Annotated in this window: 88 protein-coding genes and 4 pseudogenes (1 of these 92 running past the window's edge); 26 read left to right on the top strand and 66 right to left on the bottom strand. The window is 59.3% G+C overall.

Annotated features, from left to right (window positions below; genetic code table 11):
* The 7 genes and pseudogenes from ABH944_RS32825 to ABH944_RS32790 all read right to left on the bottom strand — a co-directional run.
* A protein-coding gene (locus ABH944_RS32825; RefSeq protein WP_404611440.1) for an ATP-dependent Clp protease ATP-binding subunit crosses the window boundary here: on the bottom strand, positions 1 to 2,382 show its 5' portion. It extends 420 nt beyond the left edge of the window; 2,382 of the gene's 2,802 nt are visible here — the first part of the coding sequence; the start codon lies at positions 2,380 to 2,382; the stop codon falls past the left edge of the window.
* A 76-nt stretch (positions 2,383 to 2,458) separates the two neighbouring features.
* Positions 2,459 to 3,064, bottom strand: a complete 606-nt coding sequence (locus tag ABH944_RS32820; RefSeq protein WP_404611438.1) for an Hsp20/alpha crystallin family protein — start codon at positions 3,062 to 3,064, stop codon at positions 2,459 to 2,461.
* A 92-nt stretch (positions 3,065 to 3,156) separates the two neighbouring features.
* Complete coding sequence (locus ABH944_RS32815; protein WP_404611436.1) at positions 3,157 to 3,579, bottom strand: PRC-barrel domain-containing protein; 423 nt, start codon at positions 3,577 to 3,579, stop codon at positions 3,157 to 3,159.
* A gap of 66 nt (positions 3,580 to 3,645) precedes the next feature.
* Positions 3,646 to 4,221, bottom strand: a complete 576-nt coding sequence (locus ABH944_RS32810; RefSeq protein ID WP_404611434.1) for an HdeD family acid-resistance protein — start codon at positions 4,219 to 4,221, stop codon at positions 3,646 to 3,648.
* A 173-nt stretch (positions 4,222 to 4,394) separates the two neighbouring features.
* Complete coding sequence (locus tag ABH944_RS32805) at positions 4,395 to 5,141, bottom strand: AraC family transcriptional regulator (RefSeq protein ID WP_404611432.1); 747 nt, start codon at positions 5,139 to 5,141, stop codon at positions 4,395 to 4,397.
* 432 nt (positions 5,142 to 5,573) lie between these two features.
* Positions 5,574 to 5,900: pseudogene (locus tag ABH944_RS32800) on the bottom strand (phosphate-starvation-inducible PsiE family protein); the annotation flags it as partial.
* 739 nt (positions 5,901 to 6,639) lie between these two features.
* Positions 6,640 to 7,302, bottom strand: a complete 663-nt coding sequence (locus tag ABH944_RS32790) for a septal ring lytic transglycosylase RlpA family protein (RefSeq protein WP_404611430.1) — start codon at positions 7,300 to 7,302, stop codon at positions 6,640 to 6,642.
* A gap of 218 nt (positions 7,303 to 7,520) precedes the next feature.
* Here ABH944_RS32790 and ABH944_RS32785 point away from each other — a divergent pair, with 218 nt between their 5' ends.
* From ABH944_RS32785 to ABH944_RS32775, 3 genes are all read left to right on the top strand, one after another.
* Complete coding sequence (locus ABH944_RS32785; RefSeq protein ID WP_404611428.1) at positions 7,521 to 11,306, top strand: chemotaxis protein CheB; 3,786 nt, start codon at positions 7,521 to 7,523, stop codon at positions 11,304 to 11,306.
* Positions 11,307 to 12,307: 1,001 nt separating this feature from the next.
* Positions 12,308 to 13,711 (top strand): GGDEF domain-containing protein, encoded by a 1,404-nt coding sequence (locus ABH944_RS32780; protein ID WP_404611426.1) that lies wholly within the window; start codon positions 12,308 to 12,310, stop codon positions 13,709 to 13,711.
* A 186-nt stretch (positions 13,712 to 13,897) separates the two neighbouring features.
* The gene (locus tag ABH944_RS32775; RefSeq protein ID WP_404611424.1) at positions 13,898 to 16,000 is read left to right on the top strand and encodes a putative bifunctional diguanylate cyclase/phosphodiesterase; all 2,103 of its coding nucleotides are present in this window, start codon (positions 13,898 to 13,900) and stop codon (positions 15,998 to 16,000) included.
* Positions 16,001 to 16,123: 123 nt separating this feature from the next.
* On the opposite strand, the gene ABH944_RS32770 is transcribed toward ABH944_RS32775, so the two are convergent.
* The 14 genes from ABH944_RS32770 to ABH944_RS32705 form a co-directional block, all read right to left on the bottom strand.
* Entirely contained in the window at positions 16,124 to 16,741 is a 618-nt protein-coding gene (locus ABH944_RS32770) for a methyltransferase family protein (RefSeq protein ID WP_404611422.1), read from the bottom strand.
* Between the two features lie 159 nt (positions 16,742 to 16,900).
* Complete coding sequence (locus ABH944_RS32765) at positions 16,901 to 18,733, bottom strand: VWA domain-containing protein (protein ID WP_404611420.1); 1,833 nt, start codon at positions 18,731 to 18,733, stop codon at positions 16,901 to 16,903.
* 13 nt (positions 18,734 to 18,746) lie between these two features.
* Positions 18,747 to 19,352, bottom strand: coding sequence for a TadE family protein (locus ABH944_RS32760; protein WP_404611418.1), 606 nt, complete (start codon positions 19,350 to 19,352; stop codon positions 18,747 to 18,749).
* 89 nt (positions 19,353 to 19,441) lie between these two features.
* A complete protein-coding gene (locus ABH944_RS32755) occupies positions 19,442 to 19,930 on the bottom strand; it encodes a TadE/TadG family type IV pilus assembly protein (protein WP_404611416.1) in 489 nt (162 codons plus the stop codon).
* Positions 19,927 to 20,664 carry a tetratricopeptide repeat protein gene (locus ABH944_RS32750; protein WP_404611414.1) on the bottom strand — a complete coding sequence of 246 codons (738 nt, stop codon included), beginning with the start codon at positions 20,662 to 20,664 and terminating at the stop codon, positions 19,927 to 19,929. Before ABH944_RS32750 ends, ABH944_RS32755 begins: the two co-directional genes overlap by 4 nt.
* A gap of 185 nt (positions 20,665 to 20,849) precedes the next feature.
* Complete coding sequence (locus tag ABH944_RS32745; protein ID WP_404611412.1) at positions 20,850 to 21,809, bottom strand: type II secretion system F family protein; 960 nt, start codon at positions 21,807 to 21,809, stop codon at positions 20,850 to 20,852.
* Complete coding sequence (locus ABH944_RS32740) at positions 21,806 to 22,783, bottom strand: type II secretion system F family protein (protein WP_404611410.1); 978 nt, start codon at positions 22,781 to 22,783, stop codon at positions 21,806 to 21,808. The genes ABH944_RS32745 and ABH944_RS32740 overlap by 4 nt, the downstream gene beginning before the upstream one ends.
* The gene (locus ABH944_RS32735) at positions 22,780 to 24,189 is read right to left on the bottom strand and encodes a TadA family conjugal transfer-associated ATPase (protein ID WP_404611408.1); all 1,410 of its coding nucleotides are present in this window, start codon (positions 24,187 to 24,189) and stop codon (positions 22,780 to 22,782) included. Before ABH944_RS32735 ends, ABH944_RS32740 begins: the two co-directional genes overlap by 4 nt.
* Entirely contained in the window at positions 24,189 to 25,406 is a 1,218-nt protein-coding gene (locus ABH944_RS32730; RefSeq protein WP_404611406.1) for a CpaE/TadZ family protein, read from the bottom strand. Before ABH944_RS32730 ends, ABH944_RS32735 begins: the two co-directional genes overlap by 1 nt.
* 25 nt (positions 25,407 to 25,431) lie before the next feature.
* Entirely contained in the window at positions 25,432 to 25,806 is a 375-nt protein-coding gene (locus tag ABH944_RS32725) for a CpaD family pilus assembly lipoprotein (protein WP_404611404.1), read from the bottom strand.
* Positions 25,807 to 25,818: 12 nt separating this feature from the next.
* The gene (locus ABH944_RS32720) at positions 25,819 to 27,267 is read right to left on the bottom strand and encodes a type II and III secretion system protein family protein (protein ID WP_404611402.1); all 1,449 of its coding nucleotides are present in this window, start codon (positions 27,265 to 27,267) and stop codon (positions 25,819 to 25,821) included.
* Positions 27,268 to 27,310: 43 nt separating this feature from the next.
* Positions 27,311 to 28,261: a Flp pilus assembly protein CpaB gene (cpaB, locus tag ABH944_RS32715; RefSeq protein WP_404611401.1), complete on the bottom strand. Its 951-nt coding sequence runs from the start codon at positions 28,259 to 28,261 to the stop codon at positions 27,311 to 27,313.
* Between the two features lie 12 nt (positions 28,262 to 28,273).
* Complete coding sequence (locus ABH944_RS32710; protein ID WP_404611400.1) at positions 28,274 to 28,840, bottom strand: A24 family peptidase; 567 nt, start codon at positions 28,838 to 28,840, stop codon at positions 28,274 to 28,276.
* Between the two features lie 23 nt (positions 28,841 to 28,863).
* Positions 28,864 to 29,046 carry a Flp family type IVb pilin gene (locus ABH944_RS32705; RefSeq protein WP_404611399.1) on the bottom strand — a complete coding sequence of 61 codons (183 nt, stop codon included), beginning with the start codon at positions 29,044 to 29,046 and terminating at the stop codon, positions 28,864 to 28,866.
* Between the two features lie 1,860 nt (positions 29,047 to 30,906).
* Between ABH944_RS32705 and ABH944_RS32700 the strand changes: the two genes are divergently transcribed.
* The 4 genes from ABH944_RS32700 (at position 30,907) to ABH944_RS32685 (ending at position 38,267) form a co-directional block, all read left to right on the top strand.
* On the top strand, positions 30,907 to 34,209 hold the full coding sequence (locus ABH944_RS32700; RefSeq protein WP_404611398.1) for a bifunctional diguanylate cyclase/phosphodiesterase: 3,303 nt from the start codon (positions 30,907 to 30,909) through the stop codon (positions 34,207 to 34,209).
* A gap of 274 nt (positions 34,210 to 34,483) precedes the next feature.
* Complete coding sequence (locus ABH944_RS32695; RefSeq protein WP_404611397.1) at positions 34,484 to 35,920, top strand: ISNCY family transposase; 1,437 nt, start codon at positions 34,484 to 34,486, stop codon at positions 35,918 to 35,920.
* A gap of 630 nt (positions 35,921 to 36,550) precedes the next feature.
* Entirely contained in the window at positions 36,551 to 37,294 is a 744-nt protein-coding gene (locus tag ABH944_RS32690) for a type IV toxin-antitoxin system AbiEi family antitoxin domain-containing protein (RefSeq protein WP_404611396.1), read from the top strand.
* 34 nt (positions 37,295 to 37,328) lie between these two features.
* A complete protein-coding gene (locus ABH944_RS32685) occupies positions 37,329 to 38,267 on the top strand; it encodes a nucleotidyl transferase AbiEii/AbiGii toxin family protein (protein ID WP_404611395.1) in 939 nt (312 codons plus the stop codon).
* A gap of 44 nt (positions 38,268 to 38,311) precedes the next feature.
* On the opposite strand, the gene ABH944_RS32680 is transcribed toward ABH944_RS32685, so the two are convergent.
* From ABH944_RS32680 to ABH944_RS32605, 16 genes and pseudogenes are all read right to left on the bottom strand, one after another.
* On the bottom strand, positions 38,312 to 38,506 hold the full coding sequence (locus ABH944_RS32680; protein ID WP_404611394.1) for a hypothetical protein: 195 nt from the start codon (positions 38,504 to 38,506) through the stop codon (positions 38,312 to 38,314).
* Positions 38,507 to 38,565: 59 nt separating this feature from the next.
* Complete coding sequence (locus tag ABH944_RS32675) at positions 38,566 to 38,823, bottom strand: hypothetical protein (protein WP_404611393.1); 258 nt, start codon at positions 38,821 to 38,823, stop codon at positions 38,566 to 38,568.
* Positions 38,824 to 39,094: 271 nt separating this feature from the next.
* Positions 39,095 to 39,739: pseudogene (locus ABH944_RS32670) on the bottom strand (substrate-binding domain-containing protein).
* A gap of 324 nt (positions 39,740 to 40,063) precedes the next feature.
* Positions 40,064 to 41,101, bottom strand: coding sequence for an ABC transporter substrate-binding protein (locus tag ABH944_RS32665; RefSeq protein WP_404611392.1), 1,038 nt, complete (start codon positions 41,099 to 41,101; stop codon positions 40,064 to 40,066).
* Between the two features lie 65 nt (positions 41,102 to 41,166).
* Positions 41,167 to 41,904 (bottom strand): ABC transporter ATP-binding protein, encoded by a 738-nt coding sequence (locus ABH944_RS32660; RefSeq protein WP_404611391.1) that lies wholly within the window; start codon positions 41,902 to 41,904, stop codon positions 41,167 to 41,169.
* On the bottom strand, positions 41,897 to 42,736 hold the full coding sequence (locus ABH944_RS32655) for an ABC transporter permease (RefSeq protein WP_404611390.1): 840 nt from the start codon (positions 42,734 to 42,736) through the stop codon (positions 41,897 to 41,899). Before ABH944_RS32655 ends, ABH944_RS32660 begins: the two co-directional genes overlap by 8 nt.
* Before the next feature lie 59 nt (positions 42,737 to 42,795).
* A complete protein-coding gene (locus tag ABH944_RS32650; protein ID WP_404611389.1) occupies positions 42,796 to 44,154 on the bottom strand; it encodes an LLM class flavin-dependent oxidoreductase in 1,359 nt (452 codons plus the stop codon).
* A gap of 12 nt (positions 44,155 to 44,166) precedes the next feature.
* Positions 44,167 to 45,840 carry a rhodanese-like domain-containing protein gene (locus ABH944_RS32645; protein ID WP_404611388.1) on the bottom strand — a complete coding sequence of 558 codons (1,674 nt, stop codon included), beginning with the start codon at positions 45,838 to 45,840 and terminating at the stop codon, positions 44,167 to 44,169.
* 43 nt (positions 45,841 to 45,883) lie between these two features.
* Positions 45,884 to 47,107, bottom strand: a complete 1,224-nt coding sequence (locus tag ABH944_RS32640; protein ID WP_404611387.1) for an acyl-CoA dehydrogenase family protein — start codon at positions 47,105 to 47,107, stop codon at positions 45,884 to 45,886.
* Positions 47,108 to 47,138: 31 nt separating this feature from the next.
* Positions 47,139 to 48,296 carry an LLM class flavin-dependent oxidoreductase gene (locus tag ABH944_RS32635; protein ID WP_404611386.1) on the bottom strand — a complete coding sequence of 386 codons (1,158 nt, stop codon included), beginning with the start codon at positions 48,294 to 48,296 and terminating at the stop codon, positions 47,139 to 47,141.
* 43 nt (positions 48,297 to 48,339) lie between these two features.
* A complete protein-coding gene (locus ABH944_RS32630; RefSeq protein ID WP_404611385.1) occupies positions 48,340 to 49,944 on the bottom strand; it encodes an ABC transporter substrate-binding protein in 1,605 nt (534 codons plus the stop codon).
* Between the two features lies 1 nt (position 49,945).
* Positions 49,946 to 50,956, bottom strand: a complete 1,011-nt coding sequence (locus ABH944_RS32625; protein WP_404611384.1) for an ABC transporter ATP-binding protein — start codon at positions 50,954 to 50,956, stop codon at positions 49,946 to 49,948.
* On the bottom strand, positions 50,946 to 52,004 hold the full coding sequence (locus tag ABH944_RS32620; RefSeq protein ID WP_404611383.1) for an ABC transporter ATP-binding protein: 1,059 nt from the start codon (positions 52,002 to 52,004) through the stop codon (positions 50,946 to 50,948). The genes ABH944_RS32625 and ABH944_RS32620 overlap by 11 nt, the downstream gene beginning before the upstream one ends.
* Positions 52,001 to 52,870 (bottom strand): ABC transporter permease, encoded by an 870-nt coding sequence (locus ABH944_RS32615; protein WP_404611382.1) that lies wholly within the window; start codon positions 52,868 to 52,870, stop codon positions 52,001 to 52,003. The genes ABH944_RS32620 and ABH944_RS32615 overlap by 4 nt, the downstream gene beginning before the upstream one ends.
* Positions 52,867 to 53,877 carry an ABC transporter permease gene (locus tag ABH944_RS32610; protein WP_404611381.1) on the bottom strand — a complete coding sequence of 337 codons (1,011 nt, stop codon included), beginning with the start codon at positions 53,875 to 53,877 and terminating at the stop codon, positions 52,867 to 52,869. The genes ABH944_RS32615 and ABH944_RS32610 overlap by 4 nt, the downstream gene beginning before the upstream one ends.
* On the bottom strand, positions 53,870 to 55,477 hold the full coding sequence (locus tag ABH944_RS32605; protein ID WP_404611380.1) for an ABC transporter substrate-binding protein: 1,608 nt from the start codon (positions 55,475 to 55,477) through the stop codon (positions 53,870 to 53,872). The genes ABH944_RS32610 and ABH944_RS32605 overlap by 8 nt, the downstream gene beginning before the upstream one ends.
* A gap of 309 nt (positions 55,478 to 55,786) precedes the next feature.
* Between ABH944_RS32605 and ABH944_RS32600 the strand changes: the two genes are divergently transcribed.
* Complete coding sequence (locus ABH944_RS32600; protein ID WP_404611379.1) at positions 55,787 to 56,602, top strand: IclR family transcriptional regulator; 816 nt, start codon at positions 55,787 to 55,789, stop codon at positions 56,600 to 56,602.
* A 911-nt stretch (positions 56,603 to 57,513) separates the two neighbouring features.
* On the opposite strand, the gene ABH944_RS32595 is transcribed toward ABH944_RS32600, so the two are convergent.
* From ABH944_RS32595 to ABH944_RS32585, 3 genes are all read right to left on the bottom strand, one after another.
* Positions 57,514 to 58,284, bottom strand: coding sequence for an SDR family NAD(P)-dependent oxidoreductase (locus ABH944_RS32595; protein WP_404611378.1), 771 nt, complete (start codon positions 58,282 to 58,284; stop codon positions 57,514 to 57,516).
* Between the two features lie 39 nt (positions 58,285 to 58,323).
* The gene (locus ABH944_RS32590) at positions 58,324 to 59,589 is read right to left on the bottom strand and encodes an MFS transporter (protein WP_404611377.1); all 1,266 of its coding nucleotides are present in this window, start codon (positions 59,587 to 59,589) and stop codon (positions 58,324 to 58,326) included.
* A 235-nt stretch (positions 59,590 to 59,824) separates the two neighbouring features.
* The gene (locus tag ABH944_RS32585) at positions 59,825 to 60,259 is read right to left on the bottom strand and encodes a VOC family protein (protein ID WP_404611376.1); all 435 of its coding nucleotides are present in this window, start codon (positions 60,257 to 60,259) and stop codon (positions 59,825 to 59,827) included.
* Positions 60,260 to 60,465: 206 nt separating this feature from the next.
* On the opposite strand from ABH944_RS32585, the gene ABH944_RS32580 reads away from it, so the two are divergent.
* A complete protein-coding gene (locus ABH944_RS32580) occupies positions 60,466 to 61,482 on the top strand; it encodes an IclR family transcriptional regulator (protein ID WP_404611375.1) in 1,017 nt (338 codons plus the stop codon).
* Positions 61,483 to 61,518: 36 nt separating this feature from the next.
* Here ABH944_RS32580 and ABH944_RS32575 read toward each other — a convergent pair whose 3' ends face one another.
* Entirely contained in the window at positions 61,519 to 62,385 is an 867-nt protein-coding gene (locus ABH944_RS32575) for an IclR family transcriptional regulator (protein WP_404611374.1), read from the bottom strand.
* A gap of 317 nt (positions 62,386 to 62,702) precedes the next feature.
* Between ABH944_RS32575 and ABH944_RS32570 the strand changes: the two genes are divergently transcribed.
* Entirely contained in the window at positions 62,703 to 63,542 is an 840-nt protein-coding gene (locus ABH944_RS32570) for an HTD2 family dehydratase (RefSeq protein WP_404611373.1), read from the top strand.
* Positions 63,532 to 64,761: a CaiB/BaiF CoA transferase family protein gene (locus ABH944_RS32565; RefSeq protein WP_404611372.1), complete on the top strand. Its 1,230-nt coding sequence runs from the start codon at positions 63,532 to 63,534 to the stop codon at positions 64,759 to 64,761. The genes ABH944_RS32570 and ABH944_RS32565 overlap by 11 nt, the downstream gene beginning before the upstream one ends.
* A 349-nt stretch (positions 64,762 to 65,110) precedes the next feature.
* Here ABH944_RS32565 and ABH944_RS32560 read toward each other — a convergent pair whose 3' ends face one another.
* Positions 65,111 to 65,893, bottom strand: coding sequence for a class I fructose-bisphosphate aldolase (locus tag ABH944_RS32560; RefSeq protein WP_404611371.1), 783 nt, complete (start codon positions 65,891 to 65,893; stop codon positions 65,111 to 65,113).
* Positions 65,894 to 66,105: 212 nt separating this feature from the next.
* On the opposite strand from ABH944_RS32560, the gene ABH944_RS32555 reads away from it, so the two are divergent.
* The 8 genes from ABH944_RS32555 to ABH944_RS32520 all read left to right on the top strand — a co-directional run bounded on the left by ABH944_RS32555 (position 66,106) and on the right by ABH944_RS32520 (position 75,685).
* On the top strand, positions 66,106 to 66,882 hold the full coding sequence (locus ABH944_RS32555) for a GntR family transcriptional regulator (protein WP_404611370.1): 777 nt from the start codon (positions 66,106 to 66,108) through the stop codon (positions 66,880 to 66,882).
* Positions 66,883 to 66,968: 86 nt separating this feature from the next.
* Entirely contained in the window at positions 66,969 to 68,318 is a 1,350-nt protein-coding gene (locus tag ABH944_RS32550) for an ABC transporter substrate-binding protein (protein WP_404611369.1), read from the top strand.
* Between the two features lie 305 nt (positions 68,319 to 68,623).
* On the top strand, positions 68,624 to 69,340 hold the full coding sequence (locus tag ABH944_RS32545) for a carbohydrate ABC transporter permease (protein WP_404611368.1): 717 nt from the start codon (positions 68,624 to 68,626) through the stop codon (positions 69,338 to 69,340).
* Entirely contained in the window at positions 69,337 to 70,161 is an 825-nt protein-coding gene (locus ABH944_RS32540; RefSeq protein ID WP_404611367.1) for a carbohydrate ABC transporter permease, read from the top strand. Before ABH944_RS32545 ends, ABH944_RS32540 begins: the two co-directional genes overlap by 4 nt.
* Before the next feature lie 65 nt (positions 70,162 to 70,226).
* The gene (locus tag ABH944_RS32535) at positions 70,227 to 71,186 is read left to right on the top strand and encodes an alcohol dehydrogenase catalytic domain-containing protein (protein ID WP_404611366.1); all 960 of its coding nucleotides are present in this window, start codon (positions 70,227 to 70,229) and stop codon (positions 71,184 to 71,186) included.
* An 84-nt stretch (positions 71,187 to 71,270) separates the two neighbouring features.
* Positions 71,271 to 72,704, top strand: a complete 1,434-nt coding sequence (locus tag ABH944_RS32530) for an FGGY-family carbohydrate kinase (RefSeq protein ID WP_404611365.1) — start codon at positions 71,271 to 71,273, stop codon at positions 72,702 to 72,704.
* A 65-nt stretch (positions 72,705 to 72,769) separates the two neighbouring features.
* Positions 72,770 to 73,912, top strand: a complete 1,143-nt coding sequence (locus ABH944_RS32525) for an ABC transporter ATP-binding protein (protein WP_404611364.1) — start codon at positions 72,770 to 72,772, stop codon at positions 73,910 to 73,912.
* Positions 73,913 to 73,966: 54 nt separating this feature from the next.
* Positions 73,967 to 75,685: a dihydroxyacetone kinase family protein gene (locus ABH944_RS32520; RefSeq protein WP_404611363.1), complete on the top strand. Its 1,719-nt coding sequence runs from the start codon at positions 73,967 to 73,969 to the stop codon at positions 75,683 to 75,685.
* A gap of 48 nt (positions 75,686 to 75,733) precedes the next feature.
* Here ABH944_RS32520 and ABH944_RS32515 read toward each other — a convergent pair whose 3' ends face one another.
* The 8 genes from ABH944_RS32515 to ABH944_RS32480 form a co-directional block, all read right to left on the bottom strand.
* Positions 75,734 to 76,393 carry an HAD family hydrolase gene (locus ABH944_RS32515; protein WP_404611485.1) on the bottom strand — a complete coding sequence of 220 codons (660 nt, stop codon included), beginning with the start codon at positions 76,391 to 76,393 and terminating at the stop codon, positions 75,734 to 75,736.
* Positions 76,394 to 76,449: 56 nt separating this feature from the next.
* On the bottom strand, positions 76,450 to 77,334 hold the full coding sequence (locus ABH944_RS32510) for a PfkB family carbohydrate kinase (RefSeq protein WP_404611362.1): 885 nt from the start codon (positions 77,332 to 77,334) through the stop codon (positions 76,450 to 76,452).
* 69 nt (positions 77,335 to 77,403) lie between these two features.
* Positions 77,404 to 78,300: an ABC transporter permease gene (locus tag ABH944_RS32505; protein ID WP_404611361.1), complete on the bottom strand. Its 897-nt coding sequence runs from the start codon at positions 78,298 to 78,300 to the stop codon at positions 77,404 to 77,406.
* A gap of 70 nt (positions 78,301 to 78,370) precedes the next feature.
* Positions 78,371 to 79,879 (bottom strand): sugar ABC transporter ATP-binding protein, encoded by a 1,509-nt coding sequence (locus ABH944_RS32500; protein WP_404611360.1) that lies wholly within the window; start codon positions 79,877 to 79,879, stop codon positions 78,371 to 78,373.
* Between the two features lie 61 nt (positions 79,880 to 79,940).
* The gene (locus ABH944_RS32495; RefSeq protein WP_404611359.1) at positions 79,941 to 81,002 is read right to left on the bottom strand and encodes a sugar ABC transporter substrate-binding protein; all 1,062 of its coding nucleotides are present in this window, start codon (positions 81,000 to 81,002) and stop codon (positions 79,941 to 79,943) included.
* An 87-nt stretch (positions 81,003 to 81,089) separates the two neighbouring features.
* Entirely contained in the window at positions 81,090 to 82,076 is a 987-nt protein-coding gene (locus ABH944_RS32490; RefSeq protein ID WP_404611358.1) for a sugar phosphate isomerase/epimerase family protein, read from the bottom strand.
* 112 nt (positions 82,077 to 82,188) lie between these two features.
* Positions 82,189 to 83,049, bottom strand: a complete 861-nt coding sequence (locus ABH944_RS32485) for a MurR/RpiR family transcriptional regulator (protein WP_404611357.1) — start codon at positions 83,047 to 83,049, stop codon at positions 82,189 to 82,191.
* Positions 83,050 to 83,250: 201 nt separating this feature from the next.
* Positions 83,251 to 84,333, bottom strand: coding sequence for a DUF4432 family protein (locus tag ABH944_RS32480; protein WP_404611356.1), 1,083 nt, complete (start codon positions 84,331 to 84,333; stop codon positions 83,251 to 83,253).
* Between the two features lie 423 nt (positions 84,334 to 84,756).
* Here ABH944_RS32480 and ABH944_RS32475 point away from each other — a divergent pair, with 423 nt between their 5' ends.
* From ABH944_RS32475 to ABH944_RS32460, 4 genes are read left to right on the top strand one after another with little or no spacing between them, the layout of a single operon-like run.
* The gene (locus ABH944_RS32475) at positions 84,757 to 85,761 is read left to right on the top strand and encodes an autoinducer 2 ABC transporter substrate-binding protein (RefSeq protein WP_404611355.1); all 1,005 of its coding nucleotides are present in this window, start codon (positions 84,757 to 84,759) and stop codon (positions 85,759 to 85,761) included.
* Between the two features lie 41 nt (positions 85,762 to 85,802).
* Positions 85,803 to 87,314 carry a sugar ABC transporter ATP-binding protein gene (locus tag ABH944_RS32470; RefSeq protein ID WP_404611354.1) on the top strand — a complete coding sequence of 504 codons (1,512 nt, stop codon included), beginning with the start codon at positions 85,803 to 85,805 and terminating at the stop codon, positions 87,312 to 87,314.
* Positions 87,307 to 88,305: an ABC transporter permease gene (locus tag ABH944_RS32465; RefSeq protein WP_404611353.1), complete on the top strand. Its 999-nt coding sequence runs from the start codon at positions 87,307 to 87,309 to the stop codon at positions 88,303 to 88,305. Before ABH944_RS32470 ends, ABH944_RS32465 begins: the two co-directional genes overlap by 8 nt.
* A complete protein-coding gene (locus ABH944_RS32460) occupies positions 88,302 to 89,360 on the top strand; it encodes an ABC transporter permease (protein ID WP_404611352.1) in 1,059 nt (352 codons plus the stop codon). The genes ABH944_RS32465 and ABH944_RS32460 overlap by 4 nt, the downstream gene beginning before the upstream one ends.
* A 126-nt stretch (positions 89,361 to 89,486) precedes the next feature.
* Here ABH944_RS32460 and ABH944_RS32455 read toward each other — a convergent pair.
* From ABH944_RS32455 to ABH944_RS32445, 3 genes and pseudogenes are all read right to left on the bottom strand, one after another.
* Positions 89,487 to 90,791, bottom strand: a pseudogene (locus tag ABH944_RS32455) (IS1634 family transposase); the annotation flags it as partial.
* Complete coding sequence (locus tag ABH944_RS32450; protein ID WP_404611350.1) at positions 90,792 to 96,161, bottom strand: NACHT domain-containing protein; 5,370 nt, start codon at positions 96,159 to 96,161, stop codon at positions 90,792 to 90,794.
* 316 nt (positions 96,162 to 96,477) lie between these two features.
* Positions 96,478 to 96,604 (bottom strand): annotated as a pseudogene (locus ABH944_RS32445) (DUF5131 family protein); the annotation flags it as partial.
* 462 nt (positions 96,605 to 97,066) lie between these two features.
* Between ABH944_RS32445 and ABH944_RS32440 the strand changes: the two are divergent.
* Complete coding sequence (locus tag ABH944_RS32440; RefSeq protein WP_404611349.1) at positions 97,067 to 98,317, top strand: AlbA family DNA-binding domain-containing protein; 1,251 nt, start codon at positions 97,067 to 97,069, stop codon at positions 98,315 to 98,317.
* A gap of 28 nt (positions 98,318 to 98,345) precedes the next feature.
* Here the strand turns inward: ABH944_RS32440 and ABH944_RS32435 are convergent, their stop codons facing one another.
* Positions 98,346 to 98,573 carry a hypothetical protein gene (locus ABH944_RS32435; protein ID WP_404611348.1) on the bottom strand — a complete coding sequence of 76 codons (228 nt, stop codon included), beginning with the start codon at positions 98,571 to 98,573 and terminating at the stop codon, positions 98,346 to 98,348.
* A 318-nt stretch (positions 98,574 to 98,891) separates the two neighbouring features.
* On the opposite strand from ABH944_RS32435, the gene ABH944_RS32430 reads away from it, so the two are divergent.
* Positions 98,892 to 99,182 (top strand): hypothetical protein, encoded by a 291-nt coding sequence (locus ABH944_RS32430; protein WP_404611347.1) that lies wholly within the window; start codon positions 98,892 to 98,894, stop codon positions 99,180 to 99,182.
* A 386-nt stretch (positions 99,183 to 99,568) separates the two neighbouring features.
* Here the strand turns inward: ABH944_RS32430 and ABH944_RS32425 are convergent, their stop codons facing one another.
* A complete protein-coding gene (locus ABH944_RS32425; RefSeq protein ID WP_404611346.1) occupies positions 99,569 to 100,627 on the bottom strand; it encodes a DNA-binding protein in 1,059 nt (352 codons plus the stop codon).
* A gap of 143 nt (positions 100,628 to 100,770) precedes the next feature.
* Here ABH944_RS32425 and ABH944_RS32420 point away from each other — a divergent pair, with 143 nt between their 5' ends.
* A complete protein-coding gene (locus ABH944_RS32420; RefSeq protein ID WP_404611345.1) occupies positions 100,771 to 101,964 on the top strand; it encodes a tyrosine-type recombinase/integrase in 1,194 nt (397 codons plus the stop codon).
* Between the two features lie 570 nt (positions 101,965 to 102,534).
* Here the strand turns inward: ABH944_RS32420 and ABH944_RS32415 are convergent.
* The 11 genes from ABH944_RS32415 to ABH944_RS32365 all read right to left on the bottom strand — a co-directional run.
* Positions 102,535 to 103,119: a c-type cytochrome gene (locus tag ABH944_RS32415; protein WP_404611483.1), complete on the bottom strand. Its 585-nt coding sequence runs from the start codon at positions 103,117 to 103,119 to the stop codon at positions 102,535 to 102,537.
* A 45-nt stretch (positions 103,120 to 103,164) separates the two neighbouring features.
* Positions 103,165 to 105,120 (bottom strand): thiamine pyrophosphate-binding protein, encoded by a 1,956-nt coding sequence (locus tag ABH944_RS32410; RefSeq protein WP_404611344.1) that lies wholly within the window; start codon positions 105,118 to 105,120, stop codon positions 103,165 to 103,167.
* Between the two features lie 125 nt (positions 105,121 to 105,245).
* Positions 105,246 to 105,809 carry a VOC family protein gene (locus tag ABH944_RS32405; protein ID WP_404611343.1) on the bottom strand — a complete coding sequence of 188 codons (564 nt, stop codon included), beginning with the start codon at positions 105,807 to 105,809 and terminating at the stop codon, positions 105,246 to 105,248.
* A 31-nt stretch (positions 105,810 to 105,840) separates the two neighbouring features.
* Positions 105,841 to 106,833: a fumarylacetoacetate hydrolase family protein gene (locus ABH944_RS32400; protein WP_404611342.1), complete on the bottom strand. Its 993-nt coding sequence runs from the start codon at positions 106,831 to 106,833 to the stop codon at positions 105,841 to 105,843.
* Between the two features lie 64 nt (positions 106,834 to 106,897).
* Positions 106,898 to 108,040 (bottom strand): porin, encoded by a 1,143-nt coding sequence (locus tag ABH944_RS32395; RefSeq protein ID WP_404611341.1) that lies wholly within the window; start codon positions 108,038 to 108,040, stop codon positions 106,898 to 106,900.
* Positions 108,041 to 108,132: 92 nt separating this feature from the next.
* Entirely contained in the window at positions 108,133 to 109,452 is a 1,320-nt protein-coding gene (locus ABH944_RS32390; protein ID WP_404611340.1) for an MFS transporter, read from the bottom strand.
* A gap of 161 nt (positions 109,453 to 109,613) precedes the next feature.
* On the bottom strand, positions 109,614 to 110,474 hold the full coding sequence (locus tag ABH944_RS32385) for an enoyl-CoA hydratase/isomerase family protein (RefSeq protein ID WP_404611339.1): 861 nt from the start codon (positions 110,472 to 110,474) through the stop codon (positions 109,614 to 109,616).
* A gap of 21 nt (positions 110,475 to 110,495) precedes the next feature.
* Entirely contained in the window at positions 110,496 to 112,034 is a 1,539-nt protein-coding gene (locus tag ABH944_RS32380) for a UbiD family decarboxylase (RefSeq protein ID WP_404611338.1), read from the bottom strand.
* Positions 112,031 to 113,560 (bottom strand): class I adenylate-forming enzyme family protein, encoded by a 1,530-nt coding sequence (locus ABH944_RS32375; protein ID WP_404611337.1) that lies wholly within the window; start codon positions 113,558 to 113,560, stop codon positions 112,031 to 112,033. The genes ABH944_RS32380 and ABH944_RS32375 overlap by 4 nt, the downstream gene beginning before the upstream one ends.
* Positions 113,561 to 113,673: 113 nt before the next feature.
* Positions 113,674 to 114,471 (bottom strand): alpha/beta fold hydrolase, encoded by a 798-nt coding sequence (locus ABH944_RS32370; protein ID WP_404611336.1) that lies wholly within the window; start codon positions 114,469 to 114,471, stop codon positions 113,674 to 113,676.
* A gap of 569 nt (positions 114,472 to 115,040) precedes the next feature.
* Positions 115,041 to 115,343: PAS domain-containing protein (locus tag ABH944_RS32365; RefSeq protein ID WP_404611335.1), on the bottom strand; the 303-nt coding region annotated here is incomplete at its 5' end.

Below are 115,343 nucleotides of genomic sequence, written 5' to 3'. Positions count from 1 at the left end.
GTCGCGCAGCTCGGGGTAGTCAAGCTGCTTCTTGTCGGAGCGCATGTTGTCCTGGATCATCTGCGAACCGATATTGCTCGTCGCGATGATGATCGTATTCGTGAAATCGACGAGACGTCCCTTGCCATCGGTGAGACGGCCTTCGTCGAAGAGCTGCAGCAGGATGTTGTGCACGTCCGAATGCGCCTTCTCGATCTCGTCGAGCAACACCACGCTATACGGGCGGCGACGCACCCGCTCGGTCAACTGGCCGCCTTCGTCATAGCCGACATAACCCGGAGGCGCGCCCACCAGCCGCGCCACGGTATGCCGCTCCGAGTACTCGCTCATGTCAATGCGCACCAGCGCATTCTCGTCGCCGAACACCGAGGCGGCGAGCGCTTTAGCGAGTTCGGTCTTGCCCACGCCAGTCGGTCCGAGAAAGAGGAAGCTCGCGGTCGGCTTACCGCCTTCGGTGAGACCGGCGCGCGAGAGCCGGACCGCCTTCGCGACGGCGCTGACCGCCTCGTCCTGGCCGACCACGCGTTCCTTCAGGCGGTCCTCGAGACGCAGGAGCTTCTCGCGGTCCTCGGCGGTGAGTTCGGACACCGGCACGCCGGTAAGCGACGCTACGATCTGCGCAATATCCTCCGCGGTCACCTCTTGCGAACTGGTGCCGCGTTCCTTCTTCCAGACCTCGGTCTCATCGTTGAGGCGCTTCTGTTCGGAGACGAGCTTGTCTTCCAGTTGCTTCGCCTTGTCGAACTGCTTGGCGGCGCTCGCCGCATCCTGTTCCTGGCGCGTGCGGCGGATGGTCGCCTCGATGTCATGCAGTTGCGACGGCCGGGAATTCGACGAGATGCGCACGCGGGCGGCTGCCTGGTCGAGCAGGTCGATGGCTTTGTCCGGCAGGAAGCGCGCGGCAATATAGCGGTCCGACAGCTTCGCCGCGGCCGCGATGGCCTCTTCGGTGATCTTCACCTTGTGATGCGCTTCAAGGCGGTCGCGCAGTCCGCGCAGGATTTCGACGGTTTCCGCGACGCTCGGCTCGGGCACGTTCACCGGCTGGAAGCGGCGTTCGAGCGCCGAGTCCTTCTCGATGTACTTTTGGTATTCGTTGAGCGTCGTGGCGCCCACGAGATGCAGTTCGCCGCGTGCGAGCGCCGGCTTGAACACGTTGCCGATGTCGAGCCCGCCTTCGCCGCCGCCCTGGCCGGCACCGACGATCGTATGCAGTTCATCGATGAAGATGATCAGCCTGTCCTGGTTCTCCACGATCTCGTCGAGAACCTGCTTCACGCGCTCTTCGAACTCGCCACGATACTTGGCCCCCGCCACCACGCTGTTGATATTCAACTCGACAACGCGCTTGCCGCGCAGCACTTCCGGCACCTGGTCCTGGGCGATGCGCTGCGCGAGTCCTTCGACGATCGCCGTCTTGCCCACGCCCGGCTCGCCGATCAGCACCGGGTTGTTCTTGCGCCGACGCGCAAGAACTTCGATAGTCGTTTCGATTTCCTTGTCGCGGCCGATCACCGGATCGAGCTTGCCGCGCCGCGCGAGATCGCTGAGATCCCGCGCGTACTTGTCGAGCGTCGGGGTGGTGGAGCGGCCCTCGACGGTGCCTTCCTCGGCGCCCTTGCCGACCACCTTGACCGTCTTCTGCCGGAGCGCATGCGACGACAGGCCGTACTTGCGCAGCAACTCGCCCGCGAAGCCATCTTCCTCTTCGAGAAGCCCGACCAGGATATGTTCCGGTCCGACGTAGCTGTGGCCGAGTTCCCTCGACGCGGTGAGCGCGTTCTCCAGCGCGCTTTTCGCGCGCGGCGATACGCCGATGCGTTCTTCGTCCGTCTTCCCGGCGCGGGTGCCGCGCGGTGCGTTTTGATCGATGTTCTTCTTGATCTCTTCGGGATCGAGCTTGAATTCGCGAAAGATCTCCTGAACCACGTTGTTGTCGGCGAGTGCGAGCAGCAGGTGCTCGGTATCGACTTCAGACTTGCCGAAATCGACGGCCTTTTGCGCGGCCGCCTGCAAGCGGTCCAGGCCGCTTTCGCTCAGGAACGTCTGCAGGTCGACGGCTTCACGCGCTCGGCGATGCCTGCGCGGCCGGCCGCCGGCCCGGCCCGGACCTTCCCCTGCGCTCGCGCGCGCCGTCTCGTCCGGTTGGCCGAGAGGTTGCCAGCCGCCGCGCCTGCCTTCGAGCGGCGACCACATATCGTCGAAGAGACTTTCGAACAGACCGCCGTGAAAGAGCGATTCCAGCGGCGAGAGGCTGGACTGCCTGCGCGCCATGAACTGCATGTAGTGCTCATCGCACAGCGTCAACAGACGGCGCTGGCCGTTCTCGGTGATCGTGATCTGCGAGGTCGCCGGTTTTCCGCAAACGCTGCAAGTGGCCATGATGTTGTCCGTTGGGTGGGCAGGGGAGGACCTGGAAGCTGACGCGCTGTTTCACGATGTCGCCGTGCGCATCGTGCTATTTGATCTCGAGTCGCCGCTTCATCGCGGGTTCATTGGCCGCCTTGGGCACCCGCACGGTGAGCACGCCGTTCTCAAAATTTGCCTCGACGTGTTCGAGATCGACGCCGGACGGAAGCGGAATTGTCCGCTGGAACTGTCCGAACGCCCGCTCCACCCGGTAGCAGCCCTTCTCATCGCTCTTCGATTCGATTTGCTTCTCGCCAGTCAGTACCAGCATGTCGTCGACGACTTCGAGCTCCACGTCCTCGCGCGACAGTCCCGGCAACTCGACCACGATGCGCAGCGCGTCGCCGTCATCGATCACGTCGAGGCGCGGCTGAAAGCGGCTGGAGCTGAAGTCGCCGAACCAGTTGCTAAGCGGCCCTATCCCGCCGAACGGATCGCGTATCAGGTCGGTGAGAAGGTGCAGGGGATCCGGCAGCGGCCAGCGCGCCGTATCGAACGATGCCGGCCATGCGGGCGAGGGCGCATCCGGGGTCGACGGCGAGGGGGCCTGCTGTGAAGCCGCGGGCGCGACGTTCAGTTTCGCGCCCGCGCCCTTTTCCTCAGGGCTCTTGCGCAGGAAACGGAAGGGGTTCCACTTATCGAGGTCCAATAGCATCGCTATGCTCCTTGTTCCGATGAGCCGCCAGAGCGGCCAGGATCTTCAGTGACTCGTGCCGCGGCGTTCGCGGCTGATGTCAGCCCTTGATGTCAGCTCTTGGCATATTCGAACTCCGGCAGTTTTTTAAGCGCGTCCTTGTTTGCGCCGGCCAGGATTGCCTTCGGCGCCATCTGCTTGAACTGCTGAATGGGGATGGCGACGCGGTGCGCGGCCATCCCGAGAAAGCCGCCTACGTCGATAATCGCGGCGGAGAGCGAGCCATCGGGTGCAACGATCAGGTCGTCGACGCGGCCGATCTTTTCGTTCTTTTCGTTGTAGACATCGGTGTGGATCATTTGCGATGCGCGCCAACCCGTTGCGACCAGTTGCGCTTCGGTGACCGTCACACCGAGCGTCGCCTTGCCGGCGATTGGTGCATCCTGCGCGGTCGCGCCGCCGGCCACGAAGCTAGCAGCAGATAGCGCAAGCACGATTGTCGACAGCCTTGCGGCCGATGCGAGGATAGTCTTCATGACGTTCTCCAGAATGCACAACGGGAAACGTGGACGCCGGGCGCAGGATGGGTTCACGAATTGGACTCAAGAATGCAGCGGCGTCTTTTGCTCGTCGCGAAGGACGGCGTCGCGCCCGTTCCGTGCGGCGAGGCTGACGACAAACAGAAGCGAGCCGGTCACGATCGCGTAGGTGCTGATCATCCAGACGAGGGCGAGCGCTCCAGCACCCGGGGCGAGCAGCACGAAGATGCCAAATAGCACCGACAGGATGCCGATGACGAACAGCAGCCACTCCGTGCGTCCACGCCTCTTCAGCCGGATGCCGGTGACGACATCGAGCACTCCGGTGACGATCGCGTTCGCGCCCATCACGGCGATCAGCACGAGCGCCGTGACGCCCGGCGCCACGACGGCGATCAGGCCCGCGGCGATCGTGCACAGTCCGAGCAGCAACGGGATCCACCAGTCCTTGCGGATCGAACGATGGCGTATCGCTGCGCTGACCGCCGCGATGCCTCCGATGAGTGCATACGCCGCGAACATCACGACGAGAAGCAGCAGCGTGAGGCCAGGCCACAAGAGCGCGAGGAGACCGAACAGGATTCCCGCGGCGCCGCGCAGCATGAGCATCCACCATGCGCGTCCGAGCAGTTCGTCCATCGTTGGGCTCCTCGGTTGGATCGCCGGCATCCGGCTGATACAGCGCGCGTCATGTCTATGCGGCTCATATCGTCAAGCCTACATCCGCCACGCGCGCGCTTCTTTCGAGTTCCTGCCCAAAGGTGTCGGATTTCTGTGTTTGTTGTTCACACACCGATTTAGTCGCCAGCGGATCAGCGGATCGTCGGGCGGTGGTGCGCGACGCGGAAAGCGCGGGGCGTGCAGCCCGTATATCGATGAAACACTTCGGTGAAATGCTGCTGCGTCTGAAAGCCCGCGCGTGCAGCGACATCGATCAGCGGGAGGCTTCCTTCCGACAGCATCGACTGCGCCAATCTCAATCTTTCCGTTGTCAGGTAGAAGTGCGGCGGATGCCCCGTTGCGTTCTTGAAAGCCCGCGCGAAATGCGACGAGCTCATGTGCACGAGCGCGGCGAGATGCTCGATCTGGATGTTCTCGGCGATGTGCTCGCGTATGAAGTGTTCCACGACACTCAGCTTTGGCTGGGAGAGACTCGTACCCGCATCGCACCTATCGGCGTTGTGTCCGTACCGCAGCGCGAGATGGAGTGCGAATACGTCGGCGAACGCGGTGAGGCACATAGGGTCCGGGCTTCTGCCGACGTGCAACGCGATGAGCGTGACGGCCGCTTCGCGCAGGAAAGGGTCCCACGCTGTGAACCAGCATGGGATATCGCACGTCGCGGCGCCGAGCGCCTTTCGAGCGGTCTCCCTGAGCTTGGCCAAATCGAGCGCCACGACCAGGCCGCACGGATCGCCGTCAGTGTCGAGCTCGACGCGAGCCCATGCCGGCACGATCGCGATGAACGGCGCACTGACGCTTATATGCCGACAGGGGCGGGCGTTGCCGCCGACATCGCTCGCATGCGCGGTGGTCCGGTCCGCCGGGATGACACACAAGATCCTTCGTGCCGACTGAACGGCACCATCCGTGCAAGCTACCCCGATCGAATGGCAGCGAAGATCTTGCACGAGTGAAGAACGTGGTAATTGCTTCATGGGGCGCATTGCCAGGCGTGAATGGAGGTCGTGAGCTCTGAATCCTGGTATCCAGCCAATTCTAGGTGGTCAGGTTTCGTCTACGTAAGTTTTGCTTTGTTATATGGATGTCGGGAATGCTGCATATCTCCGGCGGAAATGCAGCGTCGGGCAATGCACGCGGGACGCGCAGACCGAACGTCGAAATCAGCCTGGTTCACAACGGACTGGTTTCGGACATAACATCGGTCGCGGACGCTGAGCGGAATCGCGCCCGTCCGAGACCTGCACCTAGCGCAGATCAAGCAACAAACTGCAAGTACTCGATGATCTCTCGGCGAGAAATTAGGTGAATCAGATGCGCTCTTCGTGATCCCGTGCGTCGATCGCGGCATCGACGGGATCGTCACGCTGCCGCATCAGCCAGTAGACGCTGCCAAGTGCAACCAGCGCGGCCGCGAGCGCGGCGATGCACTTCGGGTCCGTAGCTGGATCGAGGATGATGAACTTGCGCGCCATCGCGAGTATCGCCACGAGGATCACTGTCTTGACTTGCACGATGTGATCGCGTCTTAACATGACGCGGGTAATCGAGTGCTTGAATTCCATCGCGATCAACAGCGTCATCACCATCCCGAAGACCGCCTGGAAGATCGCGTGATCCAGAGGATTGAGTGCCTCCGATAGCTATTAACACATGTCTGCGGTTTGCCTTCAGGCGGGCCGACAGGATTGAACACGCCCCCACCATTATGATTTTCCTGCCGTGACCGTGGTCGACGACCCAGATGCCTATCGGATACGCCGCTAACCCCGAGACAAGGGGCCTGAGCGAAAGCGCTGCATTCGTTTCCGTGCGGCTCCAGCCCATCGTCCGCTCCATGGGAACCACGAAGAGCGAACACCCGTAGTGGACCGATCCCCACGATACAAGCTGCGCGACGGCATGCGCCCATGTCTCGCGGTGACCGGCAGGCTCAGCATTCTTGCTTCAGAGGTCAGCGGGTGAACTCGACACGCGGCTCAACGGGGTAGAGCGCCATGGATAGCCAAACACTGCGAATAATATAGAGATTCCTAATTATTTAACTGAGTGGGACACCAAGCGAACCACGTTGTAGCGGGGTGCTGAGTTGAGGCTGTTCCCGATCCCGGCGGCGATCCCGCCATCAGTTCATCCTGTATGAATGCTGCTCGAATCGGACGTTGCGAGCTACGATTTCCGCTGACTCAGGATGCGATCTTGGAACATGCGGGCAATTGACCTTGGTTGGTACGACAATGAGAAAGATTTGGCCATACGACAATGTCGGTTCGTGGCCGAGCACCGCCAAATTGCGACCTTCTCTGCTCGCCCCTCGGGGAACCGCCAGACTCGGCCTTAAAGAGAATCTGTTGTCATTGTGTCGCCAACTGACTATCAGGGATGGCTATCCTGCAAGTCGACCGACGATTTGCCATGCTGGGTTTTGTCGCCGGACTGCGGAACCTCCAGCGGCTTGACTTCGACGGGGGCAGTGCCATTTTCTTTCAAGCCGAGCTTATCGGCGGTCTTGGGCGACACGTCGACAATTCGATCCTTGACGTAGGGGCCGCGATCCCTGATTTCGACCACCGCGTTGTTGCCGTTTTCCAGATTCGTGACCCGGGCCTTGGTGCCAAGCGGCAGAGTTTTGCTCGCGGCGACATTGGATTGCGGATTCATACGCGTACCGTCGGCCATCTTTTTTGAGTAAAACTTCTGGCCGTAGTAGGAGGCCTTGCCCTTGCGTGCCTTGCCAGTGCGGTCAAGACCGGTGCGCTGAGCCACCTTCGAGTTCGCATGCGTGGCATTGGTGGACGCCGGCTTTTGCGCCGGCAGCGCCGTGCTCAGGTAGCAAGACAGGACCAGGAACAGAAGCGTTCGAAGCTTGCGTCTTCGACCTAGCTGTAAACGTGTGTGGTCGACGTGGTCGCCAGGCTCGTACACCACCAATCCCGGCGACATCTCAACCGGCGCCATTCGCGTTTTCAGACACACCAATTCCGCTTCGGGGGACAGGCCCAGTAGCCGGTTCTCCGTGGTATGAAGATTATTTTCCATTTGCCACTCCTCTTCAGCCCGTCAATGGCAGTGAGCACCCATCGTGCCGCGGTGGCATAACGGACGCCAGGTTTAACGGACAGGTGCATAATCGGGCCGCAGTCAGCCAGTCTTTACTTTCAAATGGTAATGTTTGATGGCTAACTTCGTTTTTTGCTCCGCGTTATCCGACCAGAGCCGGCGAATCAAAGACGACTGCACTTCGTCACGGAGCAACGGTGACAACCATCGCCATAGCAGACGAAGAATCCACGCGATCTTTCACGGTAGTGGGAATTGGCGCTTCCGCAGGCGGACTCGAGGCGATCTCGGAGTTACTCGCAGGAATTGCGCCTTCCAGCGGCATGGCCTTCCTGGTCGTCCAGCATCTGGCGCCGTTCCGGCCCAGCCTGCTTCCGGCGATTCTGTCGAAACATACTTCGATGGCAGTCATCGAAGCCATCGACGGTATGGTCATCGAAATCGACCATGTCTACGTGATCCCGCCCAACACGAGCATGTCGATCGCACAGCGCTGTATCAGGCTGCAGCCGCGAGGAGAAACTCTTGTGCCGCCGATGCCGATCGACGACCTGTTCGATTCGCTCGCCAGCGATTTGGGCGTCGACGCGATCGGCGTGATTCTGTCAGGCAACGGCTCGGACGGTGCGCTTGGCCTCCAGGCCATCCAAGGTGAAGGCGGCATCACCTTTGCGCAGGACACGGTGTCGGCTCGCCACAGCAGCATGCCGCGCGCGGCAGTCAGCCTCGGTTGCGTCGACAGCGTGCTGGCGCCGCGTGACATCGCCCGCGAGATCGCCCGCATTGGAAGCTACCCTAAGCGCGCGCTGGATCAACTCGAATTGATGGGATCCGCTACGGATCCTGGTGACCGGAGCCTACGCCCCCTGTTTCGCCTGCTACGCCGCGCCTGCAACATCGACTTTACCTACTACAAGCGTGGCACTATCCAACGCAGATTGTCGCGCCGCATGGCGTTACGCGAAATGACCTCGGTTGTCGACTATGTTGCCCTGCTCGGTTCCGACGCCGCGGAAACGCTGGCATTAGGCCGGGACCTGCTGATTCGCGTGACCGAGTTCTTCCGGGATCCAGAAACGTTCGACGCACTGACCCGCACTGTCTTCCCGCGGTTGATCGGTGAGCAGGACACGCCCGCACCCATCAGGATCTGGGTGCCCGGCTGCGCGAGCGGCGAGGAGGTGTACTCGATCGCCATCTGCCTCCTGGAGTATCTGGACGAGCGTGTCTCCAGCACGCAGATCCAGTTCTTCGGCACGGATGTCAGTGCCGATGCGCTGGAAACGGCGCGCGCCGGGCGCTACATCGAAAACATTGCGCGCAACGTCTCGCCCGCGCGGCTCGAACGGTTCTTTGTGCGAGATGGCGATCACTACTGCATCAACAAGTCGGTCAGAAGCCTCTGCACGTTCGCGCGCCACAACGTCGCGACCGATCCGCCGTTTTCGAGGATCGACCTGATCAGTTGCCGCAACCTGCTGATCTACCTGGACCCGATGCTCCAGCGAAGCGTCATGCCGCTGTTTCACTATGCGTTGGCTCCCGACGGTGTGCTCATGCTGGGGCCGTCAGAATCGGTGGGTACATCCTCCGAGTTATTCAGCGTGATTCCTAGTGTGTCGAGCAAGCTCTTTGGCAAGAAGCCCCGTCCTGGACGTCCCCGGATGGGCCTGCCCGCGTCGACGGTCACACCGCAAACATTTATCTCCGCCAGACCTGCGCCCGGTGGTCGCGAGACTCCGACGCGTGCCGAACTGCTACGGCGAGAAATCGACCGCATGACCTTAGCTCGGTACACACCACCAAGCGTCCTGTGCGACGAGGAGTTGAATATTCTCGAGTTTCGCGGTGACACCTCCGCTTATCTGGTCAATCCGAGTGGACCGCCGAGCAGCAGTCTCAAGCGACTGGCGCGACCGGAAGTTTTTCTGGCCATTGACGAGGCAGTTAGGCAGGCGCGTCGCGAGGCGACGGTCATCCGTAGAGCAAGCCTGCGGTTAAGCATCACTGGTGACGCTAAAAAAGCTGCGCTCGAGGTACATCCGGTACAGGTCGCCGACCTGCCGGGGCGGTGGTATCTGATCTTCTTCGAAGCGCCGGCAGATGGCCTCAACTCACTGCCTCAGACGAGGCGCGAATCCCTGACAAGCGTCGTCGTGCACGCTTTACGGCGAGTCAAGGGACGACCGGGCCACGGAGCTCCCGGTGACAAGGACCTTGAAATCGCCCGACTCGACGCCGAGCTCGAGGGCAGCCATCGGCATTTGCTGGCGGTACTCGAAGAACATGAGCGAGCACGGGAAGACCTGAGGGCAAGCGAGGAAGAACTGCTGTCGAGCAACGAGGAATTCCAGAGCACCAACGAGGAACTCGAGACCGCCAAGGAAGAGCTGCAGTCTGTCAACGAGGAGTTGACGACAACCAATGACGAGCTGCGTTATCGCAACCATGAGCTCAAGACCGCCAACGACGAGGTCGCTCGCGCGCGCGACTTCTCGCAGGCGATCGTCGAGACCATGTCCGAACCTCTGCTCGTGCTCGAGGCTGATCTCAAGATCACCCTGGCTAACCGCGCGTTTTATCAAACCTTCCAGACATCGCCCGACATAACCATCGGCACGAAGCTGTACGCCCTGGGCAACGAGCAGTGGAATATTCCCGCGCTGCGGGAGCTGCTCGAGGAGCTTTTGCCGCAGAGGACCAGTGTTCGGGACTATCAGATCACTCACGAATTCCCGGGCATCGGACTACGAACGATGCAATTAAGTGCGATGCGCATCGCGTGGCCGGCCCAGGCGCTCATCCTGCTGACCATCGCCGATGTGACGCAGCAGCATCAGGCATTCGGCCGGTTGCAATCAGCGGATCAACAAAAAGACGAATTCCTCGCGATGCTCGCGCATGAGTTGCGCAATCCCCTCGCAGCCATTCGCAACGGTTTGCAGGTCTGGGAACGGGAGAGCGCTGACAAGGAAACACAAAAGATTGCACGCGTGGGAGCACAAAGGCAACTCGATCACGAGATCCGTCTGGTCGAGGATCTGCTGGATGTGTCGCGAATCACGCGCGGCATCATTGTTCTTAAGAGCGAGCCGATCGACCTGGTCGAGACAGTGCGTCGTGCGATCGAGGCAATGCGCCCGGAATTCGAGGACTGCCAACACGAAGTCACGCTTGCATTCCCGATGGGCGTGCTGCCGATCGACGGGGACGCGATGCGGATCGAACAGATCGTCACCAACCTGTTGGGTAACGCAATCAAATACACGCCGCCGGGCGGTCATATCCGGATCTCGATCGAAAGGCATCTCGATGACGCGCTGCTCACCGTGGTCGACAGCGGCATTGGCATGACGGCCGAACTCATCCCGACGATCTTCGATATCTTTGTCCAGGCCGAGCGCTCGCTGGATCGCAAGGCTGCGGGCCTCGGTCTTGGCCTGGCGCTGGTGCATCGCCTGGTCGGATTACATGGCGGCACCGTACGTGCGTATAGCGAAGGACTTAACCGGGGTAACAAATTCGTGGTTCGCCTGCCGGCCATGCCACGCGGTACTGCGGCTGAAGAGCCGGACCATGTGGCGATCCATTCTGCGCCGCCGCTTGGCACCATGCGCATTCTTGTTGTGGATGACAACGTCGATGCGCTGGAAAGCAGCGCGGCTCTGCTGCGGATCGACGGGCACGATGTGCAGACTGCGCGGGATGGCCCGGCCGCGCTTCTTTGTGTCGAACAATTCAGCCCTGAAGTCGTGTTACTCGATATCGGCCTGCCCGGGATGGACGGCTACGAGGTCGCTCGCCGTATACGCGCGATGCCTGATCAGCACGATACTTTGCTGATTGCCCATAGCGGGTACGGTGAGGAGGAACACCTCCAGCGAGCCACACAAGCGGGTTTCGATCACCACCTGATCAAGCCGGCCGACCTTAGCCAGCTAAGTGCATTGGTTGCGGTGTGTCGCGAGAGACGCGTCCGTTAATCGCCCATTCAACCGGTCCCATTTAATCGGTCCCATTCGCCACACACCATCAAGGAGCCGTCAAAGAGCAATATTTACATACGGGCTCCATTCTCGGTGCCAAATTCGGCGAATTCCCCTCAATTTTTACAATGCATCGCCAGCATTGATCAATGGATTTGCTCTGACATAAAACGTTTGCGTCCTTTTGCGATTTTGCAGCGGCGACCATACTCGCGCCTCGTACTTACACGCCTAAAAGGCTGGTGCTGTCTCATCGAACCGCCATCGCGCATGTCGTGAATGATTGTGTGATGTGCATAATGAGTTTGTTTAACGTATCCGGGACGTCGAACTTGTGGGCATGTCTCGCTGATCACGCCAGCGAGAACTGCATTTCCTCCCGGGTCCAGGACCAGCTGGAGATGCTATCCACCGGGAGTCCAATCTCGCAGTATCTCGATGGACGCCATTGCTACCAGGTCTTTTGAATTACCTGCTACCCAAATACCCTGTGCTCACGAAAACAACACCACAATTGGCCACAAAAAAATATTCGTAAATGATGAACAGGTCCCCCGAACGTTTGCAAGAACTGCTTGTATGTGCGGTGGCCCGTATACGGCATTAGTTACTGAAATATAAAGCAACAATTAAATGTAAAACAAGCTAGTCTCAGTCAACCGCCGCAAAGAACTGTGCGAAATCAGGTCCGACCCGATAGTAGTCACTCTAAAAGCGAACGCAGGCCAATTGGTATCCTTTCCCTCAATACGAATTAGACCAAGTCGATTTGAAATCCGTATAAAAACGAACACCACGAATAGTGAAACCCGGTTGAGGGCAGGGGGAAGCTGCTTGCGCGATATGGCGAAAAATCGGTAGTTCTCGCCCCTTGAGAATCAATGGATAGCCTTCGTAAATGACTAAGAACTCGACGGTATCTACAGCCAGAATAAGAGGGGCGTTGGAATCGTTTTATGCGAAACGGCCGGGAATATCAAAGTTAATGGAGGTGGCGTATGAGGATGAACATAGCTGTTCGTGAAGCGCCTCCCGCGATCTGGCGGCTGCTAAAAGTCTATACGCAACTGTTGCTGACCGGGTTTGCGCTAGTCCCCGCTTGTCTGATCGCCTATCTGTATTTCGCACAAGATCCGACGCTCAAATTCGAGAATCACATATTCCATGAAATCGCCATCGCGGCCGCCACGCTTGAGGGCTTTTTCGCCACCTATGTGACATGGACGTGCTACCGGTCCTCGGGTGAGCCCCTGCTACGCTGGCTCACATTGGGTTTTCTCGGCTTCGTATTGATCTACGCATTGCATGGCGCACTCACCGGCATGGCGCATCACAATATGTGGCTGTTTCTACTCTATGGACCGGCTTCCCGCCTCGTGATGTCGATCCTGCTGTTTGTCGGACTGCTCTCGTACCATCGTCCGCCCGAGCGGGTCGAGAAACGCTCGAACGCTCGCGACTGGATGATGTGGCTCGGGTTCTTCGTACTGGTTGATATCGCAGTCGCTTACGTGGCGAACTCGGCCGTCGCCAGCAGCCCGATGGTGCGTCTATCAATGGAAGGGGGCGCCCTGGTTTTTTCGATATTGAACGTGACGACGTTGATGTTGCGCCGGATTCGGTCGCCGCTCATGGTGATCTATGGCATTTCGATCGTATGGTTCGCGCTATCTTCACTCGCATTCATTCTTGGGCAACCGTGGAATCATATGTGGTGGCTTGCGCACGCCATCTTCGCCGCGGGTTTTTTTCTGCTCAGCTATGGCGTTGTGGAGGCTTTCCGCACCACACGCTCATTCTCGACCATTTACAGCCAGGAGGAATTGACTGCCCGGCTGGCCGAGGCAATGGCCCGTACCGAAAGCGCGTTGCAGGAACTGCAGCACACTAATCAAAAGCTCGAGCGTCTTGCCGCCACTGACCCCTTGACCGGCGCTGCGAATCGACGTCAGTTCATCGAAAGCGTCGAGGCCGAGATCGGGCGGACCAAACGAGGCGGCGCTCCCTTTTCCCTGCTGGCACTTGACCTCGATAACTTCAAGGCGATCAATGACTCGTACGGCCACCAGATCGGCGACGAGGTCCTGCGGCGCTTCGTACAGACGTGCCTTGAGGCGATCCGCCCTTACGACGGTTTCGCTCGCGTAGGTGGAGAGGAATTCATGGTGCTGCTTCCACAGTCGCTGCTCGAAGCGGCTCGCACAATCGGCGAGCGTGTTCGAGTGGCCATCGCACGCAGTACATTCGAGGCCGGGATCGGGCACCTGGTCGAGGTCACCGTCAGCATTGGAGTCTCGCAGTTCGGGCACGATGGCGACACGATCGACACGCTTCTTCGTGTCGCTGACGAACGACTCTATCGCGCAAAACACCAGGGCCGCAACTGCGTGGTTGCGGCGTAGGGGCGACGCCCGTCAAACCCTCATAAGACTCCCGCAGAAGCAAGAAGTAGCGGGGGGCATACCGAGCTCCTCAAAAAGGAGCCAATCCATTAAAGAGAGTTGAATGTTTGCGGCTTCTGACCATTGCGTTTAAACCTCCCTGTCAACGCAAGCGTTATGCGGCATCCATTTAAGGGGAGCACGGTCATGAGCGGTATCTATAATCCTTTACTGGTTTTTCTTTCACTCATCGTCGCGTTCCTCGCCTCCTATACGGCGTTGGAACTATCAGGGTGGATCTTTTCGTTGCAGCAGGAACGGCAACGTGTGCACTGGCTGCTCGGCGGTGCAATCGCAATGGGAATCGGTATCTGGTCGATGCACTTTATCGGCATGATGGCTTTCGCGCTGCCCATCCTGGTTGGATACGATCTTTCCTTCACAGCAGCTTCGTTTCTACTGGCTGCCGTGGTTTCGCTCCTTGCCCTAGCCACTGTGACCCGGGGAAGACTCTCCCCCGTGCGCGTCGCCTCCGCCGGCACCGTCATGGGGTTGGGGATCGCGGGCATGCATTACACCGGGATGGCTGCGCTGCAGATGTCTCCGCCAATTCGGTATACGTGGTGGATCGTGATTGCGTCGATTGCCATTGTGATTGCAGCATCGATTGCCTCGCTGTGGCTCGCCTTCACGCTGCGCACGTCCGCGCGGCAAAGCATCATCGCCAAGCGTCTTGGCGCCGCGATCATCATGGCGCTGGCAATCACAGGCATGCACTACGCCGGTATGGGCGCAGCCAACTTCGCGACGGGAAGCATTTGCCTTTCTGTCAACAAACTCGACACGAATTGGTTGGCGCTGGTGGTGTCGGCGAGTTCGTTGACAGTGCTGATTGGAACACTCGCTTTCCTCGGATTGCATACAAGCAGCCTGTCCAACTCCCTGCGGCGTGCAAACAGCCAGTTGGACCATCTCGGCACGCACGACACGCTGACGGACCTGCCCAATCGGCTTTGGCTCACAGCCCACATCGAGCGAGCGATGGAGGCCTGCGCCCGGAGAGGTTCGATGATCGCTGTGCTGCTTGTCAACCTCGATGGTTTCAAGACCATCAATGATTCGCTTGGCCATGCCGTTGGGGACGATTTCCTCAAGACCTGCGCGAGCCGGCTGGGCCAGAACTTGCGGCACGACGATATGGTCGCCCGTATCGGCGGGGACGAATTCGTGATTGTCGTGGGCGGACTGCTCGACCCGTCAGTCGCCGGACAGATCACCGATAACGTGCTGCGCGAGCTCTGCCGCGAAATAGTCATCAATGGCGTACGGCTACGGGTGAGCGCGAGTATTGGAATCGCGGTGTTTCCGCGCGACGGCGATGACGTCGCTACGTTGTTGCACAACGCGGATGCAGCGATGTACGACGCCAAGCAGAGTGGCCGCAATACCTTCCGTTATTTCGAGCCTGCCATGAGTACTACCGCGCTCAGCACGCTGATCCTGCAGCGTGACCTGCAACGCGCTTTCGAGCAGGGGCAACTGAGCCTGTCTTTTCAGCCGAAATTCAAGATTGCCAACTTGTCTCTGAGCGGGGCTGAAGCGTTGATTCGATGGCAGCATCCGGAAATCGGCGACATTCCTCCCCTGGAATTCATTCCTGCTGCCGAGCGCTCCGGGCAGATCGTCCAGATCGGCAATTGGGTCATTGCAGAAACGTGCCGCCTGATCGGCAGGTGGGACGCGTTAGGATTGCCGGCGGTCCAGATCGCGATCAACCTGTCGCCGGTGCAGTTCAACGTACCGGACCTGGTCGACCATATCGACGCCATAGTACGGAGCGCGGGTGTCGCGCCCGAGCGCGTGATGTTCGAAATCACCGAAACCGTCGCGATGCAAAACGCCGACAAAACGACCGCGATCATCCAGAAATTCCAGTCACGCGGCTTTGACATGGCCATCGATGATTTTGGAACAGGCTATTCGAGCCTGGCATACCTGCAAAGGTTTCGAGTCAGACAGATCAAGGTGGATCGTTTTTTCGTCAACGATCTGGATGTTCACGAAAGGCAGGGGAGCGCGCTCTTGTCGGCGATCGTGACACTTGCGCGCGCGCTGAACATGGAGGTAGTGGCAGAAGGTGTCGAAACAATAACCCAGTTGAACAAGCTAGCCTGTCTGAATTGCGATCAGGCGCAGGGCTTCTTGTTGAGCAAGCCGTTACCTGCCGCAGCCTTTCAGCAATTCTTGAACGGCATCGACAGGATGTCGCATGGCAAACCAGAAACGCGAGCTGTCGTTGAGCCTGGTTAGCAGGTTCGATCAAGCGAAGTGTCGTGGTGGAACACTGTCACCCGACGGAGCGCGAGTCGCGTGGTCAGATCAATAGTTGGCCGATAGCCGGGGAATAGTGCAAGCGCTTGAACACTCGTGCCATCAAAACACGCCACGAATCAGTCGATAGCACACGCGACTCATATAGTCGCGATAAGTGGCGTCCTTTGAAAGTAATTGCTCTTCCTTTACGATCCGTACGGCTTGCAGAGCCCACTGCACCAACACTATCGCGAGGTTGCGAACACCGAAGTTCGCAGCGAGAAACCCGATGTCGGTGACCAGGTAGCCCAAGTACATCGGATGGCGGATGACGCGATATGGTCCAACCACGACTACGCCGCGATTAGCAGGTAAAAGACCGAACGAACGCCTTAGCGACCACTTTGCATAGATCTGCAATAGCACGCCGGCAACCTGGATTCCTGCTGCCAGCGCCTCGGGAACCAGCCTGACACCGGGTTCAATGCTGAACGCGAGAAAGTAAAAGGTCGCACAGATGGTGACAACGAGACTAAGAGGCTTCCAGTCACGCTCACGTGGAACGCGGGAAAACATGGCGAGACCGACGGTCAAGACCTCCGCAAAGGCGAAAACCAGTAGCGTGATCCGAGAGGTGTCTCTCATGAATTGATGAACGCTCAAAGCCACGAACAGCCCCAGCAGTGCCATCGTAAGACCGCGGATACCAATTTCCGCTGCGAGTTGCGTGCGCGTCATGCTCACTCGGTGAGCCGGACTTGGCGGCCCTTGTGCAGCTTCGACGCTGCCGATTTTGACAACGGGCCGAGTCGTCGTGGCGGGGCTGTTTGGGTTCATGCGTAGGCACCAAATGAGTGGTTCTATGTTCAGCGCTGCGGGTGCGGTGCGCTACTGCTGCTACTGCGTCAATCGCAACTCGCCTAAGTTGCCGGCGATCTGCTGGAAGATGCTATTGAGCGTCGCGTTGTCCGGCGCGTGATAATAATTTCCTGGACTGGCGCAGCTTTGCATCGCCTGCTGCGCAATGGAACTTGAAGCGTCGTTGCCAAATGTGATCGCGTAGACGGTCACACCGCTCTGCTTGATTGCAGAACATACGGCCGCCTGAAACGTGTTGACGTCGTCCGGCCATCCTGCGTTGTTGCCGCTCGACGGATCAGCCGGATTGCCGCCATGCAACTCTGACGAATCGGTCAGGCCATTGCTGAGGGTGGATCCGTCCGCTCGCACCACAGTAGGTGCAGCGAGACTGCGCGAGCCGACACCAGAGAGACCGTTGAAATACAGGTCGTTGGGAATCGTTCCAGCCGCGCCGATCTGGTTCTCGCCATCCGTCAGGACGATCATCACGCGCTGTATTCCTTGCGTGGACTCCGGCTTAGGGAAACTAGGATCGGCCGAGATCCAGCCACTGCCGTTGGCTAAATTGTTGGACCATGACGAAGACAGCATGCGCCAGCCCCACAGCAAGCCTTCTGGAATGATTGTGGACCCACCCGCCGTCATGTTGGCGATGGCCTGATTGAGAGCGGATTGATTACTTGTCAGGAAAGTAACGGGCTGCAAGATGCAGTCGCTGTTTTGTGTCAGGGTCGAGGTTCCGTACCCGCTGTTGCTCACCTGGTCGTAGTAGGCACCTATACCGGTGCCTGGCAAGCTCGGCAAGTAACCGCTGCAATCGTTTGGTTCACCATCGTTATCGAGCGTGACAGGCACACCGCGCACCGTCGACGTGAGCGGCAGGACACAAAAATTGAAGTAGGTGTATGAGCGAATCTGGAGGCCGGCGGGTGGCACGTTGTAGTAATACGGTGTGAATTTTTGCGTGCCGGAGGGGGAGTAGGCGCTCGGATACAAGAAGCCGTTCGCGTCACGGGGTTCGACCGCGCAGCCCGCCCAGCCCGGGTGGTTTCTGTCGGCGTTCATCTGGACATTGGTCGAGTTGTACGCGAACGACGGATTCATCCAGGTGCCCCCCGCCGGCAATGCGCCAAGCACGTTCACTGTGCTGGCGAAGGGCACGAGACCGACATAGTAGCTCGATGCGCCCTGTGCATACAGATTCTGCACGAGACTCGTCGCGGCTGCCTGGAGGCCTGCCATCTTGCTCGCCCCGTTTGCCGACCCGTTTGCGGAAGCGTTCATCGAGCCTGTGTTATCCAGCACCATCACGAGTTCAAGTGTGCTTTGCGGTAAGCGCAATGCCGAGTTGCTGGCCGACACAGTCGATACAGTGTTCGATGAGGGCGGCTGGGACGATCCCGTTCCGCTGGTCGCTGTGCCATTGCCAAAAATGATTGGAGCGAGCAGCGACATCGTCCCTGAAGTCGACAGGTTGATGGTTTGCCCGGCACCAGCTGTGCCAGTCACCGTAGCGGCAAAATTTCCAGCGGGAAGGGTCACCCTCAAATAGCTCGCCGGCATGTTGGCGTTGAAATAGGCCTGCGCGTCAGCTTGCCACTGCGTCAGGTTACTTCCGGTGGTCGAACTGTAGTGCGCCAGATCGGCTCCGGCAGAAAGCGTCGCAACGTCGAGCGCCATCTGGATACGGGCTTGGCTCATTTCGTAGCTGATCGTGTCCAGCGCAGTGCACATTGACCCGATCAACAAGCTCGCACATATTGCGAACATGAGCGCTATCGCACCCTCGTCACCCACAATCAACGCGGCCGCAGAGCAATCTTCCGGTGAACCTGTCAAGCGGCGCGAGCGATCCATGGTTCGTTTCATAGGAAGCTCACGGTTACTGCGCCGGGCAGAGTTCGAGCGGCTGGCCGGAGCGCGTGCGCGCATAGACACGCTCATAGATGGTCTGCACACCGGGTGCTGTCTTCCAGAACACCGACGTCATCGAAAATGGCGTGTATGAGTAGAAGACTTCCACGATGATCGCCGAGTCGCCGGTACGAAAGGGCCAGGCAGATGGCAGGATGCTTGTGGATGTCACCTGCGTCGTCATTACGCTCGAGTTCCACGGGGCCGTGGCTTGCCAGTAGATCTTCGGTGTGGCAGCCGTAAGCGACTGCGGTGACGCCGCCGACGGAACGCACGGCGTGATCGGGTTGCACGTCGTCGCAGCCTTATCGCAGACAGACGTGACGATCACGCCGCCTTGCGAGGACAGCGCGTTGGGTGCCGCGAGCAGCATGGCGGCGCTCCAGAGGGAACCGAGGTTGTTGACGCTACTGGTAGAGTTGTCATTCAGGATCTGGGGCATTTGCCCGATCGAGTCCGCGAGCACAAACGCCGTATGCTCGACAATACTTACCGCTCGCATGTACATATACAACTCGGTGAAACCGAGCAGGACCAGCAGCATCAGCGGAACGATAATCACGAATTCGATCATTACACTGCCGCGATCTGATCTCATCAGCCGGCCGATGATCGCATTGGACTCTACGATCGGATGTCGCAACCTGGTTCGCAAGAGGCTCGTCATTTTTCGTTCTGGACAATGTAGTTGCGTTGGAAGGTGAGGGTGTTCACGCCGAGCAGTTGAGGAATGCCGGAAAATCCCGGCATGGTCACCGTGATGTTGTACGAAACAATGTCCCCAAGATTTCCCGGTCCCTGTTGAAAGGTCGGCGTATTAACGTTGCCATAGGTGCCGTAGTCAAGCTCCGTGATGTTGACCGTCGCGCCTATGGCGGTCCATCTCCCAAGAATGCTCGTGACGATGCTTTGCGCCTGGGCCGCTCGTGTGCCCGATGCTGGATTCGACGTCGTCAAGCCAGCTCGTGAAGCTGCTTGCGCGGCGATTTGCACCGACGCGTCAACGATCATGTCGAGAGCGAGTTCTACCATCCCCAGGACGAGGATGAACATCACCGGAGCAAAGATCGCGAATTCGATCGCCGAAGTGCCCCGGCTATCGGCTAGCACCACGCCAACCACACCTCCCGGACGCGAGCTGCTGGTGGTCATCGCGCGGTGACGGCCTGAAGGTCAGTAGGCGGCACAGACGCTTTGGATGCGGAAGGAAAGGAGTGCATCTCCGTCCCCGGCTTTACGATGCGTTCGCGTTGAATTTCGTAGAACCGAAGATTGTCCTGTACCGATGCCTTCGGCAGGTCCGCTCCTAGTATTTCTGCTGCCGCTTCCGTATTGCCGAGCATGCCGTATGCGAGTGCGAGGTCTTGGCGAGCCTGGGGCGGCGCACCGGGATAGCGCGTCAGGTCAAGCAAGACATTGGCGCCCTCGCGAGGATCCCCGCCCAGCGTCAGTGACAATCCAAGGTTGAGGCTCAGGCCCGGATCCCCTGGATTCGCCTTGAGCGCCTGTCGCAACTCGGCTTGCGCGGCAACGTGGTCGCCTGTCAGGTCGAGCGCCGCGCCCAGGCCCGCGGAGGCAAGCGGCGCATCGGGCGTCAGCGCCAGCACCTGTCGATAGGTCGAGATTGCATCGTCGAAGCGCCGCTGGTGGATTGCCACGCGTGCAATGCCGACCATCGCCGCGATTGCATTGGGTTCGACCTGTCTTGCCCGCTCGTAGTAGACCGCCGCTCGCGTGAAGTCGCCGACGGCGTAGAGCGTGTTGCCCAAGCCCGTCAGACCCGGAACCGAGCGGGGGTCCCCGTCCACCACTTTTTCGAAGAGTGTTGTTGCAAGCTCCACGTTGCCCGAATCGAGCGCGGTGTCCGCAATGCGAAGCTCGCTCATATTGCTCGGTGCCGTATTTCGAGTGACGGGACGCGTCTCCGCGGCATGCTGGGTTGTTGTGCAAGCGCTCATCGCTATCAAAAAGACAGCGCCGAGGGCTAGCAAGCACGCATGTCGCTCAGCCCGGTGCAAAGGGTTTCGGTGCACCCGGACTGCCATGAGATGAATCTGCAGGAAAGCTGTTTTCATTGTTTGGCGACAAACTCCAAGAGTTGAATAACGGCGGGGCCGGCTGCAATGACAACGACGGCCGGCAGGATGAACAGCATCATCGGCACCACCATTTTCGGCGCGAGCTTGGCGGCTTTCTCTTCAAGCGAAGTGATATGGGCCAATCGCTCGGTGCGGGACAACGTTCGCAGCGCCTGGGTGATGGGCGTGCCATAACGCATTGACTGCGTCAGCGTCGAAATCAGGGCACGGATGGACGGCAAGTCAATTCGCTCGGCCAGGCCAAGGAGCGCGCGCGTGCTGTCGCCGGACAATTTAAGCTCGTCGGCGGTCAGCGAGAACTCATCAGACAGTGGCACGGAAATGGAAACAAGTTCATCGGCGACCCGGCGAATGCTCACCGCCAGACTGTTTCCCGCGTTGGTGCAGATGACAAGCAAGTCGAGCGCGTCGGGCAGACAGGACGCCATGGCGTTACGGCGTCGCGCAGCGAAGAAAGCGAGCACATATTCCGGCACGATCATCCCAACGACGAAGACGAACAACATCAACGTTCCGCGAACGGCCGGATAGCCTCCGACGACCGGAATGTGTGTTCCCAACATGACTGTCGTCGCCGCACACACGAGGCCCGCGATGAACTTGACAGCGAGGAGGACGGAGACCGCACGTTTGCCACGGTAACCGCCACGTACCATTTTTCTCTTCAGCGTCTCGCGATACTTCGCGTCGAACAGCGGCAGTTTGTCCCCCAGCGTCGCCAGGCGTCGCAACAGGTGCGTGCGCAGCCTGGTGTCGTCGCCGTCGCCGATCGACGTGCTGTCGGTGCGCTGGCTGAGTGCTGCCTGGCGTGCTCGTTCGGCGATCCTGCCGCGTCGGCCTCCACGCTTCATTGCCCACCATAACGTCAGCACCCCGAACAATGCCGAGAGCATCAGGAGATTGACTAATGTCTGGAAACTGGCCGGGTTCATCGCGAGGTATCGAGTTTGGACATCTTGTTGATCACCAGAATGCCGAGCACCACCGAGATAGACGCAAACGTCAGGAGCTTCTGCCCGGCGGGTTTGTCGAACAGCACCATGACGTAAGCGCGATTGAGACCGTACAGGGACAGCATGATGATGATTGGAATGGCGGCCAAAATCTTGGTCGTGATCCGCGCTTCTCCGGTTAGCGCTTTCGTTTTCAGGCGGATCTCGCGGCGTGTTCGAACAATACCGGCCAGATTCTCAAGTGTTTCCCCGAGTTGGCCGCCGGTTTCCCGTTGCAACAGCAGGCACACGCAAAAGAAAGAAAAGTCGGCAACTTCGATTCGCCGCATTGCCACGGACAATACCTCGTCCAGGTCGATTCCAAGCTGCAATGCGTCGCCCATCAACCTGAATTCGTGGCGAAGCGGCTCGGGACATTCGTCTGCGGCGGCGCCTATGACGTGCGTGACAGGTACGCCCGCGCGCACCGCGCGGACAATCATGTCGATAAGGTCCGGGAAGCCATCGAGAAAACGGCGCTGAAAGCGGGCGACGAGAACACGATAAACCTGCATCAGAGCGAGCAGCGGCAGACCGAGCAGCAGAAGTGGCGTGACGAAGGAGGGAAGGGGCATGAAAGACGTCATCGCCAGGGCCAGGAGCGCACCTGCAATGGCCGCACAGATCACAATGCGAAGGCCGTTCGCGCCTGCGACCGTCCTGAGCCGGGCAATCCGCGGGGCGACCCAGCGGCTGAGCGCGTTGCCGTGCCTGCTTACCTTGAAAAGGGTCGCGTCAAAGCTGACTGCCGTCGGCAAGGGCTGGCCGCCCTCAATCGAAAAGGACCTAAGCATGCGCGCCTTGATTCTTGCGTCAGGCTGCTTGTTGCGCATGTCCTGGACGGTAAGCGCCATGAGTCCGAGCAGCAGCACGCAAGCAAACGAGCACACAGTGACGAGGTCGATTGATGTCATGGCCGCATGGCCTCCAGCAGTGCCTGCTCAACGCCGTAATAGGCAGCGCGCTCGCAGAACGCCGGCCTGATGGGCGCCGTCTCGAAGACACCTTTGACTTCTTCGTTGTAGGCACTCGCGTCGTAACGAAACGTGAAGAGATCCTGGGTGATGATGACGTCGCCTTCCATGCCAACGAGCTCCGTGATGCGGGTCACCCGCCGTACGCCGTCGCGCATCCGTTCGATCTGCACGATCAAATGAACCGCGCTCGCAATTTGCCGGCGAATGGAGAGGAGCGGCAAATTGCCATTCGCCATCATGACCATGCTCTCAAGCCGGGTGATGCTGTCACGAGGGGTGTTGGCGTGAATCGTGGTCATCGAGCCGTCATGGCCGGTGTTCATCGCCTGCAGCACGTCGAACGCTTCCGGACCCCGGGTTTCACCGAGGATGATCCGATCCGGCCGCATCCGCAGTGCGTTTCGGACCAGATCGCGCTGGGCCACGCCGCCGAGTCCCTCCGCATTTTCGGGGCGCGTTTCCAGGCTTACAACATGCGGTTGCTGAAGTTGCAGTTCGGCAGCATCTTCAATAGTAATGATGCGTTCGCCATGTCCGATGAAGTGCGACAGCGCATTCAGCAACGTGGTCTTGCCCGAGCCGGTGCCACCCGACACGATAACGTTGAGACGGCAGGTACTGGCGAGCTTGAGAACGTTGTGCATCTGCTCCGACATGTTGCCCTGCTGCGCCATCCGGTGCAGCGTGATGTTGCGCTTCGAGAACTTGCGGATCGCGATACACGCACCATGAATAGCGAGCGGAGGCAGGACGACGTTGACCCGGCTGCCATCGGCCAGGCGCGCATCCACCATCGGGCTGCTTTCGTCCACCCGGCGACCGACGCCCGCCGCAATACGCTGCGCCACGTTGACGACGTGCGCGTTGTCGCGGAACTTGTACGGTGTCAGCTCCAGCCGGCCGTTGCGTTCTACATAAACCTGGTCCGGTCCGTTGACGAGAATGTCGGTCACGCTGTCGTCGGCAAGAAGGGGTTCGATCGGGCCCACGCCGAACATGTCGTTGAGCAGTTCGCTGACGATCTGGTTCTGTTCCGAGATCGTGACATTCAACCGTTCGCGCCCAGCGATCTCAAGGACCAGTTGGTCTACCCCGGCCTTCATCTGATCACGCGTCTTCCCGACCGCGGCCGACGCATTCATTGAGCTGAATACGCCATTCCGGATAACCTTGAACAGGTCTGAGCGGACCAATGCCTCGTTACCCTCCGATAACGCCGGCCGCCCCGGCGACGCCGTGACCGCGACGTTTGCCCCGACGGGCATCGAAGCAGCTGGCGTGGCGAGTGGATCGACACGCGGCGCGACGAGGCTGGGTTGAGGCGTCTGTTTTTGCCCGAACATCAGCGTTTCCTTATTCCAAGCTTCTGGAGAAAAGTCTGCTCGGCGGCGACATGCTGCCCGGTGAGATCGCTGCCAATGCGCTTGATGGTCTGATTGAAGCCATTGGCCGCTTTTTCGTCGATAGCTTCGCCGAGGTTCTCGGCGATTGATACGGCCTTTGCTTCGAACGGCACTTCGTACAGCACGGCGCGTCCGACGGCCGCTGTGAAATCGACGGTCTGCACTTTGCCCGCGGTCGCGAAATTGGGGTTGTTAAGCAGCAGCGAAGCCGCAGGATTGTTGTCGCGATCCTCTATATAGCGCAGGAGACGGAGCGTCTCCCGTGTGGAATATACGGACCGGTCAGCGACAACATAGGCACGCGAAGCCTGGTCGAACGCTTCGCCTGCCAGTGGATCGGTCCGATTTCCGACGTCGAGCATCACGTAATGAAAGCTCTCGCAGAGCAGCTCGAGAACCCGCCCAAGTGCACCCGCCTTGAACGGTCTCGGGGCGTTGTAGTCAAGCTCGGCGGACAGTACAAAAAGTCGGCTTCCCTTCGCAACGAGGGTGCGCTCCACATACTGCGGATCCAGCCGGTGCACGTTCTGCAACGCGTCCGCCAAGCCGTTATTGCTTTGAATGCCAAGCATGCTGTTTGCAGCTCCGCCGTACACATTGAGGTCGACATAAGCGACCCGGCGATGCGTATCTTCGGCCAGATGCCGTGCGAGATTCAGGCCGATTGTCGTCACGCCCACGCCGCCTCGCGATCCGACGAACGCGATCATCTTGCCCGCGCGCGTCAGCACCACAGGATTGATCTTTCCTTCGGTCGTACTGACGGTCCGTTTGAGCAACTCGACGGTCAGCGGTTTGACGAGATAGTCACGCACACCAAGCTTGAGCAAGCTGCGAAAGAGCCCGACGTCGTTGCGCTCACCGAGCGCCACGACCTGGACCGATGGTTCGCACACTTCGGCGAGGCGGCCCAGATCTGAAAGTGGCATCACGGAGTCGTGCAGGTCGATCAGCAAGAACAACGGCGAGCGTTCTATCTTCAAGAGGTAGGCAATCGCGTCGTCTACGCCGCCGATCGCTACGTGTGCATGTGGCATCGCCTGTTCCAGCACAAAGCTTTTGAGGACTTGTTCCGTCTTGCGATCGGCAACGAACGCAATGAAGTCCACGACTCGAATGGCCGTCTTGCCTTTCTGGAAACTGAAATCTGTGCTCATGGTGGTCTTCGGTGAGTTTCGCGCGTCAGTGGGACTCACGCGACGTCGTCTTGTCGAGTGGTGTCACGTGTTCGGTCTGGTAACGGTGCACCGCGCTTGCCGCCACGGCGGCATCCGCCGGTCCGAGTGATTGCGGCTTGACGATGTCCTGCGGATAGGCCAGTTGTGCCGCGAGGTTCGTGTAGGTAGCGCAGCCCCATTGCATTTGAGGACGCCTCCAGCCGGCATCGGTCAGCACCGATGGACGAGCCAGCCCGGCGCAATCGGGCGGTAGGGCCGAGTGCCCGTCAAACTGGATGGTCGACGCGTCGGGCATCGTTCTCGGTGGCTTGAAGCATCCACTGACGCTGGCGGTAACGGCGCAAACCAGCATGAGCGCGATAAGGCGAGAGGCAATCATGGCTAATCCGGCTCAGTAGACGTATCCGGCCGCGCCTACAAGGCGCGGTTGCCCGGATGGGGTGGGGGCAGCGCCGGCCTCGTGTCTGAAGCTGTACTCGACGTCACTGCTCGGTGACATGAGTGACTCGAGCGGCGTACGAAGTTTTGCCGGTTCGGTCGGTTCGACGAGATAAGGCGTCACGATGATGACAAGTTCGGTCTTGTTGTTCTGGTAGTTGGTCGACGAAAACAGCTTGCCTAAAATGGGAATAGATCCCAGGCCCGGTACCTGCGAAATGATGTCGGTTGTGTTGGTCTGCAGCAGACCGCCAATCGCGAAACTTTGCCCGCTTGCCAGTTCCACCGTGGTGTCGGCACGACGTACGCTTAACCCCGGCACCGTGATGCCGTTGGTGGTGACGCTCGCCGTCGTGTCGATCTGGCTGACTTCCGGGCGGACCTTCAGACTGATGCGGTGCTCGTTGATCACGGTCGGCGTGAAATCGAGTTTTACGCCGAACTGCTTGTAGTCGACGACGATCGCGCCGTTGGTCTGCGCTACGGGGATGGGAAACTCGCCACCCGCGAGGAAGCTGGCAGTCTGTCCCGACAATGCCACGAGATTGGGCTCGGCGAGAATCGTCAGCAGACCTTCCTGGTTCAACGCGTCGACGAGTACCTGGATGTTGTTGTTTCCGGTCTTGAACTGGCCAAAGATCGAATAGGCGTTGTTGGTCGGCAAATTGAACGGGGTACCCGGCAGGAGGGGGTTAGAGATTTGACGGCCGCTAAAAATACCGCCGGCGAAATTTCCCGCGACCGATCCAAGCGCCTGCCAATTGATCCCCAACTGCTGCGTGACGTTCCGGTCCACCTCCGTGATACGAACGCGCAATTGCACTTGAAGCGGCCGATCGATCGTCATACGGTTGACGAGTATTTCCTTGTCAGCCAGATAGGGTGAAATAGTTTGGACCACGGCATCGGCGTCGGCCGCTGACGTGGCCTGGCCTGAAACCAATAACGAACCTGGGGAGGCGGTCAGTTGTAGTTGCATGTTAGGAAAGCGTGCCGCGACCGCGCTGCGCAGCGCATCCATGTCGCGGCTAACGACCACCGTACGTTGGAGCAGCGTCTTGTTGTTCAATCCAAGCGCATACAGTGTCGTCGTTCCCGCCTTCTTGCCCAGCACAAAGACTGTTTTCGGTGACGGCACGTGAACGTCCGCGATCGTCGGATCGGCGATGAACACAGCGGTAGCGTTCTCGTCCAGGCGCACGAGGGTGCCCTTGCCGGCGTCCACTGCCAATACTCCCTGCGAACTGCCGGATATGCCGGGAAGGGTGCCATTGGGTGCAAGCGGCTGTGCCGCGTGAGCGGGTACGGCCTGCGCTAGCGTGGCGAGAACCGCGGCCCCGGCCATCAAGGCGCAAGGCGTGGCCTTCGTGCCGATGTAACCCGGACTGAACTGCGTTTTCATGACATTCCATCCTGGCGGGTTAGCACTGGACCTTCTCTGCGAGTCAGCGTGGCGCGGGCAGAGGTGGCAGCGGCGGTAAGTTGTTTCCAGCGGCACCGCTTAGCTGCGCGACATTGGATGTCGCGTCACTTTTTTCGGAACCTCTGTATATGGTCACGGTGGGCGGAGGGGCCGGTTCGAGCCTGCTGAGCGTGGCTTGAGGTCCACGTGGCCGTGGCAGGTCGCGCACGGCGCGTGAAATGTCGCCGGCCCACACGGGTGCCGGTTGCGAGGCGGCCGGTACGGGTGCAGCGGGGTCGCGGGTGCCAGTCGCGAAGCTGCGCAATGCGAGGGACAGACTGCCAAGGCGCGCTGCGACGGAAACGACTTCGCCCATACGGGGCGTGACTTCCAGCGTAACCGTGCGGGCCCGGTTGTTGGCGTCGGGAGCGTCGCCGCTTTTTGGCCGCTGTATTTCCGAGCCGACCGCAAGCACGCGAACATGCTCGACAACGGTTTCGCTCGATACGGCAAGATCCGGCGAATCGGTGCGGCGGTCCATCTGTTGCGTCAACAACAAGTCCACGTAATCGCCTGGCTGGATCAGTCCGGCGTTACCAGAGACGTCGTCAACGGCGACCGACACCGCGCGCATTTCGGGCTTGAGCGTGGCCGCAAGAAAACCGGGGGCGCCCGGCAGGATGACGTCGTCCACGACAAGCACTGCGCCGCTTGTCATCGGGTGACGTAAAAGCGCGCCCTTGAGTTCCACCGCGCCAGGTGCCCCGTAGACCACGGCATTCGGGGGAATGTCAGCGACGGGCACTTGTTTCCAGGCAATGTCTTCGTCGCGCAGAAGCAGGCCCTGCGGAAGGTCTGCGGCACTGACGCGGACCTTCTCGGCGCTAAGCTGTTGCGTCGAAGGACGTGATGCACTCGCTAGCACCACGCGCACGATCAGCGCGATCAGGATGGCGCCAACAAAAAGCAAACCGAATTTGATGATGTTGGACATGGGAACTCGGCCTTATCGCGTGAAAAACAAAGGCAGTACGGAAGGCAGCGCGATGATCAGGCCGCCTCCGAGAGCGAGAGCAACACCGTAGGGCACTCCTCGCGCTCCCGAGAACATGGCGAGGGCCTGCATGGGCCGCGAGCGCTGCTCCGGATTCATGCGTTGCGTGGCCAGACTGATGAGTGCAACGCCTAGCCCGATTACCGATATAAGGGTCAAGGCTGGCAAGGAAAGACTTAAACCAACCCAAAGGAAAACAACCGAGGCCAGTTTTGCATCGCCTCCGCCAAGCATTTTTGCAACAAACAAAGCGGCGCAAATCAGGAAAACAACGAGCGCCAGTAGCAGATGGACAAGCACATCGTCGATCGGCATGCGAGTAACGAGAGCATCAACAAAGAACAGTGCACCGATCGCCATGACCACCTTGGTCGGAAGACGCCGACAACGCACGTCGACCGCGGCGAGCCACAGCAACGCACAAAGTACGGTAAGACGGATTGCGATGGAGAGTAGCGACACGGTCAGCCGGTTCAGGAAAATTCTAGAGATTGGGAAAAGGCTCGAGCACACTGACATGCCGAACCTCCCGGACTCGTTAATTACGAGGCGTTTTGGGCGGTAGTTACCCTCGAGAACAAGTTGGTGAACATCAAGCCGACGTTGGTACTGAAAGTAGCGGCCATGGCGCCCAGCGCGACGACGACGATGCCGGCCAAAACCGCATATTCCATGGCGCTGACGCCACGTTCGTCGCGAACAAAGAGTTTCAGAAATTTGCGCATTTTCTTTGATTCCTAAAAACAAGGGAGGGATGGCCAATCTGGCCGGGCACTACGGATAGTACGGATAGTACGGAGTATTAAAAAATGTGATCAAGCGGAGTGGATGGTGAATAGGGCGCTATTCGGGGGTTAGGCGGGAAACGAGAATTAGCAATAGGGAAAACCCTTCTTAAATATTTTGTACTTCAAATTTTAAGGATTTCGAATTTACGATCGTAAACCCGATGACCATTGACGCTGGGACCGAAGGAACTATTGACATGATGTGGCGCGCGAGGCCGGGCTCTGTTATTCCACACCCGTTGCTTAACGAACTGGAGCTTGGAAGGGGCAACTGCTATAACGGCTGAAATTCAGCAAGCTTGAGGTGCAACGGAGGCTCGCAAAGGGTCCAGCGGCATTCATAGCTTCGTGCTCTCCGCAAGATTTTGGACATCAGACCACGGATCCTGATTTAAAAATCTCTTGCCAGGGCAACGAGACCGTTTGGCGACGTACGGCGGCCACGGTCCTGACGCCGATGCAACAGCAATCGAGGCGCTCCGTTAAGTATTTACGCGCACCAGATGTGCTTGCGATCGGAGGCGTTACTAGCCGCGTATGCGGGGTAGCGTTCGAATGTTGACCTGCAAATGCTCGCAGATTCTCCCACGCTGACAGGAGCGGGAAAGACAAACTGTAAAAAGGGCCGGCCACAGAAGCTGACGGCAAAAGGCCCTGGCGACCAAGAGTGCTCGCCAGATACTGAGAGAGGGTGATGTATTCGCATCGCGGAGCGCGTGATTGGGTCAACCGCATCTAAGCATGGATGGAGACGATCGCTAACGAGCGGATTCCAATCCGGCTTTCACAATGCACCATTTCTTGGACAGAAATTGAAAAATAGCGAAATGACGTGAAATAAATCTTAAACGTTGTTGTACGGTAACGCTCGATCTGCACTATCTAGTCTTACAGTGTCGTAGATGAGGAGATCGATCACTTGCGTGTCTGATGCTTGGCTTTTTTCTAAGTCGTTATCCAAACAGTATTCGCAGTATCGTGACCAACTGCGCGACGTGGTATTGCGTGTGCTCGACTGCCGCTGGGAACGTAATCCCAGGGAATGGCCGGCAGCGAGGGCTAACGCGGTTTATTTGCCGTCGCCGCGAGAGTCTGCGCCCATGCGTTGCACCATAAAACCCCCGGTATCGGGCTTCATTCGCCAACGCGTCTTTGCCACGATGCACGAATTAATACTTTGCAATGCAGATTGTTTTCCGGAAGACGCGTAGGGTATTTCCCCTACATATCGCCGTTACAAATTTTCCTGACAAGCTTGGATTTTTTGCCGGGCTATTAAACTTTTCCCTGCAAACGTCGTTATTAGATTGAGGGTCCCCATCGGGCTCAGCGCGATTGGCGCTTTGAACAATGTACTTTGCCCGTGAGGCGGTGATCATTGAGTTTGTCGTCGTGTCCTCAGCAACATGCTTTCAATGTTGAAAGAAATTCGCACAGCTTTTTGTGGACACCACAACACCGTAGCCTCGGTCCCACAAGACGATGCGCGGGGCCACGGCGAGCTCTAAAAGACAAACGAGGACCATTGGTTCGCCGGTTGAACGAGTACGGGCCGAAACTGCTCTTCAAGAAATGCGGCAAGCTTCCGCGTGAAGTGCGGAACCCCGCCACAGTGAGGAGAGCGCTCGTCTCCATGCTCGATTCAGTCGGCTATATCAATGAAGTTGAGGCGGCTGCAAGCGTCAAGGTGATGCGGAGTTCACCAGCCGGGCGTCTTCGTCGATAACTTCCGACGGTCCGCGCGCTAGTGACTTGAACAGGAAGGAATAGCGGCCATGCAGAACCGGAGCAGGCATCATGCGTCTCGTTACACGAAACCTGGATAGCACGGGCAGTCGCATCGAATTGACAGGTCAGGGTGTAATGACCGCTCAGGTCATCCGTCTGCGTCGGTTGGGTGCGAAAGTGCGTCCTGCACTTCGGCGTTTGCTCGAAGCCTACGTGCTGTTCCCGCTATTTGCGGCAATGCTGCTCGTGCTCGCGTGGACGGCCGTCATTCATCTGGTCACTGTGGAACACGCCGTTGCCCGGGGTGCCGCGGTGGAATTGAGCCGCGAACTCGCCGATACCTACGAAGTGCAGATGGTGCGTGATCTCGTCGCCATAGACCAGGCGCTCAAGACGGTCAAGTACGTGTACGAGACGAGGGGCAGTGTGCGGTTGTCGGAGTTGCAGGAGCAGGGCTTGTTGCCCTTCGCGATCGTGTTCAAGGTAGCGATCGCCGGCAGCGACGGCCGTCTTCGCGACGCGACACGGGTGCAGGCGCCCACGACCGTAGTAGACCAGCCCTATTTCACCGTGCAGCGCGATCGCGCCAACGACAGTCCGGTGCCGTTCGTAAGCGGGGTCACTCGCAACGCCACGACCGGCGTCCCGGAAATTATCTTCAGCCGGCGACTGAAGAACGCAGCCGGAGGATTTGCCGGGATCGTCATGCTCTCTGTGAACCCCGGCTATTTCACGAGCAGCTACGACCACTCGCGCATGGGTAACGAAGGCGTATTGGCGCTGCTCGGCACGGATGGCGTGATGCGTGCCGAGCGAGTGGGCGACCGGTCCTCGTGGGGCGCGGTCCTCTCGGGGACGGCCATGCAAGCCGCCGAAGCATCGTCCGACCTGCCCGCCGTGCAGCCGTGGGATCATGGCGTGCGCCGCTATACGAACCTGCGCCAGTTGCAGGGCTTCCCGCTCATCGCGATAGTCGGTCTTGGTCAGGAGGAACAACTCACGCAATTCCGAAGTCACCGGCGTGCTTACCTGCTATGGGCAAGCTGCGGCAGTGCGGTGCTGGTCTTGTTGGCAGCTGCACTTAGCCGCTCGAGCTGGCAGCTCGCGGTAAGCCGGCGGCGAGCACGGCGGGCACAGCAGACCTACTACGCCGCATCAGAAGCGAGTCTCGACGCCTTTTTTGTCCTTCGCAGTCAACTTGACCCGAACGGCAAGATTATCGGTTTCATGGTGCAAGACACCAACCGGCGTGGTGCAGACCTGTCCGGACTACCGCGCGACGGCTTGATCGGCCAGTCACTCGGCGTGGCGTTTCCTCGATCCCATAACGACGGCATGCTTGATGAGTTTGCGAGCGTCGCGAGGACGGGCGTGATTGAGGAGCGGGAGTGGGTCCACGAGCGGCGCGATGCATCGTCGGCATGGCTGCACCGGCAGGTCGTGCGCGTGGAAGGCGGCGTGGTAGTGATGATGCGCGACATCAGTTCCCGAAAACACGCCGAAGTCCGGCGCGAGGAGCAGAATCGGGTGCTGGAAATGATCGCCACCAGCACACCGTTGGCAGACGTGCTGTCTTCCATGATCCGGCTCCTCGAGTCACAGATCACAGGGGTGGTGTGCACCGCCTTGCTGTGTGATGAAGACGGCCGGCACTTGAAGTTGGGCGCTGCGCCCAGCTTGCCAGAACGCTATGGCAAGCAGATGCGCGGTTCGCTGATTGGTCCGGATGCGGGGCCGAGCGGTCGCGCGGTCCATTGGCGCCAGCCGGTGTACGTACTGGATGTGACGCAGGATGCGCATCTGGGTGTTCAGATGGAAAGCTGCGGCATGCATGGCTACGGCGCATGCTGGGCGCAACCCATTCTGTCGCATGACGGCAGCGCGCTGGGTGTACTTACGTTGTTCGTACGGCATCCTCATGAACCGACATCGGATGAGGGGCAGGCCATCGCAATGGCGACGCGCATTTCCGGCATCGCGATCGAGCGTAGCCAGGCGGAGCAACGTATCCGGCACATGGCGAATCACGACGCGCTAACCGGCCTGCCCAATCGTACCTTGCTCTCCGATCGTCTGAATCAGGTCTTGCTGCACGCGCAACGCTATCAGCGCGGCGTGACTGTGGTCTTTATCGATCTCGACAATTTCAAGCTGATCAACGACAGCCTCGGTCATCGCGCCGGCGACAACCTGTTGAAGATCGTGGCCGAGCGCATGGCGCGGTGCGTACGGCGCACCGATACCGTGGTGCGGCTCGGCGGTGACGAGTTTGTGGTCGTTCTGTTTGACCAGGTACAGGACGGAGGAAGTTTTACGGAGATCATCGAAAAGATTCGCGATACGATTCGCGCGCCGGTCGAGTTGAACGACCAGATTTTTCAGATGACGTGCAGCATGGGGCTCGCGAGCTATCCGAACGACGGTGTTGACGCGGAAACGCTGCTCATGAACGCTGATGCTGCGATGTATCGCGCAAAGGAAATGGGCCGCAACAACTATCAGTTGTACACGTCCGAGATGAACATCAGGGTGCACGCGAAACTGCGGCTTCAGGAACAGTTGCGGCACGCGCTCGCGAACGAGGAGTTTCGGTTGGTGTATCAGCCGCAGGTCGATTTGCAAACCGAGAAGATCTTTGGCGTGGAAGCGCTGTTACGCTGGGATCATCCGACAGAAGGGCTGGTCTCGCCAAGCACGTTCATTCCGCTCGCGGAGGAAACAGGACTGATTGTGCCGATCGGCGACTGGGTGCTGCATACGGCCTGCCACCAGAACAAGGCCTGGCAGGACGCGGGGATGCCGCCCATGACCATTTCTGTCAACGTCTCGGCGCGGCAGTTCTTGCAGAAGGAATGGGTGGGACGGGTGGCGCATGCGCTGGCCGTGAGCGGGCTCGATGCACAGTATCTCGAGCTCGAACTCACGGAGAGTCTCATCATGCAGGATCTCGATGGCGCCATTGCTGTCATGACGCTGCTGCAGGCCATGGGCGTGCGCCTGTCTATCGATGACTTCGGCACCGGCTATTCCAGCTTAAGCGCGTTGAAACACTTTCCGATCGTGCGCCTGAAAATAGATCAGTCGTTTGTGCGCGAACTACCTGACGGCGAGGATAACCGCGCCATCGCGCGTGCCGTCATCTCGCTCGGGCGGCAATTGAATCTCAAGGTCATTGCAGAAGGAGTCGAAACGGAGAAGCAACTTAATTTCCTGCGCGACAACGACTGTCACGAAATCCAGGGCTATCACTACAGCAAGCCGGTTACACCGCGCGAGTTGGAGCAATTGCTGAGCGCACCTTTCGCTTGGCCCTCGGATGAGGTCGCCGAATATGCGTCTCTCCAGCCGTCAAAGCGACCTGCAAGGACGTGAAGCCCTGATGAGAGGTCTTGAGAGGCAGGTCAATGCCAGCGCCAACGTACCGGCTCTTTCTCGAAGCTTGTCAACGTACACGCATCCAGCCACTAGATGCTTATCACGAAGCACTGAAAAGTTACGGACGTGGATTTGAAATTTTACATAAGATAAATTATCAACAGTTTTGATGTGGGAGCTTTTTAGTAATGTCCGATTTGAGCTAATTAGAAATGTCCGATTTCCGCCCTGAGGTGCACGCTGTCGCGATGCGTCGACCCAGGGGGCAATCATGAATGGGCGTGACCTGATCACGGCAACCATGCGCGAACTGGAACGAGTCAAGGTCATCGAGGCGGTCATTGAAGGCCGCCTGCGCTGCTTTCAGGCAGCCGAGCGGCTGGATCTCTGTGAGCGGCAGATCAGCCGGCTGTGCCGGCGTTATGAGGCCGATGGTCCAGCCGGGCTGGTGTCGGGCAAGCGTGGCAAGCCGAGCAACCGTGAGTTGCCCATCGATCTGCGTGCACAGGCCATGGCACTCGTGCGTGAGCGCTACGCCGACTTCGGACCGACACTCGCGTGCGAGAAGCTGGCCGAATGTCATGGCATCCGGCTGGCAAGGGAGACCGTGCGACGCTGGATGCGCGATGCCGGGCTGTGGGTGCCGCGCCGGCAGCGAACACCGAAGATCCACCAGCCGCGGGCCCGGCGCGCGTGCCTCGGCGAACTGGTGCAGATCGACGGCAGTGACCACCCGTGGTTCGAGGACCGGGCGCCGGCGTGCACGCTGCTGGTGTATGTGGACGACGCCACCAGCCAGATCATGGCGCTGCACTTCACGGCCACGGAGTCGACCTTCGGTTACTTTGAGGCGACGCGGGCGTACCTCGAACGCTATGGCAAACCGGTGGCGTTCTACAGCGACCGGGCCAGCGTATTCCGGCCAACGTACAGCCGCAACGGCGCGCGGGGCGTCACGCAGTTTGGCCGCGCAATGTACGAGCTGAACATCGACACGTTCTGCGCGAACTCGAGCCCCGCCAAGGGCCGCGTGGAACGCGCGCACCTGACGCTGCAGGACCGGCTCGTCAAGGAGTTACGGCTGCGCGGCATCCAGACCATGGAAGCGGCGAATGCATACGCGGCCGCCTTCAAGGCCGCGTACAACGCGCGTTTTGCGAAGCCGCCGAGGAGCACGTTCGACGCGCACCGACCGCTGCGCGATGACGAGGATCTCGACGCGATCCTGACGTGGCGGGTACAGCGCAAGGTGTCGGACTCGCTGACCGTGCTGAATGACCTCACGATCTACCTGCTGGAAGAAACCGAGGCCAGCCGGAAACTGATCGGCCACTACATCGACGTGTGGGAGTATCCGGACGGTCGCATCGAACTGCGTGCCGACGGCGTCGCGCTGCCCTATCTGCCATACGACAAGCTCGCGGAAATCGACCAGGGGGCCGTGGTTGAGCACAAGCGGCTGGGGCATGCACTGCAGGTCGCGCAGGCGATGCAGGCACAACGCGATAACCGTCGTGTATCGGGCTCTCCGTCACGCACGAATCGCGGCGCGGCGGTACGCAAGCCGGCAGCCCTGCCCGGCACGAAGAAGCCCCGCGCATTCACGCAGGCCGATCTGAATGAAACGATCCTGCAGCTCGCCACGCAACACACAAAACAGCTAAAACCAGCATCAAAACCAGGCCGTCGGTCTGCAAGGGCGCACTGAACGGACTGACACGTCCTGCCGGTTCATAAGCAGTCCTTCAACACTGCATGAGTTGAAACCCGTGAAAGACAGCCCCCACACCACCCCCTGAGATCAGACATTTCTAATTAGCTCAAATCGGACATTACTAAAAAGCTCCCACATTTCGGTCCATGCTGAATAACCTTATGTCAAATTAAAGGCAGAAACGGCGACCATCTTTGCCGCTCGACGTGGCTCAACAGGAACGTCGACCTCAAATAATTGTCTGAACACTTGCGTGTTTCAGCGCTTCGCTCACTGCGGCAGCATGCCCACAGCAAGACCGTGGGCATGCTGCCGCAGTGGTCGTTTTGCCAGTTGTTGATGTCACAGATTCCCGTCTGTCTTGCCGGCCGCGTGCGCTACTCGAAGGTCAAACGTCGATCCGCAGATGACAGCACGGTGAATGCATACATTATTCTCTCCAAATACAAGGAAATTAGTATTTCCGGAGAACAAATCATACTGCGTGAGCCTGAAAAATCCCCGTGCTTGGAACCGCGCTATTCATCGTCGCCTGTCGTCAGCGCACGGACATTGCATGATTTATTCTTTGTAACTTCAAATTAAAGGGGTGTATGCTATAAAAAATCATGCGTTATCGACGGAATGGCCACCAAGACACTTCAACGACTCATGGCAAGCGCGCCGCGCGGGCAACCGCTCACGCCGCGAATGCTTCGCGACTGCGGCGTGAGCGCTCAGCAGACCACCTATCTGGTCAACGCCGGATGGCTGCAACGCCTGTCCAAGGGCGCCTACCTGCTGGCTGGCGACACGCCCACCCGGGATGGGGTACTGGCCTATCTGGGCCACCGGATACCCGGCCTTCACGTCGGCGGCAAAACGGCCCTGGACTGGCAGGGGGTGCGTCACAACCTGAGCTTTCGCGAGCGCGTCGTGCTGTGGGCTGAACGCCCTTACGTCATGCCGGACTGGGTGGGCGAACATATGCCCTATACCCTGCAGACCACCCGCCTGTTCGACCAAAGCATGCCGGAAAACACTGCGCTGTCACCGCTGCCGAACCGCGATCCCTCCCTGCTCGTTTCCGAGCCCGAGCGCGCACTGCTTGAACTCGCCAGCGATGTCGGCAAACGACGTGCGAAGGGGCAGTCGCTCGAGGAGGCCATGAGCCTCGCGTCCTCGCTTCGCAATCTCCGGCCGACGGTCCTGGACACCCTCCTCTCGCACTGCACGCGCGTCAAGGTCGTCAAGCTGGTGCGCGATCTTGGTGAGGCGGGCGGATTTCCCTGGGGCCAGGACCTCCAGCGGCACGTCGACCGGCTCGGGCCCGGCCGACGCTGGACCAGTAGCCGCAAGGGCGGCCCCCGCCTCACCCTGAAGGCCTGATCTGCACGCCCCCTTAAAGCTCAACGTCCTCTCAATGAACGATCAATACCTCAATACGGTTCGCCTCATGCTGGCGATTGCGCCAGATGTTTTTGACACCCCCCACTTCGCGATGAAAGGGGGCACCGCCATCAACATGTTTGTTCAGGATCTGCCCCGTCTGTCCGTCGATATCGACGTGGTCATGTGTTCCCATGAGCCGGGCCGCGACGAGGCTCTTGCCATCATCCATGACGAACTCGCTCGCGCCCGGCAGGCCATCGAGCGACAGGGACATAGGGTTACCCTGGCCACCGCCAGTGGCAGAAACAAAGGCGACGACGTTAAATTGACGGTCTCGTCCGCTGAAGCCCAGGTCAAGGTTGAGGTGAACTACGTTTTTCGCGGCACATTAACGCCGACCGTAACGCGCAGTGTCGTGCCGCGCGCACAGGCCATGTTCCGCGTCGACTTCGAAGTGCCGACGCTTGCCGATGCTGAGCTTTACGGCAGCAAACTTGTTGCGGCACTGGACCGGCAGCATCCGCGCGATATTTTTGATGTGCAGCACATGTATGACACTTATGGTCTGCGCCAGGACGTCGTGACGGCTTTTGTCGGCTATCTGGCTGGGCATAACCGCCCCGTCCACGAGGTACTCTTTGCGAAGCCGCGATCGCTTGAGGACGAATACGAGGCCGGCTTTGTCGGCATGACCGTTGATCAGGTCGATCTGGCTGCACTTGAGGCCGTTCAGTCTCGGCTCCACCATGACCTTCCAAGGGCGTTGACCACGGAGCACCGCGAATTTCTCGCCTCGCTCGTGAGACTCGAGCCAGACTGGTCACTGATGCCGTACGACCATCTACGCGACCTACCGGCAATCCGCTGGAAGGTCGAGAATCTTGGCAAGCTTAGGACACGCGATGCGACGCGCTTTGCCCATCAGGATGCGTTACTGGAGCAAGGCTTCGCGGCGCTCGATGACAGCTAGAGGCCTGCCTATGGTAAGTAACGTGTGCTCGTAGATGTTGCGGCTCACTGCTTCACCCAGCCCATGCGGGCGTATGCGTCAGAGCACGTGTCGATTTCGTGCTGCGCGATAATCGGAAAGACGCCCGGTGTCGATGCGTTGCATTGAGCGACCTGGCCTGTTTTCGGATCTTTGAACACGGCCGGTGAGGCACATGCTGCCATTAGGATCGCCGAGATGATCACGAACATTCTTTTCATCGTTATCGGTCTCTATGCTGTTCAATACAACGGGGTTCGGCCCACAGCACAGCCCGCAGCTAGACAAACACATGAGATTTTACGTCGTCCTCGAAATCGACCGTCCAATGTGTGCCGTTGCCAGCGGTGTATCCACGAGTAATGTTGCCAAAACTAACCATAACCTCACGCTCCAACACCTTGACGTCATCGGCCCCAACTAAATCCTCCGTATAAGACACGGTAAATGCGTCTGGCGCTAGCCCGGCATCCAAGCAGACTGTTCGGAAGTCTTCCTGCTCGCTTCGGGGCAAATCGTCGAAGGTCTTGTTGGCCATTTCCGTCTCCACGTGGTCTAGCACGATCGTAGCACAGCGGTTGCTTTCAGCCTTTGGCTCCGCCCCTGGCAGCTACCATCTCGCGGGCGAGGCCTCCAAGGTAGGGTTTGAGAGTAGGAAGCGCTACCGGAAAAGCAGCGCTACCGTCGATACCTCGCCAGCATCGGAGGTAGCGGAGTACCGGAAAATTCGAAGCCGCCCGGGCAGGCAGTCAGCCTCCGAACAAACCGCTGTCATTTGGTCCGGTTATCGACGCCACGCTCAGAACGGATCAGTACGCACGGCGGCTCATCTTCATAGGCGCGCGCCCGGTCGATGACCTCACGACGATCTTGTCATGCGGAATGATGACGTTCGTAGTCGCAGGGGCAACGCCAGCCAAAATGTCAACGAGCATTGCCACCAACTCGTAGCCCAGTCGGTCAGGCGGATACAAGACCGAAGTCACAGCCGGGTTTCAGAGTTCCGCCACAGGTCCGTCGTAGAAGCTTGCGACTGACAGGTCTTTGGGTACATTAAACCCCTGCCGATGCGCTTCATGCATCGCGCCTGCTGCGACCAAATGGTTTGTCGCAAAGATCGCAGTGGGACGGTTCGCAAGCGATAGAAGCGTGCTGGCACCTCTTTCACCGCCCTCACGGTCGTAACCCGTGTCGATAGCTAGACTTGGATCGAAGGGCAGGCCTGCCTCTTTCAACGCGGCTTTATAGCCGGCAAGACGACGAGTACCGAGATAGCGGCGCAATCCGCCCCAAAAAGCAATGCGCTTATGTCCCAGTTCGATCAGGTGGTTGATGATCGCGGTGATGCCTCGGACGTCATCCAGCACGACGTGTGGATGGGATCCGTCAAGATACCGATTAACAAGGACTGACGGGGCGCTCAGCCCATAAGCAACATACCAGCGCACGCACATCAGCACCACGTCAAACGGATAGTGAAGGCGCTTAAATACACGCGCTAAGGCCGGCGTAAGGGTCTGTCTCATCGGGCATTGGCTTTGTTTATCGGCGTAAATCATAGCGTGCTGTCTTATCGCGACAGAACCGCTTGAAGGTTACCGCTTTAATAGTCGCTCCCAAAATTTGCAACCGCTCCCCGAATTTTTGTCATTTAAAGTGCGATTACTTGTATCGATCTGACCTCTCTATTCCATGGGGGACAAGGCCCTCGGATTGACGGAATCGCGTCGAGCGGAGATTGCGCTATGCGTGAGCGACAAGACGCCATTTTTAAACAATCAATCCTTGGCCTTGATCGGCCAGACCGCATTCTGCGCGGCGTTGAATTGTGGATCGTATTCGACATCGACCCTCACCTTCTTCTTGATTGCGTGGCCGTCGTACAAGATGTCGGCGATCTTCTGCTCTTGACCGATCAGACCTTTGTCGAACTTGACGAAGCTGCCACTGCGCACTTCATATTCGAACGCCGCGCGCTCGCCGGAGATTTTCAGCGTGTCCTTCAGAATGCCGATCACCTCGTCGCGGTGCGCGTCATGCCATGCCCAATAACCTGAAAGACGCGAGAAAAAATCCTGAAGCGCAGCAGTCTTCGCTGGGTCCTTCAGCACCGCCGACGTCGTGGTCCAGACGTTGAGCGCCGGAATCTGCGTGTCGCGGTCGCGCAGCAAAATAGTGCCCGCGCCCGACTTGATGGTCGGCAGTACGGGACCGAGCGCGCCTGCGTACACGTCGACTTCGCCCGCATTGAAGCCTGCCGCGGACGTCGCGCCATCCGCGAACTTGATGGCCTCGATGTCTTTTTCCGTCACACCGGCCTTGACCAGCGTCGCGAGATATTGCGAATGGTTGTAGCCGCCATAGTTGTAGCCGACCTTGTGGCCTTTGATCTCCTGCACGTTCTTGATGTTCGTGCTCGAACGAACCGCCGTGATGACCGGCGGATAATCCTTCGAATAGGCGTTGCGCCACGCCGCGACAATATGCAACGGCGTTGAATCCTTCGTCCAATCGGTGCGCGCGTTGGCCTGCTCGATCGTGAGCGATGTGTCGCCCATATGCCCCAGATCGATGCGGTTTGCATACAGCGCGGACAGATTGGCGGCCGGTCCGGTCAGCAGCACCCATTCAATCTGGTATGGCGTCCCGTTGACCACACCCGACTTGCGGATCATCGCGGGGAACGCCGGGTCCTGATACGCAATCACGAGCTTGGTGCTTTTCAGGTCCGGCGCATTCTGGGCGCCGGCCGTACCGGAAAGCGTCAGCACGGTAACGGCGAAGAGGCCCGCTAAGCCGGCGAGCAAAGATTTCATCAGCGACATAAATACCTTGGTTGAACTATGGAAAATGAGCTAAGGAGAAAGTCGATTGAAAAACGTCAAGAGAGACTGAGCGAAAACTGCCTGAGCAGGTCGCGTTTGAGTGCATTGAATTCGGGCGATGTCACGTCGCGCTCGCGCGCCAGATCGACGTGCGTCTCGTGACAGATCCGTCCTTTCGACAGGATCACGATGCGGTCGGCAAGCAGCAACGCCTCATCGAGATCGTGCGTGACGATCACAACGCCGAAGCGGTATTTCGCCCATAGCTTCAGCACGAGACTCTGGATGCTGCGGCGGGTGAACGCGTCGAGCGCGCTGAACGGTTCGTCAAGCAGCATGAGATCGGGACGGCGATACAGCGCCCGCGCAACCGCCACGCGCTGCGCCTGTCCGCCTGAAAGACTCACGGGCCAGCTTTCCAGCTTCTCTTCGAGGCCAACGTCCTGCAGCGCGGTGAGCGCGCGTTCGCGGGCATCGGGCTTGAGCGAGTCGTCGAGAAGGACGTTCTTCCATACGCGCAGCGCCTGAATCAGACGCGGCTCCTGAAACACGACCGACGTGTTGCCCGTCACTTCCGTCCTGCCTTCCGACGCAGATTCGAGTCCGGCGAGCAGGCGCAGCACCGTGGTCTTGCCCGTACCCGACGGCCCGACCAGCGCGACGACCTCCCCTTTTCGAACGGTGATATCGACGTTATCGAGCACCGTGTTCTCGCAATAGCGCTTCCGCACGCCAGACAGTTTCGCAACGACGGGTGCGACCTCATGCTCCGTTTGATAAGCAAGTTCAGACATGGGCCGCCCTCCAGACCAGAACCTTGCGTTCAATGAAACGCAGCAACGCGTCCACGCCGATCCCGAGAACCGCATAGACCAGGATGCCTGCAATGATGATGTCCGTGCGCTGAAATTGATTCGCGTTATTCAAGATGTAGCCAATGCCGGCGTTCGCGTTGATCTGCTCGGCCGCGACCAGCGCCAGCAGCGCAATGGCTGCCGAATAGCGCACGCCCACGAGAATGCCGGGTAACGCCGTCGGTAGGATGATGAGCCGGATCTGGTGCGCGCGCGACAGGCGAAACGTGCGCCCGAGCTCCAGCAACTTCGGGTCGATGCCGCGTATGGCGTGATAAGTGCTGAGATACATCGGCGAGATGGCCGCGCCCACGATCAGCGCGATCTTAGACACTTCGCCAATGCCGAACCACACCACGAAAATAGGCACGAGCGCGATGAAGGGAATAGTCCGCACCATCTGCAGGACGGTATCGAAGCCGCGCTCGGCGGACTTGCTCAGGCCCGCCGCCACGCCGAGCAGCAAGCCCGCACCGCCACCGATCAGCAAACCCACGGCTGCACGCGCCAGCGATATCCTCAGCGCATCCTGGAGATCGCCGGACTGCCACAGCTCGCGATAAGCCGCGAGCACCGACGCGGGCGCAGGCAGCACGAACTCACTGGCCAGCCCCAGGGACGAAACGAGTTGCCACACGACGATCAACAGCACCGGAACGATGGCCCGCAAGAGCGGCTCGCGCAATATCACGCGACGCGGCGCCGGCGCCAACGCCGGTGGAGCAAGATCCGGTGCGGCAGTCGCCTTCAAAGTGGATTCTCTGCTAGACATAAGCACCTGAAATGAAATAAGTGACGGATTCGAAGAAAAGGAATGGCGCTCAATAGCGTTCACGAAAGCGCGCCCGGCGTGTGCTCGACCAGGCGTGCATCGGGGTCGGCATAGCGGCTTGCCGGACGCGCAAGCCCGTAGTGCTCACGCAAGGTGGTGCCTTCGTAATCGCGGCGGAAAATGCCCTTGCGCTGCAACAGCGGCACCACATGATCGACAAACGCCGCGAGGCCTGAAGGGAACACGTCCGCGTTGAGGTTGAAGCCATCGGCGGCACGACCGGTGAACCACCGTTCAATGTCGTCCGCGATCGTCTCGGGCGTGCCCACGATCATCCGATGCGCGCCGGGATTGCGGTCCAGCAGATCGCGCACCGTCAGGTTGTCGCTACGGGCGAGCAGGACAGTCGTGCGGATGAATCCGTTGGAGACGTCGGCGCGGTTGCCTTTGTCGATCAATGCATAGGGCAACGGTGCGTCCAGTTGCAGATCGTCAGCGTCGATACCCAGCGCACGCGCGAACTTGGCGAGTTCGGTGCGGCGATCAAGCAGCGCGTCCATGTCGGCCTTGCGCTGGCGTGCTTCGGCCAGCGTCCCGCCAATGACGGGATACAGCCCCGGCAACACGAGCAGATGATCGGCATGACGTCCCTGCGCCACGGCACGCGCCTTGATGTCGCCATAAAATTCCTGCGCGCCCTCGAAGGTAGTCTGCGCGGTAAAGACCGCATCGGCGTGACGGGCGGCGAGCGCGACGCCCGCCTCCGATCCGCCCGCTTGCACGAGCACCGGTCGTCCTTGTGGACTGCGCGGCAGATTGAGCGGCCCGCGCACCTGGAAGTGATGGCCCGCGTGTTCGATCGCATGCACGCGAGCCGGATCGGCATAGCGACCGCTCGCGCGGTCGGCGATCAGCGCGTCGTCTTCCCAGCTATCCCACAGCTTGAGCACGACATCGACGAATTCCTCGGCCCGCGCATAACGCGCCGCTTTGTCCGGCGCGCCCGACATGCTAAAGTTCGCCGCCGCGTTCGGGTCGTAGGTCGTCACGGCGTTCCAGGCAACCCGGCCTGCGCTCAAGTGATCCACCGACGCAAAACACCGCGCGAGGTTGTACGGATCGTTGAAAGTAGTCGATGCCGTGCCGATCAGGCCGACATGTCGCGTCACACCCGCGAGCGCGGTGAGGAGCACGGTGGGTTCGAGCGACTGGGCCGGTCCGTGCGCGTGGCCGGCCAACGCAACGGCATCGGAGAGAAACACGGCGTCGAGCTTGCCGCGCTCCGCGGTCTGCGCGATCGCGGTGAAAAATTGGAGATCGATGATCGACTTCGCGTTGTCGAGCGTACGCCAGCCGGCCGGATGACGACCCGTGCCGGTGATGTTCGTGTTCAGATGCAGAGTTCGTGGCGCACGCATGGTTTTATCGCTTTACAAGAGGTTGGGCGAGCCTTGCAGCGCCGCGAGGCGCTGTTCGCTGCGAGCGTGCGTCGGCGTGTCGAAATCGATCACGTTGATCGACGCAATGCCATCGCGTTCGAGCTGCCCGACCAGTTGCAACTCCCACGCGAGATAAATCTGCATCTGCTTCGCCGCCTGGTCCGGGGCGTGGTGATACGGGCTGTACCACGCGTCGTCGTCGGCGGTGAGGTTGCCTTCGTCGCCGGCGGTGTGCGGCAGACCGAGCGACAGCCAGCGCTGCGTGCCGCCAAGGAGCGCCGCCACACCGTCGATACGACCGCGCAACTGGCTGGCGAGCAGCCCGGCGAGGACGCCGTCGGAGGACGTAAGCACCAGTTGCCGCGACGGGTCGCCAAGCCGCTCCAGCCAGTCTTCCAGCGCGCTCGCCGCCACGAAGCGCGCTCCGGCAATGTGCGCGGCGCGAAACGCGAGGCTGCTGTCCACGTCCACGACCTGCGCGCTGCCAGCCTCGAGTGCCAGTGCAAGCTGGTCGGCGTTGATCCAGCGCGTAGGCTCGGGCGTACCGAATATCGACACGGGTTCGGGGCCGCTTTCGAGCGCTCGGTAAGCGTCGTCGTCGGCCAGCACGAACACGTTGAGATAGCCCAGTTGTACGAGCCAGGACGCCGTCATGCGTGCGCGCACGCCGTCGTCATCAGCGAGAACGACGCGGGCGTGGAGCGTGCCGACGTATTCATCGGTGGCCTGGACGAGCTGGCCGCCGGGCGCTGACCGCCAGCCTGCGCGATGACTTGCAACGTACTCCAGCGGATCGCGCACATCGAACCGATACAGCGTCTGCACGCTCGCTTCGGCTTCGAAGCGTGTCAGCGTGGCGCGATCGATCTCGACCACGCCTGCTCGCGCAGCGGCACGCTTGGCCAGCGCGCGCGCCTGTTCGAGCGCAGCGCCTTCGGCACGAGGCGCCGTGCGAATCTGGCCGTGTTCGAGGCCGAGGCCTGACAACAGCCACGACATCGATCCCCCGGAGAGCGCGGCGACCGGATTCGGAATGCCCGCGTTCACGAGCGATTGCGCGCCCAGAATGCTGCGCGTGCGCCCGGCGCAGTTCACCACGATCAGCGTCTCGGGCGACGGCGCCGCCGCGAGCGCGCGATAGACCAGTTCAGCGCCCGCGCATTCGACGCCGCCCGGAATGTTCATCGTCTTGAATTCGGGGAACGGCCGGCTGTCGAGCACAACGAGATCCCCGCCCGCGTCCTGCAAGCGCTTGAGCGTCAATGCATCGATGTTCGGCGTTTTCAGCCGATGCTCGATCACCTCGCCGAACGCCTTGCCCGGCACGTTGGTGCCGCTGAACACTTCGAATCCGGCCGCTTCCCAGCCGCTCACGCCACCCGCGAGTATCGACACGTCCGTATAACCGAAGCCTGCCAGCAAGGCCGCCGCGCGCGACGTATATTCGCCCGCTTCATCGACCAAGACGATGGGCGTGGCGAAGCGTGGCACCAGTTGCCCGACAAGCAGGCCCAGGCGTCCAACCGGCGCGATGGACGAATAGAACAGGCGGCGGCGTGCCGTGACACCTTCCTCGCGGACATCGAGAATGGCAAGTTCGCGGCGTTCGGCCAGCGCGGCGCGCAATGCGGCGGGAGTGATCGATGGTGCGGTCGAGTGACTCATCGTGAGGTGGCCTTGTTTGATTTGGCGATAGGGATTTGGCGGTTCAGAAGAACGCCGCGGAAGGCAAAGGCACGCCGTTGACCGCATGGTTGCCAATGGCGCGCGCCTTGTAGAGACCAGGGTTGTGCGAGGCGATCGTGCGGATGTTGCGCCAGTGGCGATCCAGTTGCGCGGCCTGGCGCGCGGCGGACGCACCGCCGACATCGAATAGCTGGGTTGCTGATTGGAGCGCCAGTTGATCAATCACGACCTTGGCCTTCGCACTGCGCAGCGCGGCTTCAACGAACAACGCTTCGTCGGGCTTGCCCGCCAGCACGCTGTCGAACGCCGCGCCAAGCACGCTTGCCGCGTTCAGCACCGTGGCCTCGGCCACGAACGCCGCGCTCTGCAGCTCGCCAACGGCTTCCTGCAATAGCGGATCGTCGGCGGGACGCGCGGCCACCGCGTGGTAATAGTTGCGTTCGCGCTTCTGCACGAGCGTCACGGCGTCCTTCGCAATGCGCCGCAGGATGCCCGCGACTATCGTCGTCAGATAAAGCTGTGCGAACGTGGCCTGATGCGCGATCTTCGTATCGTCCGCGAGAACGAGCACATCCTCCGCTGCGACTTCGACATTCGTGAACACCGTCGTGCCGCTCGCCGTGTTGCGCTGGCCGATGCCATCCCAGTCATCCCGCACATCGACGCCCGGCTGCCTGACCGACACGCGCGCGCCGACGAACTTCCCGTTAGGCGTTTTTGCATTCACGATGATGTGATCGAAGTAAAAATTCCCCGTGCTGTAGTACTTCGTCCCCGTCAGCCGATAACCGCTTCCGGCAGGCTCGAGCCGCGTGTTGCCATCGCCGTCGCCGATATGCTGCGTACCGAGTTCGCTCGCGCCGAGACCGAAGAGGCCGCCGTCCTGCACGAGAAGATTCCATCGCTGGTATTGCGGTAGATGACGTGCGCGCAACGCCTTTTCGATAAATGCAAAGTGATTGCGCAGGATATGCGGAATGTTCGAATCGGCCTCGGCCAGATCCAGCACCAGTTCGTACAACTGGGGCAGCGTGGCGCCTGCCCCGCCTTCCTCTTTGGGCAAACGGAACACGCCCAGACGCGCCGCTCGCACGAGTGCGATGGGCTCGCTCGCGTCCACCTCGCCTCGCTCGCGGGCTTCAGTGCCCGCCGCGATAGCCGCAACCAGTTCGCGCAGCGCGGGTGAGCCGAGTTGCATGGCGCTGTCACGCAATGCTGCCGTCAATGTCGAATCGATCGTTCCCATCTCAAGGATTCCTTAGAAAATGTTGTGGCGTTCACACGGCCGGTTGTACACGCACCCTGAGTCCGGCCTGTTCCATCAGCGGCAGGACAGCCTCGCCGAAATACTTGAGATCCGGCTCGAAATCGAAGAAAGTCAGTTGGACACCGTCGATACCCGCCGCCTTCAACCGCAGCAGGTCATCCACCACGTGTTCCGGCGAACCGATGATCTGGATGTTGCCTCCCAACACGCGCTGCTCGCGTTGATGGTTTTTCCAGGCTTTCGCGTCGCTGCGGCGGCCCGTGAAACCATCGACCGCGCCGAAATCCGCGTGCGACGTGATCGCGTCGAGATAAGCGTGCGCCTCCCGCTCGGTTGGGCGGCAGACGATCGTCGGATTGATGAGCGTGCGGACCTCGCGGCCGTTCGCCCGCGCCGCCGCCTGAACCTGCGCGGTGTGCGCGGGCAGCACGTCCAGCGCCGCGTCGATCTGCGCGCCGGCGGAACTCGTAATAAAGATCAGGTCCGAATGCTTCGCGGCGTACTCGATCCCGGCAGCAGAACTCGTCGCGTTCACGAGCACCGGGCGCCCAAAGCGCGGCTTCGGAGAAACGAACGCGTTGCGCGTGCGATACCACTTGCCCTCGAAAGTCAGGTTGTCGTCGAGCGACCAGAGTTGCTGCATCAGGTCGACGAACTCGCCGGCCATCTCGTAGCGCGTGTCGTGCTCAAAGTGCCCGTCGCGGCCGAACATCTCGGCTTCATCGATCGAATGCCCCGTGACCATGTTCAGGCCCCAGCGGCCGCCGGAGATATGGTCGAGCGTCGCGCCGAATTTCGCGAGATGCAGTGGATGCCAGTTGCCATAGAGAATGTGCAGCGTCGATATCAGCAGGATGCGCTCGGTGATCGACGCGAGTGACGCGAGCGTCATGAACGAGTCGAGCGATTCGCGGCGGTAACGCATGTTGCCGCCATGACCGTCTTTGCCCAGCCATTGCGCGAGACCGAACACCAGATCGAAGCCGAGCGCCTCGGCATGGCGCGTGAGACGCGCGTTGTACTCGAAGGTCCAGTCGGTCGTGCGCGGCAGGGTCGACATGGACCAACCGCCGCTCTGGATCGGCAGGAAGAGGCCAAGCATCAGCGGCTGGGCGAGCGCACGAGAAAGCGGGCTGTCAGGGAAACTGGCGGGAGACGGAATCGACATAACGCACCGGATAAAAATGTGAAGCGTGAATGGGTAGTGGGCGTCAGGCTTCGCGCACGGACGCGAGTGACGAATAGGCGCCCATCGGCGAATTGCTGAAGCCGCCGATGCTCGCCGCATGGATCGCGTAGAAATGCAGTTCAAGCAGGTTGACGGAAGGCACCTGTTCCTGCGCAATCTGCTGCAACTGGTCAATGAAAGGCTTGCGCGCCACCGGGTCGCTGACCGACACAAGCCCTTCGATCGCACGGTCCATCTCAGGCGTGGAATAGCCCGTCGCATTGCTCGATGTCGAACCCGGCTTGATTGCCTTGGTCCAGTAACGGCGCGTCACGCCAAGCTGCGGATCGGCGAAGGCTGAGTACCAGTTGATGGTCGTATCGAAGTCATAGTCCGCGTAGACGCGGCGGTTGAACGTCGGCACATCGGTCGGCACGAGCGACATTTCCACGCCGATGTGGCGCAGCTCCGCCTGGATAAATTGCGCGGTCAGGACGTACTGGTTGCCGAACGGCAGCGGCAGATTGTTGATGCGCAGCCGCACGCCGTCCGCGCCCCGGCGCAAACCCGCGGCGTCGAGCAGCGCTTCGGCGCGGGCCGGATCGTAGTTGTACTGCGGCAGACCCGGCTTGAAAAAGCGGGTCTGATAACTCGGGATCGGACCTTGCGCCGTTTTAGCCAGTCCGTACCACACGACTTTTGCCAGAGCGTCGCGGTTGATCGCATGCGCGATGGCCTGACGAACGCGAAGATCCTGAAAGGGCTTGCGGCGCAGATTGAAATCGAGGAACGAGATGGGCGCGATGCCATCGAACACATGACTCGACACGACAAAACGCGAGTCGCTGTGCAGCCGAACGAGATCGGGCAACGCGACGGCGTCAGTCGGCGCATAGCGCAATTCGCCGGACTGGAGCGCGGTCAGCCGAGCGCCCTGATCCGGAATGATCCGGAATACGATGCGCGCAAAATGCGGCTGGTTCGCCTTGTCCCAGTAGTCCGGATTGCGCTCCAGCACCACGTAGTTGCCGCGCACCCATTCCTTGAACACGTACGGCCCGTTGCCTATTGGATGCGCGTTGAGCGGATTCGTGAGCGGCTGGCTTCCGGCATAGAGATGCTTGGGCAGGATCTGCGTCTCGTAACCGCCGAGCGCCGACCACACGGCTGGCACGGGCGACGAAAACCGGAACACAGCCGTGTGGTCGTCCGGGGTATCAACAGCGTCGAGTGTCGCGAACGTCGCATTGCCGCGCGGATGAAAATGCTTCGTGACTTCCATCAGCGAGTACTGGACATCGGCGGATGTGAACGGCTTGCCGTCGTGCCATTTGACGTCGTGACGAAGATGAAAAGTGATCGTCTTGCGATCCGCCGATTCGTCCCAGGACTGCGCGAGTTGCGGCACGGGGTGGAAAGCGTCGTCGTAGGTGACGAGGCCATCGAACAGATTGACGGACACGATCACCGCCGGATTCGAGATGTTCAGCCCGGCCACCCAGCCCGCCGGTTCCGGCACGATCACGGCCTGCAGCACGTCGCTCTGCGCGGCATTCTGCGCGGCCTCGCTCGCGAATGCCACGCCCGGTACGACGGGGGCAACCGCTGCTGCTGCGGCCATCTGAAAAAACTGACGACGGGTGATCAACTCAGATACTCCTGGAGGCGGTGGTTTCGGTAACTTCATGGATCGGCCACGTTTTGCCGGCAGACGACGGCCGCAACGCGATGTCGTCATACAGATGACACGCGACGACATGCCCGCCGCCTAGCTCGCTCAGCGCAGGCGGCGTCTCCCGGCACACCGGCATCGCGCGCGGGCAACGCTGCTCGAAGCGGCAGCCGCGAGGCGGCTCATAAGGATTTGGCAGTTCCACCGAAGAAGGCGTGGGCAGGCGCGCGCCCTGCCCCGGAATCGAATCGATCAGCAGTTGCGTATAGGGATGCGCTGCGTGATGCCAAAGTTCATCGCGTGAAAGGATTTCGACGATCTGGCCGAGATACATCACCGCAATGCGATCGGCCACATAGCTCACGGCCGCGAGATCGTGGCTGATGAAAAGCCCCGTGATCGCACGCTCGCGCTGCAGGTCAGCAAGCAGATTGAGCACCTGTGCCTGCAGCGAGACATCCAGCGCAGACACGGGTTCGTCGCAAATCAGCACGTCGGGATCGAGACTCAGCGCACGGGCGATGTTGACGCGCTGCCGCTGGCCGCCCGATAGCTCGTGCGGCAGCCGGCCGGCAAGCGCCGGCGCGAGACCGACCCGATGCAAGAGCGCATCGACGCGCTCATGCCGTTCCGCCGAGGTGCTGATACGATGAACGTCGAGCGGAATGGTCAGCGTCCGTCGCACGGTCTTGCGTGGATCGAGCGCGCTCAGCGGGTCCTGGAAGACCATCTGCATGCGTCGTCGCCATGTCAGCGATTGCCGGTGCGTGAGTCCGTTAATGTCCTTGCCGTCGAGCCGCACGGTGCCGCCGACCAGATCGACCAGTCCCACGATCGCACGGCCGAGCGAGCTTTTTCCGCAGCCCGATTCACCCACGAGTCCCAGCGTTTCGCCCCGCGCCACGCTAAGCGACAGGTCATCGACGGCGTTCAGCACGCCGCGCCGGGTCCGATAGCGAACGCTTAAGTTATCAATTTCAAGCAGCATCGCTCTTCCCTTCCGCCGCAGCTTCTACCGCCACTTCCGCAAGCCCGACTCTGTCCGGCGCCACGCCAGCGCGGTTTGCATTGATGATGCAGCCAACACCGCCGTCGCTGAGCCGACTCCACGCAGGCACCGCTTCGCGGCATGCCGCCTGTGCAAGCTCACAGCGCGGCGCGAACGCGCAGCCATTTGCGACCGTGCCGGGCGCAGGCACCGCGCCGGCAATCTCGGCGAGCCGAGTGCGCGCGCTATCGCGGCGAGGCCGAGCGGCGAGCAGGCGTTGCGTATAGGGATGGCGAGGGTCGTCGAACAATGGGGCGACAGGCCGCTCCTCGATCTTGCGTCCGGCGTACATGACCGCCACACGATGCGCGATCTGCCCCACGATCCCCAGATCATGCGTGATCAGCAGCAGCGCCATGCCGGTCTGTTGCTGAAGTGTCGCGAGCAGCGCAAGAATCTGTGCCTGAATCGTCACGTCCAGTGCGGTGGTGGGTTCATCGGCGATAAGCAGTTGGGGACGCCCCGCGAGCGCCATCGCAATCAGCACGCGCTGACGCATGCCGCCCGAGAGCCGATGCGGATAGTCATCCACGCGCCGCGCCGGTTCCGGAATGCCCACCTGACGCAGCAGCGCCAGCGTCTCGCTGAGCGCAGCGCGCCGTGCCAGACCCTGATGCAGTTTCAGCGCCTCGCCGATCTGCTGGCCGACCGTGCGGACCGGGTTGAGTGACGCCATCGGGTCCTGAAAGATCATGCCGATCCGGCCACCCCGCAGTTGACGCCACGACGGTTCCGGGAGATCGAGCAAGTCAGTGCCGGCAAACTGCATTCGCGTTGCGCTCACGCGTGTGCGCTCGCTATCGAGCAGTCCCATCAGCGCTAACGCAGTCGTGGATTTTCCGCAGCCTGATTCGCCCACCAGCGCGAGCGTCTCGCCCGGGCGAATGCTAAGTGACAATCCGCTCACAGCAGACGCTGGCTCGAGGCCACGCCCGATATCAAACGCAATGTTCAGGTTTTCCACGTCGAGCAGCGGCGCGGTGCTCATCGGGTCCTCCTGCGGTGCGGATTCGCCAGATCGTTCAGCCCATTGCCAACGAGGTTCAGCGCCAGGACCGTGAGCAGCACCGCGCCCCCCGGCAACGCGGTCATGTACCACGCCGTTTGCAACGCCTCTCGGCCCGAGCCGATCATGCTGCCCCAGGTGATCACGTTCGGGTCGCCCAGACCGAGAAACGACAGCACGGCTTCGGTCAGAATCGCATTGCCCGCGAGAATCGACAGCATCACGATGGCGGTAGTCGCCACATTCGGCAGCACGTGCGTGAACACGATGCGCCGTTTCGTCATGCCTATGACGACCGCCGCCTCGATGAATTCCATGCGGCTGACCCGCAGTGCTTCGGCGCGCACGAGCCGCGCGACCTGCGGCCAGTTCGTCAGTGCAACACCCAGCACGATGGTCGGCACGCTCGGATGCAGCACGACCACCAGCACAATGGTGAAGAGGAGCGCGGGCATGGTCTGGAAGAGTTCGGTGAGCCGCATCAGCAGGTTGTCGACGAGACCGCCGTAGAAGCCTGCCACCGCCCCGATCACGAGACCTAGCAGCGTGGCAAGCAAGCCTGCCGCCACGCCGATTTCGAGCGACACGCGCGCGCCGTAGGCAATACCGCTGAACATGTCGCGGCCCATCATGTCGGTGCCGAGCGGAAACGCCGGGTCGGAACCCGGCCACGCGAAGGGCGTCCCGACCATGTCGAGCGGATCGTTATGGGTCAGCCAAGGCGCGCCGAGCGCGAGCACCAGCACCACCAACAGCATCAGCGTGCCGACGCTCAGGCTGGGCGCATGCGTCACGCGCTGCCAGAGTCGCTGCGGCCAGCGCGTGGTTGCGAGTACGAGATCGCTCATCGCTCCACCTCGATACGCGGGTCGAACCAGCCATAGGTGAGATCGACGATCAGGTTGACGGCGAGCACGAGCAACGAACTGAAGAACAAAATGCCAAGCAGCAGGTTCAGGTCGCGTGAGGCGACGGCGTCGAGCGCGAGTTGCCCGAGGCCGGGCCAGCTGAACACCGTTTCGATTGCGACCGATCCGCTGAAGAGCGCGCCGAACTGCAGTGCGGTCATCGTGACAATTGGCAGCAGTGCGTTCGGCACCACGTGCGCGCTAATGGTCGCGACGCGCGAAACACCTTTCGCGCGCGCCGTGCGCACGAAATCGAGGCCACTCACTTCCAGCACGGAGGCGCGCATGAGCCGTGCATAGATCGCGAGGTAATACGCCGCGAGACAGAACACCGGCAGCACCATGTGCGCCGCAAGATCGCGCAGCATCGCCCAGCCGCTCGCGGCCACACCGGGCGTGAGGATGCCGCCTGCCGGCAGCCAGTGCAGATGCGCGGAGAACAACACCATCAGCATCAGTCCGAGCCAGAAGAGCGGCGTCGCGAAGCCGAGCGTGGCGAGGATGGACACGGCAACGTCGACCCACCGGTGTCGCGACACCGCCGCGATTGTTCCGGCCAGGCAACCGAGCACAAGCGCTATCACAAGCGCGCTGATCATCAGCAGCGCGGTCGCGGGCAATCGGCCGGCGATCAGTTGCAGCACGGACTCGTTGTATCGGAAGGACCAGCCCAGATCGAGATGAACGATGCGCTCGAGGTACGCCAAAAACTGCAGCCCGAGCGGCTGGTCGGTGCCGAACTGGTGACGTAACGCGGCAAGATATTCCGGCGTGGCCGCGCCCGCCTCGCCCGCCATGACATCGGCGAGATCGCCGGGTGCGAGCCGCAGCCAGAAGAAATTCATCACAGCGATGACCGCGACGAGCGGCACGGCCTGAAGCAGCCTGCGCACCGGATACGGCAGCGAGCGGCGCGCACGGGTTGCGCGAACGTGCAGATCAGCCACGGGCAGGCGCACCGAGATTGACGCTATCAAGCGACGCGTAGACGCCGATCGGCGTCGTGTTGACGTTCTGAAGCGTGCGCGAATAGATCCGGAAGAACTTCAGTTCGGCCAGCGAGATCGATGGCAGATCGCGCTGCGCAAGCACCTGCAACTGATGGATCGCCTGCGTGCGCTGCTCGGGATCCTGCGCGGTCTGGATCGTTTCGACAACCGCATCCATTTCCGGCGACGTATAGCCCGAGCCGTTGCTCCACGGCGCGCCGCTGATGATGTTTTTCGACCAGAAACGGCGGATCACACCAATCTGCGGATCGGCGAAAGCGGCGTAAAACACGTTCATCGTGTCGAAGTCGTGGTCGGTGTAGATTTTGCGCAGATAGGTCGGCAGGTCGTAGTTTTCCAGCGTGACTTCCACGCCGATGCGCTTCAACTGCTGCTGAATGAACTGGCCCGCGCGCTGAAAATCCTCGCCGTAGGTATGGTTCAGGTGATTGAAGCGCATGCGCACGCCGTCCGCGCCACGCGGGAATCCGGCGGCATCGAGCAGTGCCTCAGCCTTCTTTGGATCGTACGGATATTGCGGTGTGTCGGCCGTGTAAAAACGCGACTGATAACTGGGTACCGGTCCCGTGGCGGGCGTCGCGAAGTCGTAGAACACCGTCTTCGTCAGTTGCTTCAGGTTGATCGCATGCGCGATCGCCTGACGCACGCGGACATCCTGGAACCGCTTCTGGCGCAGGTTAAAGTCCATGAAGAACATGGGAGCGTTCGAGCGCCAGCCTTTCGTATCGATGACCAGATCCGGATTCTGCTCGAGCCGTCGCGCTTCGACGAGCGACACGGGCGTGAGCGGTGCGTACTGCACATTGCCGTTTTGCAACGCGATGCTGCGCGCACTCGCATCGGGGATGATGCGAAAAATCAGTTCATCGACATGCGGTTTGCCTGTGTCCCAGTAATCCGGATTCTTCGCGAGGCGAATATAGTTGCCCCGGTTCCATTCCTTGAACACGAACGCGCCCGTGCCAACCGGCTTGGCGTTATACGGATTGGTCAGCGGATCGGTTCCGGCGTAGAGATGCTTGGGGAAGATGAACGCAGAAGACGTATCGAGATACGACCAGATCACCGGCGACGGCTGCGCGAGCCGGAACACGACGGTATGCGGATCGGGAGTATCAACGGCGACAATCTGCGCGAAGGTAGGCCGCGCGATCGGATGGACCTTCTTGGAGACTTCCATGATCGAGTACTGGACGTCCGCCGATGTGAACGGCACACCGTCGTGCCATTTCACGTCGTTGCGTAACGTGAACGTGATCGTGCGGCGATCCGCCGATTCGATCCACGACGTGGCGAGTTGCGGCACGGGGCGAAACGCTTCGTCGTAAGTGATCAGACCGTCGAACAGATTGCTCGACACCACGTTCGTCGGATTGGCGGGCGTCGATCCCGCTGCAAGCCCGGCCGGCTCCGGCAGCGTATTCGCGACGAGTGTCGTGCCGGTTGCTGCGCTCGATGCGCTCCAGGCGCCCTGGCCGAGCAAACTCCCGCCGGTTATCACGCCGGCCTTGATCAGAAAGTCTCTTCGTGTAGACATTCGGTATTCCGCTTCTATCTGTTTAGGCATACTTAATAGACATCACTTGTCCGCTGCCCGATTCACATGGCGCTCACCCGGTGGGGAGCGCGTATGCACTGTTTCAACTAATTAGCAGGCGTTGTACGCTGCCGGAAAGAACACCAGGCTGTACAATATTTCGGAATGATTTTTCCGTTTTTTGAATTCTATGGGGCTTTCCCCAACTCACCAACCAAGCAATTCATATATGCAATTCTGGTCAATCAGCTTTGACGCGTACCCGCAAGACTGCCGGCTTATCCCTTGCGCAGCCGGAGTTTGCTAGACATGGCGGACGTTATCCGAGACGAAAGCGTCACCGAGCGACGCGAAACCGACAGCGGCGCGCTTGCCCGCGGGTTGAACATCCTTTCGCGGTTGCATGAGGCGGCCCGGCCGCTGAGCCTTCAGGAGATCGCGGACAGCGTGGCCTTGCCCGCGAGCACTTGTCACCGGCTGCTTCAGTCGCTCGATCTCGCCGGTTATGTCTACCGGGAAGGTGCGCTGTATTGCCCGACACCTCGCGCGGCGTGCCCGCTGCCACTTGAGCATCCGTTGAGTCGCTTGCGCCGGGATACGACGCCACTCATGCGTGACTTGCAGGAGCGCTATGGTCCGTCCGTGCTGTTGATCGTGTTCTTTGGCAATCTGCGGGCGACGCTGGAATGCGTCGCGGGCAACTACAGCGTCGCGCCGTATTTCGATACAACGGTTACCGCGCCGCTCCACGCGTCGGTTTCAGGAAAGATTCTGCTGAGTCATCGCACACCCGAGCAACGTGACGCGCTGATCGGACCGGAGCCCTACGCGGCGCGCACGGAACGTACCGTCACGGACCGCATTACGCTTTTTGCCGAGCTGGACTCGGTGTGGCGCCGAGGCTGGGCGACTAACGACAACGAGAACGTCGCCGGCATCAGCGCGGTGGGAACGGCGCTGACCGCGCCGTCCGGCCGCGCGCTGGGCGCTATCGTCGTGACCGGTCCGAACCGGTTTTTTCACGACGGCGACGCGGCCATGCGACAAGACCTGATGAAAGCATCGGACCTCCTAAATTCAACGTCGAATGCAGTACGGGCGATGGCGCAGATGCTGGGGATTTAGGCAAACCAGCGCCACCAGATGATTCGTACGCTCATAGACCAAGAGGCAACAAAAACCGATCGCTGCACTTGAGACAAAAAGATGTATTAGTTGCGTTAGTGGCTTTTAGTTGCAAAGGACACAAGCAATGCATACCGTGCCAGCAAATTGCCCCGAGCCAAATACCATCCCCGAGAGCGACCGCCGGCACGAGTCTTTATTGCTATCGTTTTAAGCAAGTGTTCGCCGGTTTTCCAAGCGCGGTAAGCAGGCATAACAGAAGCGGCTTGGATCGCGACGGATTGTCGTAGAAATGCGATGCGGGTGATAGCCGCTACACCAAAAAAATCGGTCATTTAAGAAAAAGAGCATTTTAATAATTTTTTTTTGTCGAGATCATGTTAATTATGTCAAATTATATATTCAGCCTAGGGTGAGAACTGGGAGACTCCGGCGCGACTGTCATAGCTGATCTCCACTGTTCCGAGAAGCTGTATCGTCGCTCAGCAGCAGACTCTGGTGAGCACCAGGACGCTATCGCGGAATAGCTCGCCCAGCGGAGACAAATGCGCGACGCGTGCACTGACGTCCGCTGCGTCGACATGGTATTTGCGCAGTGGAAGGTGGTGGCCAAGTCTAGCGAAGCCATTTCTCCCGAGTCGCCGGTTCCGGTTATGGCTTCGGCTAGCGATAGGCCTGCCGTCGTGCTTCGCGGACCGCAAGGCGCCTATTAGGTTGGAATTTTCGCTATATCACAAGCGCACAAGGTACCGGCGGCGGGTGCCAGTGTGCGAGGCAGTCGCGGTGCGGCCGCCGAAAGCACGTGACGTCGACTCCCTCGACCGCAGCGGTGACTACGCGTCAATAAGAGAACAAATGCGGCGTATCAACCGGAGCCGTTGTCACCGCAAGAATCCGTCGACCGTAACTTTTTAATGAATATGGCTTCCGCCGTTAACATCAATGGTCGCACCGGTCACGTAGCCCGCGAGGTCTGAAGCAAGAAAGAGGCAGGCACTCGCGATTTCGACGGGACGCCCCGCCCGTTGGAGAGGAATGGTCGCCGCGATTTCTTTCTGTCGCTCTTCTGACAGGCCGTCGAGCATGCCCGTCTCGGTCATTGACGGGCAGACAACATTTGCGCGGATTCCCATCGGTCCGAACTCACGAGCGATGGTGCGAGTCAGGCTAATAACGCCCCCCTTTGACGCCGCGTAATGTGCTCCACCAACAATACCGCCGCCACGTTGCGCTGCAACCGACGCCACATTGACGATCGCCCCTCGCTTCTGCTCTGCGAATATCGTCAAGGCTGCTTTACACAAGTTAAAAGCTCCTTTCAGGTTCACGTTTATCATTCGATCAAACTCGGCGTCCTCGATACTCAACATCGGCTGGGCCTTGACGATTGCAGCGCTATTGACGAGACAATCTACGGCGCCAAAACGAGCGATGACGTCGCTGAACAAACGCGTGCAGTCCTCGCGGTCCGCGATATCGCATTTAATTCCTATGACGTCGACGTCGCGGCCGGTTTTGCTGTCGATGGAGGCCTTGATTTCGCTAGAAATTCCGTCGTTCATAACAATATCGACAGCGACGATTTTTGCACCATGTTCTGCGAACAGTTCCGCAGTGGCATAGCCGATACCTCTGAGCGAGCCTGCACCAACGATCACACAAATCTTGTCTTTCAAAAGCATGTTCTGTACTCCCATTTGTTCTTACGCGCCGTGCGCGAATTAGCGTTTGATATCGAGATGCCGGGTCTCAGGGCTAGCAATGATGGCAATCAGCGACGCGCCCACGACAACCGCACAAAAAGATGTAATGACCCAGGTCTGGCCACCGGAGTGTTGCAACAGCCAAGCGCAGATAAATGGTGTGGGACCGCCCATCAGCAGGTTTGCACCGGTGTACGCCGCGGCGGAGCCGGAGTACCGAACGTTAGTAGGAAACGGCTCCGCAAAAAATGCCGGCTGTACCCCCGATTGAATTTGCAGCGATCCGATAAACGCTGCCATTGCCAGGAAGATGACGATCCAGCTCTTGCTGTCGAGCAGCGTGAAATAGGACAGCGCTATCACAAGGGTGAGTAATGAGGCGATGAGCATCGTCGGTTTTCTACCGATCTTGTCGCTTATCGCCCCGCCTGCAATTACCGTGAAAATTGCAAAGACATTCGCACCCGTTAGACAAAGAAACGCAGTCTGACTAGGCAGTGCAAGATTCTTGGTGATGTAGCTGAGCGAGAAGACAGTAATCACGTAAAAGCACGCGGTCGGTGCGCACCAAATCACGAGCAGTCGAAAAATCGTCCCTGGGTACTGACGAAAGGCCTTGATCATCGGGACGCGTTCTTCCTGCCCTTTGGCGTGTGCTTGAACGAACGCGGGCGTCTCCGATACTCGAAGGCGAATGTAAATTCCGACGATTACCAGCAAAAAACTTAGAAGAAACGGAACGCGCCAGCCCCAGGACTGGAACTGATCCGCGCCGAGGGTGCTCGTCAGCACAAACAGCATCCCGCTTGCAAGCGCCGCGCTCAGCGACGATCCGATATTAATGAACGATCCATACAGGCCTCGCTTATTTTGTGGAGCGTGCTCCATTGTCATGAGCTGAGCACCGGTGGCCTCACCACCGAGCGCAAACCCTTGTAGAAAGCGCAGGAGAACGAGGCACAGCGGTGCCGCAAAGCCGATGGTCGCGTAAGTCGGCAGACAACCGATGAGGAACGATGCTGCGCCCATCAGCGACAGGGTATATAGGAGAATGTTCTTGCGGCCGATACGATCGCCCAGCATCCCGAAGAACAGGCCACCAAGCGGACGCGCAAAGAAACCAATGCCAAACGTCGCGAATGCCGCGAGGATCCCCATGTTGGGGTCCATGTGAGAAAAGAAAATCTTGGGGAAAACGGTCGCTGAAACCGCCCCATACGCGGTGAAGTCGATCCATTCTAACGCCGAGCCAACGGTACTCGCGGCGGTTGCGCGCTTTGCCATTGAGTTCGCTGGGGCGACTGGCACGTCCATGGTCAATGTGTCCCTCATCGGGATGTCTCCTGTAAAATTGCTTTTTGCTTAGGTAACGGAAATCTGAAGATAAGATCAGGATTACTTATATTAAGCGTCGGTCGCGCCCAACAAGAACACATTGAATTGAGCATGCCTGCAACGTGCGCAGCGCCAGCTCGCGGCAGTTTAGTGACCAGAAAACTGCTGCTGCGTCGGCAATGGCCTACCGCCCTGGCCCAAATACGTTTGGTTGGTGCACCTCGATTACATTTCCGTCCGGATCTTGCAGGAACACCTGGTCCCAGCCAGCAATTGCCCATCGGCCGTAGTCGGAATAACGAATCCCCTTTTCATTGAGGCGTTTCTTAAACCCCTCGATATCGTCGGTTCGAAAGCAAAAGTGGCCGCGTGACATTGGATTGATGATTTGATTCATCTTGAACCCTGTGTCCAGATCCCGCTCAGACCAATGAAACTCGATGTCGCCATCGCTCAGGAAGTCGACCTTGCCGCTATAACCGGTAGACGCACTTTCTGCGTTCACACGCGCATGTTCCTCGTCACTGATTGTTCCGAGGTCAAACAGCGTCTTATAGAACTGCGTCAGGCGGGGAAGACTGTCCGTGCACAGGTTGAGGTGGTGAAACTTGAAGTTCATATCGAGCCTCTTCAGGGGTTAAAGGATGCGTTGGCGAGAGCAACTTACGAAACTGTCATAGACATTTGTGCTGCTCTCGTCGGAGCTCTGTCTATTCATTCAAAGCTTGATGATAAGGTATGGCGTTTCATTGGTGAAGTTAACTATGCATAGGTGAAAACACCTATGAGTATTTTCACGGAGCGGCGAACTCGCACGGTATTGTTATGCTCAGCTTGATTCCTATGGTGGACATGGGCACCCAGCAAATCGCAGTCGTTGCCGCTAGTGGCTTAATTCATATGAAGAGTCGATGCTGCAACGCGCGTTGCACGTATGCATTGAACACAGACATGCTGGATACAATAGCGAAGGGCGGCACGCAAACGATCACTGAGGACACTGCTATGAAACGAGACGTCGATTTGGACATTTCCGCGGATGACGGAGGTGCCCGGAGCTACTCCGCGCCTGCACTGGAAAAGGGTCTCGATATTCTCGAAGCGCTCTGCGCTAGCCAGCACCCGCTGACCCAGAAAGACCTCGCCGGGAAGGTCAGTCGCAGTGTGGGTGAGATTTATCGAATGATTCAATGCCTCGTAAGCCGCAATTACGTTGCGCAGATTGACGACAGCTATTCGATTACCACCAAGCTCTTTGAACTTACGCACTTGAATCCACCGACGCATAGATTGCTGCTCGAGGCGACGCCGGTAATGAACAAACTTGCCAGCGAGTTCGATCAATCGTGTCATCTGACGGTCTATAACCACGGCAGGCAAGTCGTCGTGGCGAAAGTTGACACGCCAAGCGGCATGGGCTTTAGCCTTCGTGTCGGCTCAGATCTGGACGTATTGATTTCGGTGTCGGGGCGGGTTTTGGTCGCCTTTCAGGACGAGGAAACGCGCAAGCTGCGCATTGCCGAATCGCGGCAACGCAGGCCCGACCAGGTAGATCCGCAGATCGACGCGGTGCTCGACTACATTCACTCGCGCGGGTACGAATCGGCGCCCAGTTCGCAAGTTAGAGGCCTCTATGCGCTGAGTTTTCCCGTGTTGGACTCGCGAAATCACGCTATCGCCGCCCTCACGATCCCTTACGCAGAACGGATTGACCAGGCACAGCGTAAGTCGGTCGGCGAAATTCAGGCGGCGCTCGAGCAGGCTGCCAACAGCATTAGCGAGCGCATTGGTGGAGGCACGCCCGCTTTGTCAAGACAGCGTGTCAGTGCGGACGGCACTTAAAGCTACCTTCAGATCGAAGCGCATCGCACGAGCCGCTCAAGCCTGCTCGCTAACCGGCGAGCGCCCGCCTACGCGTGCGCACAGCAACGCGGCGGCCTCTCCAAGCGCTCCTTCGATGTCTACGATCGACTTGCGACGCGCTTGATCAATCCGCTCAGCATACGGAACAGTGAGTGCCGCGATCGCACGGTCGTGGGAATCAAGAACGGGGTAGCTGACTGCATACAGGCCACGTACCTGGACGCTGGGGGCCGATTCATAGCCGCGTTTGTTGATGAAATCGAGTACGCCCGCGATCTGCGGATCGGCCTGCTCTGGGCGCCGTACCAACGATTCCTCGATCCAGAACTTCCGCGTTTCTAAGTCCTGAAATGCCAAAAGCACGCGTCCTGAGGCCGATACGAGTACATCCAACTCCGACCCCACGCGCACGCTAAATCCCATTCCACTTGGGGTATCGACCTTTGCAATAACGATTTGCCGGCCTTGACCGTACACCGTCAAATGGCACGCCTGGTCGAGCTGACTTGACAGCTTCTGCATGATGGGCATGGCTTCCGCGAGAAGTTTATGCGTAGGCGGGTTGTCATGCGACAGGGAAAAAAGCTTCGTGGTGATGTAGTAGCTATCTCCGACTTGCGCCACATATCTGCGGTCAATCAGTACAGCAAGCATCCGATAAAGCTCACCTACGCTGCGTCCAAGTTGCTGTGCGATGTCTTTCATCGATGACGGTGCTTCCGCCTGACACAGCATCTCCAAGATATCCAAGCCCTTTTCAAGCGCGGGTGCGGAGTAGGCGCGGCCTTCCGCATCGGCCGCTTTTATATCTGCATTGACCGCGGTTACCTCAATCGTATGGTCGACTTTTTTAACGTCGCTGATTATTCGTTGGCGCGGCATCGGAGCTCGTGTTTTCAGGCTGGAGGCGCGCTCCGTCCTACCAGCCCGGCGTTCGCGCCTCGATCGCAGTGGGTAATGAATATCAGACCACTGTACCGGATGAGGCTAGGCACATCAATCAACGACACAGCCCGCCGAGCGGCCGGCTCAACTTTTTTAAGACTCAACCACCTACTTTCGCCCGATTCTCCGCGTTAACCGCAAGTTGCGCTACTTGTCTACACGAGTAGAATCACCTATGAATTATATTGTTCATCCATGCAACTAAGTACACAAAGAGCTACTATCCTTGCCAGGTTACGTTCCAGGAGTATTTGATGATGGCAGAAGCGGGTCACCCCACTTTCACACGCACTGAACATTGTTCTGCCTCGTTAGTTCGGCGGGTCGCTGCGATGCTTGATTTGCCGATGGAGGCGTTCCGCGATGGCGCGAGCCTCCCCCGCGGCTGGCATTTCATTTTGATGGGGGCCGATACGCCTCGGGCGTCGTTGCGGGCCGACGGTTTTCCTGGTCTTGGCGCACCTCTTCCAGATCTTGGTTTGCCTCGCCTCCTCCAAGGAGGACGCAGTGTCGTGTACCACTACGAGATTCCGATTGGCGCAACCGTGACTCGGACCAGCGGCGTGTCGGAGATCACCGAGAAGACCAGCGCCTCGGGTCGGAAAGCCGTCGTGAAGGTCGCCCATTCGCTTCGGGTCGCCGATAACGTCGATCCGGCCATCACCGAGACGCAGACCTATCTGCTCCTTCCTGCGCAGTCTGCCCAAAAGGAAACCATTCCTGCCGAGTTGGCAGCCGTGTCGGCGAGTCACATGAGGGTGGTGACGCCTGATGAGACATTGCTATTTCAGTACTCGGCACTCGGTTTCAATTCGCACAAGATCCACATCGACAGGAACTACGCGCGGGATGTCGAAGGATTTCCTGACCTCGTGGTCAACGGTGGGCTCACGACCTTGTTTCTTACTGAGTTCGCGCGACGGCAGCTTTCGCTGAATCTAAGCGGCTTCACGATGAAAAATTTAGCTCCGCTCTTTTGCAACCGGCCCATGACGATCGCAGCGGATCGCATCGGAAGCCAGTGGAGCCTTAAGGCACACGACGATTCTGGAAGAGTCGCCGCGGAAATGGAGACGAAAGTCAATGAGCTTTGAACCGTTGAAGGGCATTCGTGTACTGGACCTGACCAGTGTCGTAGTTGGACCGGTATGCACGGCACGACTCGCACAGTACGGTGCTGAGGTCATCAAGCTGGAGAGTCCAGAGGGCGACCTGATGCGCGGCCTTGGTGGCTTGTCCCCGACCGGGCAGCATTCTGGCGCATACCTGCACCTGAACCGCGGCAAGCGCAATCTATGCTGCGACCTGAAAAAACCAGGCAGTAAAGCGCTGATCAAAAAGCTGGTCGCGTCTGCCGATGTAGTGATCGCGAACATGCGCCCTCAGGCGCTTGTGCGTCTCGGGCTTGATGCGCAAAGTATCCGCGCAGCGCACCCGGATAAGATTTATTGCCTGATAACTGGCTATGGCACCGATGGTCCCTACGCTGGTCACCCAACGTACGACAGTGTTGTGCAAGCCGCCACGGGAATGACAGGGCTGATGCTCGCACGCGACGGCGCGCCGGCTTATGTACCAATGCTGATCTGTGATCATGTGGTCGGCGAAATCGCCGTTGGCTCCATACTGGCCGCTGTCATCCAGAGAAAGACAACCGGAAATGGCGCTTCCATCGAGGTACCGATGTTCGAAACCATGTCTGCGTTTGTGCTCCAAGAGCATCTGGCTCAGCAAAGTTTTGATCCACCCGTGGGTCCACCGGGAGATCTCCGCTTGCTGAGCCCTCATAATAAGCCGGTGAAGACGGCGGACGGATGGATTGCGTTCACCGTCAATACAGATCAACAAGTGCGCGCGTTCCTCAAAGCAGTAGGACGGGAAGAACTGATCGACGATTCGCGCTTTGCGACAGTAGGCGCCCGAGCGCAAAACGTAAAGGAGTGGTTCGCGATACGGGGCGCACCGCTAACCGACAAGACGACGACTGAATGGCTCGAGGTCTTGCAGCGAGCAGACATCGCCGTCAAGCCATGTCACACGCTTGAGACATTGCCCCGTGATCCGCATCTTGAAGCCGTCGGACTGTTGCAATGCGATGAACATCCGACGGAAGGCAAGACCATCGCGATACGCTCGACCATCAGCTTCGACAACGTGTATCCGGCGCTGCCCTCGTTCGCACAACCGCGCGGTTGGGATACGCTCGCGGTGCTGGAGGACATTGGCTACTCACCCGATGACATCGCCGCTCTGCTCAAAGAAGGTGCCGCGGTCGTAAACTTGGCGGCAGCGCCGACGGTGGCTGGCACATGAAGGTGTGTATTCCAGCGATGCCATAGCGACTCGCGGCCGCTTTCCACCTCAAAAGCGTTTTGCATTTTTTGTTGCTTCCCCGTTCTGTGAATTAGCAACAGGGTGCATTCCGAGGTGTCTTTCAGCACCCGCTACAAACTCGTTTCACAATGTCTAGGGGAATATCTGCGACGGTGCTTGCTTCGATCCGGAGACACGAGCGCCGCTGAGCGAACAGCCAATATGTAGAGCTGGACCGACGCCCGGCGAGTGTCCGTTCTCGCAGCGCTGTCAGTCGGACACTCACTGGATCCATGCAAATACTCCTGTGTGCATTCCTCGCTGCATAGTTCGACATCTAGAGTCGGTGTCAGTCGTCGAACTTTACTTCGCGCGTGAGTTTGGCTATGTCAGCCAGCACTTTCTCTCCCTCGCTGCGCTCGCGCTGCCATATATTACGGCCGACAATCACGCCACGAGCGCCCGAACGGATGGTCTGCGCAACGGCGTCGACAGTGTCCGCCGGGTTCCCCGCGAGCGGGCCGCCAGCGATAACGAGCGGGACCTTCAATTCTTCGACGAGTCGCCGCGTGCGCTCCTCGCCCGGAAACGCGATCTTGATGATATGCGCGCCGAGGTCATAAGCGATTCGTGCAATCTTCTCCTCGTGCACAATCACCTCCTCGGAACGTGGCGCACCAATGATCACTGGTTCAAGGACAAGAGGAATTTCCCAGCGGTTGCATTCATTGACTATCTTGCCAACACGCGTGCACATCGCCACGCGCTCTGCATTGGACATGTTCCATGGAAACAGCATCTTTACCGCGTCGACGCCCATTCGCACTGCTTCTTCAATATCGGTGATCAGGCCGTGTGATCCGCCACCGTCCATTTCCCGGTAGTCATAGTAGGTGTCGATAGTGAGTACGCGCGTCAGATGCGGATTAGCTGCGAAATAACGTGCCGTTTGCCGCACTTGGCCCGGCGTCATCATGAAGCCTGTTACATCGTTTTTCCCCCATGCTGCGAAAGGCTCAGACGGCGTCTCTAGTCCTTCGATCCGGTCAAAAATCAAGCCATGATCCACCGGCATTATGATGGCGACGCGATCACTGGGGAGGGTGCGGCGCAGGCGATATTCCATTGACATGACAGTTCCCTTTGGGTCTGTTGGGGCGCAGCGGGGACGCGGCCCGGTTTGATGAAGCGGTGACTGCATACGTACTGTACGTACAAGCCGTACAACATATTACACACGAATTTTGTCGCACCAAGATAGGGTTTATCCCTCCCTACCCTTGGCCAAAACACACGCTTATACTTGGTACGTCTTGTACGTACAACACCTACAAACCCGTCCTTATGAATAAAGCTATTCGTCCTCCGCGTGGTATCGACCGCTCCTCGCCAGTCCCTTACTACCTGCAGCTATCGACGCTGATGCAGCAGGCGATCGACCGTGGGGAGTACGTGCCCGGGGACAGACTGCCGACGGAGAGCGACCTTTGCCGCGACTACGACCTCGCGCGCTCGACTGTTCGCGAAACGTTGCGTCACCTGGTCGACGAGGGGCGCATCAAGGTAGTGCCGCGGCGCGGAGCGTTTGTCGCCGAGCAGACCGGTTCGGGCTGGCTGTTGCAGGTGGCCCAGGGCTTCTTCGAAGCCGAGGTGGACCATCACCACCGCGAAGTTGATACGCGGGTGATAGAAGCCATGCGCTGTCCGTTACCTGATGCTGCAGCGGTGGCGCTCGATCTGGAGGGCGGAGACGACGGATTCAAGCTCGCACGGGTTCGACGCCTTGACGGCAATCTCGCGCTTTATTCAGTGAATTACATGCTTCCGGAGATTGAACAAGCAGTGCGATCGAGTGAGGTGATGTCCGGCGGAGGCTCACTGAACAAGGTATTGCAGTCGGCGGGTTTCGAAGTATTCCGCGCACGCCGAAGTGTCGAGGCCGTTGCGGCGACCGAAGAGCTGTCTAAGTTGCTCGCCGTTCCGGCTCACACGCCGCTGTTGTTGATTACGTCCGTTTCATGGGATCGAAATAACAAACCTTTCGACTTCTACACGTCGTGGTTGCGCAGTGATGTGGTGAAGGTAACGGTGGAAGCGCAGGCAACCGTAGGGAATGACTAAGTAGCGATTAAATAACGACCAGAGTTCGTGTCATTTCAGACGTTGATCCGCTCAACGTCATCAAACAACAAAGTTAGGAGACTTAAATGGTTACCCAAGCGAAGTTGCGTTCGTTGACGTTGTCAGTTGCCTTTGCCGTGACGTCGGCTGCGGGATTTTCCACCCTCGCCTACAGCGAGCCGGTCACATTGACGGTTGCCCTCGCGGCGAATCCGCAGATGCAGACGGCAGCAAAGTTGATCGGAAATTTCGAGCAGAAGTATCCCGACATCAAAGTGCGCTTCCAGACGCTTCCCGAGAACCAGTTGCGGCCAGCGGTGCTGAAGGATGTCGCGACGAAGTCCGGTCAGTACGATGTCGTGATGATTGGCGCGTATGAAGTACCCCTGTGGGCACAGAAAGGTTGGATCACCGATCTGAGCACGTATGCAAACTCGGATACCGCGTGGAACCAGGCCGATCTTTTGAAGCCGATCCGCAATCTGGTCTCGTATCAGGGAAAACTTTTCGCCACGCCATTCTATGGATCGTCGTCATTCGTCTTTTACCGCAAAGACCTTTTCGCCAAGGCAGGCTTGACGATGCCGCAAACGCCCACTTGGGACCAGGTAGCCCAATACGCAGCCAAGCTTGATAACAAAAGCGCAGGGGTGGCTGGAATCTGCCTGCGCGGCGTTCCTGGCTGGGGTCAGAATCTTGCGCCGTTGACCACCGTGATCAACACCTTCGGCGGTCGCTGGTTCGACGAGAAATGGCAGCCGCAACTCTCCGAGACGAAGACCAAGGCAGCAATCACCTTCTACGTCAATCTGCTTCGCGAACACGGGCAACCGGACGCGGCAAAAGACGGATGGCAGGAATGCCTGCAACTGTTCACTCAGGGTCACGCAGCAATGTGGTACGACGATACGGTGTTTGCCGGTCCGGTCCTCGAACAAGCCGCCCCCGGCCTGAAAGACAACATCGGCTTTGCCATGGCGCCCGTGAAGGACACGAAGGCCTCCGGCTGGCTTTGGGCATGGGGGCTCGCCATCCCGAAGACGAGCCGCAACCAGGAAGCAGCGTGGAAGCTGATTGCATGGCTCACCAGCCCCGAGTACATCAAACTGGCTGGCACGAAGGCAGGCTGGGGCCAGGTGCCTCCGGGTTCGCGCACGTCAACCTATCAGATTCCGGAATACAAGACCGCGACTGCTGCATTCGGCGATCTGACGCTGGCGTCGATCAACGCAGCTGATCCTTTACACCCGACCGTCATGCCAGTCCCGTACACCGGCGTGCAGTACGTCGATATTCCGGAGTTTGAACAGATTGGCGACTTCACGTCGCAGCAGCTTGCCGGTGCGATCAGCGGGCAGATCACGGTTGACCAGGCGATCGACGCGTCCCAGAAGAAGATCGTCGACGTCATGCAAGACAGCGGATACAACAAGTAATGCGAGAGTCACGTTGAGTTCATCAGAACGGAGCCGGCGTCCGCGACGCCGGCTGTTTCAACCTGGGAAGAACGGTCATGTCTTATTCAAGCGTTACTACTGCTCCACCCAAAGTCGCGCAGCTAATGACTGATGGAAAGAGAAAACAACTGAAGGTATGGCGACTCAGGGCGCCGCTTTTGCCGGCATTGCTTGTCGTGATTGCGGTGACCCAGGCTCCGTTTGTCATCACCCTCTACTACAGTCTGTTCCGATGGAATCTGGTGTCGACCTCCGCAAGGCGGTTTGTCGGAATCAAGAACTACGTGGGTGCCGTCGCCGATCCGGTCTTTTTGAAAGCCATCGCCAATACGGCCGGCATGACGCTCAGCATCGTCGCCGGCGCCATTGTGATCGGGACGCTGCTTGCGCTGGGCCTGCAGCGGAACTTCCTGGGCCGCGGTATTGCCAGAACCCTCGCCATCACGCCGTTTTTCGTGATGCCGGTGGCCGCCGCGCTGTTTTGGAAGGCTGGCCTCTTCGACCCGACGTTCGGCCTCCTTGGCTGGTCCACTGCGGCGCTTGGCTTGGGCAAAATCAATTGGGTCAGCGAATACCCTCGCCTGTCCATCATCATTCTCACAGCCTGGCAATGGTCGTCGTTCGCGTTGCTGATCCTGCTTGCCGGCATGCAGTCGTTCCCCGTCGAAGTGACCGAGGCGGCAGCCATTGATGGCGCCGGACGCTGGCTCACGTTTCGCCGCCTGATGTTGCCGCACCTGCGGCCGTTTTTCGAGCTGACAGCGCTCCTCGCGTCCATGTATGTGCTTGAGAATTTCGCTGCTATCGCCACGCTCACCGCAGGGGGCCCGGCATACGCCACCACAAACCTGTCCTACTACGTTTATCTCGAGGCATTTAGCGCCTTTGATCTCGGCCAGGCATCGGCCTACGGCATCATTTCGCTCGCGATCGCCATCGCCTTGGTGATGCCGATGCTGAAAGTCGTCGCCGGTATCTTCCGCACCGGAGGCCGCGCATGAACACCAAAGTCGGCAAGGGCGCATTCAATGCGCTGATAACTGTGTTGACGTGGCTCGGCGCTCTGGCCATGTTCGCACCGATCGCGTGGATGGTTCTGACAAGTTTCAAATCCGAGCAGGATGCCGTCAGCTCACCTCCGCTGCTGTTTTTCACGCCTACCCTGGAACACTACCGCCGGATCTTCGACGACGAATTCGCTTCGTTCGCGATCAACTCGGTGCTGGCCACGGGGATATCGACCGCCATCGTGATCTGCCTTGCGGTCCCGGCGGCTTACGCCCTGTGTGTGAGGCCGGTGGAAAAATGGCGCGATGTTTTGTTCTTTTTCATCTCGACAAAGATGATGCCGATCGCAGCAGGGATCGTACCCATTTATTTGGTCGCGCAGAGCCTCGGGCTTTTGAATAGCGCCTCCGTCCTGATCGTGGTCTATACGTCGATGAATCTGCCGCTCGCGATATGGATGATCCGATCGTTCATGAACGAGATCCCGGTTGAGGTCTTCGATGCTGTGCGCGTTGATGGCGCTGGGTTCTTCCGGGAGCTGCTGCTGGTCGTCGTTCCGCTGATCATGCCAGGCCTCGCTTCCACTGCGCTGCTTTGCGGCATCTTTGCGTGGAATGAGTTTTTCCTCGCGGTCAATCTCACGACGACAGTCAGCACATTGCCGGTCTTCCTGCAAAAGTTCTTGAGTTTCGGTCAACTGTACACAGCCCAGGTCGCCGCGGTCGCAACGCTTTTGAACATCCCGGTCGTCGCAGCGGGTTGGCTGGCTCAGAAAAGCCTCACACGCGGTCTGACCTTCGGCGCGGTTCGGTAAATAGTCTTTCCTGATCTAACACTTGAGGATTCGAAATGCGCGCTGTCCGTATTGGAAGCAACCACATGATCGACGTCGTCGAGCTCGACGCTCCGACACTAAGGCCAGACGAACTCATAGTCAGACCCGTTGCGTGCGGAATTTGCGGAACCGATCTCCACATCTGCCAACACGGATTTCCCGGAACGAACTACCCGGTCACACCCGGGCATGAATTCGCCGGGCACGTGCTGGCGGTCGGGCGCAATGTGAGCGGTATCAGGGAAGGCGACTTCGTCGCAGTGAACCCCAACGTCTCGTGCGGACACTGCGAATGGTGCCGTGAAAACAAACCGCATCTGTGCAATGCGCTCATGCCCATTGGAGTCGGGCGTCCCGGCGCGGCGGCGGAGCAAGTGGCCGTTCCTGGCGGCAACGCGTTTGTTGTACGGGAGAGCATCGGACATGGCGTGGCCGCGCTCATCGAGCCACTCGCTTGCGCGCTGCACGCGGTCGAGTCCGCCCAGGGCATCAAGGACCGGCGTGTGCTGGTGATGGGTGCGGGAACAATGGGCTTGCTTATTACGATCATCGCGAAGCATTTTGGTGCGGCCGATGTGACGGTCGTCGACCCCAACCCCGCGAAGCATGCGATCGCTGTTGAAGTCGGCGCGAACAGGGCCGTGTCGCCGGACGAAATACGCGACGAACGATACGAAGTGATTTTCGAAGCAGCGGGCGCCATGCCGGCGTTGCGCCAGGCGTTGGGACTTGTCCGCAAGACAGGCGTGCTGGTGCAGGTCGGAGTACACGGCGTCGATGCAAAAGTCGATGTCAATCCGTTCACTATATACGAACACGAACTGCGCATTATCGGTTCGAACTCGTTGGCGAATCAGTTTGCGGGGGCAGTTGACCTCATGTCCGACATTTCTGAACAAGCCGCCAAACTGATCGGCGACACCTTTTCCGTCTGGGACTTTGCCGCGGCCGTAAAGAGCATGGAGTCGGGGCATGCAGTGAAGACGCAACTGAGCTTCGCCTGAGTCGTCAATGGGGATTCAAATGGCCACGAAGCGATTTATTCCGATGCAATTTGTGCAAGAGAAGACGAGAGGCAAAGGCTAGAAATGGATTCTCTTGTATGTGGAATTGACGTTGGGTCGACCAATGTAAAGGTCATCCTCGTTGATAGATCAGCGCGTTCCGTATGGACCAAGGCGATTCCTGTTCCGCGGAGCATGTACGGCGGCCTGCCAGCAACGGACGCCGCGGTGCTTGTTGCCACGCTTGAGGGCCTGGTTATCGAAGGGTGGCGTGCTACCGGTGCCGCGACTCCTCTGCGCGCGATCTCGATCACGGGCGTTGGCGAAGATGGGGTTCCTGTATCCGACGATTTGCGGCCACTTGACCTGGCAATCCCCTGGTTTGACAACCGTGCCGACAACGAAAGCCAAAGACTGCGTGACTTCGCTGGGGAGTCCGCAGGTGAGTCAACACGCGCAGGCGTTTCGATCGATTCGTCTCGCACGGCGGCGAAGTGGCTGTGGCTTCGCGAGAATCGCCCCGAGGTCATGCGGGACGCGGGACTGTGGTTGGCGCTGACGGACTACGCGGCCGCCTGGTGGAGCCGCACGCCGTTCATCAGTGAGACGCTTGCGGCCCGCACCGCTTGTTATGACGTCTTCAGTCGCACGTGGATGCCCGCCATGCTCGGCGCGTGCGGAGCGCCTCCACTGCCTCCCGTTCTCGCCGCCGGCACCGTAGTCGGAACCGTTGCAGCGGGTCCGTTGCTCGAGAGTGGAGCGGCAGCCGGCAACACGCTTATCGTGGCCGGCGGGCATGACCATCCGATCGCCGCCTCTGCGGTACGGCGTTTGAACGGGCAGGCATTGGTGGACTCCCTGGGCACCGCCAATCTCATGTACACGGAGATCGAGAACGTTGAGCCGCGCGCTGATCCCTTCGTGGCGTTTTCCGTACCGGCTTTAGGCACGCCCGGTGTCGCCTGTCTTGGGGTTTATGAGTTTTCGGCTGCACTGGAGCCTTTTCGCGCACGCGACTCGGGCGTCGCATTGAGTTCATTTCTTGCCGGCGGCCGTTTGCCCGGAAAGCCGAGCACCGCCTGGGACATTAGCGAGGCGTTGAAACGTTGCCTCAACCCCGCAACAAACTCGGCGCCTTACGGCGACGCTGTGCAGCTCAGGGCAGCACTCGAATCAGGATGTCTGTACGCTCGACGGATGCTTGAAGCAATCCGGGACACCGGTTCAACGGCCACCCCAATCTATGCAGTCGGCGGCTGGGCCCGTTCCGATGCTCTCCTGCAACTGCGCGCGAGCGTCTTCGGCGAGGCAGTCGCCTCAGTCGAGGAAAGCGAGCTGACTGCGCTCGGCGCCGCCTTGATCGCCCGCGATGCGATCGAGCCATCAGAGACCCGGCTGCCCTTTCAGCGGCACGTTCGGTTTATCCAGCCGCTCGCGGAATGGCAAGAGATTTACGAGCAGTACTACCCGGAGTTCCGGGAGCGGCTCGATCGATTTAAGGAAAAGCGGACCGCCTAGCGGCCAGCGTGCCGGTTCCTGACGGACCGGCAAAGGGCTGGCAACACCCCATTCAGGAGACAAACGTGGCTGTCGTTGAAATTCGAAATCTCAAGAAGACATTCAGTGGCGTGGACGCCGTTGAATCGCTTAATCTCACTACCGAGGACGGTGAGTTCATCGTGATCGTCGGTCCCTCCGGCTGCGGAAAATCCACGACGATGCGCATGATCGCCGGACTTGAAGAGGCAACCGGGGGTTCGATACTCATTGACGGCCAGGACGTGACGAACCTGTCGCCGACTGATCGGGACGTCGCCATGGTTTTCCAGAACTACGCGCTGTATCCGCATCTGAGCGTGTATGAAAACATGGCGTTTTGCCTGCAGGTCCGCAAGTGGCCCAAGGCGCGTATTGACGAGCGCGTGCGTACCGTTGCCGATTCACTGTCGCTGACGCCGCTTTTGCAGCGCAAACCGGCAGCGCTTTCCGGCGGGCAGCGGCAACGCGTTGCCCTTGGGCGTGCAATTGTCCGCGAACCGCGGATCTTCATCATGGATGAGCCGCTGTCGAACCTCGATGCGAAGCTGCGCGTGGACATGCGCGGCGAAATCACAAAGCTGTGCCGGCGACTCAAGGTCACGACCTTCTACGTGACGCACGATCAGCTGGAAGCGCTCACCATGGGGCATCGGATCATTGTGATGCGCGACGGCGTCGCCCAGCAGATCGACACGCCTCAGCGAATCTATGACGAGCCCATCAATCGGTTTGTCGCTGGTTTCATCGGAAGCCCGTCGATGAACTTTCTGGAAGCAACGGTAGAGGGCGACGGTCAACTGATGCGAGGAGCGAGTTTCCAGCTTCGCGCGTCTAACGGTATGGCCCGGGCGCTCAAGGAGTTGCCGGGCCGGAAGGTCATCGCGGGCATTCGTCCCGAGCATCTCTTTCCTGCGGCGGACGGCGACAGTCTCAGGAAGTCCGCAGGCGGGTGGATGCAGGGGCGTATCGACCTGGTCGAGCCGCTGGGTTCTCAGGTTATGGTCCAGGTGATGGTCGGCAGTTCCATGGTCGTTGCTCAATTCGAGCGGCGGCCCGGGCTTGAGATTGGCAAGATGATCACGTTGCAGCATAAGTCTGACGCGCCCCACGCGTTCGAAGTCGAGACGGAGCGTTCCGTGCTCGCTGCCCCGCTCGCTGAGTCCCGTGCTGCGCTTGTCAGTGCATGAGTGCGTGCGGCGGACTCCGCACCGGTCGACCCAAAAACTTTACTGCCTCCAGCCATGAAAAAACTTCTCAATGACCCGTCAAAAGTTGTCCGCGAAATGCTTGAGGGGATTGCTCGCCTGACGCCGCATGCCGCTATCCTTGGGGATGAAAACGTTCTTGTCCGACGAGGACTGCCGACGCCCTCGGAGCGCCCCGTCGCCATCATTTCCGGCGGGGGAAGCGGGCATGAACCAGCGCACGGGGGGTACGTCGGCGCCGGCATGCTCAGCGCCGCCGTGTGCGGCGAAGTGTTCACCTCTCCGCCCACGGACGCCGTTCTCGAAGCGATCCGCGCAACGTCCGGTCCGAACGGTGCGTTGTTGATTGTGAAGAATTACACGGGAGACCGGCTCAATTTCGGACTTGCAGCGGAGCTTGCCAGAGCAGAGGGAATTCCGGTCGAAATAGTGACCGTGGCCGATGACGTGTCACTTCGCGCCCAATCCCAGCGCAATCAGCGCCGTGGCATCGCAGGTACGGTGCTCGTGCACAAGATTGCAGGCGCTATGGCCGCGCGTGGCGTTCCACTGGCTCAAGTAGCCGCAACTGCCCGCGAAGCTTGTGCCAATCTCGGGACGATGGGCGTCGCGCTCGACGGATGCACGCTACCGGGTGCGGACAAGGCCGGCTTCCGCTTGGCGGACAACGAGATCGAGCTTGGACTCGGTATTCACGGCGAGAAAGGCGTGGAGCGTACGGCTCCAATGCCTGCTGACCAACTGACCGAGACATTGCTTTCAAACATCATTGAAGATCTTGCGATCAAGAGCGGCGAGCGTGTCGTGCTGCTGGTGAACGGACTTGGCGCCACGCCCGATATGGAACTGGCCGTTGTGCTTCGCGCCGCGTTCAACAATCTCACCCGCCGCAATGTGACGGTCGAGCGAGCGTGGTGCGGCACGCTGCTCTCGGCCCTCAATATGCCTGGTTGCTCCATCTCCGTGCTGCGCGTCGACGATGAACGGCTGGCGTTGCTGGATTCGGAAACCGAGTCTCGTTCATGGCCCGGTGGCGGGAAGGTGAATCAAAGCATACGCATGCGGATCGCGGTCACATCGAACCTCACGTCCGAGCCCAACAGCACGGTCACCCATGAAAACGATGCCGGCTGGGCGCAGAGATTGAAGCCCGCGCTGGACGCGGTTGCGCACGCGCTGATCGCCAATGAAGCGATCCTGACGGATCTCGACTCGAAGGCCGGCGACGGTGATCTCGGAGCAAGCATGAAGCGCGCAGCGGATGCGATCGTGGCTGTCCCAACGAACGCTTTGACGACTCCGAGCGGTGCACTTGCAACACTGGGCACTGCTTTGCGAAGGGCAATCGCTGGAAGCTCCGGGCCGTTCTACGCTACTGCGCTGGTGCGCGCTTCGCGCAGCTTGGCGAATGCAGCTGAACCGACCGCTCAGGATTGGGCCGCTGCATTCAGGAGCGCCGCCGACGCTATCAGTGAACTGGGCGGAGCGAAGGCAGGAGATCGCACCATGCTTGATGCCCTGGTGCCGGCTATCGAGGCTTTCGATGGGGGTTTAAAGGGTGGCCTGAATGCCGCTGAAGCGTGGGCGGCCGCAGTGAGCGCGGCGGAGTCCGGCGCGCAGGATACGGCGCACATGTCGCCGCGCGCCGGGCGGGCCAGCTATCTCGGCGCCCGCGCGCTCGGTTCGCCGGATGGTGGCGCGGTCGCCATTGCCTGCTGGCTGCGTGCACTACAACCTCACATCACCTCACGTTGAGCTGGCTGTCCGCAAGGCACGACAGGGTTGGTTCTCCCCGCCCTACTGTCACACCATCCTCGTTCCGGTCAACAGGCGCTTAAGCATCCGCATATCTCCAAACACGTCCTTCGCGCCTGCTGCGAGCAGTCTGCCGCATTGACTTGGTTCGCGGTGCGACGGACTGTACGCGTACACCGTCGCGCCCGCAGACACTCCTGCCAATACCCCGGAAGGAGAATCTTCCACGATTGCACACCGTCTTATATCGACACCCAACAACGATGCGGCCTCAAGGTACACGTCCGGCCACGGTTTATTTCGTCGCGAGTGTTGTCCACTGTAGATGTGGCCACCGAACCAGCCAGTCAGTCCAACCTTGTCAAGTTGTAGTGCGATCTTGGATCGGCTCGAGGCAGAAACTACAGCAAGTCGAACTGAGTGCCACGCCAGATGCTTCACGACGTCCCTGACAAAAGGAGTGGCAGCAACCTCCCGCGATAATGCCTGATCGCGTCTGTCGCGGTAATCGAGATACCAGGCCTCGATATCCACGACTGTTGTCCTCGATCGAATGAGATCGAACCGACTTTTCACAGATTGTCCAAGGAAGAGCTCCGAGAACTCTTGGGCAGTTATTTTCCACCCAGCCGTGTGCAACATGTCGGAGAGGACGCGAAACGTAATCGGTTCCGACTCAACCAATGTTCCATCACAATCGAATAACACCGCATCGAACGGAACTGCCCCGTTGATAGGGGTCGATGGACTAAAAGCCGGCTCGCTCACGCTGCGACTGCCATTGTTCGAGGCGTCGACACGAAAACTGCAGCTTGCCTGTTCGCGATGGCGACCGCCTGGCCGAGCTGCGCCCCGCTTGCCAACTGTGCAACCAGATGTCCGATGAAAGTATCCCCCGCTCCATGCGATGAGATGACGTCAACTCTCTCGCCCGCAACTGTTCCATAGTCAGCCATGTGATCCGTCCACGCGGCGCCATGCGGGCCAGCGGTTACAACGACCGCGCATCCGAATTGCTCGCCGAGCTTTCTGCACCCGTTCCAGGCAGACGAGAGGTCCTCGACCGGGTCGGCGCCCATCATGCCAGCCTCTACTGCATTGACGACGAGAATGCTCGTTTGTGCGAGCATTGCCTCAGAAAAGGCTCTTGCAGGGGCTGCGTTCAGGACAACACGACCGCCACGTTTCCGTATCAGAGCCGCTGCCGCCACGTTGACGGTTTCCGGAATTTCGTTCTGAAGCACCAGAATATCCGTCGATGAAAGCGTGTTCGACCACGCCAGCAACATCTCTTCCGTCAACGAGGCGTTCACCTGAGAGGATACGACTGCAGCATAGTCGTCTGGGGTTCGCACCACGATACTCATCCCGGACCGCGCGCCCGGGACGCGCGCCACCCCGTTGACGCCGATCGTTTGGCTCTCGAGGTGCGCCAACAACGCGTCCCCGAAGGCATCGTTACCGACGGCGCCTAGCATCGCGACCGCGGCGCCGGCACGGGCACACGCCACCGCCTGGTTCAAGCCTTTACCGCCGGGAGTCTGGTACCAATCATTTCCGATCAGCGTTTCGCCAAGCGTCGGCAACCGCGCGGCGCTCACCAACACGTCCATATGCAGACTTCCCAGAACAGCAACTGACTCACTCATGCCATGCCTCTAATTCATGTATCGTACTGATCGATTCGGCGAACCGGTATCCCGGATTTCACCCACCGTCTATCGCCGCCCGCGTGTCAGCCTGTCCACCATCATGGCGAGCAGGATCACCACCCCGGTTGCCAGCAATTGATAGAACGCCTGGACGTTCATCAGCGTCAGGCCGTTGCGCATTCCCCCGAGGATGATCGCCCCAAGCAGGGTACCGATCACACCGCCCTTGCCCCCTAGAAGCGACGCCCCCCCGATGGCTGCCGCAGCAATCGCGTCGAGTTCCCACAGATTGCCGAGAACCGGCTCTGCGGCACCGAGCCTCCCGACCACAATCAGCGCGCCCAGCGAAGCGAGTCCGCCGCTGATCGAATACGCGAAGATTTTCGTTCGCTCGACCGGGACACCCGCGACCCGCGCTGCTTCTTCATTGCCGCCGACCGCGAAGATGTATTCGCCCAGCGGCATCTTGCGCAGCATCACCCACGCCAGAATCGCGACGATGGCGACGATGACGACGGACATTGGAAGACCAAAGAATGTTGCCGACAGCGCATTACGAAACGCGTCGGGAATGCCGAGGACCGGATTGCCGTCCGTGAAAATGAGCGCCAACGCGCGATAGATGCTCAGAGTGCCGAGCGTGACGATGAAAGGTTGCAGACCGCAGTAGGCAACGATTACTCCATTAATCGAACCGCATACGGTTCCAACCAGCACGCCAGCAACGAAACCGACCGAAGGCGGCAGACCTTTTACCATCAATGTCGCGGCGACGACTGCCGAAAGTGCCGCGACCGGACCGACCGACAGATCGATGCCGCCACTGATAATGACGATTGTCATGCCGACCGCGACACAGGCATTGATGGCGCTTTGCTGAAGAATGTTGATAAGGTTTTGGGCATTCAGAAACGACGGAGCGACGAAGGCAAAGGCTGCAAAAATAAGCACGACACCGATCAACGTTCCGAGGTCACGGACCGAAACGGGAGATCCTGTATCACTGAAAACTCGAGAACTCATGTCAGCTCCATCAAGACGGTTGCGAAGTCACTTCGTGGGGAATGGCGAGCGTCATGATCGCTGCTTCGGAAAACTCATCGCTCTTCAGTTCCCCCGATATACGACCGGACTGCATGACCAGCAAGCGGTCAGACAGCCGCATGACTTCGTCGAGCTCGGACGAGACAATGATCACACTGCGACCGTCGTTCACAATCTGTTCTATCAACTGATAAATTTCCTGTTTGGCGCCCACATCGACGCCACGTGTAGGCTCATCAAAAATCAGCACGTCGGCACCTGAGTTCAACCATCGGCAGATGATGGCCTTCTGCTGATTGCCACCGCTGAGCAGGCGGATCGCTCGTGACAGCTTGGGTGGTCGCAGGTTCACCTGCTGTGCGAGCGCCGTCGCGCGTAACTGTAGTGCCCCGCGTCGCACCAGCCCCGCCCGGGTCCACCTGTCGAACACAGGAAGACAGATGTTCGAAAAAATCGACTGCATGGGAATTATCCCGTCTACCTTTCGCTCCTCCGGAACGAGCGCGATTCCGGCCTTGATCGCATCGCGCGCGGACCGCAGCCTGAGGCGTTTGCCGTTCTTGTGAATCTCGCCCTTGTCGGCTCGCTCGATGCCAGCAAGCAGCCTTACGAGTTCGGTTCGTCCGGCGCCGACCAGTCCCGCGATCCCGAGTATCTCGCCCTTGTGCAGCGTGAGTGAGACATCCCGTACGCGTTCGCCCCAGGACAACGACTGCGCGGACAGCACCGTATCCGCGCGGTCATATTCCCGTTTTGGCCACGATCTCAACTCCCTCCCGACCATCTTGTGAACCAGTTGTTGCTGCGTCACTTCCGACAAAGCCAGCTCATCGATGAATTTGCCGTCACGCAGCACGGTGGCCCGGGAACATACCTCAAATATTTCGTCTAGCTTGTGCGAGACATAGATGATCGCCACGCCCTGCTGCGAGAGTTGACGAATGATACCGGCGAGCTTTTCGAATTCCGTGGGGGTGAGACTCGACGTGGGTTCGTCCATCGCAATCACGCGAGCGTTGGCAAGCAGAGCTCGCGCGATCTCTACCATCTGCTTTTGCGCGACACTCAGTTGCCGGATCTTCGCAGCGAGCGGAATCGCAGGATCGAGTGGCGCAAGCACCGCTTGCGCTCTTTCGAACATGGCGGCCCGGTCAAGCAGCCGTCCCCGGCGCACGAGTGGCGCACCCAGGAACAGGTTCTGGACCACATTGAGTTCCGGGATGAGTTGCAGTTCCTGGTGGATCATCGCGATGCCGGCCCGCTTCGCGTCTTTCGGGGACTTGAGGGTGACCGCTTTTCCGTCGAGAAAAATCTCTCCGCTGTCTGGGCTGATCACACCTGAGATCACCTTCAGCAGGGTACTCTTACCCGCGCCGTTTTCACCGACAATCGCGTGGACCTCTCCCTGACTGACGCGCAGGTGCACGTCGGTCAGGGCCTTGACGCCGGGATACTGTTTGTTGATATTACTGAGCTGAAGCGCGTAGGACGTATTCATGAGCTCGACCGGTTGCCGACCTGCCACTCGCCGGGCGAACGACCCGGCGCACTGCTAAGTGTTACTGCTTCGTGCTGTCCTCGATCAATGCCTTGCGTTGAGCATCTTCACCGCCCGTCTTGTAACGAGCGTAGTTCGCTTTGGTCACCAGGGCTTGCGGCGTCGCTACGACACGCGGAACTTTTTGGCCGCCGAGGACGCGCAGCGCAGTTTCAACTGCCACTTCACCGGTCAGCACCGGGAACGAATCGACTGTACCAGTCAGCTCGCCCGCAAGGATTGACTTGTATGCGTCGCTGGTTCCATCCGTGCCGATCACGGCAATCTGATTGAGCTTGCCGGCGGCCTTGACAGCCTCGACCACACCGAGCGCCATCGTGTCGTTATTGCAGTAGATACCGACCAGATCGGGGTGCTGCTGCACAATGTTGGTCGCTGCGTCATAGGAAGTCTGACGGTCCCAATTCCCGGGGACGCTCGCGACCACCGTAAACTTGGTCGACTCCTTGCTAAGTGTGGACTTGAAGCCATCGGTCCTTTGCACCGCAGCGTACACGCCAGCCATGCCCTCAATGACGGCAACCTTTCCGCCGGCCGGGCGATTCTGGATATACCACCGGGCTGCGCGAACGCCGTTATCGCGTTGCACATTGCCAATGTAGTGTTCCGCCGATGGAATGACAGCGTCGTTGACGTTGATGACGGGCACGTTCGTCTTGGCGGCCTCACCGAGCACCGGCCGCAGGTTTGCGTCGGTCTGCGGCGAGAGTAACAACTCGGCATAGCCCCGCGTCAGCATGTTCTCGGCAATTGCGAGCTGGCCTAGCTGGTCACCTTCGCTCTGTGCCGCCTGGACGTCAACCTGAACGCCGTTTTTGCTTCCTCCTGCCTTGTATCCTTCACCAAGAAGACGCCAGTATTCGTTGGTCATGGTCTTCGCGACAGCCCCAATCCGCGTGCCTGCCTTGGGCTTGGGTACCGGGCCCAGTTTCGCACCCAGCTGCGACCATTCGATACGGTCTGGCTCACGGTCAGAATCAAGTGGCTTCAGGGTGTCCGCGCTGGCCGTGTGCATCAGTTGGAAAAACGCGAGTGACGCCACTATGCGCCAATATTTTTTCATGTTCTGTCTCCTGGCATTATCGATTGTTAGTTGGATTCGACTAGCGCATTGCCGGGCCCATGCACTGGCAAACGAGCCCGTTCAGGCTCAGGCGTATGCCGGACCGAACAAAGCCGTCTGAACGATTCGCTGTGACGTAAGGACGTCTTGTTTTTCTCCCGCAGCACGCAGCTCTTCGTTATTGGCCAGTTTCCTGGCGATGCTCATCATTGCATTGACAGTCTTGATGTTTGCCTCGGTTTCGGCGACAGGATCGAGGGAGATAGCATCGGGGAAGGTATCGAAGTAGATGACACCTTCGTATCCATCGCGCACCAGTTGCGTGAGCAGTTCAATTGTTTGAATTGTATGAACGGAGCCGACCATCATGCCGTCGTCACGGTGGCCGTATGCGTCGTTCAGGTGGAGCCCGGCGAGCCGGCAGTGCTTGCTCACGAGGGCGGCGGTGCAGGCAGGCTGTTCACCGGCATACAGCACGTGACCGAAGTCCAGCGTCATGGCCAAATTTTTAAGTCCCAACTCCTTGATAGCGAGCAGGGTCGTGCCTGCGTTGTTCAGCAGCGAAAATGCCCGCGGCTCGTTCGGCTTGTACTCGAGACTGAACGTGACGTCTGGTGCGTGCTCCGCGAGCTCGCGAATGCCCTGGACCTGCAGGTCCCACAATTTCTGGTAATCGACGTGGAAGGGATATTCGAACCCATCCTGGCCTGGCCAGAACGTCATCAGTGATCCGCCGCATGAACGCAAGTCATCCAGACCGCGCTTGGCCAGATCGATCGCGGCCTGGCGAGTCGCCGGATCCGGATGGGTCAGTGAACCGCGCCGGAACTCCGGTTCGCTGTAGTAACGCATGGCGAATCCGTTCAGCTTGAGTCCCAGCGCATCAAGCTGGGACGCCCGGGTGCGGGCGTCTGCATCACGAAAATGGTTCGGATAGTTCAAGTCGACGTGCGTCAGACCCTTCACCGTCCTGGCGCGCTCCAACAGTTGCAGGACCGTCGGTTTGCCGCTCAGGCCGGGCCACTGCAATTCGGGCCGCGTGCCAAAAGAGTTCAATCGTGCTGCGAATTTCATGCTTACTCCCGTCGTGTTTGATCGTGTATGCATTCTCACAACTTTACTACAATCAAGTCAACAGTAAAGTTATGAGGGTTTACATCGATCTCGGAGAGGTAGCAGTGCTCCGCTAGCGCCGCTTATGCGCCACTACGCCCATCGTACTGGCGAGGTTGTTCTCTGCAGTCGCATAGTCGCGTTGCGCGGTGGCGACAAACAGGGCGTCGATGATGTTCAGTTGGGCAATGCGGGCAGCCGCGTTCTCACCCATCAATGGAGAGCCCTGGGCAGTCGAGCAGAGCACGGCATCAGACAGTCCGGCCAACGGCGAGTCCGAATAATTGGTCAGGGCGATGATGGACGCCTTGTTCGACTGCGCCACCTTGGCGGCCTCGATCACAGCGGTCGTCTGGCCGGAGTGGGAGACGATAAGCACAACATCTTCTTGGGTGAGCAGAGAGGCCGACATCAGCATCAAGTGAGTGTCGTCGTAGGCCGTGGACCGAATGCCGATACGAAGAAATTTGTGCACTGCATCACGCGCGATTTGCGCCGAGCCGCCGAGCCCATAAAAGTCCCGCTGTCGGGCACCAGATAATAAGGTAACCGCTTTATCGAATGCTTGAATGTCAAGAATTGCGAGTGTTTCCTCAAGCGCTTTTATTGCGGTGCGGAATACCTTCGTGAGTATTTCCGCTGAACTGTCCGTTGGCAGCAGTTCCTTGTGCATCTCGTTGACCGGCAAACGGTTATACGCGGCCACCGATTGTCGCAATTCCCGGAACCCCGAGAAGCCAAATTTTTTTGCCGTCTTGACGACCATGGCCTCCGACATACCCACGCGATCAGCAACATCTTTCAGCGGCGTAGTCTCAATGAAATCGGCGTCGAGGATCGTTCGTAAAAAGGCGTTCTCGAGGGGCGTGAGAGCAGTCGCCAGCATGCGCAACCTGGGGCCAACCAGATGCGCGGGAATCTCGTTGTTTTGCATGTGTGAGCGCTACCTGTGAAAGTGATGCGTTGTGCCGGCCCGCCTTCCGACAAGCGACAACACTTCTTTACCGTATAAAGTTAATTAGTAAATTACCTTGAGCTTTTCGCCCGCCCAAGACTTGAGTGCGAAGGCCAAGCTTACAGGCTGCAGCGCGTGCATGCTGCTGATCAGGCGGCCCTCCCGATCGCTTGAACCGGATCAGGCGCCGCAAATCATAGCCTCTTCGGCAAACGCCTCGGCCTGAGTTAAATGACCCAACTCCACCGAGAACGTCGCTGACTCGCCGCCCGCCAGTTGACGGACGAAGCCTTTGCGCCGTTCCGCCGTATAGCCCTCTACCTCACAGGTCGCAGGCATGGCAAACCCAGCCACCTGTGCACGGTTGTTCTTCAATAACCAGCGGATCGCGTGCGGAAACTCTTTCTGTCGATAACGTACGCAAAACGCCGATCCATCGACATCTTTCAGCATGAAGCGGGTCAGTCCGTCTTCGTTCTCGCGCAGCCCTCTGAGATAAAAGACGAGTTCGGGATCAAAAAGCGCAACTTCGTCCAGCCGCTCAGTTACCGAAGGGTCTTGTTCCATCTGCTCGAGTCGCCCCAGATAGATGGGACTCGACTTGACGATCGCCGGGACCGCCGCACGTATTGCTGTATGCGCAGCATCAAACGGAGCGGGTTGAATCAGGCGACCGTCTGGCAAAAATGCAAAATTTGCATGGCACATGTACATCAGATCCATTGGCTCCCTCCCCAGATTGCGCACCGCCATCCGCACCTCGAAACAGGCGGAATCCGGTCGCAAACGAACGACCGGGCGGGCCAGATAGCGATCGCCAAAGCCGCGCAGGTATTCGCATTCGCTACTCAGTTCAAGCCAAGGGCCGCGTTCATCGGCACTGATAGTTAGTCTCGCATTCTCCATCGGCGCACACGGCATTTCCCCGTGCAACGCATGGTCGTCTTCCGGGCCAGGATTGCCGTTGCGCAGAATGCCCGAGTGGTACAGAAAGCAGCCGTAAGTGGCGAGAAGATCCTGCGTCGGCCGCGGCGCCAGAAATGGGCTCCCCATAGTGAGATTCACACCATCGAACTGCGCGCTCCAGATCATCTGTCCGCAATAAGGCAATACCTCCAGGAAGCCACGGTTGTTCTTGAGGCGAACCCCTGGCACTCCCGTTTCATAGCGAAACAGCTCGACCTCGAAGACGTCACTGCTGACCACCCGGCGGCCTGGAATATCGAACTGATCCGGGCTGAGATGAATTTCAAAGGTATGCACGGTTGCGCCTCAGTTATTTCCCTCGCGGCCCATGCCCGAGGTTCGCATATTTTCACCACAAATATCTTTATAGTAAAGTTTCGTGCGTCATGTTCATTGAACTTACACTGCCTCACTCACCTGATGCGCCGACGGCATCTGTACAACAATGGACGAAATTCTTGATATAGCTCCTTGTTTAATGGCGTTTAGTAAGTTGTCGACGAAGTGCCACGGCAACTCGTTGCGCGTCGCGCGGTTAGTCCAAGGGTTTTTACCACTTCACTATAAATTAACATTTGGTAAAGTTAAGTCCGAATAGAGTTTTTGCTGTACTACCGACCAGAGCCCCGCAACCGCCTGTGGGCGTCCACCGCGGCCGACTATGTCGAGACATTCAGGGGTTACGAATTTCTCGAAAAACTCACTAGATTAGGAAACCTCATGAATCGTCGACAATGCCTTACCGTGCTGGGCGGTACGGTGCTTGGCAGCAGTCTGTGGGATCTTCCCTCCCTGAGCTGGGCCGCTGAAACCAAGACGATGGTCACCGTAGTGAAGGAAGCCGGTGTTCCCTGGTTCAACATCCTCAACCAGGGCCTCAACGAGGCAGCCGCCAAATACTCTATTCGGTCGTCAATGACGGGGCCCGCGACCCCCGATCCCGCGCAACAGGTCAAACTGATTGAAGATTTGATCGCCCGCAAGGTTGACGTCATTGGTCTCGTGCCACTCGATACCCGAGTCACCGAGCAAGTCGTGCAACTCGCACGCAAGTCGGGAATCATCGTGATTACCCAGGAAGGCGCCACCCAGCAGGGCAAAACGTGGGACGTCGAACTGATGAGTTCGCAGGCGTACGGCGAGGCGCAGATGAAGTCGTTGGCACGCGAAATGGGCGGCGAAGGGGGTTACGCGATTTTGGTGGGAACGCTAACGACGACTGGCCACAACCAGTGGGCGGATGCCGCCGTCGCCTATCAGAAGGCTCACTTTCCCAAAATGCACCAGGTTGCAGACAGATTCCCGGGTGCTGACCTCATTGATCAGTCCACGCGCGTCGCGCAGGAGATACTCCAGACCTATCCGGACATCCGCGGCATCGTCTCCATGGGATCGAACGGCCCCATCGGGGTTGGGAACGTGCTGCGCCAACGCGGGCTGCAAAAGCAGGTCGCACTCGTTGGCACGGTGATTCCTTCCCAGGCGAAGTCGCTTATCGAGGCTGGAGTGATTCGCGAAGGTTTCTTGTGGAGCCCGCGGGACGCAGGATATGCCATGGTCGCCGTTGCGCACATGACCATGGGCGGTACCAAGTTCGAGTCGGGGATGGAGGTACCGGGTCTCGGAAAGGCGACCGTTGACGAGTCCAGCCATGTCGTGATGCTCGATCGAATCTTGACCATCAACAAGTCGACCATCGACGGTCTCATCAAGCAAGGTCTCTGATCGACATGAGCTCGAACCCGTCTCCGGAAGTCCGGGAGCCCGTGAGCGATCCCGCAGGCTTCACGCAGGCAATGCCGTTCATCCGTCTGGACAGCGTGTCGAAGCGCTATGGTGGCGTGCAAGCGCTAGCAGGCGTCAGCCTGACACTGCAACGTGGCGAAGTCCATTGTCTTTGTGGGCAGAACGGTTCGGGAAAGTCGACCCTGATCAAGATCATTGCCGGCGTCGAGCAACCCGATGCCGGCAGTCATATCACCATCGACGGGCACCTCTTTAGCCACCTCACGCCCGCTATCAGCACCCGTTTGGGCGTGCAGGTCATCTACCAGGACCTATCGTTGTTTCCGAACCTCACGGTCGAGGAAAATATCGCGGTCAGGCAGCATGCGGGACGTTGGCACAAGGTAAATCGAAAAGCGATACGGGAAATAGCACGAGACGCTATGGAGCATCTCGGTATTGCGCTCGATCCTCAAATACGAGTAGAGGAACTCGGTATTGCGCAGCGTCAACTGGTAGCCATTTGCCGAGCCATGGCAGCTCAGGCGCGCCTCGTGGTCATGGACGAGCCCACCGCATCGCTCACCCGTCACGAAGTCGACGCGCTGCTGGCGCTGACACGCCAGCTTCAGGAACGCGGGGTAACCGTCCTCTTCGTGAGCCACCGGCTCGACGAAGTGATGGAAGTCGCTGAACAAGTTACCGTTTTGCGCGACGGCGTCTCTCAAGGCTGCTACCCGGCCACCGAGATGAATGACGAACGACTCACGATGTTGATGACCGGTCGGGCTTATGGATATCACCCTCGTCAGCTTGACCACAGTAGCGCGCCCGTTGCCTTGTCGACCCAAGGGTTGAGCCGCGCCGGCGAATACGGTGACATCACACTACAGGTACGTGCGGGAGAAATTCTGGGTGTCACAGGATTGCTCGGATCTGGGCGCACTGAGCTAGCGCTTTCCCTGTTCGGCATGACTCGACCCGACCGCGGTGAAATCCGCATCAACGACCAGGCGGTGAACCTCGCCAGCAATCGGGACGCAATCAGGCACGGTATAGCCTATCTGGCAGAAGACCGGCTGAGCCTCGGCCTCGTGGTCGAGCAGTCCATCGGTTCGAACATCATCGTCTCCGTGCTGGACAATCTGACAAACAATCTCGGCCTGATCAGCACCAGGCGGCGCAGCGAGGCTGTGAAGCATGGAATAGAACGTCTTCGCATCAAGACCCGGGATCCCGACAACGCGGTGTCCACCTTGTCGGGCGGCAATCAACAGCGTGTCGTCCTTGCCAAATGGCTGGCGACAGAGCCCCGGGTTCTAATACTTGATAGTCCGACCGTTGGCGTTGATATCGGAGCAAAGGATGGCATCTACGAAGCCATCCGGGAGCTGGCCGCACAAGGTATGGCGGTGATCATGATTTCGGACGAAATTCCTGAAGTGCTTTTTCATAGCGATCGAATCCTCGTGATGCGGCGGGGCCGCATCGTCTCCGAACACATTGCTGGCAAAACCAGCGCTGACATCCTTGAGGAGGCAGTCCATGGCTGAGTATTGGCGCCATTTGCGCAGCGTTCCGGAGGCGCGCCTGCTCAGCGTAGTCGTTTTGCTAAGTGTCATTCTGACAATCACAACGCCTCGCTTCGCGACAGCGCAGAACCTGATGGACTTGGCTACGTCTACCGCATTCACCGGAATTCTTGCGACGGGACTGCTTGTTGTCCTCGTCTCTGGCGGGGTCGACATATCTTTTGCCGCGACAGCCTCCATTACGCAGTACATTGGCTTGACCCTCGCCAACCATGGAGTGATTGGATGGTCTGGCCTTATCCTCGTGTGCCTTCTCATTGGGGCGCTCCTGGGACTGGTCAACGCAGTGCTGGTCAGTACGTTGCGCCTGTCGAGCATTATTGTCACCATCGCAACACAAAGCCTATTCTATGGACTGCTAATGAGTGTCACCAAGGGACAGGACATCTATTCCCTGCCGGACTGGTTTAGCGAGGGGCTGCATTGGGTCTTTTACACAGATCCGCATGGCGCGCAACAGGCGCTGAATTTTCAGATTATTACTCTGGTGGTCGTAGTCGCCTTCACGTGGTGGATGATGAGCCGGACCAGCGTCGGCCGCCAGATCGTGGCCATGGGCGGCAATCCAGAAGCGGCACGCCGTGTCGGATTCAAGGTTTTTCAGCTCAATCTGATCGTCTACTGCTTCATGGGAATGATTGCTGGGATTGCCTCTCTTGTGCACGCTCAATACGTCCAGTCGGTCTCCCCTTCGGCGCTCGTCGGCCGTGAGCTGGACGTTCTGGCAGCAGTTGTGCTTGGGGGTGCGAGCCTGAATGGGGGTGTTGGCAGCGTCCCCGGAACCGCGCTCGGCGTAGTGCTACTCGCAGTCCTGCAGAACGGCCTGGCGCTGTTGGGCGTTTCATCCTATTGGTCGGAACTGTGCACCGGCATCGTCATCATTGTCGCAGTAGCAACAATGGCACGACAACGTGCGCAGCGAAAAGCCGTTCTTCAGGAGGCCGTCGCATGAGCCTGCTCCACCCAAACCACGAAAGCCGCACGATGGCAACTTCCGCCCCGCTTGCTGCGACTATCGCCACCATCCGGGCCACTGTCGGGCCGACCAATATCGGCTTGCTCGGACTTCTCATCGGGCTTTCGATTTTCTTTGGCAGCGTCGCAGGGACACAACTTTTCAGTGGGGCCGGTTTTCGGTCGATGGCCTTCCAACTTCCCGAGCTCGGTCTGCTCTCGCTGGCCATGCTGATACCCCTGCTCTCGGGCGGACTAGATCTATCCATCATCGCCACGGCGAACCTGAGCGCACTGGCGATGGCCTGGATGTGCACACATATATTGCCCGAGAGCAGCGTTCTCACTTCAACGCTGTGGATAATCGGAGCACTAATGGCAGGCCTCGTGGTTGCTACGCTTGTCGGTACGGTCAACGGATGGCTGATTGCCTACCTGCGCGTTTCACCGATTCTCGCGACGCTGGGGAGCATGACCGTCGTCAAGGGCATTGCCGTAGGGCTCACGCATGGAGGTGTCATCTCGGGGTTTCCCGCGTCGATTCGCTTCCTCGGTCATGGCCTGGTGCTCGGCGTACCCGCAGCGTTGCTGTTGTTTGTCGCCGTCGCGATACCCGTCAGCGTCATGCTTACACGTAGCCCGCTCGGACTGCGCGTCGCCATGATCGGTTCGAACGAGCGGGCGACGAGCTACGCCGGTGTTGATACGAAAAAAGTACTGATGCGGGTGTATCTTTTTTCATCGCTCCTTTCCGCACTCGCCGGACTGGTGATGATGGCCCGATTCGACTCCGCGAACGCAGCTTATGGCGAAAGTTATCTGCTGGTGACGATTCTAGCGGCCGTACTTGGTGGGGTGAGCCCGACCGGCGGATTTGGTCGGGTCAGCGGACTTGTGCTGGCGCTGGTGATCCTTCAGCTCATATCAACGGCAGCCAGTATGATCGACCTGGGGCAGTTCATTACGCTGTCGATTTGGGGGGCCACGCTGATCGGCGTTGCGGGTACCGGCGCCCTTCGAATCTGGTGGGGAAAGCACAAACTACGGGGCTAGCGTCGATGCATCTTGCAACTACCATGCCGCGCGTTTGATCGGTTGCAGGGCCTCTAAACCGAACTTTAGCCTGGCGCTAACATAAGCCATTGATTTCGCACTGTTATGCGTAGGTGGGGAGAACGGTTACTGGGTACAGGCAGCGTTGACGTTCAGAAGGCGGAAGGCCTTTTCTTGAATAGGCGTGGGCCGAGTGGTCATGATGATCTTGGCGTTTGGATTGAGTGGTGTGTGGCAGACGTTGTACGTGAGCGTAGCCAGATCGTCGAGTAAGGTGCGAAAGCTGTGGACCGGCAAGCCATCCTCGGAGAGCTTGGAGGCGTCCTTGGCTTTCGCCTGTTCCGAACGTTGCGCCTTGGCCACGGGCGAAGGCCGTTCCGAGCGTGCTTGCTCGACGTATTCATCGTCAAACAGCATCGGCTTTAACTTCTCGCGCATGTGCCACTCGACGTAGTAAGCGAGCATGCACAGAAACACATGCGCGCGCACGCGTTGGGCATTCCAATGGAATACCGGACGGACCTGCAAATCGACCGTCTTCAGCGAACGGAAGGCCCGCTCCACGACCGCCAGACTTTTGTAGGCCGTCACGGCCGCCTCGGCTGAGAGCTGCGCAGCCGGCAAACTCGTACGCACTACATACAGACCATCAAGCGCAGCTTCCTGCTGGAGCTGCTCGGTCTTGCGCTGCCAGCTCAAGCCCGCGTCGGTGATGTTCAACTCGAAGTGCTTGGCCATCTTGAAGTGATCGATGACCCGGCCCACGCGCAAGGCAATTGCCTCGATGCCCTTGAGCCGGTTGCGTACGCGCGTGGTCGCTTCGGCGATCTGGCTCAGTTCCTGTTCGGTGGCCCGTAACAGCGCCTCGCGTTTGCGGGTGCGCTCCTCGGCCAACAACGGATTACGGCACACGACCAGCCGCTCGCCGGGGAACGCTTCACTCGTCACTTCGAGCAGGTTGCGCTCATCGAACAGCGAGGGCTGGAACGGTCCCTTCTCGCGGGCGAGTGCGGCCATCTGCGGGGCGCGCAGGCTGCTCACCCAGTCCAGGCCGGCCGGGCGCAAGAGCGTATCGATACGGGCCTGCGTGAGCATGCCCCGATCGCCCACCCAGGCGAGCTTGTCGATCCCGTAGCGGTCTTTGAGCTTCGCGACCTGGGGCGCCACGGTAGCCGGATCGGCGGTGTTGCCGGCGAAGACTTCGACCGCCACCGGGATGCCCTCAGACGTGCAGATCAGACCGAACACGATCTGGGGATCGTCGCGCCTGCCATCACGGCTGTAGCCTCGCGCCGCAAGCTCGCAACGGCGTCCGGTCACCCACGTGGAAGTGAGGTCATAGAGCACCAGCGTACTGCCGCCCAGATGCTGCCTGGCAAGCCGCTTCTCGATGCCCTCTTGAGCCTCGCCCAACCAGTCAAGGGCGGCATGTCATCGGATCGAGGATCGAACTTGCACTCCCTTGAATGCCTCGGTTTGTTCAAGTGCAGCACTTCTCCGATCGCCAAGGTCGACCAAAGCGTCAAGGATCCGCAGCAGACCCTGAGCCTGATCGGGCCGTAGCGGGAAATTCGTGTCCGCGAGCCGTTGTACCGCCACTGCCGTTCGCGCCGGAAGGTTGGTTCCCACCCAATTGCCCTTTGCGCTGTCCAACTTCGCGAGTACCGCACCGACCTGTTGGATGAAATGGTCAAGCGGGTACGCTGTCCCGGTGCGTTGACATAGCAGCAGAAACTTCGACATGACGAAGGTTGACCATCCCGTAGCCGTCACCAACCGAGTGACCATCGGCATGACCAGACCGATCTCGGACCAATCGCCATTTACGAAGCGGGCGGCTCCGGTGGCCTTTTCAACATTGACAATTAGGAGTGCCTCGATGAGCTTAGGCATATCGTGACCGGAGACTTCTCCCGCTCGGTATCCGTTCAGCCGAAACGTGCTGTCAGCAAGCACGTAGTCGACGCAGAGCGCCAGCAACTCAAAAGTACCGGCGGGTATTGCTGCAGTGTCCAGAACGTGGCGCGTGACCAACCTGTCGGTGAACGCGGCGATAACATCAAGTCCGTCGTCATCCTGCTTCTGCAAGAAGGGCGCAAGAAACTCAGCCTTGATTAGGGCAAAATCGAAGAATGGCGCTGCACGCGCCAACACATCACCCAGCGCGTCGTTCCAACCGATCAGATCGGCGGTACGGTCGCGCCGCCGGCCCGTGCCTCCCGGCGGGTTCATGCGCAACACCGTCCAGTTGACGAGGCTTCGGATCACCACGAGCACAAGCGGTTTTGTCTCATCTGACGCGCACCACTTCTCGATCGGGAAGTTCCCAAGATGCTTCTCCGCCCGTTGCGGATCGAACAGCGGATTAGGTTCAACCCATCCGACGTTATCGTCAGCATCATTCTCGTCGTCCGAAGCCGATGCCACCTTGACCCACGCGGGCGGGAGAGGGGCAAAAGGTTCAAATTCGTTTGACGTGAGCCCCTTGAGGGCTCGATCAAGCGCAGCTTTCGCCGCCTTTTTTGCCTCACGACTGTCCCGCTCGCCGTCTTCCTTTATCGCCGGTCGGTAGTAGCACGCTCTTTCCAGCGCAAGTCGAGCCACGACCCACGATACATGGGCATCGGGGTCGGCAAGTAGCGCTGTAAAGGCGAAGTCTGCGGCCTCCTCGTGCGGGTGAACCGTCAACCATACTAACCGTCGCGCAGGCCCGAGGTCAGGCGGATTGGTACGCCGCAGGTGAAGCAATGCAAAGATCAATTGCAGCACAGGATGCCAAGCGATTTTCGAGCCGTAGAAAAATCCTGCGGACTCCTTCATCTCGTCGATTCGCGCCAGTACATCCATCGCCCATTTGTAGTCAGCGGATGCGGCGTCACCGAAACAGATGGCGCATGCAGCGACGGCCGCGACCACGCTTTGGGGCATATGACCTTCGACATCCAAACGCTCCGCAAAGAGCGTCGGGTTGTCCAGCGGGCGAGCAAGCGCGACTGCATCAGCCAGCGCCTTGTCTGGGGCGAGCGCGAAAGCACGCAACGATTTCATTGCCCATACTAGGATGCTGTTTTGCTGCAAGTACACGCCCGCTGCCTCGCCGCGCTGAATAGTCTCCGGCGAAAGCGGGGGCTCATAGGCAACCATGATCTGTTTATCGGGAGTGCGATATCCCTGATAATTTTCGACGATGGCCAGCGCCGCATATTCTTTCGCCTGTTCGGTGAGCGCTACCTTCGCTGCGGGATTGGAGCGCTGCTCTTCCAGCTCGAAGGGGAGCGAAGTGACAAATTCGGCCAATGCCTGCTTAAAATGTTCGGTGAGTGCATCATTGCCATTCACTGCGAATCGCATGGCGAGGTGCTTCACATCGCGGAACCGGCTCAGCCGCTTATCCAAGTACTCCTTTGCGACTTTCTTATCGCCGGTTAGTTGATCAATCGGGCCCAATCCAAACAGGTCGATGTTTCGAGTCGGCTCTTGGCGTACACGCGCAATATCAAAAGGCCAAAGGCGTTGGCATGCAACTAGAGCCAGAGTAACTTCCGAGATATGAAACGTCTCCAACGCCAAGCGAAGCGCTAGGCCCGGAGCGGCGATCGCCTCGTTGCCCCTCACGATGAGCTGGATGACCTCGTCAATGGAGCGGCCGCTTTCGATCTGACGGAAGGCCCAGTAGCTCATGGCCAGAAAGGCACACTCAAGCGGTTGCGCGCCAAGCTGGCCAAGCTGCCAGTTGTAAGCGGGCCAGTCGCCCCAAAACTGCTGCTCGCCCCACGGAAAGACAATCGTCACGGGGATTGGTGTGCCGTGGTTATGGTGGGTGATGTTCGCGATCTGCCGCCAGCCGGTGGTCCCGTGATTGGAGAGATCGCGTAGCAGCTCAAGGGCAACTTCCGGCTTCCTGGCGAAGAGGCTGGCGAAGGGTTCGTGCGCCGCTGAGACCGGGGAGTAGAAGTCGTGATGTCGGTCGATCCCAATTTGCTCGCGGCCAAAACCCTCATAGCTATGCGGGATGTCGAAGTGCGGATGATCTAGCGCGCGCCTTTCGTTGTCGGTACGTTCGCTTTCCGGCTTGTCGCGGATCCGTTGGATCCACTCGCCCCTTTCCCGTTGTTCGCGCTCCTCGCGGTCAAGGTGATCCTGCGGCAACTCCTGCTGTAGCTCGGCCCTAGTGACAGCCGCCAATCGTTCGGGCGACACCTCGGCCATCATCCAGGCGAGGGCCATGAGATCAGAATACGCCTCGCTGCGCATTCGCTTGTCAGTCACCGCCCTGTCTAAAAGCGCATTGGCGTGTTCGGGAAACGCCCGCGCTGCCCGCACGACAACGATTCTTAGCGCAGTAGCAAACTGCTGTTGCGCGTCGCGGCCAAGCACGTTCCATCGGCTGCGCTCGAATGCCCAATTTTGCGGATAAGCGACTTTCTCAAACTCGATCAGCCAGTCGGCGCAGGTGGTAACGATGGCTTTCGATCGGGCCGAGCGGAAATCTGAAAGTGCGTTCTGCCAAACGGAAAAGACTTCGACGGCTCTTGGGAGAAGCCGAATGGGTAGCGTAACGGCGAGCGGCAAAAGCCAGTCAAGAAAACGCCCCCAGCTTGTGAAATCCGAGGGCCAACTCAGAAGCTCGGCAAGGCCCACCCGGTCGAGCCCTGATTGACGTGGCGAGGCTTGGGCGAGGACAGTCGGGCTCGGAATTGTGTGTTGAGCTTGGAACCAAACCAAAAGTTTTTCGAGCAACGCATAGTCGTTGGCCGTCACAAGTTCACTGAATTCCTTCCATTTACTGACGAATGCGCCTGTGAACGGTGGGGCGGTTAGCCATTCCCGACGCCATTGGGGCCGAAGCGTGGATTGATCGAGGGCAGCGTAACTGGCCGACCACTTTCCAGGCTCGGCGATCGAGTGCTGAGCCAAAAGGCCGACGACGCGGCCAAGTAGCGGGGGCTCGCCAGCCTGCGCCAGACCTTCGATCCACGTATCGCCAAGGTCGATGAGAAGGCGGAAGAACGTCCACTCAAAGAATATGTCGTGCGTAAACGAAAATGAGGCGTCGCCATCGTTTCCACGCACGAGCAGGTCGCTCTTCAGCGCCACGATGTGCTCAAACGTGGGTGGTGCCAACGAGCGAGCCGCGACGTTCTTCCCCAGGTTGGCGACTCCTTTTTCCGCGATATCGAGCAGAGCGCGTTGCCGCCGCGGCACGACGTCCGCCGGGGCATCGTGTCCTGCACGAGTCCACCAAGCGTTGATGAGATCGACCTCTGTCTGTGGTTCCGTCGTCCCATCGCTAAAGCTTCGGGCAAGCACCGCGGCGAAGAACGGTCGCCGCGCAATCGCCTTCACTGACGGTGTGCCCATCAAAAGGTGACGAAGACCGGGTTTGTCCTTCGCAAGGGCCTCAGCTTCGTCGTCGTTGAAGGGCTCGACCTGAACGTTGCCAATCTGAGTGCCGCTATAGAAGGTCTCTGGAAACCAGGCGCGATAAGTTTCAAGCCCTTGGTCGCGCGATGTGGCCAGAACCCGCCAATTGCTGAGGTCAGGGTTAGCTTCGATCGTATTTAGGATGTCAAGAATTATCCGCTTCTGGTCGGGGTTGATACGATCAATCCCGTCAATGTAGAGAGTAGCCGTGCCGGTTGCGCCGACCTCTGCGAGGAGGTCATCAAGCTTCCGATGTTTGAGGCCCAACGCTGCCGCAAACTCCACCCAACTCTTTCCGGTCAACCGGTCCGACTTCAGGAAATGGATCGGCCCGCGGTACCCTGCGTCTACGGCTACCCGTTTGAGCAAGACAGATTTGCCGCACCCCGGAAGGCCGCTGATGTTCACGACACGACTGACGCCAAGGCGTTCGGTTACGGTTTTTTGAAGAGCAGCCCGGTTAACCTCGAATCCGTCGATGCTCTCGGCAATTTCGTTGAGACCATCAGTGGAGAACTGGACGAGGGTGTCGATGTCGTCGCGGAAGCTCGGCGAGACCTTTAACCGAACGATCCCGCGAAGTTGCGCGATTAGGCTAGCGCGGGTCCATTTACGAGCTGTGCCAGCGCCATCGCGAACAATGCGGCAGAGGCGATCAAAAAGCAGAACCTCCTGCCCATCCTCGTTGCTCCCAACGAGCTCTTGAAGGCGGTTTGTGATCTCCGTCCAAAGGATGCCCGTCTCGTCGAGGCCGTTAAGCCGAGCGGCAACAAACCGTCCGTAGAAATTCCATTCGTCCTCGGCGCTGCTCGCCCTGATTAGAGGGGCAAGCTCGTTCCGAAGAGCACGTTCGGCGGCTGCGGCAGCGCCACCTTCTGTAAAGCGCTGGTCAAAATCCGCAGGAGTGGGACTACTTATCGCCCAATCAATGATACGGTTGAGAGACCGATGTCTGGCTTCAGCTACATTCTCGACGACGTAACCGTAAGCATCCCGATCGGATTGAAAACCTGGAGCCTGCCGGGTCTCGCACGCCCGGTTGAGGACGTCGCGGAAGTCCTTGTTAGTTGCGGCCCCGCTCACCGTGATCGTGGACTTCACCTGAAGACCCAGCATTCTCGGGCCGTTGATATCTCGAAACTCGACGATAAGATCATCCATTGGATGGCCGTGGCCCGCTTGCTGGACGGCAACGATGTTTACACTGCCTTGCTGAAGCATCGCCTTCTCACCGCGCAGAAGAGCTGCCAAATAATAGGCGACCACCTTGTCTTCGTAGGTGAATCCAGCGCCACCGGTCAGTTCGGTGGAGGTTGCCTGTTTTTTTTCCAGCACACCCTGTTTTGGCGCCGGTTTGTTCTTTGCTGATTTAGTCAAACTTGCCTCTGATCAATCGTCAGCACTCGTCCGAGCCTGAAATGCGAGGGCAAGACCCAACGAACGTAATCCAACTTGGAGTCGAGTCTAGCTTGGCGCAAACAATGAGGAAACGGGTCTCTTGCTAGCAGTAGCGCGGATACTTCTGCGATGCACAAATGACGGAAGCTGGCTGAATGTCGCCAACTTCCGCCTTAAAGGCCAACAACGAAGTCCTTTTGGAGCCAATTCTACACACTGCCTCTGCGGGTGCGGATGTCCACCTTTCCACGCCGTGGATACCTGCCCCCACACTTGTGTGCGAGCCATTCTTGTGACAGGCTGACCGGGCCAAGGAGAGGCTCCATCGAAAGGAAGCGCACCGTGGCAGGAATATCGAGTAGCTTCGGAATGTCGCGGTCTGCCTCTTCCTGGTTGACGATCGTAGCGCCGAGCCAGACGTGCGGCCATGCCGCTTCATTCCACCACATATCGACCTCCCATGCGGGTTCTATGCTGGGAAGTTGTCTGTGACTGTTGTCGCGGGGAGCGACCGCTTGGGCTGCACCGGAGCATGTCCACGCTGTCATTCATTGCGTTTGGCATACGTGGCTACTGCGCCCTTTGACGGAAGTTTGGCCCTGGTGGTAACCGCAACCATCTGAAGGACTTCGCATAAGAGATGCCCCCGGCGGAACTCCACGCCGTCTTGATCAGCTCCCATATCTCGCCCGGATATCGGTTTCCTTTTCCTTCTTGGGATTCGCTGCTCGATGAGGGGTTCATGACGGACATGTTCGCTGCTCGTGAACATGTTCAAGCGTTGCTTTGTCCCATCTGAACATGTATTGGCTATCATACGACCGATATCTGGCAAGGCTTCCAGGGAGTTTCCGAGATTTGGTCCGACTTCCTTTCGAACATGTATGAATCGTCTGGAGCGTCTCGGAGCGCGGCAGTTACAAGAAGACTTTTGGGGGGTGTACGTGATTCCACATGCGCGGCTTGACGCAGCGACTGAACAGGATATTGAGAATCTAATCGATCACGGTGTGCGAGAGAGCCGGACTCTTGACTACAAGAGGGATTGGCCAACCGACCGGGATTCCCGTATAGCAGTTGCACAGGATGTTTGCGCATTCGCAAACACTGTCGGAGGCGATCTCGTATTTGGTATCGATGACAAGAAGACTGGCATCGCGACCAAGGTTTCTCCCATCCACGTCGAAAATATCGACAAGGAACTTCTCGCCCTCACGAGTTTCTTGCGCGACTCCCTGGAACCGCGAGTCACCGGCGGCCTGATCGCGCACGCCGTGCCGATCGCCCTGGGCGGCTACGTGATCATCTTGCGTGTAGCCGCGAGCCCGAGTGCGCCTCATCGCGTAACGAAGGACAACCATTTCTATGCCAGGACTTCTGTAGGAAAGGAACCGATGGACATTCAAGGCATCCGCCATGCTTTCGCTGCCGGTGCAACATTGGGGCAGGACATCCGAACGTTCTGCACCGAGGCATTGGCCAGGATCAATGGGCTGCAAAGTCCAATGCAAGACATGGACGGTCCCGTCTTCGTCTGCCACTTGATCCCGATATCGGCATTTTCCCGGTACGAAACACACGGCATCGATTCGCTCATAGCGGCCGGCCAAATGCTGCGATCGTCCAGGGATGGACCGATTGATATCCGGATGAAAGCCCCGCGCGCCAATCTTGAAGGGGTCGTGTGCCTGCCTGCGCGCCTACAGAATGCAATGGGTTACGCTCAACTCTACCGAAATGGCGTGGTCGAACTAACGTTCGGCGACATGCTTGTACACTCTCCGCTCGATGACGAAGACGACGGTCTTTCGCTGTTTCCCGAAATTTACGAAATCCCGTTGGTACGTCACGGACTTCCAGCGATCTTTCAGACGCTCGCCGCCCTCGACATCGCACCACCCGCCTATGTGATCCTGAATTGGCTCTATACACACGCCACGCGGATCGCCGTCGAAATCTCACCCCATCACGTAGAGTTTCTCGAACTGCCCTCGAAGTTGGCGCAGATCACGGCTCCGCCGCTGTACATCGAGTCCTACGACGTGGATCCCCTCACCGTGCTCCGGCCAGCATTCGATGTGCTGTGGAACGCTGTCGGCATTGCCCACACCAAGACGAAATTCGAGGGTGAGTAGGACGCATGACGCTCTATTTCGCAACGTCTTATATGCGCTCTCGCACAATGTGCAGCAGGCCTTGGGCTATGACCACGTTTGCGTTGCTCGACACATCCGTCGCGCCGTTCTTCAACATGGTTAGCGGCATTGATGCTGCGACTGGCTCCCAAGCGCGAAGCAGCGCTTCTGGGTCGGGATGTGTCTGGAAGAGAACGGCGAGGGCCGCAGTGAACACCGTTGCGGGGTCGGCGTCGTCAGCTTGAGGCAGGTCCATATGAATGTCCCTCCGTTGTGCTGGGGTGTTCGGAGTATATTCCGCCGATCACCTCGCTCCCGCAAGAAACAAAGCGCTCGCGAGAGGCCGGTTACCTCTTCACATCACTAGCCATTCATCTGACCCAGACGACTCCTACTGGACTAGAATCGGTCTCTCTCAAAACTTATCGGCGGGCGAATTAGCACCTATCAGACTCTGGCAAAACAAGCTTTGGAGGCACAAACGCAGGCACGGGCGCGGTTGGAGGAATTGCGCCTCGCGGTTGCGAACCTCCGAAACGATCTTGCAGGTCAAATTCAAGCGCCGGAAGGAAGCGTGAACATTGTGCAGGGCAAACCCGATGGAACGCTGAAAACGGTAATTCCTCAATCCTTGACTTACACCGAGGGGCACACCATTCAGTTCCAAATTCAGGTCCGGCTCGACGGCGCCAAGAGCGCGGTAGCGAAACTTTCGGTGCCGGCCGCGATTGCGCACGCCGACGCCAGCATTGTTCTTACGATCGAGGATAATCGGTCACACGGTTATCGGCCCGCCAACAATGCAGGCGTGATCAGCCTAATCGTGGATAGCTTGGCTCGACAGGCTGGTGAAGTAGGCGTTTAGCCGCTCACTCTCGCGGATGCTCAGTTTAGCGGGCTGTTTCGACCTGATGCGTGCGACGGACCGGAGGGGTAGTCTGCCGATATACCGCTTGGCTGCGCGCGTAAGCCTTTCGACGTTGCGACGGCGTTCCGGGTCATAGATGTCGTATCCGATACCGTCGATCACCACGCTTTACTCGCAAACCATCTGGGAGATGTCTTCGCTGCACTTCTTCTGCCATCCCCACCAGGCGCGTTCCCTGCCGACCGGTAGGAGTTCAGTCCGCACCCAGTGATACCAGCGTTCGCGGTCTGTCACCGTCAAGCGCAGCCAATCGCGCGATACCGCATTAGCACCGGTCCAAGCCTGGATCGTACGTCACCCGCGCCGAATTCCTCCCAATGAAATTACAGCTTCTTCGTTCGCGGCGATTTGCCCACCGGGCCACTGCTCTTGCGCGGTGCTACTGTCGACTTTGCTGACCGCTTCGCCATCGACACCTTCTGCCCGGCAGCGGCCTGCGTCAACGACAACGCCAGTTGGTCGCGTTGATCACGCGCCTGCACAGCTTCATCGACATAACGCGCGTTCTCAGTACGCAGCGCATCCAGCTTACCCTCCAGCACACCCACTTGCTGACGTAGATTTCCGACTTGCCCCTGCAGCTTCTGCACGTCGTCGCGATACCGGACACTGCCCTGCTCCATTTTACGGTTAGCCGTATCAAGTTCCTTCAGCAAGCGCGCGGCCGCTTGCCGCTCGCGATCGATCTCCAGCAGCGCTCGGCTCTCGGCGGCTTTGAGCCGTTCCTGCGCCAACTTGCCGTCGGCACGCAGCTTGTCCAGTTCGGAGGCGAAGTCATGTCGAGCGGTTTCGAGCGCCCGCTGCAACTGCTGCTCGCCCTTTTGCACAAGGCCTAGTTGGTCTTGTAAAGCAGATGCAGCGGCCACGGAGATAGCCAGCGCCTGGTCAAGTTCCGTGACGCGGGTCTGCGCTCCGTCCAGCGCGGCCGCACTGCCTGTTAGTTCCTGCCGCAACTTGTCGCGTTCGGCCTCGGCCTGAGCCTGTCGAGCCTGGGCGTCCGCCACCGAGCGTTGCGCCTCGAGCTGCGCGGTCGCCAGTTGTCCTTGCGACATATCGACCGCCCGAGTCCAGAGCGCGGCCAACAGCTCGCCCGTCGCGGACTGCAGCTCCGCCGGCAGGTCGGGATGCTCGATGCGCACCCGGCTCTTTTCCCGCAGGGTGGCCCAAAAGCGCGTCAGCGCCTCGGCCGGCGCGCTCATGCTGCCCTTTTTCACCAGTTGATAGAGCCGGTTCGCGGTGGGCGCGATGCCGTGCCGGAAAAACAATAACACGCAGACCTCGCGGTACAGCTCCTGCGTGCGCGGAAACTGCGTGCGCAGCTGCTCGATTTCCTGCGCGATGTCCGCGTGCAATTGCGCCTCCAGGGCGGACGAAGCATCCATGGCGAGCAGTTCCGGAGAATGATTGTGTTGATAATATAACGTATAACGTCAATTATCTTCAATTTTATAATTGAATTTAGACATTATTACTATAATGTCGAGTAAAATGACGCTTTGTGTGATTTGACTACATCCACCGCGCCATGCCCCTTCCTGAGCCCCTTCGCGTGTCCGACGGCACACTTGCGCCGCTCGAACAGTTATCTCTGCCGTCCGATTTAGACGGTGGACATGGCACGAACCGGGCACTCGGCGCCCGGCCTCAAATTGCTGCGCAAAATGATGTCGACGCGATCAGGGCGTGGCTCGCGCGCTTCATCGATACGAAGGCGACCTTTGACACCTACCGCAAGGAGTCCGAACGCCTGCTGCTGTGGTCAACCACCGAACTGCGCAAGCCGCTCTCCTCGCTTACGCATGAAGACCTGCTTGTTTACCGGCGGTTTCTGGCGGACCCGCAGCCAGCGCAACGCTGGGTCATGACCGGTCGCAAAGTGGCTCGCGCGGACCCATTCTGGCGGCCGTTCGCGGGTCCGCTCTCCCCCGCGAGTGAGCGTCAGGCAATTGTGATCCTGAATACGCTCTTTGCCTGGCTGGTCAACGCGGGCTACCTGGCCGGCAATCCGCTCTCCCTGTCGCGTCAACGCGCACGCAAGGCCAAGCCGCGGGTGACGCGCTTCCTGGAAGACGATCTCTGGCAGGCCGTCAAAACCTCGATCGACGCGATGCCTCGTGACACCGCGCGCGAGCAGGAACACTACGCGCGGGTGCGTTGGCTAATCTCGCTCTTGTATCTGATGGGGCTGCGCATCTCGGAAGTTGTCAGCAATCCGATGGGGAGCTTTTTTAGGCGACGTGATCGCGACGGCCAGGACCGCTGGTGGCTGGCGATCACCGGCAAGAGTGACAAGGAACGCTTGCTGCCAGCGACGACCGAACTAATGGCGGAGTTGACCCGCTATCGCCGACACTACGATTTTACTTCGCTACCCTATGGTGGTGAAACGACACCGCTGCTGTTGCCGATCGGAGGCTTACACCGGACGCTGACCCGTGGCGCCGTGCATCTGATCATTAAGCAGGTGTTTGACAACGCGATCGGACATTTGGAGTCGACGGGCGAAGCGCGCGAGCACGCAACAGAACGATTGCGCCAGGCGTCTGCCCATTGGCTACGGCACACGACAGGCTCGCGCATGATGGATGGCCAAGTCGATCTGCGATACGTCCGGGACAATTTGGGACATGAATCGATCTCAACCACGAGTCAGTACTTGCATGCGGACGACGATGATCGGCATCGGGCAACAGAAGCCGGGCTGAGACTCAACTGGTAGCGATTTGTAGGGGCCGGTCGCCGGCTACCGACGACTGGCAGAAGTCGACCCGTTCGGCCGTTTGGCCATGCGCTGTCTCGGCGGCAGTTCACGAAGGTACAACGGCCATTTACTCAGTAACGTCGGCGAGCGCGCGATCAGCCATCGCGGCCATTGGCGTCGAGTCAAGCACGGCGCTCCGCGAGCATGCGTCGGAAGCCTTATTTCCCGGAGTTTTCTGTGACTCAATCTTTGAAGGGCCAATACTAAGGGCCATCCGTCTTGACCATCTCCCGAATAGGCGGGTGGCCCCCAATCTCGCGCTGGCCGTTCTCGGAATTTACTGCCGCTAGTGGCAAGGGAATGCTCAAGGCAGTCCAGTGACTGCTGTCGGCTGCAGAGCCGTTGCGTGAGCGACCAGCGATGCAACCAGCAAATGACTGAAACTGACCGAACCCCGCCCAATGCCAGCCGTGGCCATTGGTGCCGAACCGCTCATCGCGTAGAAAACTGAAGCCGACCCAGGACAGCCGGATGTCCCCGCGCTCTCATCTTTGGACAATTGCACTTATCAAGCTATGCAATGCAGGGTTATTTGAGCGTTGCCACATAATTGGACACGAGCGCAACATCTTGTTCCGATATGACGCCCGGAAACAGTCGTGGCATTGCTCCAGAAGGCGCTTTTATAAAAGCAGCAATTCTTCCAACACCTCCGAGCTTCTCATTGACGCCGACCAATGAAGGACCCGCTCCTCCCAGGCCCTGCGCCCCATGGCAAGCTGCGCATCGAGCGGCAAACACCTGCTCGCCGCGCCCGGGTAGCATCGGCACCGGTGTTTGCGCGCCGCTATCCGTTAGCAAAGAGATACTGTCTGCGGAGGGGGCCGGCGGGATGGATGAAAGGTACGAGTGAATATCGGCGAGCTCCTGGTCAGAAAGGATCTTCGCGCTATACGGCGGCATCTGTCCTTTTGGTGCGTGAACATACGCAATCATTGCGCTCAGAGGGATAGGTGACGGTGCAAGACTGGGCCCAGACATCGGGCTGCCCTGTCCGACATAGCCATGACACTCGTAACATCCGTCCCTCACATACAACGCGTGCCCGATATTTGCATCGCCCGAAGCCCCGAGTGCAGCAAGGCTCGCCACGGCACTGATGCTGGACAACATGCACAAAAGGATTCGCCGAATCGCGTAAGTTCTCATGGCGTTTCCCTAGCGCGGCTGGGTGACGACATCGACCAGCGCCGGCTCTCCGCGCTTGACGACTGCAAGCGCACGTACCAGCGCTTGCCCCAGGTCTTCCGGGCGCGATATGGGACCCTCGGCCCACATGCCCATGCTTTGTGCCATGCGTGAAAAATCTATGTCGGGTCCGGTCAATACCGTTCCAACGGTGCCGTTTTCCGGGTGACGGTCACGCCGGTTTGCCATGCGTTGTACATGCATGGTTTCCTGGTGATAAGCCCGATTGTTATGCATGACAGTAAGCAGTGGAATCTTGTGGTGTGCCGCCGTCCACAACGCGCCAGGGACCGTCATCAGGTCGCCGTCGTTCTGGATATTGACAGCGACCCTTCCTGCCTTCTGGTGGGCAAGCGCGGCGCCGACCGCGGCAGGCGCTCCATATCCAACGCCAAAGCCCCCTTCGCCACCCATGAATTGATGCGGCTCCGTAAAATCCCAAAGCCGGTGGGGCCAGCGACTGATCGAAAATGTCGATGAAACCAGCGCCCAGTTTTCGTTTCTGATGACGTTCCATACCTCTTGAGACAAGCGCGCAGCGCTGATAGGACTGGCATCCCAACCGAGCGTCGCGGCCTGCCGGTCAGCGCTACGCATTGCATCGAATGAGCGCTTGAGATTCTCCGTGCGTGCGTTGGTTGCGGACCTTCGTTCCACCGTCATCGAGGCGTTGATCTGAGCCAGCAGTTCCGGCAAGCTCGCTTGCGCATCTCCCGCAATGGGCAAATCAGCAGATGCGAAACGCTGCGCATCCTGCATATTCGATTTCCCGTAAAGGTAGGAGGTAGCTATGCTGATTACCTTGACGTCTGGCCGTGCCGTATGGGACCACGGGCGTCCGATCAAATCCTTTACCGTGCCCGTCACGCCCCATAGATCGCCAACCTCGAGCGCCAGTATCACGTCCGCCTGGGCAATCAGCGTTTTCTGCAACCCGGACTGATTCAAGTAATGGTTCGTCGGAAAATTCATTCGCGCCAAGAGATCGATGACCGGTGCGTTGAGTGTTTCCGCAAGCGTGATCAGCTTCTTCATGCCGTCCGGCGTACGGATCGTGCGGTCCACTACAATCACCGGCGACCTCGCGGCTATGAGCCACTTGGCAGCGGTCGCCAAAGCGCCGGGTTCTGCAACAGGCGGCGCAACAGCACGCAATGTCGGCATCACGATTGCGCCGGGGTCTTCAATCGGCCTTTCCTGGAGTTCGGCATCGGCGACGATCAATACGGGTTCCATGGGTGGTGTAACCGACATCGTGTAGGCGCGCACGAACGACTCGGCATAGCTTTGCAAGGACGCGGGCGCATCGTCCCATTTCGTGAAGTCCCTGACTAACGCCCCCAGGTCCTGAGCGGTGTGATACCACTCGATCCCATTTCTACGTTTGTTGGTATCGGCGATATTGCCAGCAATTACCATGATCGGCACCCGATCACACCACGCGTTATAGATCGCCATCGACGCATGCTGCAGACCCACCGTGCTATGTACGAGACAGGCCATCGGCTTACCCGCGACTTTCGCGTAACCGTGGGCGATGGCGACAGATATCTCTTCGTGCGTACAGACGATCATTGCAGGCTTCCGATCGTTTCCATAAGTCACAATCGACTCATGCAAACCTCTGAACGTCGACCCCGGCATCGCCGCTACATAGTCGATACCCACCGCGTTTATCACATCCACCATAAAATCCGATCCTGGATTCCCGACGTGACCAGGGTCAGCCGAGGGTGATTCGGATAACGACGGCATCTGCGTTTCCGATGCAACCAGAGCGCCGTGCGGTCGCTGGACGACAGGCTCCGGCGGCAGGCTGCTTTCATCGGTCGTCGCAATGGCTGGGCGGGTCAGCGCTACCGTAGCGCCCGCCATCAATGCCTCCTTCAAAAATGCACGGCGATGATGATTCGATGTATCGGCCATTCCTGAGTCTCCTGCGCTAACAAGCGTCGTTGCGCCTTCTTATTGGTTGTCTTGCATACGATCTTCGTCGATGTTCCGGGCATTGCCTTGCACATGCCGTCGACCGCGACAGCGATCGCTTCACATCACGAACGAGACTCGTCGCGACGATATTCGCTTGCTCCCCCGAAGAGCGTGGCGCGTTGCGACCAGTCGTGGGTGCGGTCCCACAGATTCAGCACATCCATTGCTTCGGCCCGGAAACGTTTGTCCTGCTCCGCGGTGGCCGTATGCGCGCTTAGCTCGAGGCGATGGCCTGAGGGATCGAAGAAGTAGATTGAATACAGAAAGTCGTCGTGATTGGTTGGCCCGGTCACTTGAATACCGAGGGCCTCCAACTTTCCTTTCGCTCGATCAACGGTGGCCCTGTCGGCTACACGAAACGCGAAGTGCTGGACCCAGTCCGGCGTACCCGGATCGCGCCCGGACGGCACCCCTTCGTCATTCGGCAACTCGAAGAAAGCGATGCAACTGCCATCCTCCATTTCGAAAAATATGTGGATATGTGGGCTATATTGTCCGGTCGACGGCACATGATCCTCGCCCATCGCGTGAATGAATGTCAGCCCAAGCACGTTGGTATAGAACTCGACGGTCGCCCGCGCGTCCTTACACCGGAACGCCGCGTGATGAAGACTTTTGCAGAGCATAACTACTCCCTTCTGATGAATGCATTGTGGATCAAACCGGACGCTGCACCGGGCCTGCAAAACGTTGATCGATGCAGCCAAAAATAGAATGACCGTTGCGGTCCCTATGATCGATCTTCACGCGCTCGCCAAAACTGAACAGAGGCGTAGTCGCCTTGCCGGTACGGATCGTTTCAAGCGCGCGAATCTCGCCAATGCAACCGCATCCGGCCGATTCGTCTTCATTCGATACCGTCCCCAGGCCGACCACGGTACCGGGTTCAAACGCACGAGTTCGTGCCACATGGGCAATCAGATCGCCGTAGTGAAAGGGCGTATCTATGCCTGTTTCGATGCGCCCAACCTGTTCGCCACGGACCCAGCAATGCATCGTGCCCGAGACCAGTTTTCCGTCCCACAGATCGCCGAGTTCGTCCGGCGTCACTGCGATCGGCCCCATGCTTGACGCTGGCTTTCCAGTGAGGAACCCGAAGGTTCTCTTCAGCTCGCCCGGGATGATCGCGCGCAAGGACACGTCGTTGAGAAGTACAAAAAGGCGAACGGTTGAAGTGGCGTCATCGGGCGAGACGCCCATCGGCACGTCATCCGTGAGCGCAGCAATTTCGGCCTCGAAGTCAATGCCGAGATCTTCTGCCGGAAGAACCACATCCTCGTTCCACGCGAGAAAGCCGTGGGAGATGCCCTGGTACACGAGCGGCTTGTCGTACAGGTCATCAGGTAGCGCTTCCCCACGCGCCGCACGGTTACGCCTGATGTGGCTGACGTAGGCGGCGCCGTCGAGGTACTGATACGACCGGGGTAGCGGCGCGGCCAACGTATCGAGCTCCAGGAGAAAGCTACCCTCGACGTTACCGGCATTAAGAGCCGCATATAACGCCTCCAGTATCGGGCTTATGACATCCCAGTCGTCGAGTGCTTGTTGCAGGGTACGTGCGGCGGGCGCCGCCTTCACGGCACGGGTCAAATCGCGGCTGACGACGAGCAATTCCCCGTCCCGGCCAGAACGTAACGAAGCCAGTTTCATAGTGTGTTGATCTCACTTTTCAATGTTGAATCGATGCCTCGCGGCACCCCGAAATTCTCCCGTTTCAGAACGAATGCCTGACGCCGCACATCATCCCGAACTGGTTCATGCCTTTTCCCGGTGTCGAACTACCGCCTCCGCTGACTGAATAGGCCGCGTAGGTACTGTTCTGCAGAAGTGCTGCCTGCGCATATACCGCCGTGCGCGCCGACAGGAAATAGGTCGCCCGAAGCACCTCCATCGAGGCCCGCGTATCCTGCTGCCGATCGATTATTTTTTGGACCAGTCCATCGATGAGGAACGAAGGCGTCACCTGATATCCGGCCTCGATCGTGTACTGGTTCGATGTGATGTTTTTTGCACCGGGTCCGTTGAACTCGACCTGACGATTCAGCCATATCGCGCCCAGCTGAAAATTGCCAAGCTTGAAATAGCCGTCCAGCAAGAAACGTGAATCTCGATTGCCGCTGCCCGCCAGTGCCACTGGCGCAATGCCGTTGAAGAGATTCGCGGTCGCACCGGGTCCCCCATCCTGCCGGTCGTAACCGACCGCCACTCCTCCTGCCGTGACGTCGTACTTGAGCATGGCGGACCATTCCCGGCATGCTTCACTGTTACCGGCCAGGTTTCCGGCGCACGTACCCGAGCCCGGCGTGTTCGTGCCTCCGGTAGGCGACGCGTCGCGGCCAAATGAATACGTCGCTCCGACGGTGACAGGCCCGAAATGACGCTGGTATGCGACCGTATTGTCACTGCGGGCGCTCGCAATCCACGCATCCAGCGAGGCAATACCGTAGATGTCAGGACCGATGAAATCTGCGTCGAAGATAGCCCGGTAGAGCATTGAGTACTGCCGCCCAAAGGTCAGCAACCCGAGCGGGCCGTCGATTCCAACAAAAGCTTGGCGACCGAAGAGGCGCCCGCCCTGGCCTAGCCCGCCCGTTCCGACCGTGATACCGCTCTCAAGCGTGAATACTGCCTTGTATCCACCGCCAAGATCCTCCACTCCTCTCAAACCCCAACGTGATGGCAACTCACCCGTATTACCTGGCATGCGCACCACCGAACTTCCATTCGCGCTCGCATGGTTAATGTATTCGACGCCGGTGTCGAGAATCCCATACAGCGTCACGCTTTGTGCCTGCGCGGCGCCCCATCCCCACAGTCCTGCGGCGGCAATAAATGATGTGATAGAAATCCGGTTCATTGACGTCTCCATTTTATTTTGTTGTACTATATTTTTTTTACCATAACGAGAATTGCATCATCCTCGTTATTACATCCACTAGAGCGGCGCGGCTACCTCGAGGGCGCCTTCGCGATCGGGTTCTCTGCGGCAGTGAATGAGTCACACGACTGACGCCGCACCACTTTCACCGTGGCCAGCAGGCCAATTGCGGTTGCAGAAAACACGGCCATCAGAAGCAGCATCGGACCGTAGCCGTTCAAGCGAGTGGCACCGTAGGCAATGCCGACTGCGCCCACCCCGGAGCCGAACTGGAAGATCGCGAAGATGCTGCAGTAGAGCTTTCCGTATGCAAACGTGCCGAAGTGACGGCGCACGTAGAAACCAAGCAGGTCGATCTCCGCGCCTATGCCAATACCGATCAGGACCGCTAGCACATTCATTGAACCCGAATGGGCACCCAGCAGGGCAAATCCGGTAAAGCCAAGCGTCGGTCCGAGCAGCGACACAGCCGTAACGAGCGCTGCCGGCAACCTGTCCAGCAAGTACCCGGCTGCAAGCCGGCCAAGAATCACCCCCACGCCCATAATCGATTGCGCAGCTGCCGCTTGCCCCGTCGACACCCCGTCGCGAAGCAGCATTGGAACCATATGGAGTGCAATACCCGTCGTGTTGAAACCGAGCAGCATGAACGCCATCAGCAATGCCCAGAACGCCTGCTGTCTGAGTGCCTCGCGTACCGTCACGTCGCGGTCCTGCATGCCCGCACGACGCATATGAGGTCGCCACTGGAATCCTCGGTCAGCAGGTTTGTCGTAGAGATTGAAGTACACCACGGGCAGCACGACTATCATGCTCAGGGCGCCAATCCATACGTAAGCGAGACGCCATCCGTAGGCCACCATCAGCGTGTGCGTCAATGCAGGAATCACCGCTGCCCCCAGCCCGGCGCCAATTGCTGCAACGCCGAGCGCCAAACCCAGGCGGTCGTCAAACCATGCAGCAATGGCTTTGGCGTACGAGCCGACCCAGGTGCCCGCGCCCAGTAGGGGAATCAGCAACCAGCCAATATAGAAGACCGACAAACTGTCCGGCAGGAAATACATTGAGGCGAAACTCAAGCAGAGCAACGGCAGCGACACCAGGACGACACGGCGCGCACCGAATCGGTCGATCAATATTCCTTGCGCGAAAGCCGATACGATTCCACTCAAGGAAACAAGCGTGTTGGCAAATGAGATCTGTGTCAGCGACCAGCCGAACTCCGCCTGCAATGGCCTGACAAACATGCCGAGCCCGTAGATTGTCAACGTGCTCGCCCCCCCGACCAACCCAATCAATGCGGCAAAAACGACCCGCCATTGTGCAATGGCCAGCCGGCGCGGCGAGTCTTGAGGGCTGACTTGAGGGCTGACTGCCTCCCTGTCGTGCATAGTGTCTCCTTGGCCTCGGGGGTCCGGTATCCTGACTGGACTTTAGCGCGTCCCCACGGGTACGAATCGCGCCAGTCCAGTATTTTTTTAGCATCTCCGGTCGGGCTCGGCCGCTTCCTCCGCTGGCGAGCCCGACCGGACAATCAGGCACATTACATGATTCAACGCCCCTTGAATTTAGGCGCCCGCTTGCTCAGGAACGCGGACATGCCCTCGTGGTTGTCTTCGGTCCGGATCAAAACGGATTGACCCAGGCGTTCGAGCATACGTCCCGTTTCGGTATCGACGTTCTGGCAGGCATTGATAATGTGCTTGGCCATACCCATTGCCTGCGGCGCTTTCGTCAGGAGCTTGCGCGCAAACGCAATGGTGTCGGACAGCAGTGTTTCATCCTCGCATAGACGGGTAGCGAGGCCGATCCGAAACGCGGACTCGGCGTCGACAGGTTCGACCGCCATGATCATCTCCTTCAGGCGGCCCATCCCGATCATCTGGATCATCCGCGAGCACGCACCCGAAGCGGGAATAACGCCAAGCTGGTTTTCCGGCAGAAGAAACGTAGCGGAACGCGCGGCCATTCTGAAGTCGCAAGCGATGGCCATTTCGACGCCGCCGCCGGCGCAGATTCCGTTGATCGCGGCAATGACCGGCTTTTCTATCGACTCGATCTCGTCGAAGAGCTCGTGATTGGCGCGAACGTAGGCACGATACTGCGCGGTCTTCAGGTTGTTCTCATAGTCGAGTCCGGCTACATCCCGGCCCGCACAAAATGCGCGCCCTTCACCGGTGATGATAATGACGCGGACCTGGTCGTCGAAGTTCGCTTTCCAGATGATATTGCGCATCTCGCGAATCATCCGCTCGTCGAACGCGTTGAGCTTGTTCGGACGCGCGAGCGTGATCGTGACAATGCCGTCGTCGGTCATATGGACCTTGATGGTCTTCAACTCGTCGACGGTCTCCAGAAAGCCCGCGGGGTGGCCGTCTTTATCGATTACGACAGACCCATTGCTTGATGACATCGTTTATCTCCTGTTGCATCGTTAATCGCGTGATTGCACGTCCAGCAGCCGATAGCGGCCGTCGTCGTTCCTGCCGATCCGGCCTTGCGCATACAAGGGCTCCAGCGCCTCAAGGACGTCACGGCCGTCCCGCGAGCTGCCGGCAGCCATCAACTCCAGGAAGCTCGCCGGACCGGCCGCAAGCGCCTGCGCAACGCTAGCGTAAGGCGACGTTCCAAGCCGTGGCGCAGCCGGTATTGCATAGTGCGTCGTGGAAGCGCCCGCCAGGGGCTTCGTACAGTCGAAGCCTGCTTTAGCTCCGGATCGAAGCCCGCCAAGCGACGGATCGATCGGCACCGCCCTGAAGCCGCTGCCCACGACAAGATCCTTGTCGGCCTGGAAGCGCGTGGCCAATGCCCAGTCGATGTGGCCATCGTTGAAGACATCGAGATCGTCATCAACGACAAATACGTGCTTGACGTCCGCCACCGACCCGAACACTGCCGCGATGGCGTTGCGGCCTTCGCCGGGATAACGCTGGCGGATCGAGACACGCACGTTGAACATGCCACCGCACGAAGGCGACGAACACACCGCGACCGGTTCGCGTACGGCCTGCAAGAGCGATGACCAGACTGTCGACTCTGTCTTCGCGGCCACTAGCTGCGCGGTGTCAGTGCCGCCTAGCGAGCGTCCGCCGATAGTAACGGTCTGGAAAAGCGCATCGGCACGATGGGTGATGGCCGTCAAGTGAAAGACAGGATTTCGCTTGACCTCGCCGTAGTACCCGAGGAATTCGCCATAAGGGCCCTCCGTTGCGGAAAATCCGTGGTGGTCCAGGTACCCTTCCAGAACGTATTCGGCATCGGCCGGTACCCAGACATCAATGGTCCGGCATTTGACGATGGGCACCGAAGCACCGCGCAGGGCGCCCATCAGGCCGAGTTCGTCAGTGGCACGCGACGCGAACGTGGCGGCAAGGAAGTCGATAGGATGACAACCGACCACATAGGCGACTTCCACGCGTTCACCGCGCTGCGCTGCAGCCTGATAGATCGCTCGAAGGTCACTCGGTGCATTCAAGTCCACGCCGGCCTCACGACGGCCGCGCAGCATCATGCGGCGGCAACCCACATTGGTGCCGCCCGTGGACGGGTCCCGGGCAAAGTCGATGCTCGCCGAGATATACGGTGCGCCGTCAAGGGCATGCTGAAGATGCACGGGCAAACTAAGGAGACTGGCTTCAGCGCCTGTCTTTACGACGGCCTGGACCGGGGCCTGCCCCGACGTTAGCGGCGTCGGCGCAATCTCCTTGTTGCCGCGCTGACGCAACACCTCTGGCAATTCTTGATCGCTAACACCGAAAGCCATCGCAAGACGCCGACGCGAACCCATTACATTACCGACCAGCCCGGCACGCTCGGCGCCGACGGACCTGAACCAGACTGCTTGATCGCTTTCGTCGAGTATGCGGCCGACGTCGATCAGATCGATAGGTTCTTCGTGGATCCGACACTCTCCTTGCGAGCAAAGCGATTCAACAAAATTGCGGAGGCGAAACTGTTCAACATCGTTCGTCATTGCTTCGACTCCTCGATATACCGCGTCCGAATCTGGTTCGTCGCGATTTTTCCCGGACCGCTCTTGGGAAGCGGCTCGTCGGTTATGTATATTCTCTTGGGCAGCTTGTAGCCGCCTATCCGCGTCCGGCAATAGACGAGCAAGTCGGACTCCGTGAGCGTGCCGGCCTGCACACCTTCGGCATAGACTACCGCTCGAACCTCCTCTCCCCACTCGACGCTGGGCACACCAAACACCGCTGCCTCAGTGACGCCAGGGCAGCCAAGCAGAACGTTCTGGACCTCGGCTGGATAGATGTTTTCTCCTCCGCTGATAACCATTTCCTTTCTGCGGCCGGCAATCTGATAGCGGCCGTGGTGGTCACGCCGCCCGATGTCGCCCGTTCGATACCAACCGTCGTGCGTGAAGGCGGCAGCGGTCATCTCGGGCTTCTGCCAGTAGTGCTTGAACACACGGGGACCACGAATCAATATTTCACCGGCTTCGCCATCCGGCACGGCATTGCCCGTTTCATCGAGAAGACGGATCTGGGTATGCAGTGTCGGGTAACCGACCGTATTCATGGCCTGCTTGGGGAGTGGGTTGTTGTCTCGTACTTCGTGACATACAAAACCCGAGCCTTCTGTGAGACCGTATGCCTGCAACATCGAACAGCCGAGCGTCTCATGACAGCGCTGGTACACGGCATCCTGCATCGGCGAGCCTCCGTAGCTGATCAACTCGAGCGAGCTCAGGTCGTAGTTCGTGATCGACGGTTCCCGCACGATCCTGTCGAGCAAGGTGGGCGGCAGGCTGGTCTTCGTGATACGTTCAGCCTCGACCAGCGGGCCGAATTCGTCGGGTGAAAAATGATTGATGATGTGACGGCCTCCCACGAGCGAGATGGCCCAGATTGCAAACGCATCGACCAGATGGAACATCGGCGATGCATGCAGCCAGCCGTCACGCCGTTTCATCTCCAGAGAAACGAGTGCGTCGAGCGCGCTCGCTGTGAGGTTGCCCCGCGTCAGGCAAACGCCCTTCGGATGACCCGTGGTGCCGCTTGTGTAGAAGATCTGCGCAACGTCATCAGTGGAGCTCTCAACGGGGCTATCGTCGAAATCGGCCGGGTGGCCGGAATACAGTAGCGCTTCATACTCGTTGTCACCGCGGACGGGGTCGCTGTCGGACCAGACCACCGTCTGCTCGGCCCGCCCACGGTAGCGGCTTTCGGCAAACAGCAAACGCAACCCTGTATCGGCGACGATATAGTCGATCTCGACATCAGACAGGCGGAAGTTGATGGGCACATGGATCAATCCGGCGAGTGAGCAAGCCAGGTTGACCTCGATGAAGCGAAAGCTGTTTCTGCCGAGAAATCCGACCGGATCGCCACGTTGCAGCCCGAGTTGGGTCATAGCTCCGGCAAGACGCCGGACCCGTTCGACCAGTTCACCATAGTTCTGCCGCACCGGACCATCGACAATGGCCGGATGATCGGCAAATAGTGACTGTGCTCGCACCAGCAGGTTGTCATAAATGGGCATAAGTAAAATTCTGCCTGGAAGAGATCAATTGATTATCAAATCCGGATCGACTCACTTAGATTCGGTATCCGAACTTATTTATGGAGAATGCGTGACCAGATCGGCATCGTGTCTTATCCGCATTTCACTGAGAGGTCGCGCACCAGTTGCAGGATCACATCCGGTGCTTCGACATGAGGGTTGTGTCCGAGATCGCCCAGATCGACAACCTGCGAATGCATGCTGCGCAAGGTATCAAGCTTGACCATGGGGTCACGTCGGCCAGCGCACAGCACGATGGAGCAAGTCGCGGCTGCGAGCATCGGTGCGAGAGGCTGTCCACCGACACCCGCCGTCGCGGGGTCCGCTGCCAGCCGCCAACCGGCCACTTCTTGCACAACGCCCCTTGCCGCCACGGGGTCGTCTTCCAGCACAAGACCCGCTAGTCCCGATACCTTCAGATAGAACGTCAGCGCTTCGCCTCGTGACGCAAAATACTTGAGAGTCGCACTCGCGCGCCGGGCCGCCATGTCCCTTTCCTCATCGGTCCAGGTCACCTTGACGCTGAATGCCGTCACGGCATGCACGGCTGCACCGAACCACTGGCTGGCAAGCAGGACGCCAATGACGCCACCCAACGAATGGGCCAGCACATAGACCCGACTGCCGGCAGGCAGCAACCTGGTGACAGTTGCGGCCTGTGCGCCAATGGCGTAGTTCGTCGCTTTCGGCGAACGGCCGTGTCCGGGTAAATCAGGCGCCAGCCACCGTCCCCTCCAAACCCCGGACAGACGGCGAATGAGCGGGCTCCAGACATCCGCCGTCGCGCCTAAGCCATGTAGCAACAGCAGAACGTCGTCGCCTTCGCCTCCTGACAAGGTGAACAATGCGGCATCCGTCTCTCTTGCTTCGCCTGCGTCATGGTCTTTCATCGGAAGTCTCACCGTTTCGATGAGGCGAGTAGCGTCCAGTTTCGGGTCTGGATAGATCACGCTGCTACGCCGTGCAACGGGCACGGTTGGCCGTCGTTGTGCATACAAAGCGTCTCCTTTAATCTAGAACGATTCTTATGGCCGGCACCGCATCCTTCGACATGCCACCAGCGGCACATCAGGCAGTTGGCAATCGACGGCCTCTTTGCGTCACTATAGATGTCGGTTATCAAAGGATTTTCAAAGGAATATTCACTGATACAATCGGGTTCACCCGCCTTGACACGCGAACCCTTGAATGCCAGTGAATCTACGTTTCAGCGCCCTCAAGCGAAGATAGAAAGCAGCAGCGCGGCGAAAGACGACCGTCGAAATGCTTCAGACAAGCGGGTGTTTTTAGAGGAAACCCTGTGTCTGACTGGATTACTTTGGAGCGGGGTGCGGCGGGTGGTTGCCTAAACGGCTTGACGCCCGAATCAGATGGCTGGCGCATAGCCGTGCCGGGGCGAGCGCGAGCACTGTGTGGAGAATGGTCCTGCCGTTTGCGCTACGAGGGAAAGAGTGGCCCGCTAACCGACCAGCCCTTGACCAAAAGCCCCCACGCAACGCCCTTCCGGCGAGTAAAGCGGCGCAACAATACGCCGTTGGCGGGAACAGCAGCCGCCTTTGGCCATCAGCGTGACGTCTCCGGCCCAACTGCCACGCTGAAGTGCGAGACCCAGGATATTGTCGGCCAGACGTGAGTCGCGGTTCGGTGCATATAACATCGTTAACGAGCGGCCGAGCATTTCAGACTTGCTGAACCCGAAGACTCGCTCGGATTTTTCGTTCCAGCCAACGATCCTGTGGTTCATATCGGTGACTACCACCGG

The sequence above is a fragment of the Caballeronia udeis genome (assembly GCF_044909315.1).
Classification (GTDB): Bacteria; Pseudomonadota; Gammaproteobacteria; order Burkholderiales; family Burkholderiaceae; genus Caballeronia; species Caballeronia udeis_A.
Note: the sequence above shows the minus strand (reverse complement) of the source record. Positions and strands in the feature narration are given on the sequence as shown.

Excerpts from the sequence above, each read along its gene's own strand:
- ABH944_RS32655 (WP_404611390.1), bottom strand. The coding sequence starts at position 42,736 with ATGTCTAGCAGAGAATCCACTTTGAAGGCGACTGCCGCACCGGATCTT.
- ABH944_RS32580 (WP_404611375.1), top strand. The coding sequence starts at position 60,466 with ATGCTCAGCTTGATTCCTATGGTGGACATGGGCACCCAGCAAATCGCA.
- ABH944_RS32420 (WP_404611345.1), top strand. The coding sequence starts at position 100,771 with ATGCCCCTTCCTGAGCCCCTTCGCGTGTCCGACGGCACACTTGCGCCG.
- ABH944_RS32475 (WP_404611355.1), top strand. The coding sequence starts at position 84,757 with ATGAATCGTCGACAATGCCTTACCGTGCTGGGCGGTACGGTGCTTGGC.
- ABH944_RS32510 (WP_404611362.1), bottom strand. The coding sequence starts at position 77,334 with ATGAGTGAGTCAGTTGCTGTTCTGGGAAGTCTGCATATGGACGTGTTG.
- ABH944_RS32650 (WP_404611389.1), bottom strand. The coding sequence starts at position 44,154 with ATGCGTGCGCCACGAACTCTGCATCTGAACACGAACATCACCGGCACG.
- ABH944_RS32560 (WP_404611371.1), bottom strand. The coding sequence starts at position 65,893 with ATGTCAATGGAATATCGCCTGCGCCGCACCCTCCCCAGTGATCGCGTC.
- ABH944_RS32390 (WP_404611340.1), bottom strand. The coding sequence starts at position 109,452 with ATGCACGACAGGGAGGCAGTCAGCCCTCAAGTCAGCCCTCAAGACTCG.
- ABH944_RS32485 (WP_404611357.1), bottom strand. The coding sequence starts at position 83,049 with ATGCAAAACAACGAGATTCCCGCGCATCTGGTTGGCCCCAGGTTGCGC.
- ABH944_RS32620 (WP_404611383.1), bottom strand. The coding sequence starts at position 52,004 with ATGAGCACCGCGCCGCTGCTCGACGTGGAAAACCTGAACATTGCGTTT.
- ABH944_RS32495 (WP_404611359.1), bottom strand. The coding sequence starts at position 81,002 with ATGAAAAAATATTGGCGCATAGTGGCGTCACTCGCGTTTTTCCAACTG.
- ABH944_RS32530 (WP_404611365.1), top strand. The coding sequence starts at position 71,271 with ATGGATTCTCTTGTATGTGGAATTGACGTTGGGTCGACCAATGTAAAG.
- ABH944_RS32625 (WP_404611384.1), bottom strand. The coding sequence starts at position 50,956 with ATGCTGCTTGAAATTGATAACTTAAGCGTTCGCTATCGGACCCGGCGC.
- ABH944_RS32400 (WP_404611342.1), bottom strand. The coding sequence starts at position 106,833 with ATGAAACTGGCTTCGTTACGTTCTGGCCGGGACGGGGAATTGCTCGTC.
- ABH944_RS32465 (WP_404611353.1), top strand. The coding sequence starts at position 87,307 with ATGGCTGAGTATTGGCGCCATTTGCGCAGCGTTCCGGAGGCGCGCCTG.
- ABH944_RS32370 (WP_404611336.1), bottom strand. The coding sequence starts at position 114,471 with ATGAAAGACCATGACGCAGGCGAAGCAAGAGAGACGGATGCCGCATTG.
- ABH944_RS32595 (WP_404611378.1), bottom strand. The coding sequence starts at position 58,284 with ATGCTTTTGAAAGACAAGATTTGTGTGATCGTTGGTGCAGGCTCGCTC.
- ABH944_RS32605 (WP_404611380.1), bottom strand. The coding sequence starts at position 55,477 with ATGTCTACACGAAGAGACTTTCTGATCAAGGCCGGCGTGATAACCGGC.
- ABH944_RS32775 (WP_404611424.1), top strand. The coding sequence starts at position 13,898 with ATGAGCGGTATCTATAATCCTTTACTGGTTTTTCTTTCACTCATCGTC.
- ABH944_RS32635 (WP_404611386.1), bottom strand. The coding sequence starts at position 48,296 with ATGTCGATTCCGTCTCCCGCCAGTTTCCCTGACAGCCCGCTTTCTCGT.
- ABH944_RS32550 (WP_404611369.1), top strand. The coding sequence starts at position 66,969 with ATGGTTACCCAAGCGAAGTTGCGTTCGTTGACGTTGTCAGTTGCCTTT.
- ABH944_RS32575 (WP_404611374.1), bottom strand. The coding sequence starts at position 62,385 with ATGCCGCGCCAACGAATAATCAGCGACGTTAAAAAAGTCGACCATACG.
- cpaB (WP_404611401.1), bottom strand. The coding sequence starts at position 28,261 with ATGTCCAACATCATCAAATTCGGTTTGCTTTTTGTTGGCGCCATCCTG.
- ABH944_RS32460 (WP_404611352.1), top strand. The coding sequence starts at position 88,302 with ATGAGCCTGCTCCACCCAAACCACGAAAGCCGCACGATGGCAACTTCC.
- ABH944_RS32615 (WP_404611382.1), bottom strand. The coding sequence starts at position 52,870 with ATGAGCGATCTCGTACTCGCAACCACGCGCTGGCCGCAGCGACTCTGG.
- ABH944_RS32520 (WP_404611363.1), top strand. The coding sequence starts at position 73,967 with ATGAAAAAACTTCTCAATGACCCGTCAAAAGTTGTCCGCGAAATGCTT.
- ABH944_RS32385 (WP_404611339.1), bottom strand. The coding sequence starts at position 110,474 with ATGTCATCAAGCAATGGGTCTGTCGTAATCGATAAAGACGGCCACCCC.
- ABH944_RS32440 (WP_404611349.1), top strand. The coding sequence starts at position 97,067 with ATGAATCGTCTGGAGCGTCTCGGAGCGCGGCAGTTACAAGAAGACTTT.
- ABH944_RS32565 (WP_404611372.1), top strand. The coding sequence starts at position 63,532 with ATGAGCTTTGAACCGTTGAAGGGCATTCGTGTACTGGACCTGACCAGT.
- ABH944_RS32765 (WP_404611420.1), bottom strand. The coding sequence starts at position 18,733 with ATGAAACGAACCATGGATCGCTCGCGCCGCTTGACAGGTTCACCGGAA.
- ABH944_RS32535 (WP_404611366.1), top strand. The coding sequence starts at position 70,227 with ATGATCGACGTCGTCGAGCTCGACGCTCCGACACTAAGGCCAGACGAA.
- ABH944_RS32710 (WP_404611400.1), bottom strand. The coding sequence starts at position 28,840 with ATGTCAGTGTGCTCGAGCCTTTTCCCAATCTCTAGAATTTTCCTGAAC.
- ABH944_RS32695 (WP_404611397.1), top strand. The coding sequence starts at position 34,484 with ATGAATGGGCGTGACCTGATCACGGCAACCATGCGCGAACTGGAACGA.
- ABH944_RS32745 (WP_404611412.1), bottom strand. The coding sequence starts at position 21,809 with ATGAACCCGGCCAGTTTCCAGACATTAGTCAATCTCCTGATGCTCTCG.
- ABH944_RS32760 (WP_404611418.1), bottom strand. The coding sequence starts at position 19,352 with ATGATCGAATTCGTGATTATCGTTCCGCTGATGCTGCTGGTCCTGCTC.
- ABH944_RS32540 (WP_404611367.1), top strand. The coding sequence starts at position 69,337 with ATGAACACCAAAGTCGGCAAGGGCGCATTCAATGCGCTGATAACTGTG.
- ABH944_RS32640 (WP_404611387.1), bottom strand. The coding sequence starts at position 47,107 with ATGGGAACGATCGATTCGACATTGACGGCAGCATTGCGTGACAGCGCC.
- ABH944_RS32405 (WP_404611343.1), bottom strand. The coding sequence starts at position 105,809 with ATGCTCTGCAAAAGTCTTCATCACGCGGCGTTCCGGTGTAAGGACGCG.
- ABH944_RS32600 (WP_404611379.1), top strand. The coding sequence starts at position 55,787 with ATGGCGGACGTTATCCGAGACGAAAGCGTCACCGAGCGACGCGAAACC.
- ABH944_RS32810 (WP_404611434.1), bottom strand. The coding sequence starts at position 4,221 with ATGGACGAACTGCTCGGACGCGCATGGTGGATGCTCATGCTGCGCGGC.
- ABH944_RS32815 (WP_404611436.1), bottom strand. The coding sequence starts at position 3,579 with ATGAAGACTATCCTCGCATCGGCCGCAAGGCTGTCGACAATCGTGCTT.
- ABH944_RS32755 (WP_404611416.1), bottom strand. The coding sequence starts at position 19,930 with ATGACCACCAGCAGCTCGCGTCCGGGAGGTGTGGTTGGCGTGGTGCTA.
- ABH944_RS32415 (WP_404611483.1), bottom strand. The coding sequence starts at position 103,119 with ATGTTGTCCAGCATCAGTGCCGTGGCGAGCCTTGCTGCACTCGGGGCT.
- ABH944_RS32410 (WP_404611344.1), bottom strand. The coding sequence starts at position 105,120 with ATGGCCGATACATCGAATCATCATCGCCGTGCATTTTTGAAGGAGGCA.
- ABH944_RS32555 (WP_404611370.1), top strand. The coding sequence starts at position 66,106 with ATGAATAAAGCTATTCGTCCTCCGCGTGGTATCGACCGCTCCTCGCCA.
- ABH944_RS32740 (WP_404611410.1), bottom strand. The coding sequence starts at position 22,783 with ATGACATCAATCGACCTCGTCACTGTGTGCTCGTTTGCTTGCGTGCTG.
- ABH944_RS32500 (WP_404611360.1), bottom strand. The coding sequence starts at position 79,879 with ATGAATACGTCCTACGCGCTTCAGCTCAGTAATATCAACAAACAGTAT.
- ABH944_RS32720 (WP_404611402.1), bottom strand. The coding sequence starts at position 27,267 with ATGAAAACGCAGTTCAGTCCGGGTTACATCGGCACGAAGGCCACGCCT.
- ABH944_RS32380 (WP_404611338.1), bottom strand. The coding sequence starts at position 112,034 with ATGACGAACGATGTTGAACAGTTTCGCCTCCGCAATTTTGTTGAATCG.
- ABH944_RS32665 (WP_404611392.1), bottom strand. The coding sequence starts at position 41,101 with ATGAAATCTTTGCTCGCCGGCTTAGCGGGCCTCTTCGCCGTTACCGTG.
- ABH944_RS32770 (WP_404611422.1), bottom strand. The coding sequence starts at position 16,741 with ATGACGCGCACGCAACTCGCAGCGGAAATTGGTATCCGCGGTCTTACG.
- ABH944_RS32435 (WP_404611348.1), bottom strand. The coding sequence starts at position 98,573 with ATGGACCTGCCTCAAGCTGACGACGCCGACCCCGCAACGGTGTTCACT.
- ABH944_RS32730 (WP_404611406.1), bottom strand. The coding sequence starts at position 25,406 with ATGAGCACAGATTTCAGTTTCCAGAAAGGCAAGACGGCCATTCGAGTC.
- ABH944_RS32375 (WP_404611337.1), bottom strand. The coding sequence starts at position 113,560 with ATGCCCATTTATGACAACCTGCTGGTGCGAGCACAGTCACTATTTGCC.
- ABH944_RS32590 (WP_404611377.1), bottom strand. The coding sequence starts at position 59,589 with ATGGCAAAGCGCGCAACCGCCGCGAGTACCGTTGGCTCGGCGTTAGAA.
- ABH944_RS32750 (WP_404611414.1), bottom strand. The coding sequence starts at position 20,664 with ATGAGCGAGCTTCGCATTGCGGACACCGCGCTCGATTCGGGCAACGTG.
- ABH944_RS32570 (WP_404611373.1), top strand. The coding sequence starts at position 62,703 with ATGATGGCAGAAGCGGGTCACCCCACTTTCACACGCACTGAACATTGT.
- ABH944_RS32660 (WP_404611391.1), bottom strand. The coding sequence starts at position 41,904 with ATGTCTGAACTTGCTTATCAAACGGAGCATGAGGTCGCACCCGTCGTT.
- ABH944_RS32395 (WP_404611341.1), bottom strand. The coding sequence starts at position 108,040 with ATGAACCGGATTTCTATCACATCATTTATTGCCGCCGCAGGACTGTGG.
- ABH944_RS32725 (WP_404611404.1), bottom strand. The coding sequence starts at position 25,806 with ATGATTGCCTCTCGCCTTATCGCGCTCATGCTGGTTTGCGCCGTTACC.
- ABH944_RS32705 (WP_404611399.1), bottom strand. The coding sequence starts at position 29,046 with ATGCGCAAATTTCTGAAACTCTTTGTTCGCGACGAACGTGGCGTCAGC.
- ABH944_RS32680 (WP_404611394.1), bottom strand. The coding sequence starts at position 38,506 with ATGAAAAGAATGTTCGTGATCATCTCGGCGATCCTAATGGCAGCATGT.
- ABH944_RS32690 (WP_404611396.1), top strand. The coding sequence starts at position 36,551 with ATGGCCACCAAGACACTTCAACGACTCATGGCAAGCGCGCCGCGCGGG.
- ABH944_RS32490 (WP_404611358.1), bottom strand. The coding sequence starts at position 82,076 with ATGAAATTCGCAGCACGATTGAACTCTTTTGGCACGCGGCCCGAATTG.
- ABH944_RS32780 (WP_404611426.1), top strand. The coding sequence starts at position 12,308 with ATGAGGATGAACATAGCTGTTCGTGAAGCGCCTCCCGCGATCTGGCGG.
- ABH944_RS32700 (WP_404611398.1), top strand. The coding sequence starts at position 30,907 with ATGCGTCTCGTTACACGAAACCTGGATAGCACGGGCAGTCGCATCGAA.
- ABH944_RS32820 (WP_404611438.1), bottom strand. The coding sequence starts at position 3,064 with ATGCTATTGGACCTCGATAAGTGGAACCCCTTCCGTTTCCTGCGCAAG.
- ABH944_RS32675 (WP_404611393.1), bottom strand. The coding sequence starts at position 38,823 with ATGGCCAACAAGACCTTCGACGATTTGCCCCGAAGCGAGCAGGAAGAC.
- ABH944_RS32790 (WP_404611430.1), bottom strand. The coding sequence starts at position 7,302 with ATGGAAAATAATCTTCATACCACGGAGAACCGGCTACTGGGCCTGTCC.
- ABH944_RS32685 (WP_404611395.1), top strand. The coding sequence starts at position 37,329 with ATGAACGATCAATACCTCAATACGGTTCGCCTCATGCTGGCGATTGCG.
- ABH944_RS32645 (WP_404611388.1), bottom strand. The coding sequence starts at position 45,840 with ATGAGTCACTCGACCGCACCATCGATCACTCCCGCCGCATTGCGCGCC.
- ABH944_RS32585 (WP_404611376.1), bottom strand. The coding sequence starts at position 60,259 with ATGAACTTCAAGTTTCACCACCTCAACCTGTGCACGGACAGTCTTCCC.
- ABH944_RS32735 (WP_404611408.1), bottom strand. The coding sequence starts at position 24,189 with ATGTTCGGGCAAAAACAGACGCCTCAACCCAGCCTCGTCGCGCCGCGT.
- ABH944_RS32425 (WP_404611346.1), bottom strand. The coding sequence starts at position 100,627 with ATGGATGCTTCGTCCGCCCTGGAGGCGCAATTGCACGCGGACATCGCG.